The following is a 115,343-nucleotide window of genomic DNA, read 5'->3' as shown; positions in this document are numbered from 1 at the left end:
GTTTGATCCGCACGTAAAATCACCATAATGAAGCCCGCACGCTGATAGCGTGGCATATGCAAGGGTGGTGTGAGGCCCAATACTTCGCTATAGAGTGCATCGGCAGCCCTCAGCTGAATTTCCAGATCATCAAGCCGCGTAGAAGGTAGTTCCGCACTCGGTTCAGGGCTCTCGACAAAGAAGTGCATGGCATTAACACCCTTTGCAGGCTTCAGCTCATTTTCCAACGGCTCAAGCAATCTATCACGCTGTAGGTAATAGCATTCGCCGACTTCGGACTGCGAATGAGCAGTATCAAGGGTTAGCAACGCCACACAAAACAGGAGCAGAGCCCCCCACCCATACCGAGCTATCGAGACGTAGTTACAGATAGCCGTCATGATGAAAAAAGCGTGTGCAACCCAATGCCATGGGAAGCCTTAACAAGCACACAATCTTGAGGTTTTAAGTGTCCAGGTAGAGCTGTTTCTAGTGCTTTGACATCCGCAAAGTGAAACACGCCGGCGGCCTCCCCTCCCAGTAATGGGGCTAAGGCTTGGCAATTTTGTCCACATAGCAGTATCTGCCTAACCGGTAGTGCAGTAAGTATGGGAACAAGTTCCAGGTGCAGAGCCTCTGCCTCTGAGCCAAGCTCCAGCATATCACCGAGAATTAATAACTTTTGGTTAGCTTGTACGGACAGCGCGGAGAAGGCCTCCAGCGCCATGCGCATCGATAGAGGATTGGCATTATAAGCTTCATCGTACACTGTGATCGCCACTCCTTGGTAATCAATGGATCTCACTTCACCTCTGCCTGCCACCGCCTGAAAAGACGCTAGGCGGGGCACTATTATGTCTAGAGGAAGGTTATCGTGCCTAGCCACTGCCAGTACCGCCATGGCATTGAGCAGCATATGACGTCCAATGGCGCTCATGCAGAGCTCATACGAAGTGCCATCAAGCTTAATGCGCCCGCTGTTGCCTGCAAACTCAAGCATGCGTATGTCAGCGTCAACATGTTCGCCAAAACTGACGACCTTTAGGTGGTAGCTCCTTGCCTGCTCCGCAAGATAAGTATAGTGCGGCATATCACGATAGAGAATGGCGACCCCACTGGGGGGCATACTCTGAAAAATAAGCGCTTTCTTACGGGCAATTTCGTCCAACGAGTGGTGATAGGCTAGATGCGAAGCAGCGATATTCGTAATAATAGCGATATCAGGGCGAGCAAGTTCCGTATTGTAAGCCATGGAACCGATGGCCATTTCAACCACCCAGTAGTGTGCCTCTTGGGGCATTGAAGCAATGTTCCAGGCAATGCCAATAGGAAGATTGGCACTGCCTTGCGTTTGCCCTACTGAACTGTTGTAGCTCAGCGCATGGGCTAGCATTGCCACCGCCGTTGTTTTGCCTGCGCTTCCAGTAATACCAACGACGCGGCCAGCATAACAGCGCCGTTGTCGCTGCCCGATGGCCAGTGTCGCAGCCCGCACATCACGCACTTTTAACACGGGAATGCCGATATCGCGATACGCCTCGCCATCATCGCAAAGCACTGCAGAAGCACCTTTAGTGACTAGTGACTTCACCGCCGCAAACGGCAAAAAACCTTTCTCCATTTCCTTGCCCCGAGCGACAACCACCTGCCCAGGTTGAAAGGATTTTGGCCAACAGCATAATCCTCTTGCCAGCCACTTATCCGGTGGTGCTGATACCCATGTTCCCTCAGTTGCCGAAGCCATAGCCTCAGCATCAAGCCTATTCTTTAGCGGGGGCTTGATGTTGGCATATTCGCCTTTGCGAAGCATCTGCTGATAAGCGACCAACCCAGAAAGGTAGTGTTCTACATCGTCAATCCTTACGCGAAAACTGTGGTGGCGAATAAAAAAACCATCCACGATAGTAGCGGGTGCCTTAAAGTACATAGCGACTTCCGGCCAGAAAAAACCATTCAAAAGATAGTTCGCCCTGGTATGCAGTGCCCGGTAAAACGCATTGACATCAAACCCATTCAGCACATCGACTAGATCAGGGCGTGTCTCCAGCTTGAGCAGCGTCTTGTGAAACGCCATTGCCAGCTCAAGCAGCGTGGGAAAAGTGGTGATCCGCTCACGAATAAAATCGACATAGCCCGCGATATTGCGCACCGCAAACGCGAAATATTTCCGCTCTGGTCGATGCGTCACCAACTCATTTGAGCAGTAGGCAAGCCAGTGGTCATGCGCCTTTTCGTGCCCATTGGCGATAAAGTAGTCAAACGCTTTGACCACGCAGTCCAGCCAACGACTATTGCGGGTATGGTCGTAAAGCCGCATCAGAGCAAATGCAGCTTCACCATCGTAATAAATTATTCGTGTCTTTTCCTTGACCGATAAATCTGCAGCGTTGAGTACATGCACAAAGCTACCATCGGCTTCCTGCATTCGTACAATACCCAGCGCTAGCGCATCTGCCAGATCAGCATAACCATCGTCTCCTGTGACCTGGTGATACTTTACCAACGCCAGAATAGCGACCGCGTTGGCTCCCAGCTTGATGATATTGCCTGTATCCACCACATAGGCTGCCCCTTGGCGATGAATAATAAACTGGGAACATATGCCATTAAGCGCCCAAGATATCTGTTGGCGTATCCGTTTAAGCTGCTCATCATTTAAAAGCTGTTGATCCGAGCAAGCCTCATAGCCTTCCAATAACGCATAGGTACTACTGGCGTGGCGCAACACATTGTAGGTATTGATGCGGCGGTCAAAGCAGGGGAAATAGCCATACACATAGCGACCATCCTGCCCCACCTGCTTGCCCAAAAAGCGTGTAGAACGAGCTATCAACTCCCCCGAGGAATCCATTGTCAGAGGTGGAGCCTCTCGCCTACCCCAACGCCTAGGCTGGGTATCCAGAGCATGTACACTTGGCGTTTCACCGCTAACGTCTAGAAACACGCCAGCAGTGGAAAAGCTCCATACCGGCATATTATCGGCAAAATCCGGCATTTGGCTGGAACCATGACGTGCTTTTATAAAACGCTCAAGGTTAGCCTGGTTAACTTCAGCGTGCGCAACCCGATTGCCTGCATACAAACAGGCATTGGCATTGAGCTCCATCTCTGTCAGCAAGAGTCGAGGAAATTTCTTACCCACAAACGCTAAGCCGCTACGACAATAGTTACGCTTGCAGCGCTTAATCTCCTGTTTCAGCGCCTGCCACTGCCACTCGCGCACGGCAAAAGCCCATTCCAACCGACACCACACCAAAGGGTGGGAAAACTTTCGCTCCAGCCGTGTCAATGCTTGCTTCAAAGTGGGTACTAACACCGCCCAGTTGCCTGCCTGCAAGCTATTCAAATCAAGCTGCATAGACGTGACTTGTGCACGTTCATAGCCATCACTTACTGAAATCAACATTACCTGCGAAAATTCCGCAAGCCGTGCGTGCCTGTCCAGCCACATAGGCATCACAACGTCGCCCATATTCTCCAACGCAAGCGAAAGCTCAGCCGATCGGGCAGCAGGCTCAGTACTCGACTTACTTAATGGAAGCGAGCTATCCAATGAAGAATTTTTAATACCCGGCATTAAGTTGCTCAATAATGGAGGCTAATGTGAGGGTCAGAAACGTATCGAATAAGCGCTGAAAGATATCGAGATGCTGCCTGCGCTAAGTTATAAAATTAAAAGCGCTCGGGAACACGTTCCATTATCGGTGCCAGCTTTAGAATAAGCTGTAAGCGATCTCGAACGGCCAGTTTTTTGAAAATAGCAGTGAGGTGCGCTTTTACTGTACGCTCAGTAATGTCTAGCTGCCGTGCAACTTCTTTATTTGTTGCGCCCCGCACCACAGCAAGTGCTACGCCTCGCTCACGGTCGGTTAAGTTCCCAAGCTGCGCTGTATTGAAATGGCCGCCACCTTCAGCACGTTGCTGAAGTGCTTTAAAGGAGCCCCCTAACACTTTAGCAAGCAACTCTTGACCAACCCAGACGCCTTGGTTAGTAACCACCACTGCCACCTGCTGAAGCACCTCTGGCGCCGCAAGCGTATGAACATATCCCCGCGCTCCCAGATCCAATGACCTCAACGCTTCACGGTCATCCGGCGAATAACTTAGCACAACGACAATAGCCCCCTTGGCAGTTATAGCACCTATAAGTTCTGACCAAGATTCAACCGTTGTAGACAGCCACACCACATCATTAGGCTGTGCTTTACCAATAAATACATCCGGTCTGGAGGCTATCATCTCGGGAAACGCTTTTTTCCAACGCGCTTTTAAGTTTCCGTCCGTTGTTATGAACCAGTGTTTCATCAGCGTTCCCCCATGGAATCACGCCACGCTCTTAAGACAGGTTTCAGCAAAAACTGCATCACCGTGCGCTTGCCCGTCACTATGTCCACCTGCGCTGTCATGCCGGGAATTACTTGTAATCTATCGGCGACATTTTCATTTTCTAAACTGCGCACACGCACTTGGTAGAAGGTATTGCCGTCATCATCAGTAATGGTATCGGCACTAATACGCTCAAGCTCGGCCTTCAAGCCGCCGTAAATGGCATAGTCGTAAGCCGTGAGTTTGATAGTCGCAGGCTGCCCTGGATGCAGAAAGGCGATATCTTGCGGGGCGATGCGTGCCTCAACCAGCAACTGGTCGTCGGTGGGAACAATTTCCACCACCTCTTGGCCCGGCTGAGCAACGCCACCAATGGTGCTGATGTGAATGCGTTGAACAATACCGTCAACCGGCGAGCGAATCTCTGTCAACCGAACGCGATCCTGTAACCCAGTTCCCGATTGTTGTAATGCATTCAAGTCGCCCAGCGTTTGAGCCAGATCGTTTCGCCATTCACTTCTACGTTCGGCACCTAGCTCTAGTAGCTGTCCCTCGGCTTCTTCCACCCCGGCCTCTAAGCGTGAAACAGCGGCATCAGCTTGATTGCGCTCGCCAGTCGCGCCTGACACATCTCGCTGTAAACGCAGTACTTCAACTTCGGAAACAGCCCCCGAAGCCAACAGCGGCCGTGTCAAGTTAAGTTCCTGACTGGCCATATTGACTTCACGTTGGGCGGTATCACGGCGGGCCTGTGCTTCTCGTAGCTCTTCCCGACGTTGACGAATTCGGTCATTAAGGACGTTTTCTTGCTCGCGCAACTCTTCGCGGCGACTCTCATACACCTCGCGCTCTTGCATCACAATGTCAGGTACTTCTTGACGCAGCTCTTCGGAGGGCTCAAACGCGGTGCCCGTAGCTAGCGCCCGTAGCCTTTCGGCACGCGCTTGAAGCGCATAACGCTGAGCGCGGTTTTCGCGAAAATCAGAGACAAAACGGGTGGGGTCGATTTGCATCAGCACTTCTCCTGCTTCAACAATCTGCCCTTCGCGAATAAAGATTTGTTCAATAACACCACCGTCAAACGACTGAATACGCTGCAACTGGCTGGCGGGAATCACCCGCCCAGCTCCGCGGGTCACTTCATCGATAGACGCGAAATACGCCCACACTAACAGCGCAACAACGGTGAGCAGAACGGTATACAGGAATAGCCGCGCACGAATGGGCTCTTGTTGCATACGCGCCCAATCGGTATCGCTTGCCCAATCACGGCTTAAGTGGGCGGAAGAAACACGCTTGGCAAACAGCCGATCCATAAAAGGCCGAAACGGTTTTTGGCCTTTTTCTGAGAATCGACCAATGGCATCAAAGCCCTTTTGCTCGGTCGTGGATGAGGGTTTACGCGCCATTACGATGCCCTCCCGATCTGGCCTTTACGCAACGCCTCGACCACGGTGTCCCGCGGGCCATCGGCCACGACCTTGCCACCATCCATAACAATGATGCGATCAACCAGTGAAAGTAGCGAGGTGCGGTGTGTGACAACCAAGATGGTTTTTCCTGCTGCCACATTTTTTAAGTTGGCTTTGAACGCCTCTTCGCTGGCGTTATCCATAGAGCTTGTGGGTTCGTCCAACAACAAAATAGGCGGATCCTGCACCAGTGCACGGGCAATGGCGACGGACTGCTTTTGCCCACCAGAAAGCGCTTGTCCGCGTTCGCCAACCTGCAAATCCACGCCATGTGGGTGGTTGTTAACGAGTGATTCTAGACCTGCCAAGTCAATCGCTCTAAGCAACGCCTCATCATCAACGCGGTCGCTACCGCCTCCCGCCACAATATTGTCCCGAAGCGATCCGGAGAAGAGGCTAACGTCCTGGGGAACATAGCCGATATGGCGACGCAGCTGCAGAGGGTCTAACTGGCGAATATCCACGTTATCAACCAGCACGGCACCCGATGACGGCTGATAAAACCCTAACACCAATTTGTTTAATGACGACTTACCGCAGCCAATGCGACCTAATAAGGCCACTTTTTCACCCGATTTAATGGTCACCGATACGTCTTTAAGCGCTTCGCGCTCCTCATTTGGGTAACGCAGCGTGACTTTTTCAAGGCGTATATTGCCAGCGAAACTGGGCTTTTCTACGTAGGCTTTGCCTTCATGTCGCTCTACTTTCTTATCCATCACCGTGTTTAGTGACTCAAGCGCCGTTGAGGACTGATGATATTGCGCCAGCAACGCCGCGGCTTGACTGATCGGCGCCATTGCACGGGAAGAAAGCATATAAGCAGCAATCAATCCACCCTGGGTGAGGTTACCTTCGATGATTTGATAAACACCCACGATAATGACGCACACCGCTACACTGTGCTGCGCCCACTGAGCCACGTTGGAGACCGAAGTGCTGACCATCTTTAACTGCGCGCCGGTACGGGAAAGAAAGGCCGATGACTTTTCCCAATGGCGCTGAATACGGCTCTCAGCTCGTAGGGCCTTAACATTTTCTAATTGGGAAATCGATTCCACCAACAGCGAGTTGCGCTGCGCGCCGACTTCCCAGGTAGTTTGTGAAAGCTCATGAAGCTTACCCTGAGCAGCCAATGCGTAGAGCAACACAAACACAATCCCAACCAACACCGGTAGCACTAGCCAAGGATTAATCAGCGCGATAATCGCCGCAAACATCAGTACAAAGGGCAAATCGACAATGCCTAAAATAGTTGCCGAACCAATAAAGGCACGCACCGACTCAAAGGATTGCAGTGTGGAAGTGAACGCACCGGTTGATGCTGGGCGGTCTTCTAAACGCAAACCTAATGCTTTGGCCATAATAGAAGAAGAGAGCTTCACGTCCGCCCGGCTAGCGGCTAAGTCGACAAAGCTGCTGCGCATCAACCTGAGCACCAAATCAAAGCACAGCACTATAAAGATGCCTATTGCGAGCACCCAAAGTGTTTCCGTAGCCTGATTGGGTACCACCCGATCGTAAACGTTGAGAACAAACAGCGGCATTGCGATGGCAAACACGTTGATAGCCACCGATCCCAATACGATATCGCGATAGAGAGGTCTATTTTCGCGAATAACTCCCCAAAACCAGTGCTGATCGCGGCGTTTCTTAACTCCTGGTTCAGACGCGTTATCCGCAAGAAACTTGGGGCGAACGTAAATAGCTTCGCCACTATAGCCTGCATACAGCTCGTCAAGAGGCAGCTCAACGTTTGATTCAGATAGCTCAGGAAAAATAACGTTGGCTTTTTGCTGTTTGAGATCAATCCCTAACAGCACGCACGCCCTGCCCGGCTCCAGCAATAGGATAGCGGGAAATAGTGCTGGGTTAAGCGCGGACAGCTTGCTTTTAACAATCCGCGCCGTCAGCCCAGCACGGGAAGCGGCCCTACCGAATACGGAAGGCGTTAACTTCCCCTGCTCCAAGGGCAAGCCAGCTCTAAGGGCCTCTGATGACACCTCATGCTGATGAAATGAGGCAACCGCTTTCAAACATTCGAGTAACTCATCGCCTATTGGCTGCTCGCTAGCATCTTCAGCGCTCGGCCTTTCCAGCTTGGTTTGTGTCACAGAGACCTCATTCCCCTAATGCCTATTTAGGCATCTTTTTCCCCAATGATTAGCGAAAGCCGCTAACCCTTCGCCGCCAAACGAAGAACGACGCTATTGTTAAACCGAAAACTATTTAAACATGTCAGCCGTTAGTGACAAATGCATCTCCGTAGCCCATCCCTTGTAGCGTTTGTTGTAGTTCCTGAGCGCTATTTAGAGTAGGGATTGGGCCTATTTGAACGCGGTAATTACCCGTAAATGCGTAGACCCTTGCGTCATTGTCCAGCTGTTCGCTTAGTTGAGCACTTAACTGCTCAGCACGCTCAAGGGCACTTAACGATGCCACCTGAATATAGAGACCGTTCTCGGCAGTAGGAGAATGCATTACTTTGCTGGATATAGCCGTTTCTTGCAGTTGACTAATGACTGGCTGCTCATTAGCGGCATAAGAAGAAGCTGGCATATCAGCGTGAGCAGGCAATGAAGATATTCCGCGTGTAAAGTCATCTAGAGTAAAGCCGCGTGGCCCTTCCACTCCACAGGCCATTTCAGCGCTAAGGGTTATATCGTCATAGCCAAGTTCGTCAAGGCTTGGGATATCCTCGCGTACAACCTCAAGAGTACTCATTAACTGCCCCATTGCCGCTAACGTGCGGGCTTGGGCCAAGGTTAGGTCAAACTCTGCATTCGCGAAGGCACGGCTGGCTTCGAAGTACTCGTTCTCACTATCAAGCACATCAAGCAAAGTACGCTGGCCAATATCAAACTGCTGCTGGTAGGCGCCGCGAACCCGGTTAATTGATTGGCGATGTTCATTTAGGTAGCTCAATTGCTCTCCTAAGCGAAGGGTATCGTTGTAAGCAATTTGAGTGGTTTGACGTACATTTGTACAAGCCGTTTCGCGCTGATTGACGGCTTGTTCGATACGCGTGCTCGCCGCATCAAAGGCTGCACTATCTGAACCGCCTCGATAGAGGTTCATGCTGGCAACCAGCTGAATACTGTGCTCATCACTGCGCCCAGCGATCGAGTCGTCCTGATTATTGGTTCCCGTGCGCCCCTGTATATCCAGGCGAGGCATAAAGGCGGCCTTTGCAGCCCCTTGTTCCGCACGCTGTACGGCAATATTTTCAATCGCAGCGTGGAAATCAGGATTCCCCGCGAACGCCATTTCGACGGCTTGACTAACATCAGTGGGCAGTTCATCGGCCAAGCTAGGTGCAGGCGACATATTCTGAGCAGGAAGCTCGCCTACGATTCGCTGATAGCGTGCCGTTACATCATGCAGATTCGACGCCTCAGTCATCAGGTTGGATTCCGCTAACGCCAAGCGGCCGCTGATTTGTTCCAGGTCAACACCACGGCCCGCCCCAGAAAGTGCTCGCTCTTCAATTTGCGTGAACACCCGCTGGTGTTCACGATAGTTCTCTTGAGCTAAACGCACCATTTCACGGTAGCGAAGCACATCAAGATAGGTCTGAAAAGCTTCAAGCGTCACCTCTTCACTTGCACCCAGCAGCTCGAAATAGGCAATCAGCCGAGTGCGATCCAAACGCTCTACTTCGCTGCGGGTGGCAAACCCATCAAACACCATTTGGGTGAGCGTAAGTTCAGCAAAGTCACTGCTGTAGCTTCCGCGCCCATCATTTTGCTGATCTTGCCGACCCACGCCCGCGGAAATATCAATCGTAGGCAAATAATTACCCTGTGCGACCCTAACATCGCTCCCGGAAGCGCTAAAATTCGCCCAAGCAGCATTTACACTGGGATTGGAAATGATCGTTTGTTGAATAGTACTGGGAAGATCAGTGGCGCCTGGGGCATAGAGGCTAGCAGGAAGAGACTGCGCTAATGCCGTAAGCGGGACACATGCCAACGTGGTCACTGTCAGCGGCTTAAAGACATGATGACAAAAGATTTTTTTAAGTCTCGATACGGCATTTTTTTTCATCGACAGCGTTCCCTATGATGTGGCACTCATTGCATGCAGCTCATTATTCGTATGACCCACTGAGCTATGTTGCACTACTGCTTCAAGTATAAGCTCGCGAAATCTCATCGCTGAGTGAGCCTATATCCCTACGAGCGCCCAATTTTTGAAGTAAACCCATAGTAATTAAAACTTAATCAGCTGATCTTAGCCTAATTTAGTTAATTTCCTACTCACCCTGAGGCTATAAAACCAAATGTCACAAAAAATTACAATAAGAACATCATTAAAACACAAAAAAATAATCAGGATGGTTCGCTTTTCTGGGTTTGTTGCAGCCCGAGCCCCAGCAGAATGAGCACTAGCCCAGTCAACGTCGAAGGCAAAATAGGTTCTCCAACTACCAGGAAAAGTAACAGCAGTGACACGGGAGGTGAGAGAAAAATGAGATTAGAAACCTTGGCCGTGCGCGACACCTTATGTACTGCCAATTGCCACAGGATAAACGCGACCCCCATTTCAAACAGGCCCACATAAACGCCAGCACCAAAAGCTGGCCAGCCATGCCATTGGAAACCGGGGCCGAGCAGTAACAACAAAGTCAACACAGGTAGGCCTACGCTAAAATTTTGCCATTGACCAACGAGCGGAGGACGTGGGTCACGGGCGTTGAGCAGCCAGTAAAGCGCCCACAGTAGCGTCGAGGCGAGTGCCAGCACGACCCCAAGCGGGTCGGCGAAAGAAACATTAAAAACCGAGCCTCGTGTAGCGATTACCCACACGCCTGCGTAGGCGACCAGCCCTGCAACAATATCCATGCGCGTTAAGCGCTGCCCAAGCAGTGGCACGGCCAAAAAGGCCATCGCCAAGGCCCAGGTGTAATTCAACGCCATCGCCTCTTGCCCAGGGAGGCGGTCATAGGCGGCGAAAAGCACCAAATAATAGGCCACCGGGTTCATCAATCCCGCCCACGTGGCTGTTTTCCAACCGGTGCGTAGTGCTGTAGTGATATCTCCCTGCTTAATGACCAGCGCCCCCATCAATGCCCATGAGACAAATGCTGCTAGCCACATCAGCTCCACAGGGCTCATCCAAGCAAGCGCCACTTTAAAAGCCGTTGCCACCGTCGACCATAATGCGACGGCACCTAAACCAAACAGAATCGCTTGCCGATCCTGGCTCATCGGTCGATATGCCCTAAATCTCGACCTGGTTCCAACTGGTCTCGCACTCGCTGCTTGAGAAGTTTGATATCCGGAAAGCCACCATCGCGCTTGCGCTCCCATAACAGCTCATCATCACACCAGATCTCGAAGGTGCCGCCATGGGAGGGAGAAAGCGATACCTCACTCAGTCCTTCACCAAACGTTGAGAGCAATTCCTGTGCATACCAACCGCTACGCAGTAGCCACTGGCATTGAGTGCAATAGCGGATTTGAATACGTGACATCCCTGACCTCCTAGACAAGTTAATATGACATCCTAAGAAATCATTCTGTCATTTTGAGTTAGCCTGAGATAGATCGATTGAAATAGGTCGATTAAGAAGGAGCCCCAATGGCCGACCATAACGTTTCGCAAACTCGCCTGTATGAGTGGCTAACAGGCGATGACGATAGCCGCATGTGCGACGACATACCTGAAGGGGCTTGTAACGAACAGCCGCGCAATTTTTTTCTGCACATATGGGCTGCTTTGGGTAATAAGCTGGCTGACGAGCTGTCTAGCGCGCGGTTAGTCCTACCCTGGCTGATGGGCATTATTGGTGCCCCAGTCTGGATGGTAGGGCTACTGGTACCCATTCGAGAGGCTGGCGCCCTGTTGCCGCAAATTTTTGTAGCTGGGTTTATCCGCTTAAAACCTAAGCGAAAATGGGTGTGGGTAACCGGCGCGCTGGCTCAAGGGCTCGCTGCGCTAGTCCTTGCCGTACTTGCGTTATTCGCCTCCGGCACCTTAGGCGGTGCGTTAGTACTCGCAGCGTTAATTCTACTCTCGCTGGCCCGAGGGTTATCTTCAATTGCTACAAAAGATGTGCTGGGCAAAACCATTGCCAAGCGCCGCCGCGGCACGCTAATGGGCTGGAGCGGCAGTATTGCCGGCGCTGCCACGCTAGTGGCAGGGGCTGTGTTAATGCTGTTTGATAACCGCCCAGGCAATTTAGTGGTAGCGATATTGCTGGCCATAGCTGCTAGCGGCTGGCTAATGAATGCCATCGCCGCTGCCCGTATTCAGGAGGCCCCCGGCGCAGTAAAAGGCGGTGAAAACGGCTGGGACAGTATTAAATTGGGCCTATCATTGCTAAAAAATGACCGCACTTTTTTACATTTCAACCTTGCCCGGGCACTTCTGCTGTCAAGCGCCCTCGCCCTCCCCTACATTGCACTACTAGGACAAAACCAAAGCGGCACCGACCTGGGGGGCCTGGGTATACTGGTTGTGGTATCGGGGCTTGCCGCCATGATAGCAAGCCCGCTCTGGGGAAAACGGGCGGATCAATCGAGCCGTGGAGTGATGCGCGATGCGGCGATAGGTACCGCTATTTGCTGCTTACTGGGCGCCAGCCTGACGTGGCTACCCGGTGGGTGGACACACAGCATATGGCCCTATGCAGCAGTTTACGCGTTATTAGTCATTGTTCACCACGGCGTACGCTTAGGGCGTAAAACCTATCTCGTCGATATGGCTAGTCAAGATAACCGTGCGCTCTATGTGGCCCTTTCAAATACTTTAACCGGCGTGTTAATGCTCATCGTAGGCGGTATCATTGGCGCTTTTGCACAGTGGTTTGGTAGTAGCGTATTACTCCTCATTCTAGCGGTTACCGCTGTGGGAGCTATCCTTAGCGCCCATCAACTGCCTGAGGTGGAGTGACATGGCGTGGCTTTCACCTCAGCGGCTATCCACAAGACGGCCAAGGTTAAGGTGCTGCTCAAGATTGCAATGCGTGACAACGCTCGCCATGATAGAGCCTAATAGCAGCAAGGTGTTGGAGCATTTGCTACGCTGCCTATATAAGCAATTGGAAATTCCGGCGTTTCACGGACAAATTGAACTGCCGTGAACGATGGAAAAGGACTTGAGCTGCAACAGGAACCCCTTGATGAAACGATCTCCATTGATCAGTCCAGAACTGCTCGAACGAATTGTTGACGCATCGGAAGACGGCATTGTCGTTGCCGAACAGGAGGGGGATGAAAACATCCTCATCTACGTCAACAAAGGCTTTGAGCGCCTAACCGGATATAGTGCGGATGAAATCTTGTATCGCGACTGCCGCTTCTTGCAAAATGAAGACCGCGATCAGGACGCGTTAGTTGCTATTCGGGATGCGCTTAAAGATGGCCGCCCTTCTCGCGAAGTACTGCGTAACTATCGCAAAGACGGCACCATGTTTTGGAATGAGCTGTCCATTACGCCGGTCTACGACGAGGCAGATGAGTTGATGTATTACATCGGCGTGCAAAAAGACGTCACCGAACGCGTGGAAGCGCAGCTTGCGCTGGCGGAGTTACAAAAGCAGCGAGAAAACAGCTAATCATTAACTTTCTCACCAAAAAAAACTATAAAGCTTGAACTTCATCCCAACTGGCGTTATATAGCGGCAAGGCGCTTGAACTGCGCTAGGTGCTTCACTTTGCGAATGGCATGTGTTTTGTGATCTCACATGTGTTCGCGTGAAGCCGTTGATACGCCGGCTCGCCGGCTGGGTTGGAGGACATCACATGAGCCGTGACCCCCTAAGTCGTGAAACTTTTACTACCGATGCACTCGAATCTGACGAGTTCGAAAGCTTAGACGCCGTCAATGATGACCACTACGGCAAAAGTAAACCAAGCAAAGCTGACAGCTTACGTGCGCGACGCCAGGTTGAAGCATGGCTGGAAGAACGCCGCCTTCAGCGTGCCATTGAAGATGACTGGGACGAAGAAGAGTAAGCCTTGAACGGGTCGGCCTTCTCAGCGGTTGAGCGGGCCTGGCTAATGATACGCTCCTAGCCTTTCCTGGCGCAGACCACTATCATCACTCCCTAGTCTGTAACATCAGACAGTAGTAACAGTCTGTAATAACAGCTAGTAGCCCGCTGCTGTCGCTTTATTCTTTTCATCAACTTAACGGATCTCCATGGCGCAATACGTTTTCACCATGAACCGGGTTGGCAAAGTAGTGCCACCCAAAAAGCAAATTCTCAAGGATATTTCGCTCTCGTTTTTCCCTGGCGCCAAAATCGGCGTGCTGGGTCTTAACGGTTCGGGTAAATCCACACTGCTGCGCATCATGGCCGGTGTCGATAAAGAGTTTGAAGGTGAAGCTCGTCCGATGCCTGGCATCAATGTTGGCTACCTACCCCAGGAGCCGCAGCTAGACGACGAGAAAAACGTCCGCGATACCGTCGAAGAAGCGCTAGGTGAGATTAAACAAGCGCAGGAGAAGCTGGATGGTGTCTATGCGGCCTACGCAGAGCCCGACGCCGACTTTGATGCGCTGGCTAGCGAGCAGGCAAGGCTTGAAAATATTATTGAAGCTGCGGATGCTCACAACCTGGAGCGCAAGCTTGAAGTGGCTGCGGAAGCACTACGCCTGCCCCCCTGGGAAGCCAAAGTTGGCAATCTCTCGGGCGGTGAGCGCCGTCGTGTAGCACTCTGCCGCTTACTTCTTTCAAGCCCCGATATGCTGCTGCTGGACGAGCCTACCAACCACCTTGACGCAGAGTCGGTGGCGTGGCTAGAACGCTTCCTGCACGACTACAACGGCACCGTCGTGGCGATCACCCACGACCGCTACTTCCTAGACAACGTGGCGGGTTGGATTCTTGAGCTTGACCGTGGCCAGGGTATCCCGTTTGAGGGTAACTACTCCCAATGGCTGGAGCAGAAAGATCAGCGTCTGAATCAAGAAGCCAAGCAGGAAGCCTCGCGTCAGAAAGCCATCAAGCAAGAGCTTGAGTGGGTGCGCAGTAACGCCAAGGGCCGCCAGGCAAAAAGCAAAGCGCGTCTTAACCGCTTTGAAGAGATGCAGTCAGGCGACTTCCAGAAGCGTAATGAAACCAATGAGATTTATATTCCGCCTGGCCCGCGCCTGGGCGATAACGTCATTGAGTTTCGTGATGTGGCCAAGCGCTTCGATGACAAGCTGCTCTACCAAAACCTCTCCTTCACCATTCCCCAAGGCGCGATTGTCGGCATCGTTGGCGGTAACGGTGCGGGTAAATCGACCCTCTTCAAACTGATCACCGGTAAAGAGCAGCCAGATGAGGGCGAAGTCCTGGTGGGTGACACGGTCGATATCGCTTACGTCGAGCAGCTACGCGACGGCTTGGACGACAAGCAGAGCGTCTGGGAAGCCGTTTCCGATGGCCAGGACATCCTCAACATTAATGGCTACGAAGTCTCTTCGCGCGCCTATGTAGGTCGATTTAACTTTAAAGGTAACGACCAGCAGAAGCGCTTGTCGGAGCTTTCTGGCGGTGAACGCGGCCGTTTACAGCTTGCCCAAACGCTCAAGCAAGGCGCGAACGTGCTGCTGCTCGATGAGCCCTCCAACGACCTGGATATCGAAACCCTGCGGGCACTGGAAGACGCGCTTCTGGCCTTCCCAGGTTGCGCCATGGTGATCTCCCACGATCGCTGGTTCCTTGACCGGATCGCCACGCACATTATGGCCTTTGAGGGTGACTCCGAAGTGGTCTTATTTGAAGGCAACTACGCAGAGTACGAAGAGGATCATAGAAAGCGGGTGGGTAACGATACGCCTAAGCGCATGAAGTACAAGCGCATTGACGCCTGATCATCAGCATCACGCTGGCAGTCTGTAATGACAGCAGATAGTGACAGCAAAAGGCCCCGCTTCGCGGGGCCTTTTAGGTTTTTAAACCAGTGCAAAGCCGACTAAGTGCTATCAGAACGCGTCAAAGATGATAAACGCTTTTGGTCACTACTTTTGCGGCCAAACGCACGCCCCACTTAACCGGTGCTGGAAAACGGACACCACCAGCTTCTAAAGCCAGTTGGGCGTGGTGAGCATCATCAACGGCCATTTGGCGCAGTATGGCACGTGAGCGGGTGTCACCGCAGGGTAGCGACTGTTGATCTGATTCAAGCTGCTTACCTGCCTGCTCCTCGGTCGCGGCGGCTAGGCCTAAGCTTAGGCGATCGCTGACCGCCCCGGTGGCTGCGCCAATACCAAAGGAGGCGGCATAGAACAGCGGATTCAAGTAGCTCGTTCGACTCTGCAACTGCTCTAAACGCTCATCACACCAGGCTAGATGATCAATCACCTCCAGTGCCGACTGCTCCAACTGGTGACGCCCATGCGGAAGTTTCGCGGTCACGCCCTGCCCTTGATAGAGCGCCTGAGCACACACCCCTCCGGTATGATTAATGCGTATTAAACCCGCTGCATGACGGCGCTCATGATTGTCGAGTGATACTTCCGCCATCCCATCAGCAGGGCTTGCACGCTGCGAAGAGGCCGCATGTGGCATCAGCGTTCGTAAAACAGTATCAAACTGATGTATCAGGCGATCTGAACGACTCTGTTGACGATCCATGGCAACACTCCGTTGACTTGCGATAGTGGCCTGCTGAGCTTAACCGGCAGGCCATGTGAATGCGCGTCCACCCAATAAATGCATATGAATATGGTAGACCGTTTGTCCGCCCATTTCGTTGCAGTTCATCACCACCCGATAGCCATCCTCGGCAAAGCCTTGCTCCCGTGCAAGCTTGGCGGCGGTAAACTGGAGTCGACCGATGAGTGCCAAGTCAGCTTCGTCAATATCGTTCAACGTGGCAATATGCTTTTTAGGAATAATCAACTGATGGGTAGGGGCCTGGGGATTGATATCATCGAATGCCAACACGTGGTCATCTTCGTAAACGATATCAGCAGGGATTTCGTGGTTGATGATTTTGCAAAAAAGACAATCCATACAACTCTCCTTTAACGGAAGCGTCTCTGTGCGAGAAGATGTCTAACCAATGGGGCAAGAATAAGCTCCATTGCCAGCGACATCCGCGCACCCGGCACAACCAGCGTGTGTGGACGCGTCATAAACGAATCTTTGATCATCGCGAGCAACCAAGGGAAGTCCACGGTCGAAGGGTCCCGAAAGCGGATAACCACGAATGACTCTGCGTCGGTGGGAATATCCTGCACTTCAAAAGGGTTAGAGGTGTCGACAGTCGGCACACGTTGAAAATTGATGTGCGTACGCGAGAACTGCGGCTGGATATAGCGTACATAGTCATCCATACGGCCGAGGATAGTGTCGATGACCGCTTCCTGTGAGTAGCCACGCAGCTTGGTGTCACGGTCAATCTTTTGAATCCACTCAAGATTCATGGTCGGCGCCACGCCTACTAACAGATCCACATGGCGGGCAATATCATACTCTTCGGTAACCAGCCCGCCGTGTAAGCCTTCATAAAACAGCAGGTCGGTGCCACAAGGCAGCGACTGCCACTCGGTGAAGGTACCTACTCGGCAGCCTGCTTCGATTTTCTGCTTATCTTCGGCGTGGATATAGTGCCGAAAAGTACCCGAGCCGTGCTCACCATACTCACTGAACAACCCTTCCAAGCGATCCAGCAAGTTCGCCTCAACGGCAAAATGCGATAGCTCATCCTTACGCTCAGGCTCTTCCCGGAAGATGCGGTGCAAATCATCGCGGGTGTAGCGGTGAAAAGCATCACCATCGACCATCGCCGCATGCACATCTTCGCGCAGGAACATGCGCTCGAAGCTGCGCCGAACAGTGGTAGTGCCCGCTCCCGAAGAGCCGGTCACCGCGATAATCGGATACTCCCGTGACATCAGCCACACCTCGCGTGGGAAAGCGCTTGTTTAACCAGCTCAGGCACCTCGACAGGACGCCCGGTAGCCAAGTCGATCAAGAGCTGACTGACTCTTGCGGTGGCAACTACCTGGTGGGAGTTCGCTTGGTAAACACGCTGATAAATCGTCAATGCTTTACCTTGCGGCTCAGGTACGGCGGTGGCAATCGTTAACGCATCGGGCCAGCGCGCTTCACTTTGATACTGCACCGTGAGATCAGCAACCACCGAAGGATACCCATGCATATCCCACTCAGGCAGATCAAGTGCCGCGAAGGCTTGAATACGCGCCTCGTGGAGCAGCGACACCAGCGCATCATGCCCCAAGTGACGGCCATAGTTCATATCGGTTACCCGCACCGTCAAAGGGTGACGATGAATGACCTCTTCAGCGGGAAAATCCAGCTTGACACGCTCCATGCCTGTTTCCTCGTCAGTATTTGCTAGCGTAAGGCTTGCTTATCCCTCGCGGGCAATTGCCCTAAAGGCAATATCACGGCGACACTCAGCGCCATCCCAGTGAATCACGTTAACGCCTTGATACGCTTGCTGTTGTGCCGCAGAGACGCTATCACCCAGCGCCGTCACGCATAGCACACGACCGCCTGCCGTGGTGATCTCGCCCAGCTCATTGAGTGCTGTGCCCGCGTGAAACACTTTGCAGCCCGTTTCTTCAGCCGCGTCTAAGCCGTGAATCACATCACCTTTGCGGTAGCTGCCAGGGTAGCCACCAGCCGCCAACACCACGCCCACCGCGGCACGAGGATCCCATTCACAGTGCTGCCCCGCCAGCTTGCCCTGGGCTCCTGCTAAACAGAGTTCGGCAAAATCAGAGGTTAGGCGCAGCATAATCGGCTGGGTTTCAGGATCACCAAAGCGGCAGTTATATTCAATAACTTTGGGGTTACCGGCCGCATCGATCATCAGGCCCGCGTATAAGAACCCCGTGTAGGCATTACCCTCAGCGGCCATGCCACGCACGGTAGGCAAAATGACCTGCTCCATGATACGTGCGTCAACTTCCGGCGTGACCACCGGTGCTGGCGAATAGGCCCCCATACCGCCGGTATTGGGGCCGGTGTCACCATCATAAGCACGCTTGTGGTCTTGGCTTGTGGCCATAGGGACGACATTCTCACCGTCCACCATGACAATAAAGCTCGCCTCTTCGCCTTCAAGAAACTCTTCGATGACCACACGGGCACCCGCATCACCGAAGGCATTGGCTTCCAGCATATCGCGGATAGCCGCCTCAGCTTCCGTTTCACTAAGCGCCACAATGACGCCTTTACCCGCAGCCAAGCCATCCGCTTTAATCACAATTGGCGCGCCTACTTTGCTTAGATAGGCAAGCGCTGGGGCTACTTCAGTAAACGTTTGGTAGTCAGCCGAAGGAATATCATGGCGGGCCAGGAAGTCCTTGGTAAAAGATTTTGAACCTTCCAACTGGGCGGCCGCTTGAGTAGGGCCAAAGATAGTTAAACCGGCAGCCTGGAAATGATCAACTACGCCTTCTACCAAGGGGGCCTCCGGGCCCACCACGGTTAAGCCAATCTGCTCATCACGGGCAAAGGCAACTAGACTGCCGAGATCCGTTGCGGCAATCGCTACATTGGTCAGCTTTGCCTCCGTCGCTGTGCCGGCATTGCCAGGGGCGACAAACACCTGCTCAACCTGATTAGATTGCGCCAATTTCCAAGCTAGGGCGTGCTCACGACCACCACCGCCTATCATTAAAACCTTCATGTGCATCCTTCTCAAACGGGAAAGCGTATATCGGCGGCATTATGCCACAGCGAAGCACCAAGTGGGGTCAGGAGGAGGCTTTGTTATCTTCACTGGTATCGCTGGCGTCGCTGCCATTGCCCTCATGCGGCTCTGCATTAACCGACTCGTCGGCCTGGCCAGGTTGGTTCAAGGTCTTTTGCCAAAAGCGCATGTTCTCTTCAGCAAGCTCGCGCATAAACTCCAGCGGTGTGTTGCGCATTGCCTGTTTCCACTGGCTCTGCAGCCGCTTCTGCTGCTCCAGCATTAATTGCGTACCCTGTTCAAGATAACGCGACAGCGGCAGCGGTGAGGTCATATCGTAAACACGAATTAATTGCGCCAATAGATCATTAGAAAACACTTCCGCTTCGCTATCAGCCTGCTCCTGCTCGATAATGATAGAGAGCAAAATAGTACGTGTTAGATCTTCTCCGCTTTTGGCGTCTTCCACCCGAAACGGTTCTTCTTCAATGATTAAACAGCGCAGGTCTTCTAGCGTTACATAACGACTCTGCTGAGTATCGTACAACCTGCGGTTTGCATATTTGCGAATTACGCGCACGGCGCATCTCCTTAAACGCGATAGGGACTTTTTATTCCCGTTACTGATATTGTGCCTGCACTACGCGCCCATGCAAGCCACCTTAATAGTTTAGCAAGGCGTACCGTGCCTGCTTTGTGACCAATAGACCATCATTATGAATTTGATTCTGCTCAATCCCAACGATCTCACCGACGATGGCCACGTCTGTATTACCGATCCACGTCGACTGACACACCTGCGCGATATCCATCGCTCGGCACCCGGAGACCGGTTAACCGTCGGTGTTCAAGGCGGCGATATGGGTAAAGCGCAGCTAAAAGAACTCACTGCTGAGCGTGCGTATTTTCAACTGGAAGCCCTTAACGAGCCTCCGCCGACGCCACTACCCGTGCATTTAGTATTAGCTCTGCCCCGCCCGCGTATGTTGGCGCGCACGTTAGAGCATGTGACGGCACTAGGCGTCAAAGAGATCACCCTGCTACATACCAAGCGAGTTGAGAAGAGCTATTGGCAGTCACCAGAGTTGCGCCCGGATAAAATTCACCAACATTTGGTACTTGGCTTAGAGCAAGCTCGTGACACCCGGCTACCCTCGGTCACCCTTAGTAAAGGTTTTCGGCCTTTTTTAGAGAAGCAATTGCCTGAGTTACTCAGCGAACGCCGCGGGCTGGTGGCACATCCGGGCATGCCCAATGCCTGCCCAAGAGGCATCAGTGACCCCACTTTGCTATTAGTAGGCCCCGAGGGCGGCTTTATTGCTTGGGAGGTAGAGCAGCTAATGCAGGCAGGCTGCGAGGGAATGCATCTTGGCCCACGCATTTTACGCGTCGAAACAGCCGTGACAGCTCTTCTGTCACGGCTGTTTTAAACACCATTATTGATTGGATGAACTAATCAGGACGGATCATCTTCCGGGTCGTGGGGCACAACGGTCGCGTTTTCTCCACACCCTGGCTCTTGCAAAAAGGTTTCACGCACATCCAACAACCCAAGATGGCTAATGGTGCTGCGACCAAGTAGAAGCGGATAGTTCATATCTTCGCGGTCGCGCAGGCTAAACTGCTCTTCGTAAATGGTATCGCCCATACAAACTTCCATCAGCACCACAGGTCGCTCATCACGGCCGCCTGCGCCGCGCACAGTAAGCTCACGGTAGAGCGGCCGTTCGATTTGATCACTGAAGACTTCGCCACTTGCCTGATCTTCAAGCTTCAATCGAAAGCGTACCCACTCCTCATCGTCCTGTTCGAACATCTCAATATCGCGAGCGTCCAGCGAAGAGGTTAATGCTCCGCTATCAAGCTTCGCTTTCACCTCGATATCCCAAGGCTGCAAGGTCGCTTTTTCAACCCAGCCGAAGACTTGTTCATCTTCCGCCATCGCTGTGGAGGCAGACAGCCCAGCACCTAACAACATACCCCCCAATATCACACTGTTAAAAAAAGTTTTTTTCATCAATTGCATAACATCATCCTTGGAAAGTAAAAGCACCCTGTCAATATGGCTTACTGCGAACGCTGACGAAGCTGTTCTAGCAGCTCCTGGGTCGCAAACCCATCCGGTATTAACCCTTGATCACGCTGAAAGTTCCGCAAACCTTGGCGCGTATTGGGCCCCATGACGCCGTCCGCGCCGCCTACTGAGTAGCCCACACGGTTTAACGCGCGCTGCAGCTCTTGCACATCGTCACGGGTGAGCGACGCTTGATCACGCGGCCAGCTGTGCTGAATGCCATTACGTCCGGCAATGGCATCACCTAAGGTTGCCACGGCCAGCGCATAGCTGGTGGCATTGTTATAGCGTAAAATCGCCCGAAAATTGGCACCTACCAAAAAGGCCGGGCCGTTAGCACCCGCGGGTATCACAATGGCTGCGCTATCAAAGTTTGGCAATTCGCCTTGCAGTGCCTGCACACCCTGACTGCGCCACTCCGCGCTGCTGCGTCGCTCTGTCTGGGCATAGTCAAAGCCTTGGGGGAGGCGTACCTCAACCCCCCAGGGCTGGCCGGCTTGCCATCCAGCCCGATCAAGGTAGTTGGCTGTTGATGCCATAACATCGGGGATACTTTCCCAAATATCACGCCGGCCATCACCATCACCATCGACCGCATAGGCTTCAAAGCTACTGGGAATAAACTGGGTATGGCCCATGGCCCCAGCCCAGGAACCTTTCATCTGCTCAGCGGCGATATCACCTTGGTCAATAATGCGCAACGCCGCGAGCAGCTCGCCCCGGGCAAAGTCTCGGCGCCGTCCATCGTAAGCCAGTGTGGCAAGAGACTCCAAGGTTGAAAAATCACCAAAATTGCTGCCGTAATTACTCTCGATGCCCCAAATGGCGACAAGAATTTCGACGGGCACCCCATAACGCTGCTGCATTTGCTGAGCCGTATCGCGGTGTTGAGCTAGCTTTTCCTGCCCGTTATTAATACGTGTGGATGAAACGGCGGTATCAAGATACTCCCAAATAGGGCGAACGAACTCAGGTTGGTAGCCGTCGAGTTCAATCACACGCTCACGGTAACGAACGCCATCCAGGGCACTACTGAGTGTCGCTTCGCTGATCCCTTGGCCAGCAGCATATTGGCGAAAATCTCGCAGCCACTGTTGGAAATTAGCGTAGCTAACTTCTGAAGCAGCCTGAGTGTCGACTTCTGACATCAGCTGAGGGCTCGCTTGCGCCCGGCCACTGCTCAGTGCCAGTGCACCCACAAAAAATAGAAATGTCGCATACAGAGCAGGGCGCCCCTTGGCTGACCCATTTACTTTCAAAGACATAGCATCAATCTCTCGGCAATCCATGGCATTGTTCTGATAATGGCCCAGAAAAGCAACGGATACTAGCCCTACCCTCTCAGGCGTAGTAAAACGACCAAGTGTAATAGCACCACTACCACACTAAGCAAGCCACGAAGTGTAAAGTACCAAGTAGGGAAACCCTTCCGACCAACACGACTACAATCGTAGCTGCCAATCAGAATAAATCCGGCCAGTAGCACCCAAAGTCCCGCTACAACGTTAAGCAGCAGTGCAGGCCATGCGATTAAGCTGGGCAACATAGCTAACAGTAAACGCCAACGATTACCTGGCCTCGCCACCTGCAATGCACTGCCCCAGTGCACACCACCCAAGAAAGAGAGGATTACAGCGCTATAGTAAACAAATCCATCAATGACAGTTGCCTGCCATACCAAGGGCGCTGACCATACCAGCACGCCACCAGTGATGAATGGAACAAGACCAGCGAGTCCCAGACACCACGCGAGGTGGCGCTCGCTACTCCACAACGTCATAGCGCCTTAGCCCTTACAGCAAGTTCATGACGACTCGCTTCATCACTTGCTTGATGTTCTAAGCAAGGAATCAACCACCGCTCCCACTGCTCGGGCACAACGTAGGGAGCTTCAAACGCAGAGGGGTCTGCCCGCCATGGCTGTTGGCGCGCTAAACCGTAGGGTAGCTTTTCAAGCGGCTTCAACCAATGAGCAACATAGAGCCCCTGAGGATCGTAATGGCCCGCCTGCTTGAGTACATTAAAGTAGCGGTCTTGGCGTGGATCCCGCCCCACTCCGGCAATATAGCGCCAGTTACCCCAGTTACTGGCCACATCATAATCAATCAGGCAGTGCTCAAACCATAGCGCCCCCAAGCGCCAATCAACCTTTAAGTCTTTAACCAAAAAGCTGGCCACGTTTTGCCGGGCACGATTGGATAGCCAGCCAGTGTGACGAAGTTCCAGCATCGCGGCATCCACAAACGGCAGCCCCGTGGTGCCATTACGCCAAGCATTGAAAGCGGCACATGGCTTGTCTGTCTGGCGGGCGCCAAACATTTTCTCACCTTCCAATTGGGCAGCGCGGATAAAATACTCGCGCCAGAGTAACTCGAAGGTAATCCAGTAGCTCGATTCATTACTGCCGTTTTCTGCTTCCCAGGCCTTTACCGCATCATTGACTTGGCGAGCCGACAGGCAGCCACGCGCTAGCCAGGGTGACACACGGGTTGAGAAATTAGCCCCCAGCAACCCGTTGCGGGTTTTCTTGTACGTTTCACCGCCTTGCTGGCGCCAAAGGTAATCCTTTAGACGCCCGTGTGCTGCCGACTCGCCCCCCTTGTAGGCATAACCTTGGCGAGGGTCGGGCTGCCAGACGGCACTCTCTTCGCAGACAGCTTTTAGCGGTGGAAACCCTCTGGCTGCTTCAGGCCAGGGAGGCAGCGTCACGGGCGCGCAACGGCTGGCAGGAAAGGTGCATTCACTCTCTACGCTACGCCTAAAGGCAGAAAAACTGCCCGGCAGCGCTTCGCGTTCAAAAGGCAATGACTGTCGATCAATCAGACGCCCGCTCTCTATACAATCAAATGCCGTGTGACGGGGCAAACCTTTCTTAACAGCACGAATATGCGCGATTTCTTCGGTGCCAGCATGGTCGGCCACACGCACCTGCCTGGCGTTAAGCGTTGATGCCAGCTCAATCACCACATCACTTGGCTTACCTATACGTACTAGCAAGTCACTGCCACGCTTCAAAAGCTCACCACGTAACTCTATTAAGCTTTGCCATAAAAAACGCAACCGCGCATGTCCGATACGCGGTGTTGATTCCCCCTCGATCAGCGGCGAGAACCATTGCTCATCTAACACGTAGAGACACAACAAATAACTAGGAAGGGAAGCAAAGTTTAAAAGAGGATTATCAGCAATACGCAGGTCGTCTTGCAGCCAGACAATATCAATCGTGCTGTTCATGCTTGTGCCTCCTAGAGGTGCTTTGGTGCCCGGTACTTTGGATGCTGGTACTTTGGATACTGGTACTTAGAAGCAAAGCACTATGGCTGCTTAGCACTACGACGACACCGCTCACTGCAGTAGCGCACTTGATTCCAACAGCGCGCCCATTTCTTCCGCCAAGTAAACGGTCGCTGGCATTGAACACAGTTTTTTTGCGGCAGATGTTGTTTGCGTCGCATGCTCACGTCTAATCACACTTTTTACGTAGTAGGGTGAAAAACATGGACGTATTATCTTATACAGTACAATTATTGTACATTATTTTATTGTACACATTTTAATCCGACTGAAATAACGAGCAACGCTTGAACACCTGCCACCCCAAACGTAAAAAAGCCACCCGAAGGTGGCTCAGTAGCGGTGATTCATTAGCGAACGATGCGGCCTGCTCTAATCAAGCCTAGTCTGGATCAGTCTCGCGGGGCTGGCGTTTGGCGTTTTCATGGGTTTCCAAGCCACTTTTCAACTCATGGGTTAAAGGATCGTAGTTAGGGCGTAACTCATCCTTTACAGTACCGCTCCACAGCTTGGAGCCAACAAAGTACCCGGCTCGTCCAATCACGTGAGCCGCCACCGGGGCAGTCATCAGGATAAACACGATGATAGCAAAAGAGCGTGCCACTACACCCACTTCAGCAAAGTGCATAGCTGCCGCCAACATAATTAAGATGACGCCTAACGCCGCAGCCTTGGTGGTGGCGTGCATGCGCGTTAACAAATCTGGCAACCGCAGCAACCCAACTGAGGCAAGCAGTATAAACAGCGCTCCACCGATGATTAACGCGCCCTTTATGAAATCAATCATCCCTTGGGCCTCCCCTTTCCAAAAAGCGCGCGAACGCAATGGCTGCTAAGAATCCCATCAATGCAATCACAATGGCGGCATCCAAAAAGCTAGCCACGTCTGACTTGATGGCATAAACACCGACTAATCCCACCACGGTGGTAGAAAAAAGCTCTAACGCCACAACGCGATCAGGTAGGCTCGGGCCGCGCACCACACGTACAAACGTAAGAATAAGCGCCAAGCTCATAATGACTTGGCTTATTAAAATAACGGTATCCATTATCGAAACAGCTCCAAAGCACGGTGCTCCATCTCTTTTAAGTTGCGCCGTAGCTCCTCCTCGTTGTCTAAAAACATTGCGTGGATATACAATACCTTACGGTCATCCGACACATCTAGGCTCAGCGTTCCTGGGGTCAATGAAATCAGATTGGCCACCATGGTAATTTCCATTTCGGAGCGTGCGGAAAGCGGCATTGCAATGACCCCAGGTTTCATATGCCAAGGGGGAGTGACAATATCGAAAGCGACGCGCAAGTTGGCTTGTACTAATTCTTTTAGAAAAAAGCCAATAAAGCCGATGAAGCGTGGCACACGCGCCGGGTAGCCCTTCAATGAGTCGAGTTGAGGCTCAATCAATACCAGGGTGATATAGCCAAATATTAACCCGACAAGAAGATTTAAACCGGTAAAATCACCGCTTAACAATACCCATGCGAGCCCTAGCAGTAGATTCCAAATAGCACCGGTCATGGCGTATCCTCCTCGGCATTAGCCTCTGATGCGGTGACGCCCGATGATGATTCCAACAACACATCGTCGGCACTGGCTGCCGCCCCTAGCACCGCTTCAATATACCCTGAGGGTTCGAACAACTGATCACCAATACCCATCATCACCCACATGATCGGCTCTGCAAGCACACCAATGAGCAGTGAAAATAACGCCAACACCATGACTGGCAAATACATCATCCACAGGCTGGGCTTTAACAACCGCCCGTCATCGCCAGTAGGCGTGGTCGTTTCAGGCACGTGATTATCTTCCGGGAGAGACTTCCAAAACACCTCATTCCAAATTTTTACCATAGAGTAGAGCGTCATTAACCCCACTGCCAACGCGATACCGATAACGACATAGGCCTCCACCTCTAGACCGGCGCGCACAATCACAAATTTGGCAAAAAAGCCCGATAGCGGCGGTATCCCCGCTAGCGAGAAGGCAGAAAGGAAGAACGCCACGGCAAGCCAAGGTCGCTCTCGGTACAGCCCGCCCATTTTTTTAAGCTGGTAGGTTCCCTGCAATCGATGAGTAATACCACTGATCAAGAAGAGATTGGTCTTCACCACCATATTATGCACGATGGCAAACACGCCGCCGGCGATTGCTAGAGGGGTATACAACGCTAAGCCTAGAATCATGTAGCCGATCTGGCTGACGATATGAAACGACAATATCCGCCTAAATTCATATTGAGCCGCAGCGCCAAGCACCCCCGTTACCATAGTGAATGCAGCACCCCAGAGCATAATGTCCTGGAGATAGCCCATGGTTTGATCGAACATCAGCGTGAAGACACGGAACATCGCATAAACGCCCACCTTGGTGAGCAGTCCGGCAAACAGTGCTGAAACGGCGACCGGCGGCGTGTGGTAAGAGGCTGGCAACCAGAAAAACAGTGGAAAAGCGGCCGCTTTAATCCCAAAGGCCACCATAAACATGACCGCCAATACTTCGACCATGCCAGTGTGCTCAGCTGCATCCATACGCAGCGCAATGTCGGCCATGTTGAGTGTACCCACCATGCCATAAAGCAGCCCCACGGCGGTCAGGAAAATGACCGATGCCAACAGGTTCAAGGTGACGTACTTAATCGCCCCTTCCATCTGCGCGCGCTCACCACCCAGAATTAGCAGCGCAAAAGAGGCCACCAGCATTACCTCAAACCATACATAGAGGTTAAAGATATCGCCGGTCAAAAAGGCGCCCATCACCCCGGCGAGCAGCAAGTGCATTAACGGGTAGTAGCCAAATTTTTCGTGACCGCGGCCAGTGGTGGCCAGCGAGTAAATGCCCATCGCCAAGCCGATAATCGCGGTCATCAACACCATCACCGCGCTCAACAAGTCAGCAATTAAGGTAATGCCAAAAGGAGCTGGCCAGCTACCCATCTGCATCGTGACGTAGCCATCCGACAGCGTCGCTACAAATAACCACAGACTAACCATCAGCAGGGCAATATTGCCTGCTACGGCTACAAAGCGTTGCATGGGGCGTGAACGCCAAAACAGCAAAGAAATTGCCCCTGATAACAAGGGCAAGAGGACGGGAAGAGCTACTTCAGGCCTCACGTATCAGTATCCTTCATCTTATCGAGATCATCGGCCTTAACCACTTCGTAGGCACGTCGAATCAGTACCACTGCAAAGGCAAGCACCCCAAAAGCAATCACAATCGCCGTCAGCACCACCGCTTGCGGCAAGGGGTCGGCCACGCCGCTGGGCGGCTGCATCATCCCTTCAGGGATAAGCGGAGGTGCTCCACGGGTCATGCCCGCCGTGGTAAAAATCAATAAATTGGCGGCATTAGAGAGCAGCATCAAGCCAATCACCAATTTGACGATAGAGCGCCGCAGCATCATAAAAATAGCCGTCGCATACAGCAGGCCAATCGCTACTGCCATCAATGGTTCCATGCGGTGCCTCCTATTAACTCAAGGTTCATCCTTGTCAACCTCCATCAGCGTCATCACCATACCGGTGACCGAACCCAACACGGCAAAATAAACGCCTATATCGAAAATTAACGGCGTGGAAGCCTTAAAGTCGATCACTGGGATAGTCCACCACTGAGCAGTCAAAAAGGGTTGACCCATAAACCAAGCTGGCACCACCGAGATCATTCCCAGCAATAACCCAACACCGATCAAATCGCGAGGATCGACCATGCGCAGCACTTCTTTGGTGGCGCTTACCCCAAAGGCAAATAGATAGAGCGTAAACGCCCCCGCTGCTACCAGCCCGGCAATGAACCCACCACCCGGCTCGTCGTGCCCCCTTAACAGCAGAAAAACAGAAAACAACAGTTGTAGCGGCATTAAAAAGCGCGCGGCGGTATTAAGAATAATCGTGCCCGACTTAACCATCGTAAGGCTCCTTGGCAGCCACTTTGCTGCTATCGGCGGTTTTTGCGTCGCTGTTTTCTCCATGACGCAGCTTTAACATGGCGATAACACCGATCGCGGCGAGGGCTAACACGAACATCTCGCCTAGCGTATCCAAGGCACGGTAATCGACCAAAATGACGTTGACGATATTGCGGCCATAAGCCAACGGTGCGCTGTTCTCAATCATATAGGTCGAAATGGGTTCAAACTGTTGTATGCTCCATGAGGTCATAATCAGCAGGCATATCAAGATACCCATCATCGTAGCCACCACGCCATCGCGTATGCGCTCGAGGCTGGTGGAAAGGTTTGAAAAGCGCGGCAGACGGAACAGCACGAGCACCAGCAAAATGACGGTTAAGGTTTCTACCAGCAGCTGGGTAATTGCCAAGTCCGGCGCACTAAACAGAATAAAAATCAGCGCGATAGAAAACCCCATTATCCCAACCGACACCACGGCTCCCAGCCGAGACCGAGAAATAGTCGCGAAAAGTGCTCCCATCACCATACTCCCTGCCACCACCACTTCATGAAAGCGCACATCCAGATCAAAGGCGAACTGAGGTGAGTGGCGCAGCAGAATTGAATTACCGATAAGCGCGATGAGCGTGATCAACATCACCAGGATATAGTTACGCATATAACCATTTTGCAGTAGTCGTGTTTGCCACTCTGAGAAGTGCACAATGCCATTCATCATGCTTTCATAGCCCGCCTCGGGACCATGGCGCATCACCGGAGCCAATACTGCAAGCTTGCCACGCACGCTGTCCCAGCGCTTAAACAGCAAAAAGCCTAGGCCAAGGCTAATGATCGACATGATCAACGCGACGTTGATGCCATACCAAAGCGACAGCGCCACCTCTATCGTTTGACCGGATATAGCCGTGGCGGTTGCCGTTAGTAACGCATCGGCGCCCAGCACAGCAGGCATTAGGCCCAGCAGTAACGACCCTAATGCGAGCAGCGCAGGCCCTATTAGCATGCTAAACGGCGCTTCATGAGGCTCAAGTGGGGTGTGATGACGCTTACCGTAAAAAGGGCGTAACGCCACGATAAAGGCAACGCCGATGGTCAAGATAGAGGCAAGGAAAGCAAACAGCACCAGTAGCGTTCGGAAGCTATCAGCGCCTAGCACTGATTCAAGCATTAACTCCTTACCGATAAAGCCAAGTAGCGGCGGTACACCGGCAAACGACAGCGCTGCAACCAGAGCAATTATGGCGGTTACTGGCATCAGCGAGCGCAGTCCGCCCATCTGAGTGACATCTTTGGTGCCGGTTTCGTGATCGAGAATACCGGCGACCATAAACAGCGCGCCTTTATAGAGAGAGTGTGCCAGCAGAAACGTCACAAAGGCGGTCATCGCGTACTCGGTGCCGATGCCTAGTAGCATCGTCAGCGTGCCCAGCGCCATAATGGTCGAGTAGGCCAGCAGCTTTTTGATATTGGTGTGGTGAATCGCTAAAAACGCCCCAACCAGCATCGTGGTCGCACCGACCACGGAAAGAACGCCGACCCACATCGCCGTGCCACCCAGTTCTGGGTGTAAGCGCGCCAGCAGATAAATACCCGCTTTCACCATGGTGGCAGAGTGCAGGTAGGCCGAAACCGGCGTTGGCGCCGCCATAGCGTTGGGTAACCAGAAGTGAAACGGAAACTGAGCCGATTTAGTGAAGGCGCCCAGCAACAAACAGATCAGCATAGGCGTGTAGAGCGCATGTTCACGCAGGTCGGCTTCCTGTCCAAGAATCTCCGCCAGCGACCAGCTACCGCTGGCAATCCCTAACAGCACCAACCCAGCCATTAACGCTAATCCGCCCGCCACAGTGACGAATAAGCCCTGCCGCGCTGATTTACGCGCATTAATGTCAGCGTGGTTAAAACCAATCAGCAAATAGGAGGTAATACTGGTAAGTTCCCAGAAAATAAACAGCGTAAACAGCCCGTCTGCTAATACCAACCCCAGCATCGAGACCATGAAAGCAACTAAGGCGATATGAAATCGACCAACATCAGGATGGTCTTTAAGGTAGCCTCCGGCATACACCAGCACGCAGGCACCCATAACGGTAATCAGCAGCCCAAACAGCAGCGACAAACCGTCCAGCAGAAAGGTAAGACTTATCCCCAGAGAAGGCACCCACTGCCATTCTAAAAGCAGGCTGCCGTTCTCAATGACCTCAGGGGCTTGGAGTGCCAACCACGCCGCCAGCCCAGCAGGAAAAACCGCCAGAACCAAGCTGGTGCGCTGGCCGAACCAGCCGTTCAACATAGGCGACAACGCCGCCAGCACGAACCCCATTAAAACGGCGAATTGAATCAAGCGAAACCTCCTGAATAACGAAAGGCTCACCATCAGACAGCGGCTAAAGCCCAGGCATCGTGCCTTATCACTGGCAGGCCAGCGTTGAATAATAGTGATTCTAAAGTTGTACACCTTATAACAGACAGTTTAGGCTGACCAGTCAAACCCTTAAACGCAAATAGCCGCAGGCGTATTGATACGCACTGCGGCTATTGTGAGTAAGTATTTACAGTCAATAGTACGTTAGGGAACCGATAGCCATCCGGCTAATTCATTATTGATAACGGCGAGCAAGGCATCGATATGGTCATCTCGATCATTCAGGCAAGGTATATAGCTGAACGTTTCACCACCCGCTTCCATAAAGCTATCGCGGATCTCCTCTTCGATCTCCTCCAGGGTTTCGACACAGTCGGAAGAGAAGGCAGGCGACATAATGGCAATGTGTTTATGCCCCTGCTCAGCGAGTTCCGCCACATGCTTAACGGTTTGCGGTCCCACCCATTTTTCAGGGCCAAACTGTGATTGAAAAGCGGTATCCACTTCTTCTTTGCTGAAACCAAGTTTCTCACGCAGCAGGCGTGTGGTTTTCTGGCACTGACAGTGATAAGGATCGCCTTCCATCAAGTAGCGTTCAGGCACACCGTGATAGCTGGCCACCAACTTTGTAGGACGCGTAGGCAAGCCGTTGTAGACCTCCTCTACCGAATTAGCCAGCGCCTGAATATAAGCGGGATGGTCAAAATAAGCAGGCACCGTGCGAATATAAGGCTGCCACTTCATCTTCATCAGGGTGCGAAACGCCTGATCGTTCGCCGTTGCCGTTGTTGGCGAGCCGTACTGAGGATAGAGCGGAAAAAATACAATACGCTCACAGCCCTTCTCTTTTAATCGCGTCAGTACGCTTTCGGTTGATGGATTGCCGTAGCGCATGCAGAAATCGACTTCGACGTCATCACCGTAAAGCGCTTTTAACCGAGCGGTCATTTTTTCAGTCTGAGCGCGCGTGGTTGTCAGCAGCGGGCTTTCGTTTTTTTCGTTGTTCCAGATACTTCGGTACGCTTTACCCGATGAGAATGGCCGCTTGGTCAAAATAATCAGCTGTAGCAACGGCTGCCATTTCCAACCGGCATAGTCGACCACGCGCTTATCAGACAGAAATTCATTCAGGTAACGACGCATTGACCAATAGTCAGTGGCATCCGGGGTTCCCAAGTTCGCTAACACCACGCCCACTTTAGCACGCGGCACAGGCGGATGATTGTTGGGTGCATGGGCCAAGCGGCCCTCGCCCGGTTGATCCTTAACGACATTCTCGGTCATTAGTCATGCTCCTGAAAAAAAACGATGGTGCTCAGTAAATCTATCAATTAATTAAATCCTATCACTTTTCGGCAAACTGGCGGCATAAAGTTATACTATCAGCATCATTTGTATAACCCTGAGGCAATTCATGTCCAAGCCTTTGCTTTTGGTTCTTGGCGACCAGCTCTCTTTTTCACTAACAACGCTGCATGATGCCCCCGCTAATGCCGTGGTTGCCCTTTGCGAAGTTGCTGAAGAAGCGCGTTATGTGCCCCACCACATACACAAAATCGGCCTCTTTTTGGCCGCCATGCGTCACTTTGCCCATGCGCTACGTGATAAAGGCTTTCAAGTGCATTACAGCGCTCTGGACGACGCAGATAACTGTCACTCTCTCATTGACGAAGCTGAACGCATCGCCCAACAGTATGGCTGCGATGAGATACGCGTTGCCCGACCGGGAGAATGGCGGCTGTGGGAGGCAATGCGGCAGCGCAAAGACGCAACAATTCCATGGCGGCTACTTGAAGATGAGCGCTTCTTTACCACGCCAGAGGATTTCGCCAACTGGGCCAAAGGCCGCAAGCAGCTGCGTCTAGAATACTTTTACCGCGAGCAGCGCAAACGTACCGGGCTTTTGATGGAAGGCGACGAGCCAGCTGGCGGCAAATGGAATTTTGACCATGATAATCGCGAGCCTATCAAGGCAGCGCTTGAATTTCCTGTGCTGCCACAACACCGCTTTGACACGCTGACAAAAGACGCTTTAGCCGATGCGAAACGCCATTTTGATGACCACATGGGCTCTGTGGAAAATTTCAACCTGCCAGTCACTCGCCAACAAGCGCTGGTGGATTTAAATCACTTCATTGAGCATGGGCTGGCTGACTTTGGCCGCTATCAAGATGCGATCAGCGATTCGGCGCCCTATCTATACCACTCGCGACTATCTGCGGCGATGAACATCGGCTTGCTGACGCCCCATGAAGTCTGCGCAGCAGCCGAGCAGCGCTACTACGACGGCGATGTGCCGATCAACGCCGCCGAAGGCTTTATCCGCCAAATTCTTGGCTGGCGCGAGTATGTGCGCGGGCTCTACTGGACACAGATGCCCAGCTACAAAAGCGCCAATCAGCTCGGTTTTGAGCGCGATTTGCCAGCGTTTTACTGGGATGCCAATACCGATATGCGCTGCCTGCAGCGCGCCATACAGATGACCATCGATAACAGCTACGCCCACCATATTCAACGACTGATGGTCACGGGCAATTTTGCCCTGCTGTGTGGGGTTAAGCCCGAGGCGCTATGCGACTGGTACCTGGCGGTTTACGCGGATGCCAGCGAATGGGTGGAGTTACCCAATACACTCGGCATGGTACTCCATGCGGATGGCGGCCTAATGGGCTCCAAACCTTACTGTGCATCGGGGAAATATATCGACAAGATGTCAGATCACTGCCAGCACTGTCGCTATTCGCCTAAGCAGGTCACAGGGCCAAAGGCCTGCCCTTTCAACAGCCTTTACTGGCACTTTCTTGAAACTAACGCCGAACAATTGAACAAGAATCCGCGCATGAAGCTGATTTACGGCTCGCTTAGCCGAATGTCCGATGACAAGCGCGAAGCAATGCGCCAACAGGCAGAAAGCTTCTTGGCTCAACTGGACGTGTCACCAAGCTACGGGCAAGTCTGTCATACCGCGGGCTATGCCACTGCCCCAAGCGATGCCGATACGACCGATAGCGATACGAACAGCACCAGTACGGACAGTACCAGTTCGGACAGTACCAACACGAACACTACTAAGAAGGAGTCACAATGAGCCGCTTCACACCGCTAGACGCGTTACCGCCGGTCACGCTCTTTCACGACGGCCACTGCCCCTTTTGCCAGCAGGAAGTAGCCTGGCTGGAAAAACATCGCCATCGGGAACAGATAGAGCTGGTAGATATTCAGGATCAGGACTTTAACGCCCATGAGTATGGAAAAGAATTTAACGCCATGATGGGCCAACTGCACCTTCTCGACAGCCAAGGAGAGTGGTATATCGGTATGGATGCCAGCCGTGCCCTCTATGCCGTGTTGGGTTATCGGCGGCTGGTGAGGTTTTCTTGCTTACCGGGAGTAAGCGGCATAATGAATGCCGGTTACCGATTTTTTGCCCGTCGCCGAATTCGGCTTGGGCAGTGGTGGGAGAAGCGGCAAGCTAAACGTTAAGGATGAGTGTAGTGTCAAAAAACAAGCGGCATACGCGATGTCAGCGGCTCACTGTAGTGGGCATCACGTCCGATCACTTCATCGTGAGGCACGTGCTGAACCAAGTATGCGCGATGAATTCCAGCGCGCTTGAGATCCATATAGGCATCATCCAATGAGCGAAATAGCATCGGCTTATTACGCTGCATCAGCATATGGCGTTCGCCTTCAACGTCTTCAAGCTCAACCTGATAAAAACGACTGCCCGAATGGGTAATCACGCGGATTTCAAAGTTGTCGTGACTGGCGACAAACTGCTTAAGATCCTTCAGCTCCATGGTTCCCTCCTGTTATTTACTTAGGCCATTAGGGCACAGCATGACTGTGCCCCATGACATTTCTGTTGCCCTGTTATTACAGTGTAATGACAACAAGCAATAACCAGACATTAATAGTTAGGAGGCCATTAGCGCAAGGGAATTTCTGACCGGAAGGTCAAGACATCAATCGATCATTGATATTCAGAGGGATCGATAGCTTTACCAAGCGAATTGCGGTCAATCCAGTTCCCGCCTTTAGTCTCCTTATAGCGGAACACAACGTTATCTCCCACTGTTACAGGCAGCTCGCCATCTTCAGTTTGGTAACTATATTTCTCGCCCGCGACCACCAAATGGTAGCGATAAAGGTCTGGCATACCCAGCCACTCTTTAAAAGGGCCTTCGCGCTCTATTGCCTCTAGTTCACCGCGACCTTCTAACTTAGGAAGACGCTGTCGGTTACCGCGCCGAAATCCACCTGCCATTTGTTGCTCCCGTTTTTACATATCGTGGGTGGGGCATTATACGAGCTAGCCCCTCATCCTCAAGTGACTTATCACTCACCTGTCACCACAAACCTGTTTATAAAAACCTGTTTACAAAAACCTGCTTACAAAAACTTAGTCACCGAAGGCTTGACCGTAACTATCCGGCGCCAAATCCTCAAAGCGAGTATATTTGCCGATAAACGCCATATGTACCGTGCCGATAGGCCCATTACGTTGCTTACCGATAATTAATTCGGCAATCCCCTGATTGTCGGGATTATCTGGATTATAGACTTCATCGCGATAAACAAAGGCAATGACGTCCGCATCCTGCTCGATCGCTCCAGACTCCCTCAGATCCGACATGACAGGACGCTTGTTGGGACGCTGTTCCAAGGAGCGGTTCAACTGAGAAAGTGCCACAACGGGGCAGTTAAATTCTTTCGCCAACCCCTTCAAGGAGCGCGAAATCTCGGAAATCTCCCCGGTGCGGTTTTCACTAAAACCGGGAATCTGCATCAACTGAAGATAATCGATCATCACCAACGCGATATTGCCATGTTCACGCACCACACGGCGCAGCCGTGAGCGCATCTCGTTAGGTGACAAGGCCGCGGTGTCGTCGATAAACAGTTGCTTGTCTTTGAGCAGATTGACGGCAGAAGTAAGGCGCGGCCAATCCTCATCTTCCAATTGACCGGTACGCACGCGAGTTTGATCAATCCTGCCCAGCGACGACAGCATCCTCAACATTAGCGATTCTGCTGGCATCTCCATGGAAAACACCATGACCGGCTTATCGCTGGAGATAACCGCATGTTCCACCAAATTCATAGCAAACGTGGTTTTGCCCATTGAGGGCCTTCCGGCGATAACCACCATATCTGAAGGCTGTAACCCGGTAGTCATTTCATCCAGGTCTCGAAAGCCGGTCGAAAGGCCGGTCATTTCACCTTTCAGGTTAAACAGCTCATCAATACGATCAACGGCTTTGGTCAGCAGATCGCTCATGCCAATAGGGCCGCCCGTTTTGGGACGCTCCTCGGCAATCTGGAACACTAACCGCTCGGCTTCGTTAAGCAATTCATCAGCCGGGCGCCCCTGGGGTGTAAACGCACTATCGGCAATTTGATTAGCCGCACGGATCAACTTACGTAGCGTTGCCCGCTCACGCACGATATCAGCGTAGGCGCGAATATTACTGGCAGAAGGCGTGTTACGGGCAAGCTCAGCCAGAAACGCCAACCCGCCGACCGTATCTAAATGATCCCGAGCTTCCAGCGCTTCGGAAAGCGTCACCACATCCAGTGGTTGACCGGCTTCAGCTAGATGAATCATCACGTTGAACACCAAACGGTGCTCATAACGGTAGAAATCATCAGCAACTAACCGCTCTGAGACGTTATCCCAGGCCTGGTTGTCCAGCATGAGCCCGCCTAGTACCGATTGCTCCGCCTCCAACGAGTGCGGCGGCAGCTTTAACGCTGCCGTTTCTTTATCAGCAGAAGGCTGGTCCTGCATAGCGAGCTCCTTTAAACACGACTGCGTAGCCAGTGAAGATGCTTATATTAGCCGCCGACATGCAGCGCGACTAGCAGCATGTTCAAGACGTTGTCTTAAAATACCCAGCTGTGGTGCGCTTGATAACTTAGGCAACACCCTGAAATAGCTAAATTTAGAAACCGTGAGCATCCAGAAAAAACAAAAGGCGCGGGAGAAAACCCGCGCCTTTTGAGGCAGCTGTATTAGCTGCAGCTAGTGACTACTTTACGTCGTTACTAGCTCAATTACTTACTTTCTCAATTACTTTCTCACTTACTCTGCAACTACCACTACGCGTACAACGGCATCCACTTCAGCGTGCAAGTGAATAGCGATGTCGTATTCACCGGTCTGGCGAATCGGGCCAGTCGGCATACGGACTTCACTCTTGGCAACATCGATGCCAGCAGAAGAAATCGCGTCAGCCAGGTCGCGCGGACCAATAGAACCAAACAGCTTGCCTTCGTCGCCTGCTTTGGAAACCAAAGACAGTTCGATGTCATTCAACTGTTCAGCGCGCGCTTCGGCTTCTGCCTTACGCTCAGCGGCTTGCGCCTCGAGCTCAGCACGCTGCGCTTCAAACGCTTCGATATTGTCTTTGGTGGCCGGTACGGCTAAGCCGTAAGGCACCAAGTAGTTACGACCATAACCAGGCTTCACGGTGACCTTGTCACCCAGGCCGCCCAGCTTACCAATGTTGTCGAGCAGAATGACTTCCATCTCGTAAACCTCTTGTCAGTTGCTGCGGGCAAGGCGTGCGCGAACGTTCGCGAATGTATCAATCAGCCCCAACAGCAGCACAATGAGAATCGTGGGCCAGGTCGTGATCAGTAGCACATAAAATGCTACCAGCCACAGCCCGTTCATCCCCTTTATTCCAATAAACCCGTGCACTAACGCAACGCCAGCTACCAACAGCGGAATCCAACCAAGCATCACCAACGCATGAGCGCCTAGCAGCATACCTATCACCCCAAGAACGACCAGCACGGCCAGCTCTTTAGGGGTCAAGCGCAGTGCGTGGAACTCTTCACGAAAGCCACCAGGGTTGTACAACCCAGCCTGCCAACTACGCGCAAGTGCCAAGCACACAATGGCTGCCAAAAGCACCACAAACCCGGTCACCCCACCCACTACCAGTGCGGCAATGGTTTGAGTATCGTAGCCTTGATTGGCAAATTCCGTGAGCATGCGATCCACTTCTTCTGAACCTTCTCGCAATTGCTCAAGCATTAACTCAGTGCCACCTGGCGGACTGAAGATGCCAAGTTGAACCATGACGGCGGCAACCAAAGTTCCCACAATCAAGGTTTCCCCCCAACGCATCCTCTCGCGCAGAATGACGGCCATCAGCGTTACCAGCAATATGCAAGCAAGCGGAATCACATCACCCTGAGCCCACCACCAACCGGCCGGTAGTGCTGCGGCGATGATGACTGGCAGCGCAGGTGCAAAACCTTTGCGTAGAGTCATCAGCGCGGCGATGGCTGCTCCTAACCAGAACAGCCAAGGCACTAGCGTTGCTAAGGCCGCCCCGCCTGCAGCGTAAGGCGTGCCCCGCATTAGCCATCGGGCTAGTGCCAGCATCACGTTAAACGCTTACTGGTGGCTATCGGAGTAGGGCAGCAGTGCCAGATAACGCGAGCGCTTGATAGCAGTCGCCAACTGACGCTGATAGCGTGCTTTGGTGCCGGTAATACGGCTTGGAACGATCTTGCCGGTTTCGGTGATGTAAGCCTTCAGCGTGTCCAGATCTTTGTAATCGATCTGCTTGATGCCTTCAGCAGTGAAGCGGCAAAACTTACGGCGACGGAAAAAACGTGCCATGGACTAGCTCCTTAAAACGTGCAGTGAATAAAATCAGGCAGTTTCTTCTTCTTCAGCGCGCGGTTTTTCTTCGCGACGCGGACGTTTTTCTTCTGCCGGTTTCATCATCGGTGAAGCTTCTGTAACAGCTTCTTTGCAGCGTACAACCAAGCTGCGGATAATGGCGTCGTTGTAACGGAAGATGTTCTCGATCTCGTCGAGAGTCTCACCGGAACATTCAACGTTCATCAGCACGTAGTGGGCTTTGTGGATCTTGTTGATCGGGTAAGCCAAATGACGACGGCCCCAATCTTCCAGACGGTGCACAGTGCCGCTGTTTTCAGTAACGATGCTGGTGTAGCGTTCAACCATCGCCGGCACCTGCTCGCTTTGATCCGGGTGGACCATAAACACGATTTCGTAATGACGCATGGGATCTCCTTGCGGTTTGACAGCTTCCGTTGTGTGCCATTGCGAAGTTCAATAAACGACGACAAGGAAGCAAGGAGTTAACTGAAGTGCTCCGCCACCGCGCTAGGCGGTCACCGGGGCATCAAACAGAACTTTTATTTCAACAACTGTTTTTAACGACAGTTTTTCAACAACAGTTTCAATTACTAATTCTCACAGCTAACGCCCGCTTGCAGACAAACGGGCGCATGTATCTTAGTAGTACAGCGATTAACTTGCAAGCTGACGCTGACGAACAGCCTCGAACAGGCAAATACCAGTGGCCACCGAAACATTAAGGCTAGAGACTTCCCCCGCCATAGGTAGCTTGGCAAGATTATCGCATGCCTCGCGAGTTAAGCGCCGCATCCCCTTGCCTTCCGCCCCCATCACCAGGGCGGTGGGGCCAATCATATTAATGTCAAAGACGCTGGTGTCAGCCTCGCCGGCCGTACCGGTTATCCAGACACCGGCATCTTTTAGCTTTGCAAGGGTGCGCGCCAGATTAGTCACTTGATACACCGGCACCACCTCGGCAGCGCCACAAGCGACCTTGCGCACCGTTGCATTGAGCGGCGCGGCCTTATCCTTCGCTACAATCACACCGTGAGCACCAGCGGCATCCGCGCTGCGCAGGCAGGCACCAAAATTATGCACGTCCGTCACGCCATCCAGAATCAGTAACAGCGGCGGTGTATTTGAGGGCCAGGCGCGCAGTTTAAGCCAAAGCGACTCTTCCCCCTCAGGAGTCAACGGCGGACAAAACGCCACCACTCCTTGATGGGCAGCGCCTTGAGTTAACTGATCAAGCAAGTCGCGGGGCTGCTCCTTGACTCGGGCGCCCTTCGCCTGAGCATAGGCGACCAACTCTTTCAAACGACTCCCTGCCCCCTGCTGCACCCACAGCTCCCGGGGCGCTTCACCTCGGTCTAGCAGGCTTTGCAGCGCATGAACACCATATACCTGGTCCAGGCCATCAGGAGTTTTAGGGCCCCGCCGAGAAGACGCCGATTTCATGCTCAACCCTTATTCGGTGATGGTTTGCGCGGGCCATTGCGCGTACGCCGGGGGCCACGGCGCGTAGCGGGCTTTTCACTATTGGCTTTCTTGTCACCAGCAGTTTTGGCACCACTACCTTTAGCGCCCTCTTCCCCACCGCGACTCTTACGCGGCTGGCGGCGGGGACGCGGCTTCTCATCATTTAGACCGAAGTCAATCTTACGATCATCCATATCGACACGCGCGACTTGTACGGTAAGACCATCGCCTAAGCGGTAGGTCGTGCCGGTGCGCTCGCCTTTAAGACGGTGCTTCTCAGCCTCGTAGTGGTAGTAGTCCGAGGGCAGTGACGTGACATGCACCAAGCCTTCGACATAGAACTCATCCAGGCGCACAAACAGGCCGAACTGGGTGACTGAAGCAATGGTACCTTCGAAGGTCTCACCGAGCTTGTCAGACATAAACTCGCACTTCAGCCAACTCTCTACATCGCGGGTGGCCTCATCGGCGCGGCGCTCAGTCATTGAGCAGTGTTCGCCCAGCTCAAGCATCTGCTCGAAGGTGTACGGACACCACTTGCTGGGCGGCTCAACCGGCGCACCCTCTACGCGCACTACCGTGTTAGTCTGACGCGGCCCGCGGATCACTGAACGAATGGCGCGGTGTACTAACAGGTCGGGATAGCGGCGAATCGGTGAGGTGAAGTGGGCGTAGGCCTGGTAGGCCAGACCAAAGTGGCCTTCGTTTTGCGGCGAGTAGACCGCCTGATTCATCGACCGCAGCATCACTGTCTGGATGATATCGAAGTCGGGACGGTCGGCTATCGTTTCACGCAGTGCCTGGTAATCCTGCGGGGTGGGCATATCACCGCCGCCAACCGCAAGGCCTAACTCGTTCAAGAACAGGCGCAGCTTATCAAGCCGCTCGGGTGTCGGGCGTTCGTGAATACGGTAAAGCGCCGGCAGGTCATGCTTATCCAGGAAACGCGCGGTCGCCACGTTGGCTGCCAACATGCACTCTTCAATTAACTTGTGAGCGTTGTTACGGCTACGCGGGACGATTTTTTCGATTTTGCGCTCATCGTTAAAGATGATGGCTGTCTCGGTGGTATCAAAATCAATAGCACCACGCTCAGCACGCGCTTCGCGCAACAAGTAGTAGAGCTCTTCGAGATTTTTCAGCGGCTTTACGAGCTCGCTGTGTTCTGCCCTTAGTGCCTCGCCCTCTTCGCTCTTCTCGTCAAGAATCGCGGCTACCTTGTTATAGGTAAGGCGAGCGTGAGAATTCATGACGGCTTCGTAGAAGCGGTAGCGGCTAATCGCACCGGTTTGCGAAATATTCATCTCGCACACCAGCACCAAGCGATCCACATGGGGATTCAGCGAACACAGCCCGTTAGACAGCAGCTCCGGCAACATGGGAACCACTTGGCCGGGGAAGTAGACTGAGTTACCCCGGGTGCGACCTTCATCATCCAGCGGCGTACCAGGACGCACATAGTGGGAAACATCCGCAATGGCAACAAGCAGCTTCCAACTGCCGGATTTGGTTTTCCATGCACATACTGCGTCATCGAAATCTTTGGCGGACTCGTCGTCAATAGTGACCAACGGCACATCGCGCAGGTCAACACGGTGCTGCTTATCCTCTTCCAGCACTTCGGCTGAAATACCGCCAATTTGGTCGAGTACTTCCGGCGGGAACTCAGCGGGAATATCGTAACTGCGAATCGCAATATCAATTTCCATACCGGGATCCATACGATCACCCAGCACTTCGATCACTTCACCCACGGGCTGAATCCGAGTCGCCGGTTGCTGGACAATCTTAGCCGAAATGACCTGACCATCTTTAGCGCCACCGGTAGCACTATGGGGAATAATCACTTCCTGGGTAATACGCGGGTTTTCCGGTATCAGAATGCCAAACTCAGGGGTATTACTGCGGTAAACGCCAACGATGGTTTGCGTGTTGCGTGCGATGACATCAGCAATGGTTGCCTCATCACGACCGCGACGATCACGACCACTAACGCGCGCCAGCACGTGATCGCCATGGAACACTCTCCGCATTTGGCGCGGCGGCAACACTAGGTCTGGCTTTTTACCGTCGTCGCGCAGCAGAAAACCAAAGCCGTCACGGTGCCCAAGCACCTTGCCTTTGACCAGGTCGAGCTTGTCGATCAGCGCATAGGCGCCTCGACGGTCACGCAGCACTTGGCCATCGCGCTCCATCGCGGCTAAACGACGTCTAACGGCTTCTATCAGCTCTTCGTCTTCCAGCCCCAGCATGCGGCTCATATTCTCGTGAGTGATTGGCTTGCCATAGCTTTCCAAAGCAGCCAACAGATACTCCCGGCTCGGCGCTGGGTTGCCATATTTATGTGCCTCACGCTCGGCGTGCGGATCATCACTTAACGTCCAATACTTCATGCGATCAACATCCTTGATGGCGTCATTTGCGGGAGGCATAAAAAAGGCGCAAACGCGGTGCGTTGCGGGCTGGGTATTTCAATGCTTGATAAGCTGAAATGAATAGGGTTTTGTTTAGTCATAGGCGCAGTATAGCGCTGCACGTTCAATCACCCAACCGTCTTAGACGTTGTTTATACAATTTGCTTTATAAAAAGCGCCTGCTGGGTCTTGCATTTAACCATCACCCCGGTATTATACGCGCCACTTGCCCAGATGGCGGAATTGGTAGACGCGCTAGCTTCAGGTGCTAGTGTCCGTATGGACGTGGAGGTTCAAGTCCTCTTCTGGGCACCAAACTGCTTTTATGCTACCTATTAGTATAAGCAGTACGGTGCACGGCAAGGTTTGTGTTCGCCCAGGTGGCGGAATTGGTAGACGCGCTAGCTTCAGGTGCTAGTGTCTGTATGGACGTGGAGGTTCAAGTCCTCTCCTGGGCACCATACGAACACAAACGATTAGTAGTTAAAAAATGATGCGCCCAGGTGGCGGAATTGGTAGACGCGCTAGCTTCAGGTGCTAGTGTTCGTATGGACGTGGAGGTTCAAGTCCTCTCCTGGGCACCATGAGTTATATGGGCCAGTCCGCATCATTGTTTAATTTCCCCTTTTGCTTAATTAACCCCCTAATACTGATTAACATTTGGTAAAGTAGTGTATTCGCACACACTGCCACTACCCTGAATGGTTCAGTTCTTTCCTGTAGGCTGCATTAGCTAATCGCACTCACAACATTCTGTCATTCGTTGTGTCTACCAGCACCGCTTATGGGCGATAGACTCTCAATATGCTAGAAAGTGAGTGGCAACCGACCTGACACCGGGGTTACTTTTAATTCAAATCATCCACCGTAAAGGTATGCCTCATAAGTGGATGGCTCTTTTACATGTTGCGGGTATTAGCTTCACAACTAAAGCGGCTACCCTACTCAAGATAATCCCCGAGGAAGAGTAGCCGCTTATGTCACTGCCAAAGCTATTCTATCAGGCGAAGATAAAACCTTCCGCAAGATATTTAGTCTGCATTTCGTCGGACGAAGCAATGTAGGCCATTACATCACCTTGATCCACCTGCTCGGCTTCCAGCGCTTCAGACCAGTACTCAAGCCCCTCAGCATCTGGTGTACGATCAAAGGCGTTTTGATATAGCAAGGTCAAGAAGTCATCATCGCCCAAGCTATCGTCGTGCTCGCTGAAAAATTCGTCAGACTCGAAGAAGAAATCAGCAATATCCAACACGCTACTGCCTCCTTCACGAATACCGGCCCAGTATTCCAGCCCGCCAGCATCTGCCTCGCGGTCAAACGCTACCAGGTAAAGCGCCTCAATCACCGACACCTCAACGCTATCCATCATTTCGCCTAGCTCGACAGATACCACTGCTGCTGATTCAGCCCCCTGGCTGTCTTCAATGGCATACTCGAAGGCATCCACAGCAGCCTCACCGGCTGAGGCTTCAAACGCGGCCACCTGGTCGTAAACGAAATCACCGTTTTCCTGCACGATGACCGTTGCGCCAGACTCCAGCTCAATGGCACTGTCAAAAACAATGTCTAGCCCATCAATGGCTGTAATGACAATCTCGTCACCATCAGCATCCAGATCAGCACCGTTACCGTTATCTACAAACAGGTTACCGCTCACCAGCCAACCGAATCGCCCCACCAGATCGTCGTTGTTGGCCACGGGCGCCGTGTTTTGCGCTACATCAGGAACAGGCTCGGGCTGAGGTGCGGGTGCGGGTGCGGGTGCCGGCTGCGGTTGGGGCTCGGGCTGTGGTTCTGGTTGGGGCTGTAGTGAAGGCGAACTCACTTCAATATAGTCCTCCCTGGCCACACGTGGTGCTGTAAGAGCCGAATCGATGAAAGATGCATCACCGGTTAGAGCATAATCAAGGACAGCATTGTTGAAACTTGTAGTCCCTGGCGTTAACCCAGCCTCAGAGGCCAGCAATTCAGCCTCAGCTCGGATATCTGCGTCAAGAGCATCAATACTGATAACATCGTTAGGGTGGTTTTCGTCGTAATAACTTTCGAGGTCTGCATCACCTAGATAAGTGAATAAGCTATTAGCTTCATCTGAAACACGCCAATCATCTCGGTATTGACCGTAAATGTCTTCAAATACGAAGGGTCGCTCAACAACAGTGCCATCACCGAAAGCAACATCATTGGATGGATCACCATCACCGTCACCAAGAAGACCTTCTACAGATCCTGCAAGCTCTGAATTCAGACGCACTTGGAAATCGAGACGGTCATTCAATACATCTACAATTAGACGACTATCACCTTCATTAACTACGCCGTCTTCACCAGCATACACAAACGTATAGCGGTCATCCTCTCTGAATATTCTGTCATTCCCAACGGCCAATGACGAAAAATCTTCAATAATAGTTTCGACGCCCTCTACAAATAACGGAGTATCACCAGATGCATCAATCATTACATCAACGCCGCCCAAGGACGTTGCAACCGCAGATGTCGAACTCGCATTTTCACCAATTGGCACGAAACGGGCTTGAATTTCAAACCCTGGCTCTGCAGCACCTCGCGAAAGAACGTATTCCCCGATAGCCTGAAAATCGTACCCCAGCCCGTCAAGTGTTACTAAATGCGGGTCTCCAGATACCGCACCAATAGCGGCTGGATCAGGTAACGGAGGAATATCAGCGCTTGCAATATCTCCGGAGCGAACCGGGAAGAACCATTGCCCAACCTGACCTGTATTCCCTTCTATTTCATCAAGCGCAAGAATTGCGTCCTGATCACCCGAAGCCGGCAATTCAAAAAACGCATCAGGATCACCAGTACCAGCGGTAAAGCCAGCACGTGCTGCGGTACCGCCTAGCCCGTTACTCCCGCCACTTGCGTCTCCTGTAGTCCAATTAATATTTTCATAGCGAAATTCAATGTCGAAATCACCGTTGCCCTGATCCGAAAGAATTAACTGGAAGGCATTTAACTTGTCAGTCTGATTCGCAAAATAACCGACATCATCCCACGTAATGATAAACCTGTCGTTTTCGGCGTCAAAATCATAATAAACAAGGTTTGATCCTGAAGAATTCCCACCAGGCGTAGCAGTCGTTTCCCCACCCCGGGTATCTACATCCGCAAAAAACGGTGTAATTTCTGGGTTACCGGAATTCTCAGTAATTACCGTTGGCGTGAAGATGCTACGCGAACCGTTAAAAGTGACGCTGCCATTGTTATTGACCCAAAGGCCATCAAACTCACGCCCGAAAAAGTTCAAGCCATCTTCGAATATTGACGTGATGTCAATTTCGTTAGTCGAGCCATCGTCATTACGTTGAAGAATATTTTCTCCAAATCCGGCTTCACCACCAAGGCCAGAAATAAGAGAAGTACCGTTAAAGCGTACCCGCTCCTCTCCTCCGGAAACCTCTGCCACCACAGACTTACTCATAGACATTTCAAATTCTCCTTTAACTTAAATCTTAAATAATTTTCAGCTTCTACTTAGCGTAAAAATACTACGAAACATGTCCAATCGGTTGGACACTCTGAAAAAATTTTCTTAAAAAACACTATACGATCGCTTTAGAACTGCTTAGTAGCCGAGCACGAATTGCCAAAGTGTAGGAAACTGCTGGCGGGCGCTGCTGGTGGCGACGTCACTCCCAGATTGAGTAGCGCTACACTTTAGAGTCCGACCCTATGGGTAAGGAGATTGGACCATCTGGCTTTACAGCGTGTGCTACCTCACGCTATTCGTGCGGATCATGGCAAACAACTCTGTGAGCACGCCACGCTGTCATGAGCGCATCTACAGCGGTGTTGTGCTGTTTTAATCGAACTTGGAAGACCCAATCAAAACGCCTATATTGAATCGTTCAACGGGCGCTTTCTAGGTACATGTCTGAATGAGCACTGACTCCCACAGCCCTCATCACGCGAGAGCAATCATCGAGGCGATGGGAATACAACGAGGAAAGACCGAATAAAGGACTGAGAGGGTTAACGTATTCCGCCTATACCGAAGAACTGTCGTTAAAAAACGATCAAGTAACTTCAGATTCTAAACCCGAATGCTACTAAGGATGGATTGACGTCACTGGCAATAGCCATATTAAAAATGACACCTTTTGGATAAGAGATATGCAGCTGCCTTTTTTTAAATCGAGCACACTTTCACAATGCAGTGAAGCGATACTTTGCTTGGAAACACCAACTCACCGTCGGCATTAGTGATTTTCCATTCAGATTTAACCGTACAAGGTAAGCTCGGAGCGGTTAACTCAACGGACACCAGTTTTTTCTCACCAGGCGCTGTATAAGGTAAGGCAACGCTCCGTGTTGTTGGCTTCAGCCCTTTATCAACATCACGCAGTACTGTAGGGGCATCTTGGCAAGTAAAAAAAAGCCCTTCCCAAGGCATTTTGCCAGCATTAATCACCGCCCAGGTTTTGACAAAGGTCTGACGGGGCATCACGGTTGAATAGTCTGGATAAGTGACACCTTCGATAAATGAAGTATTAGCTTGCTGAGTCATCGCCAGCCCCCTGCGCATGCCATGATTGAAGTAGGGCTGAATTACATCAAGCGGGTGAACGCCCAGCGCGGAAGACAATCGGATTAATGTTGACAGCTTGCTTTCTGCAACATTACCATTCAACAAATTGTACAGGCTCGCGCGTGAGATCCCAGCTCTTGCCGCCAGCTGGGTCTTGGTAAGATTAGATTTCTCAATCAGCTCATTTAAGGATTTTGAAAACCGCATCACACTCATAAAATTAGCCTTATCCCTTACTTCCCTATTAGATAAAACTCTCAAGAGGGTTTTAACAAAGCGCATGTACTATTAACATGAAGCCAAAGTATAACTCAATTAAAAAATACTTTTAATTGAGCTAAATTTAGGGCGGCGCAAAAACGAGATAGTCGATACGAACCAGGAAACCGTGTTTTGCAATAGCACTATTCTTAGTGATACGAGATAAGTAATTTACTGGAACCTGCCGGGGCGCCGCGCTACTTCCTCAAGCGCCCACCCTTGTAAACGCAGCTCTCCTTCCAGTACAGCCTCAAGCGATGGTGTCAGGTCTGGGAAAAAGTTAAGCCCTGTACGTGCCTCAATTTCATCGATAGTCACCAGGTAATCATCCAGCGGCTCATTGCCGCGCACGTCCTGGGGCATAATAAACGCCAGCGCTAAGGGTGCATCACTATGGGGCGCGACGATGATTTTATAAAACGCTTCCGGCACTTCAACCAACCCAACGCGATTAAATACGTTATCCATAAAGCGTTCTGGGAAAACTGGTCCGGTAATCACCTGTAAACGGTCAAAACGCGGTGCGAAGTGATCCATGACCGCCTCTTCCAACCGCTGCCAGAGCTGCCGGTTCAGGTTGGGCCGCTGCGGGGTCATATTGCTCATCAGAAAGGTATCGACCTGGGCGCTGCGCCCATGCACCGCCGCAATGGCGTAGTTGGGTGCCAAGTGGCCTCGGTCGTAGCCGCTACCCGCGTAGCTGTCGGTACCCACCGGCCATAGCGTGCGCCAATCAGCTTGAAAATTTGGCCGCGGGCCAATGCTCGAATCATCAACTGCGGCAACCTGATAGCTGACCCATAGCGGATTGACCCGCACATCGGACCAGCCGACTAAGTAGCCATCATTGCGTAATACACGGTGCATTGTCGTCGGGCGAAATTCCTCCCAGGTGGGTACTCCCATCCAGGTATAGGCATCTTTATGCTGGCGCTCCTGAAACTCCCACAGCCCTGTGCCGACCACCACAAACAGCACGGCAATGCCTAAGCGTCGCCCCTGACGACGCCAGCTCAAAAGCGATGTGCCCAACAGACTTTCCCCTTTTTTAAATGCTTATTTAGCGCTTTGCATTTTTTTAATATGCTAGTGAGTATTATGCGGATTATCCAACCAGCAAAACGTTACCACCCCAGCGAGAACATGGTTTCAAGATCATGACGGGAGTGAACCTGCATGGCATTCAGGGTTTCTGTATCACTGATACCTTCTACGGCGTTTAAACGCTCAGTTACCAGCTCGGCCAAGCTTTCAAAATCGCGGGTGCGGGCAATCGCCACAAGGTCATAGCGGCCGCAGGTGGAATAAACTTCGCTAATACCCTCTACATCAGCCAAGCGCTCGGCCACCGCCTTGACTTGGCCTTTATCGGTATTGATTAAAATGACTGCGTTTTGCATGGCACGCTCCTTAGAAAAAATGGTCATAAAAAGTAATGTCAAAGCTGCGCAGAGTATAGCAGTGACGAGGAAGCGAGCGCAGCACCCAGCCATAGCGTGACCAATTGTCGCTATACCAGCAGCAGTATTCGCACAACCCTTGTACATCCGCTAGCATGTAGTGGAAGAATAGAGCTGAAAATGTAGCTGCCCAGAAGATGTAGCAGAGAGCTCCGGCTTTTAAAATCATGCGGAGCACAAAGAGGTGGATAACCACCCGATAACGTGACCAAACGTCAGACCGTGACGATAAGGAGAAATCATGGCTAATAAGAGCCGTCGTGACTTTATGCGCAACAGTATGTTGGGCCTTGCTGCCCTTCCACTGGGTGCTGGCATTCTTTCCAAGACTGCTTTCGCCCAAGAACTGCCGCGTCTTGATCCTTCCGCAACCAATGCCCAAGCGCTTAACTACGTAGAGGATGCCAGTGAAGCCAGCGATCACCCCGCTTACGAAGAGGGAGAACGCTGCGACAACTGCATGTTCTACAAAGCAGATAACGAGGGTTGTCAGCTATTCCCAGAGAACAGCGTAGCGCCTGCTGGATGGTGCCAGTCTTGGACCGCCCAAGCGTAAGCGTCTCATGCTTAATAGCTGTATCAATACCACTACCCCGCCATCTGAGCGGGGTAGTTTTTTAACACAAACGGATGACTAAGATACCGCGCTTTCATCCTCTACCGGCCAGTGAAAACGCCGCGTTACCCGCCCCTCTTCCAAAGAGACAAGATGGACAGGAAATCCCCACAGTTGCTGTAAATGGCGAATCACCGGATAAACGCTGCGGCCTAATGGTCGGCGGCTATCTTGAACGTGATGAAGCGTCAAAGATCGATCCCCACGAATAGCCGCTTCAACCACCTGGATATTAGGTTCGCGGACAGAGAGCGCGTACTGGGTGGCCAGCGCTTCACGTACCTGACGGTAGCCCTTTTCGTTATGAATCGCTGCGACTTCAAGGGTCTCTAGTTGATCGTCATCCACGACCAAAAACAGCTTATGGTCGCGCATCACCTTCGGCGATAAAAACTGCTGAATAAACGACTCGTCCTTAAAATTGCGCATCGCAAACTCCAGGGTTTCCCGCCACGGGGCGCCCGCTATATCAGGAAACCACTCGCGATCCTCATCAGTGGGTGCTTCACAGATCCGCTTAATATCCATAAAGATTGCAAAGCCAAGCGCATAGGGGTTAATGCCACTGAAATGCGGATTATCAAACGCAGGCTGGTTGATAACCGCCGCGTGAGACTGCAAAAACTCCAGCATTAACCCCTCGTCGACATTGCCATCGTCGTAGAGTCGGTTCATCAGCGTGTAGTGCCAGAAGCACGCCCAACCCTCGTTCATTACCTGGGTTTGCCGCTGAGGGTAAAAATACTGCGCCAACTTGCGCACAATACGCACGATTTCGCGCTGCCATGGCGCCAACAGCGGGGCGTTTTTTTCGATAAAGTAGAGCAAGTTCTCCTGCGGTTCTGGTGGGTAATGGCCACCGCTGTGTAGCCCCAGCGGGTCATCTTCTTCAGGCGATAAACTGCCCGGCAGCCGTTCGCCACCCTCAGCGTTATCGGGAATTGTTCGCCACAGCAGATTCACCTGGGTTTGCAGGTAGCTTTCACGTTCCTCCTGACGCTTCGCTTCCTCTTCGGCAGAGATTGGCGAGGGTCGTTTGTAACGGTCTACCCCATAGTTTTGCAGCGCATGGCAAGCATCCAGTAGCTGCTCAACGGCCTGCACGCCATGGCGTTCTTCACACTTGGCGATATATTTGCGTGCAAAAACTAAGTAATCAACAATTGAAGAAGCGTCGGTCCAAGTACGGAAGAGGTAGTTACCCTTAAAGAAAGAGTTGTGACCGTAGCAGGCGTGGGCCATCACCAGCACCTGCATCATCAGCGTGTTCTCCTCCATTAGATAGGCAATGCAGGGGTCGGAGTTGATCACCAGTTCATAGGCCAAGCCCATTTGACCGCGTTTATACGCTTGTTCCACGGCCAGGAACTGCTTGCCGAATGACCAGTGGTGATAGCCCACCGGCATGCCCACACTGGCGTAGGCATCCATCATTTGCTCGGTAGTGATCACTTCTATCTGATTGGGATAGGTATCCAGACGATACTCGTCGGCGAGTCTAGCCAACTCCGCATCAAAACGCTCCAGGACACTGAAGTTCCAATCAGAGCCGGTCGCAATCGGCTTACGTTTGCGGGTCGCACTCATAGCCTACTCCTCTACTAACCTATACGCGGTCACTAACCTGTTATACAAGGTCACTAGGACTGGCTTAAGCGACTCTTAAACAGTTCACGAAAGACCGGATAAATATCACCCGCCTCCACAATTTGGCGCATGGCAAAGCGTTCTGGGAACTCTTTCACCACACTTTCGTACTCATGCCACAGTGACTGATGGTCGTGGGGCGTAATCTCTACGTAGGCGTAGTACTGCAACTGCGGCATTAGCTGTTTGACCAGTAAATCACGGCAGATATTCGAGTCATCATCCCAGTTGTCGCCATCGGATGCCTGGGCCACATACAGATTCCATTGGCCCACCGGGTAGCGCTTTTCGATGATTTTATTGACTAGGTTCAGCGCACTGGAAACAATCGTGCCGCCAGTTTCCCGTGAGTAGAAAAACTCCTCTTCACTCACTTCACGAGCAGCGGTGTGGTGGCGAACAAAGACCAGCTCGACTTTCTCGTAGTGCTTCTCCAAGAACAGGTAGAGCAGCAGAAAGAAGCGCTTGGCAATATCCTTGTGGTTTTGGGTCATCGAGCCGGAAACGTCCATGACACAAAACATCACCGCTTGATTGGAGGGCTGCGGCTGTGCGCTTAGCTGGTGGTAACGCAGGTCGTAGGTGTCAATAAACGGTACCCCAGCGATGCGTTTCTCCAGGCGCTCAATTTCGGCTTTCAGCTCGGCGATGCGAGCTGGATTACGCAGTACCGGATCCTTCCGCTCTTCAGACTCCAAAGCATCAATCGCTTCTTTTAGCGCTCGTTTGATCGGCGCGCGCATGGCAATGCGCCGGGCATAGGCCTCCCGCATCGAACGGGTAATGCTAATCCGCGACGGCACGCCGTCCCGGGAGAGCCCCGCCCGCACCATTTTGACCTCTTCCAGCGATTTTAGCGGCTTGCGCTGCAAATGGGGCAGTTCTAAGCCGTCAAACACAAACTCCAAGAACTCCTCTCGGCTAAGGGTAAAGGCGAACTCATCGACACCTTCACCCTGATTAGAAGCGCCGCCTTCGCCTGCACCACTGCCGCCACCCTGCCCACTGGGGCGGCGGATTTTATCACCGGCGACAAACTCTTTATTGCCGGGGGAAACGATATTACGCGCCCCACCCGGCCCATGCTGGAAGACCGGCTCAGATATATCCTTAGCCGGTATCGAGATTTTCTCGCCGCGCTCCATATCGGTAATCGAGCGGCGGTTAACGGCCTCTTCAACCGAGCGCTTGATATGCTTTCGATAACGTTCTAAAAAGCGCTGCCGATTTACCGCGCTCTTATGTTTAGCGTTAGGCCTGCGATCAATAAAGTAGGTCATGCGACCTCCTTAGCTCTTGTCTTAAACGCGGGCCGCTACTGAGACTTGCGCACGCGCAGGTACCATTCAGAAAGTAGCCGAACCTGCTTCTCGGTGTAGCCACGATCGACCATCCGCGCCACAAAGTCTTCGTGCTTTTTCTGATCTGACCGGGAAGCTTTGGCATTGAACGAAATCACCGGCAACAGCTCTTCGGTATTGGCGAACATCTTGTGCTCGATAACGCCTTTGAGCTTTTCATAGGACTGCCAGCTCGGGTTCATACCGTTGTTTTGCGCCCGTGCCCGCAACACGAAGTTGACCACTTCGTGGCGGAAATCTTTCGGGTTTGAAATACCCGCAGGTTTTTCGATTTTCTCCAGTTCTTCGTTGAGTGACTGACGGTTTAGCAGCTCGCCGGTTTCGTGATCACGGTACTCCTGATCCTGAATCCAGAAATCCGCATAAGTCACATAGCGGTCAAAGATGTTTTGGCCGTATTCGCTGTAGGATTCGAGATAAGCGGTCTGGATCTCCTTACCAATAAAGTCGACATAGCGCGGCGCCATATACTCTTTGATAAAGCCCAAGTAGCGCTCAAACACTTCCGATGGCAGCTGTTCACGCTCCAATGCCTGCTCTAACACGTAAAGCAGATGCACAGGGTTGGCGGCCACCTCGGTGCTGTCGAAGTTGAACACCTTGGAGAGAATCTTGAACGCAAAGCGGGTGGAGAGCCCCTGCATGCCCTCGTCAACGCCTGCGGCGTCGCGGTACTCCTGTATCGACTTGGCACGGGGGTCGGTGTCTTTCAGGTTTTCACCGTCGTAGACGCGCATTTTCGAGTAGATATTGGAGTTTTCCGGCGCTTTTAGCCGTGATAGCACTGAGAACTGGGCCAGCATACGCAGCGTATCCGGTGCGCAGGGCGCGGCATTAAGCGAAGAGTCTTCAAGCAGCTTTTGATAGATATTGATCTCTTCGGTGACTCGCAGACAATAAGGCACTTTGACGATATACACTCGGTCAAGAAACGCCTCGTTATTGCGGTTATTGCGAAACGCCTGCCATTCTGACTCATTGGAGTGGGCCAGAATCACGCCATCAAAGGGAATCGCTCCCATGCCTTCGGTGGGGTTGTAGTTGCCCTCTTGGGTGGCGGTTAACAGCGGGTGCAGCACCTTGATCGGTGCCTTAAACATCTCCACAAACTCCATCAGCCCCTGGTTGGCACGGCATAAGCCGCCGGAGAAGCTGTAGGCATCCGGGTCGTCCTGAGAGTAGAGCTCTAACTGGCGAATATCGACCTTACCCACCAGTGACGAAATATCTTGGTTGTTCTCATCCCCGGGCTCGGTTTTGGAAATAGCGATCTGGTTAAGCCGTGAAGGGTACAAACGCACCACCCGGAATTGGGAGATATCGCCGCCGTACTCTTTCAGCCGTTTCGCCGCCCAGGGCGACATCACGCTGCGTAAATAGCGCTGCGGAATACCGTACTCTTTCTCCAGCAGTTCGCCGTCCTCTTCGGGCGAAAAGAGACCCAGCGGCGATTCATAAACCGGGGAGCCTTTAATGGCGTAAAAGGGTATCCGTTCCATCAACAGTTTAAGACGTTCAGCGAGTGACGATTTACCGCCACCCACCGGGCCAAGCAGGTAGAGAATCTGCTTGCGCTCTTCCAGTCCCTGGGCCGCATGGCGGAAGTAGGACACGATCTGCTCAATGGCCTCCTCCATGCCATGAAACTCGGCAAAGGCAGGGTAGCGGCGAATCACTTTATTAGAAAAAATACGTGATAGACGCGGGTCTTTCGCCGTGTCGATCACTTCAGGCTCGCCTATGGCTTCCAGCATACGCTCGGAGGCGCTGGCATAAACCTTAGGGTCACGGCGACATAACGCCAAGTACTCCTCAAGGCTCATATCCTCTTGCTGGACGCGGGAAAAACGGTCTTGAACGTGATCAAAGATGCTCATGGAACTCTCCTGTGGCCCATCCCCAGGCAGTCACCGTAAACCAAGTGTCTTGCAACGGTGTGCCAAACGAGGTGTCGCTTTTTTAGCGTAGTCAGCATTAGCAAAAAGTGATGACTAAAACCTTCAACGCTGCAGCGATACAGATAAGAGAATTATTCAGACGAATAGTTGCGTTAGTCCAAGCATCACCAATAAACGCAAGGCACTAAACAAGCGACGCCGCTGCAATAGGCAGCGGCGTCGCTAGGCCGTAGGCGGCAAACCGTGGCGAAAAAGCGGCTATCAGCCGAGGTTAATCCGCGAGTACTGAGCGAATATCGGCCAGTAGCTCATCTAGCAGTTCAACGGTAGTGTTCCAAGCACATACAAAACGGGCACCGCCTGCGCCAATAAAGGTATAGAAGGTCCACCCTTTGGCTTTCAACGCTTCAATAGCCGGTGGCGGCAATTCAACGAACACGCTATTGGCTTGGGTAGGGAACATAAGCGATACGCCAGGTAGCGCTTGCAGTCCTTCCGAGAGGTAGCGGGCCATCGCGTTGGCATGCTGTGCGTTGGTTAACCAGGCACCGCTCTCTAATAGACCTAACCACGGCGCGGATACAAAGCGCATTTTAGAGGCAAGCTGCCCTGCCTGCTTGCAACGGTAGGAGAAATCTTCTGCAAGCTCTCGGTTAAAAAACAGAATCGCTTCACCAAACGCTAAACCGTTTTTGGTTCCCGAAAAACACAGCGCATCCACGCCTACCTGCCAGGTAAGTTCAGCCGGTGACGCATTTAAGCTGGCACAGGCGTTGGCAAAACGGGCGCCGTCCATGTGCAGACGCAGGTCATGTTTATCGGCAATGGCGCGAATCGCCATCAGCTCTTCGCGAGAGTAAAGCGTACCTACTTCGGTGGCTTGGGTGAGCGATACGACTTTAGGTTTGGGGTAGTGAATATCGCTGCGCTTGGTGACCAGCGCCTCAATACCCTCTGGGGTTAGCTTGCCGTTGGCGCCAGGCGAAGTAAGCAGTTTAGCGCCGTTAGAGAAGAACTCCGGACCACCACACTCGTCAGTTTCGATATGTGCCAGCTCGTGGCAAATAACGCTGTGGTAGCTGCGTCCCATTGCTGAGAGCGCCAGTGAGTTGGCGGCAGTGCCGTTGAAAACGAAAAAGACATCACAGTCGTAGTCAAACATCTCGCGAAAGCGATCCGCGGCACGGGCTGTCCAGAGATCGTTACCGTAAGCCAAATCATCGCAACGGTTGGCTTCAAGCAGATATTCCATCGCCTCCGGGCAGATACCGGAGGTGTTATCACTGGCTAAAAATCGCGGGCTACACTCCGAGGTCATGACGACAGTCCTTTTATCTGGCGATCGAACGGCGCGAGCTGGGTGCCACTCGCGCCTTTAATATCTAGCTATGCTTAATAGCTGGATTAATCATTTAGTCTATCGCCATTTATGGGCTAACGTCACCTGCTCAACGTTCCTGCACAGAACTATCTCATGACGCACCGGTGACGAGGACAGGTTTACGCGAGGGCGCTGTAAATCCATCCATGGACGCTACTTTCGCCATCTGACCGCCATGGATGGCGGGAATGCCGGCATTGTCGGGAGCATTATTCCGGCCATGGCGAAAGACCCTCGCTTCAACCTGCCCTCACACCTAGTGAATGGGCGTTTGTAAAATTTTCTCTATCCAGCCTACAGACCAGCCGCCAATCGAGTGCCCTGCTCAATCGCGCGCTTGGCATCCAATTCGCTGGCTTCATCCGCGCCACCAATAATATGTACCGCCGTTCCCGCACGCTCTAACGGCGCCAACAAATCACGTACCGACTCCTGCCCGGCGCAGACGACAATGCTATCAACGGCAAGTACTTGTTCGACGCCTTCGCGGCGAATATGCAACCCTTCGTCGTCGATTTTGAGATATTCGCAGCCGGTAAGTGTTTTCACTCCGCGCTGCTTAAGCGATGCCCGATGTACCCAACCAGTGGTTTTACCCAAATACTTGCCGGGCTTGGAGGTTTTACGCTGGAGCATAACAATCTCGCGGGGAACCGCTGGCGGCGTCGGCGCTTTTAGGCCGCCCCGTTCGCCTACTGCCAAATCAACCCCCCACTCGTTGCACCAATCGGCGATGTCCAATGCCGGATGTCCTTGGTGGGCCAGCAATTCAGACACATCAAAGCCAATGCCTCCCGCACCGATCACCGCTACTTTACGGCCAACCCGCTCAGGGGATTCAATCGCTTCGGCGTAGCTCAGCACCTTGTTATGATCATGACCGGGCAGGCTTAGCTCCCGGGGGTGAACGCCGGTGGCCATGACCACCTCATCGAAGTCAGCAAGCGCTTCTGCAGTGGCGGTGGTTTTCAAGCGCACCTCTACCGCATACTTCTCCAACATCACCCGGTAGTAGCGTAGGGTTTCGTTAAACTCCTCTTTACCGGGAATCTTACGCGCATAGTTAAACTGCCCGCCCAGTTCACTGCGCCGTTCAAATAGCACCACCTTGTGCCCACGGCTGGCGGCCGTTACAGCCGTTGCCAGCCCCGCTGGACCGCCGCCCACCACGGCCACCCGCTTGGGCGTTTGCGCGGGTTCTACGACTAACTCAGTTTCGTGGCAGGCGCGGGGATTAACCAAACAGGAGGTTAACTTCCCAGCGAAGGTGTGATCCAGGCAGGCCTGGTTACAGGCGATGCAGGTGTTGATCTCGTCTGCCAGCCCCTCCTTGGCTTTGCGTACCCAGGCGGGGTCGGCTAGGAAAGGTCGCGCCATGGAGACCATATCGGCGTGGCCTGCTGCCAGCACGCCCTCCGCCACCTCGGGCATATTGATGCGGTTGGTGGTGATCAGCGGAATCGATAGCGCCGACTTGATACGATGTGTCACTTCAGTAAAGGCGGCGCGGGGCACGCTGGTCACAATCGTGGGCACCCGCGCTTCGTGCCAGCCGATGCCGGTGTTGATCACATTCGCCCCGGCGGCTTCGATCACTTGGCCCAGCGTAACGACCTCTTCCCAGGTGCTGCCGTCTTCGACCAAATCAATCATCGAAAGGCGGAAGATAATCACAAAACGCTCCCCCACCGCCGCGCGAACTCGACGCACAATCTCGACCGCAAAGCGCATCCGGTTCTCGAACGCCCCGCCCCACTCATCGTCACGCTGGTTGGTACGCTGGCAGATAAACTGATTGATCAGGTAGCCTTCTGACCCCATGATTTCAACGCCATCGTAACCCGCCTGTTGAGCAAGCTTGGCACAGCGCACATAGTCGGCAATTTGCTGCTCGACTTCATCGCTACTCAGCGCCCGAGGCATAAAGGGGTTGATGGGCGCTTGAATGGCCGAAGGAGCGACCAAGTCCGGCGAATAAGCGTAACGCCCGGCGTGGAGAATCTGCATACACAGGTGGCCGCCCTCCGCATGCACCGCATCAACGACTCCTCGGTGCTCTGGCAACTGCGCTTCATCAACCAGCGCGTTGGCTCCCTGGAACACCGCACCCTCTGGATTAGGCGCGATCCCACCGGTGACGATCAGGCTAACCCCTTCCCGCGCCCGCTCAGCATAAAAAGCGGCCAAACGTTCAAAGCCATTGGGTGCTTCTTCCAAATTGGTGTGCATTGAGCCCATTAAAATGCGGTTGGGCAGCGTTAAATGACCAATAGTCAGCGGGCGGAACAGATGCGGATAGGCGGGCGCACGGGTCATCACGGGTCTCCTTGATATTATTAGTTGCACGGTTAAAGCATATTCAAACAAGCGTATGACATACTCGCCGCAACGTACAGACCTTTACCTACCTGAATATTGCCAAATTTGCCGAGCTACCCTCTTGCCCAGCGTGCGAATCCACGTCACATTACCCGGCTAACGATAAGGAACCGTTGCTATGCCCTTGATGTATTTTCTGCCACCGCTCGCCACCGTGCTTATCTGGTCAGGCAATATGACCATTAACCAGCTTAGCGTAGGTGCCATCGCGCCCAGTAGCATCGCTTTTTTACGCTGGCTGCTCGCCCTGGCGGTGATGACCCCCTTTGTGTTGCCCGCAGCGTTACGCTACCGCGACGAAATCCGCCGCCAGTGGCCTAAACTAGCGCTGCTGGGGCTACTCGGCATGGGGCTATGGCAAGGGCTGGCCTATGTAGCGGCAGAAACCACGACCGCCACCAACATGGGCATTCTCGCCGCCATGGTGCCGCTGCTAACCGTACTGCTTAGCGCGCTGATTCTACGCGAGCCGCCGACCCTGGGCGGTATCGTGGGCGGCGTGCTTGCCTTTGTGGGGGTTACCGTTCTACTCGGGCGTGGCAACCCTCTCTCGCTGCTGCAGTTACAGGTGGCCCTCGGTGATGCACTGATGGTAGTGGCAGCTACCTGCTACGCACTCTATGGCGTAATGCTCAAACGCTGGTCGATGAATTTACCGCCCTGGGTGATGCTTTACGCCCAAGTCTGTTTTGCAGTGCTGTTCTTATTACCACCTTATTTGATGGGGCCAATGACGCCTATCGATGGCCATAATATCGGGCTGATTGTCTACGCAGGTATTCCTGCCTCGATCATTACCACCTTTTTATGGATGCGTGCGGTGCGCCAGATCGGCGCCAACCAATCGAGTATTTTCATCAACTTAATGCCGCTATTTAGCGCACTGATTGCGATGGCCTTCTTGGGTGAACAAGTGGCGGGGTTCCACTTTGCTGGCGGGCTGCTGATTCTGGCAGGGGTCATCATGGCGCAAACGCTGACACGCCCGTTAACACGGAGTTTAACCTCTGATAAACCGAGCAGCGCCCGATAATGCTAGAATAGCGGTCGATTTCTAACGCTGGGAAGCCCTGATATGTCCCTGGAAGAACTGCATCTTAATCTGCGCAACCTAATGAGCGATGACTACGATCAGCTCAAGGCATTGATGGACGCCGTCTATCACGATATCGGCGGCGCATGGCCGAAGCGCACCATCGACAAATTAATCCAGGAATTCCCCGACGGCCAAATAGCCATTGAAGACGATGGCCTTCTGGTGGGCGTAGCGCTCACCGTGCAGGTGGATTACGACGAATTCTCCAACCCGCATAAGTACGATGACCTGATTGGCCATCGCGAGATCATCCTCAACGACGAGGATGGCGATGCCATGTACGGGCTGGATGTGCTGATTCACCCGGATTACCGGGGCTACCGCCTTGGCCGCCGCCTTTACGAAGCGCGTAAAGAACTATGCCGCTCCATGAACCTGCGGGCGATTCTTGCCGGTGGGCGGATTCCTGAGTACCACCAGCACGCTGATGAACTCACGCCCGCTCAATATATCGATAAAGTCTCGCGTAAAGAGATCTACGATCCGATCCTCTCTTTTCAACAGGCTAATGATTTCCAGGTAAAGCGCCTTCTGCGCAAATACCTGCCCGAAGATGAGCAGTCTCGCGGTTACGCCACCCTGCTTGAGTGGAATAACATTCTGTTTGAGCCCGCGGCCAGCGTGCTCGACAACAAGCCGACCCAGGTGCGGGTGGGCGCAGTTCAGTGGCAGATGCGTGAGTTTTCATCGGTAGAAGCCGCGCTTCAGCAGATCGAATATTTCGTAGACGCGCTTTCCGACTACCAGAGTGACTTTGCAGTATTCCCAGAGCTGTTCTACGCACCGCTTATGGGTCTTCAGGATCGCGATGCGCAGAAAGATCAAATGGGCGCGATTCGCTTTTTAGCCGGCTTCACCGAACGCTTTAAAACTGAACTGTCGCGTATGGCGGTCTCCTACAACATCAATATTGTCGGCGGCTCGATGATTGAAGTGGGTGACGATGACCGCCTCTACAACATCGCCTACCTGTTCCACCGCGACGGCAGCGTTGAGCGCCAGGCCAAGCTGCATATTACGCCTCAAGAGCGCCGCGACTGGGTGATTGAGGGCGGCGATGAGCTACAGGTGTTTGATACCGATGCAGGTCGCGTGGGCATCCTGATCTGCTACGACGTGGAGTTCCCGGAGCTTGGCCGCCTGCTGGCCGACCAGGATATGGATATTCTGTTTGTGCCCTTCTGGACCGACACCAAAAACGGTTACCTGCGGGTGCGCCACTGCAGCCAAGCCCGGGCGATTGAAAACGAGTGCTACGTGGTGCTCTGCGGCAGCGTCGGCAACCTACCTTCAATTGAAAACCTGGATATCCAGTACGCCCAATCGGCGGTGTTCTCACCGTCTGACTTCGCCTTCCCCCACGATGCGGTGCTGGCGGAAACCACACCCAACACCGAGATGATCTTCTTCTCGGATCTGGATCTTACTCGCCTGACGGTGGTACGTGCCGAAGGCTCGGTGACCAACCTGAAAGACCGCCGCAAGGATCTGTTTGATCTGCGCTGGCGCGACTGGTCGTGGAAATCGGGCGCTAATCTCGAAGAGTGAGCTATTAAATATACGATAACGCCGCCCAATGGGGCGGCGTTGTTATTTCTAAAACTGCCTTAGAAGGTTCAATCAGGCCAAACGAGGTGGGCTGGCACGCGTCCTTTGGCATCGAACAGCACGCCTTCATCGCGCAGTTTGCGGTGCTGGCGCTCGGCGCCGCCGTGATCGGCAAGCTTCAAAGAGGAGGCAATCACGCGATGCCAGGGCAACTGGTGGCCATCCGGCAGGTGGCGCATCGCTGAACCGACCATGCGCGGCGTAGCGCCTTCGGTCATCGCAGCAATACGGCCGTAGGTGGTCACACGCCCCGGCGGAATTTGATCGACAATAGTGTAGATCTGTTCGAGCAGTTCCGGCCGAGCCATGTGATTATCCTTTTATTCATTGAGCTTGAGAGCGCTTCTGAACGTGCTTAAAGCCCCTCAACCAATTGATCGATCGCTTGGAAGGCTTCTTTAAGGGCAGTTGCGCGATGCTGGTCACCCATGTTCAGACCTTCAGCATAAACCACGTCGACATCGGTAATGCCCATCAAGCCTAGCATGGTTTTCAAGTGGGGCGTTTGGCTATCAAGTTCGGTGCCTGCGTACTGACCGCCCCGCGCGGCAAGAATAATCGCCCGCTTGCCTTCCACCAAGCCTTGAGGGCCATTTTCGGTATAGCGGAAGGTTTCACCGGCACGCAGTACTCGGTCAAACCACGCCTTCAGTTGCGAAGGAATTCCCAGGTTATACATCGGCACCGCAATCACCAGTACATCATTAGCATGCAGCTCAGCCAACAGGCCATCCGAGCGAGCGGCTAAAACCTGCTGCTCAGCAGTACGCTCTGCGGCCGCCACTTGCCAAGCACCTAGTTCACTAATATCCAAGTGGGGCAGCGCGTTCTTGACGACATCACGCTGGGTGACCTCCATACCATTACGGGCGTTAGCCTGTTCTATAAAGCGATTCGCCAACGCATTAGATTGGCCGTTTTCAGCCAAAATCGATGAGGTAATCACCAGGGCACGAGTCGTCATGGAAAGCTCCAAAATCATTAAGGGGAAGGAATGGGAGCTATTCTACGGCGCTTTCCAAAAAGCAAAAGCGCAACGTTTTCAGACTTTTATTCGATTAAATCGAATTATACAACGGCCAACCAACAAGCCCCGCGACGCAAAATGCGAGGCGGGGCGCAGCCAGTGGATTAAATGGCTAGCTCGTTTACTTAAGCTCGATTACTTCTTGGGCCAGGCCTTTGGATCAACCTTATCAACCAGCTTGGGGAAGCGGCTGGGGTCGAATACCGGCTCTTTACCCGCTTTCAACTGTTCTTCGTAGTCCCGAAAGAGTGAGAAAGCTATCGGCGAGAGCATTAAAATAGCGACCAGGTTAATAATCGCCATCATGCCCATAGAGAGGTCAGCAAAGTTCCAGATCGCTCCAAGGCTTGCCACCGAACCGACCATAATCATCGCCAACACTGCCAGGCGGTAAATAAACACGGCAACCGGCGCGCGGCGTCCGGCCAGGTACTCAATGTTGGACTCGCCGTAGGAATAGTTGGCTATCACCGAGGTAAATGCAAACAGCAGAATCGCTACCGCGATAAACATGCCGCCCCAATCGCCCACATGGCTGGAGAGGGCCATTTGAGTCAACTGAATCCCGTTGTTCTCCTCACCCGCCATCAGCTCCGGCCCAGCCATAATGATGATGGCCGCCGTGGCCGTGCAGATCACCAGCGTATCCAGAAAGACTCCAAGCATCTGAATAAAACCCTGGGCAGCAGGATGATCTGGCCGCGTAGAGGCCGTGGCTGCCGCATTGGGTGCCGAGCCCATGCCTGCTTCATTGGAAAATAGCCCGCGCTGAATGCCGTTCATAATCGCCTGGGAAACCGCGTAGCCCACCGCGCCACCGGCAGCCTGCTCGAAACCAAACGCACTGCGCACAATGGTCATTATGGCGGCGGGCAAGTCGCTGATATTTAGACCCACTACCACCAATGCCAGGATCAGGTAAAGCAGCGCCATAAGCGGCACAACAAGCTCAGCTACCTTGGCAATCGACTTTAAACCGCCAAAGATGATCGGTGCCACTACGACCATCAAAACTAACCCCATGGCCCAGGTGGGAACGGCAAACGCCTGCTCCATGGCCTGGGCGATAGAGTTGGCCTGAACGCTGTTAAACGCCAACCCAAAGGCAATAATCAAACAGATGGAAAACAGCACAGCCAGCCAGCGCAACCCCAGGCCACGCTCAATATAACGTGCGGGGCCACCACGGAAGGTGTTATCACCGTGGTCGGTTTTATACGCCTGAGCCAAGGTTGACTCTACAAAGCTGGTGGCCATCCCCACCATGGCGGTCATCCACATCCAGAAAATGGCCCCAGGGCCACCCAAAGAGATAGCGACCGCGACCCCCGCCAAGTTACCCGTACCGACTCGTGCTGCCAAACTGGTGGAGAGCGCTTGAAACGAAGAGATACCACCATTTGATTGGCGAGAGCTGCCCAGCAACTTAAACATATGGCCGAAATAGCGCAGCTGAATACCGCGGGTCATCACCGTGAAATAGAGACCGGCACCAATCAGCAGGTAAATCAGCACGCTGCCCCAGAGCAAGCCATTACCGCGATCCACCAGCGAGGTGAGCAACGGAGGAAGAGTAAAGTCCATGAAAAACACACCTTTTTAAACAATGAAGGCGCATCATTCTTCACGGTTGCACCAAAATGGCAAGAAAATTGGCAAAAAGACGTTAAGACAGCAATAACCACTTACCCTATTGAAGCGCACAGCCACTCCCACACCAAGGCGGCTTCGTCGCTAACATGGCGTCGGCTAGGGCGCACCAGCCAGAAGCGTTCATCGCTGGGTACACTGAGCTCAAAAGGCGCCACCAAATCCGTACGCTGTTCCATTAAGCGGCGGTGGGTTAGCGCGATCCCCCCACTTTGGCTAACCAGGGCTAGCGTCATCACCTGGTTGTCGCAAGTCAGCGACCAGCACTGTGCCTCCAAATGGGCAACCCCCGCTTCTTGTAGCCACCCCGGCCACCCTACGCCAAACCCGACTGCGTGAAGCAGCGTATGCCCCGCCAAATCACTTGGCGCAGTTAGCGTCTGTGCCAAGGCTTGCGAGCAAACCGGCAGCAGTTGCTCCTCGCCTAGCGGCTGCATTTCAACGCCCGTCCACTCTCCTTTGCCATAGCGAATCTCGATATCCGCCCCTTCAGGGCCAAAGTCATCGGGCCAAATAGCGCTTACCACACGAATCGCCACCGGCGTGTAAGCACGGTGGAAAGCTATTAAACGCGGCGCCAGCCACGACTGCTGAATCGCAGGTGTGGCTCGCAGCGTTACCGGCTGCTCAGCTGTGCTGCCAAAGACTTCCAAGGTACCTTCGCTAATGCGCACAAAGGCATCGTGAATGCTCGGTAGCCACGCCTGCCCAGCGGGAGTGAGCGTTAAGCTGCGCGCATGACGCACAAACAGCTTCTGCCCCACACGGTCTTCCAGCAAGCGAACGCGCTGGCTAATCGCTGCCTGAGTGACGCCCAGCTCATTTCCCGCGGCGGTAAAACTCAACGTGCGCGCCGCAGATTCAAAGGCTTGTAACCATAGCAATGGCGGTAATTGACTCATGAAAAAGAGACCTATAAGTAAAATGACACCTTAGGGGTCAGATTAATCGTTTGTCACTGCCGTTGCTACCCCGCATCCTAGACACCATCTACGCACCCCCCTTATGTAATGCCGTTGTGGGAGCGAATCGGAGTTTTAATGAATAGCGCAGCACAGACCACACTCACGACACCTCATTCCCACGCCCCAGAGATGGGCGAATTAAGTCCTTATCAAGCGGGCCCGATACTCACTCAAGCGATGCTGACTCAAAAGGGCGTGGCGCTGAACTGGCAAGATGGCCAACAAACCACCCTGCCCCTGATCTGGCTGCGCGACCACTGCGCCTGCCCGGCCTGCCGTCACCCGCAGACGCGCGAACGGCTCTACCTGCCCCTTGAGGCCATCACTGAACCTCCCAGCGTGGCGCTACAGGATGGGCACTTACACCTGAAATGGCAGGATGGCCATGCCAGTGCCTTTCATAGTGGCTGGCTTTACCAGCGCCGTCCCGAAGCTAAGCAGATGAATACCGAGCCCAACACCCAGCCCTGGGTAGATAATTTCGCCCCGGAGCGCATCCGCCATAGTGATTTTCTTACCCAGCAGGGCGAAAAAGCCTGGCTCACCGCAATGCTGCGTGACGGCTTGGCGCTGATCACCGATGGCCCCTTGATAGAAGAAGAAGTGAGCCGCTTAGCTGAACGTATTGGCCCCCTGCGCGCCACCAATTTTGGCGCCCGTTTTGATGTGCGCTCCAAACCCAACCCCAATAACGCGGCCTATACCGCCGTGGGATTACCACTGCATATCGATCTACCCAACTGGCGGCAGCCGCCGGATATCCAGTTGCTCTACTGCCTGCAAAACGGCGCCAGCGGCGGCGAGTCGCTGTTTGCCGATGGTGCGCGAGTGGTCGAAGCCCTGCGCCAGCAAGACCCTGCAGCGCTGGCGATTCTCAGCAAGACACCTATCGATTTTCGCTTTCAGGATGAAACCCACGATATTTCTATGCGGGCACCTGTGATCACCCTGGATAGCGCGGGCAACTTGGTCGAAATGCGCTTAAACAACTGGATTCGCGATGCCCTGCACCTGCCGGTAGAGCAGTTGGAGGCCTGGTACAGCGCCTACGCCTTACTGTGGAAACTGTTTCACAGCGAAGCACACCAACTGGAGTTCACTCTTCTCCCCGGCCAGATGGTGGCATTTGATAATCGCCGAGTACTGCATGGACGCCGCGAGTTCGATCCCAACAGCGGCGCACGCCATTTACAGGGCACCTATTTAGACCGCGACATGCTGGCCTCACGCCTTCGCGTGCTAGCCCGCAGCTAGTCGATTATAAAACCAAGCAAGGAGATCCTATGACACACCTCAAACCTCTCGCCTCAGGCATTGCCCTCGCCACCACCGCGCTATTCGCCTCAGCGGCGCAGGCGGACGACCAAACCCTGGACTTCGGTGTCCCCGCCTGGCCCGGCATTACCGTCAAGACCGCCATCGCCGAGCAGTTATTAAACCCACTGGGCTACGAGACCAGCACCCAGGAAATCGGCCTGCAGGTGATTTACCAAGGCATTGAAAGCGGCGATATCGATGCGTTCCTGGGAGCTTGGCTGCCGGCTCAACGAGAAATGTTTAATCCCCGTAAAGAGTCAGGTGTACTCATCGATGTCGCCAATAACGTGGATGGCGCACAAATGACCCTGGCGGTGCCGGCGTATCTGTACGAGAGCGGTATTCAGAGTTTTGCTGATTTAGACGAAAATCGTGAACAGTTCGACGGCGAGATCTATGGCTTTGGTGCAGGCTCCGCCGCCAGTGAGATTCTCCACAACGCCATTGATAACGACACTTGGGGCCTAGGCGACTGGCAGATCGTCGATACCAGTGAAGTAGGCATGCTTTCCGCTGCACGTGATGCCATTTCCCGCGAGGAACCGATTGTCTGGGTAGGCTGGACGCCCCACTGGATGAACCTTGAACTGCCAATGCGCTACCTGGAAGACCCTGAAAATCTGTTCGGTGACAACAACGGCGAAAGCGATGTGCTGACGCTGCTGCGCAGCGACTATGCGGAAGCCAACCCCAATGTGGTGACCTTCTTTGAGCAGTTCACCTTCTCCGCCGAAGAACAGAGCTGGATGATTCAAGCCTTTGGCCAGGAAGAGCAAGACCTAGCGGAGGTGGCTGAGCAGTGGATAACTGAGCACCCAGAGCGTATCGAAGCAATGCTGGCTGACGTCACGACTACCGACGGCGACCCAGCATGGCCGGTCATTGAAGCGCAGCTCAACAATTAAAGACCAACTCAACAATTTAAGACTCGCTCAATAACTGTCGCTTAGGACGATCGCCTGCGTAAAAAGCGCCTTCATCCCATCGGGTCGCTAGCGTATGCTGTGGACTTTTTGGCCGGTGGGGTGGGTGAGCATGTCGCGGACATTAATAAAGGGCGTTGGCCTGCTGGTCGTCGTTGTGCTGCTAGGTATCATGTGGCATTTGCTGCAACGCTACGATCTACTCACCCAAGCACGCCTTAGCGAATTGATTGGTTACATTCGCCAGTGGCGTAACGCGCCCTGGATGTTTGCCGCGGTGATGGGCGTTTACACCAGCGCCCTGCTGGTGATGTTTCCCCTTAGCCTTCTCGTGGTCGTGACAGGCTTATTGTTTGGCCCAGTGTGGGGGCTCGTCTACGCCACGCTGGGAACGCTGTCTTCGTCGGTGGTCTCTTACTGGGTGGGGCACTGGTTAGGCCGTGAGGCGCTAATGCGTTATGGCGGCCAACATCTACGCGGTTTATCTGGCTATCTATCCAAGCGCGGCATTCGAACCATGACGGTGATCAACCTGCTGCCGCTCGCCCCGTTCACACTCACCAATATGCTGGCGGGCGCTTTCCACCTTAAATTTCGCGACTATATGATCGGCTCCACTCTGGGCATTGTGCCGGGGCTGGCGGCGGTGATTCTACTCGGTAGCCAGCTAGGTGCCCTGTTCACCGCCGCGTCGGCCAAGGAAATCGTTCTAGCGGCTGTCGGACTCGCTGCTGGGGTTGGCCTGTTAATAGGCCTTAAACGTTATGCCAACCGGCGCCAAGCCTCCAAAAAACCGTCTCATCGCGAAGGAGAGTGATATTTGGCCAGCACTTCGGCGTAGAAGTTAGCCACCGCTGAGGCAAAATTGGCAATATCGAACTCCTCGGCAAAGTGGCTGGCCTGCTTGCCCAGCTGTTGGCGCAGCGCTGCGCTATCTTTTAACTCTACCACTTTTTGCCCCCACGCCTGACGATTTTGCGGTGTTTTGAAGCCGTTGACTCCCTGGCGTACCACGTCATCGATACCGCTGGAACGCACCGCCACCACGGGCAGACCCGCCGACATCGCTTCAAGAATTACCATACCCTGGGTTTCCGAGGTAGAGGCAAACACAAACAGATCGCCCAGATGGTAATAAAGCGCCATTCGCTCAGGGGACACTGCGCCTACCAGGGTTGCCTGCGAGGTTAGCTTCAAGGTGTCGATTTGGGTTTGAATCGCCTCGCGATCAGGCCCGTCTCCAATCAACAGCAAATGAAAATCCTCGTGCCCCTGAGAGCGAAGCTCGGCGAGGGACTCCAACATAAAGCCAATATTTTTCTCTTTGCTAATCCGCGAAACGCTGATCAATATTTTGCGTGAAGCGCTAACACCTAATTGCTCACGCAACGCGTCAAGTTCACTCTCATCAACTTGAGAGAAACGCTCAACATCAATGCCCGTTGGCTGTACCAGCGTAGGCGTCTTTACCCCGATCATGCGCAGATACTCTTCTGCCGAATAGGTCGGCACAATCACCCCCTGGCAGCGGTTAGAAAAGCGTTTGATCAAGTAATGCGAGATCAGATTACGAAACAGCGCACCGGGCAATGGCACAAAATGAGCATAGTGCTCCAAGCGGGTGTGGTAGGTGTAGATCACCGGCACCTTAAGCCGACGGCCCATAAACAGCCCCATGGAACCAAGCCAGAAGGGGTGGTGAACATGAATAAGATCAGGTTTGAAGGCCCGCAGGCAGCGGCGAAAACGCGCGCTAAACGGGTTAGTTAACCGGAACTCGCCCTTCTGCCCAAACGCCATCAGCGTCGGAATGCGCTTTATTGAGCTATCGTCCTGCCATGCTTCTCGATAGCGCGGCACGAACAGTTGAAGGGAGTGACCTAAGGCGCGTAAGCCATTACGCAAGCGATCCACCGACACAGACACCCCGGAAACAAATGGGAAGTAGTTATTGGAGACCATCGCTACGCGCAGTGATTTACCCAGGAAAGGCGTTGGATCAATATCAAAATCGGGGTAGTAATCACGATCTTCAAAAATCAGCCGATGCAAACGCAGGGTGAGTAGCGTGAGTACGCCTACAATCAGCAAAAACCGCGTGTAGCTGACATAGAAAAATGCATAAAGTGTCGACCAGACGCTGGTGACCATACGCCACCAGCCGGGGCTATCCACGTTCAAACGCACCGGGGCAATGGCGACATTGTCGCTTGCTACATCGACGATGACGTAGTGATGAAAGCTGCTATCGGCATCGATCAGAATACCGCCCGCACCGCCGGTGGTAACGTAATCCACACCGTTAACCGTCTGTTGGGAGAAGAGGGTTAGGTTGGCGGAGAACACCGTATCGACACCATACTCTTCCGCAAGCGCCATAATACCATCCGCCAGACGCGGATCATTGAGATAATTGTCCGCCTCAAACAGCGGCGCGTCGCTCACCACATTGTGCAGCGGCAGACCCACAAACAAAAACTTATGCTGTGCCTCAGAGGCCGCTAGCTCCCGGGATAACCAATCAAGCTGCCAAGAGGTGGATGACTTACCGGTACCGTCGAGAAAGATAAAGTGACTGTTGCCCGCTACAAAGGAGTAAAAGTGCGGGCCAAAGTACTCATAAAACAAGTAGCTGCCAAAGTCGCTATCTTCGTTGTCGCCGTAGGTGAGTAAGTAAGGAACATTGAGCTTCTCCAGACTTCGGTAAATCGCCTGATAGCTCTCCTGTTGTCCCCCATTCACGGCATTCCCCGCCGAAATCAGAAAGTCGATGCCACCCTGGTTAATCAGCGGCACAATCTCTTCTTGAAACACGCTCACCGAGTTATTGATATTGCCCACTACCGCAAAGCGGTAGTCGCTTCGCCCCGTCAGTACCTCACGAATATTAGCCACTTCAAGGGTGTGCACCGACTCAAACTTAGGCTCTGCCACGTACAGCCATACTTGGTGGGCAATCAGCCCCACCACCAGGGCGAGATTAAGATAGAAGAACAGCCGCAACCAGCGCTGGCGGGAAAAACGAAGAAAGGAGCGTCGTGGCATTTAAAAGCGCTTTTTCAAGAATAAAAACGAGGATATATAACCGCCACACTGGCGGCCTAAGTCTAAAAAACGCCTTTACTATACAGCAACGCCGCATAGAGTTGGCGTCTCAGGTTAGCGGGCATCGCTCCCATTTAGTGTGGCCAGTAACCGTCGCGGCCCGGCTTGATTGCGGTGTTCACCCAACCATAATCCCTGCCAGGTTCCTAAGGCCAGGCGCCCATCGCGCACTGCTAAGGTGAGCTGAGTGCCCAGCAAGCTAGCAACCACATGGGCTGGCATATCGTCAGGGCCCTCCAAGGTATGGCGGAAATAGGCTAACTCTTCAGGCACCAGCCTGCGCAGAAAAGCATCTAAATCGTGGCGCACATCAGGGTCGGTGTTTTCGTTCAGCGTTATTGATGCGGAGGTATGCATCAGTTGTAAGTGCAACATGCCCATATGACAATCGCTTAAACACGGCAGTGCCCGGGCGACATCATTGGTAATCAAATGAAAACCACGCGCCATCTCGGGCAAATGAATCTCTTGCTGGCACCACATAAGCACCTCATATATTTGTTATGTAAACGGAAACGCGGCGTCACCAGCATCCCCCTCTTGTGTGGCAAAATAACAACAGATAGCACTAACCATAGTCGATTGGCCATAGTTCATCGCATATAGTTCATGGCATCTAGTTCATCACATATAGTTCATGGCATATAGTTCACCACTAAGGAGCGCGTTAATGAAAGTACTGCTAGGCAGCAGCGTCGTCAGCATGGCCTTACTCACTGGCTGCACCGGGATACCCGATGGCACGCAGCCAGTCTCGGGCTTCGAGCTAGACCGCTACCTCGGCCAGTGGTTCGAAATTGCCCGTTTGGATCACTCTTTTGAGCGCGGCCTAGATTGCGTCACCGCCACTTACAGCCTACGTGATGACGACGGCGTGCGGGTAATCAACCGAGGCTACAACTTGGAAGAGCAAGCGTGGGATGAAGCCGAAGGCCGCGCCTACTTTATTGATGACGAAAGCGTTGGGCGCTTGAAAGTGAGCTTTTTCGGCCCCTTCTATGGCGGCTATAACGTCCTTGAGCTGGATGAAGATTACCAGTGGGCGCTTGTGGCTGGCCCTAACCGCGACTACCTGTGGATACTTTCGCGCACGCCGGAGATGGATAGCGCGACCGAAACCCGCCTGCGCGAGCGGGCAGCCGAGCTGGACTTCCCCACCGATGAGTTGATTGATGTTACCCAGGGCGAAGAGTGCCCCACCCAATAGCCCATTACCTCTCGGGCATTGCTGACACTCGCCTCGCGATCTCGCACTGAACATAGTCAATAAAGGCGCGCAGCCTGGCGGGCACATGGCGGCGCTGCTCAAACACCGCGTAAAAATCTGACCGTACCCCCTGCCAACCCGGCAGCAGTTCAACCAATGCGCCGCTGGCAAGGTGTTCATTGACATCCCACCAGGAGCGTAGCATCACGCCGTGCCCGTCCAGGGCCAAGCGGGTAATCACTTCGCCATCGTTACTCGCCAGCCGACCGCTAACTTTGACCGACTGCATCTTTCCAGATACTAACTTGGTCGGCTGCTCGCTAGGCTCAAAGCGCCATAGCGGAAAATCGCTGTCGTTCTCGCGAATCACTAAACATTCATGCTGCTGTAAATCTGCCGGTGTGTGAATGGGCAACGCTTGGGCAATATAGGCAGGCGACGCGCAGAGTACCCGCCGATTGGCCAAAATACGCCGAGCCACCAAGCGCGACTCCGGTGGTTCGCCAATACGAATACCTATATCGAAACCGTGATCGCTAAGGTTAAGCGGAAAATTAGTCAGCTCTAACCACCCTTCCACCTCGGGGTGTTCGGCACAAAAGCGCGACAGCAACGGTGCGATGTGGCGACGGCCAAAACCAAAGGTGGCGTTGACACGCAGCCGTCCACTCAGCGCCTGATCGGCCCCCTCTCCCAGTGAATTTTCCAGCTCATCCAGCTCATCTAAAATCAGCGTGCCACGCGCCAAGTAGCGTTCGCCTTCAGCGGTTAGCGTCAGCCGCCGTGTGGTGCGAGCCGCCAGTTCTACCCCCAGGCGCGCCTCCAACTGCTTCAGCCGTTTGCTTACCGCGGAGAGCGACAGCCCCAGCTCACGGGCGGTAGCGGTTAAGCTCCCCGCTCGGGCTAAGTGCTGAAAAAACGCCAAATCATCCAGGTGCGCCATATCGCCTCTCCGTCATTCTGCACTTTCACGCAACAATAACTTGAATAATAGCCTGATTATCTCCTCCAAAATAGCCGCTACACTCTATTCACGATTCACGATTCACAAGCATGCCAAGCAACTAACAAGATAAGGAACCACTATGACCCACCGCATCGCCATTATCGCCGGTGACGGCATCGGCACCGAAGTGATGCCCGAAGGCATTCGCGCCCTGGAAGCCACTGCCAAGCGCTTTAACATTGACCTTGAGTTCACCACCTTTGAGTTTGGTAGCTGCGACTACTACCTGGAGCACGGCAAAATGCTGCCGGATGACTGGTTCGAGCAGTTAAAAGGCTTCGATGCACTGTTTTACGGCGCGGTGGGCTGGCCCGATAAAGTGCCCGACCATATTTCCTTGTGGGGCTCACTGCTGCAATTCCGCCGCCGCTTTGATCAGTACATCAACCTGCGCCCCTGCAGACTCATGCCGGGGATCAAAAGTCCGCTGGCAGGTCGCGAGCCCGGCGATATCGATTTTTACGTGGTGCGAGAAAACACCGAAGGCGAGTACTCCAGCGTTGGCGGCAAAATGTTTGAAGGCACCGACCGTGAAGTAGTTATTCAAGACACGGTGATGACCCGCACCGGCGTTGACCGCGTATTGAAGTATGCGTTTGAGCTGGCCCAGACCCGCCCGCGCAAGAAGCTTACCTCCGCGACCAAGTCCAACGGCATCTCCATCACTATGCCGTATTGGGATGAGCGGGTGGTCGAGATGGCCAAAGGCTACCCGGAGATCGCGGTGGATAAATTCCATATCGATATTCTCACCGCCAACTTCGTTCTCCATCCGGATTGGTTCGACGTCGTTGTCGGCAGCAATCTATTTGGCGATATCCTCTCGGACTTAGGCCCCGCCTGCACCGGCACCATTGGCATTGCCCCTTCGGCTAACATCAACCCGGAGGGCATCTTCCCCAGCCTGTTTGAGCCGGTACACGGCAGCGCGCCAGATATCGCCGGTAAAGGCATTGCCAACCCTATTGGCCAGATTTGGTCGGGTGCCATGATGCTTGAACACCTCGGCTATAAAGAGGCCGGTGATGCAATGGTCACGGCCATTGAGGCGGTGCTAAGTGAGGGTAACGCCAATGTACTTACCCGAGATGTGGGAGGGCAAGGCACCACAGAAAGCCTAGGCAAGGCGATTGCCGACAAGCTGGCAGAGTAGCCATCAGCCACTAAAAAAGCCTCGCTGGACTTCTCCAACGAGGCTTTTTAGATAACGAGTTAAACACTATAGAACTAGCTAGCTTAAACCAACAATTAACTGGCCAACTTAGCCGCCGTTTTAGCCACTAGCTCACCCTGGAAACGGGCAATTTTCAGTTCACGTTCGTCAGGTTGGCGAGAGCCATCGCCACCAGCGAGGGTCGCTGCACCATAGGGTGTGCCGCCACTTACTTTAGAAATATCAAATTGTTCTTCGATACCATAACCAATCGGGACAATGATCATGCCGTGGTGGGCTAACGTCGTCCAGGTAGAAGTAATAGTCATTTCATCGCCACCGCCAGTACCGGTAGAGGTAAATACGCTGGCTACTTTGCCACGCAGAGCGCCGTTCGCCCACAGACCGCCGGTCTGATCCAGGAAGGTACGCATTTGACCAGCCATATTACCAAAGCGAGTGGGCGTACCGAAGATGATCGCATCGTAATCGGCAAGCTCTTGGGGTGTGGCTTCTGGCGTATCGTAGTCCTGCTTGCCACCCGCGTTTTTAAACGCCTCGGCAGGCATTGTTTCCGGCACGCGCTTAACGGTGACGTCGACACCACTGACGCCTTTTGCGCCTTCGGCCACAGCCTGGGCCAGCGTATCGATATGACCATACATTGAATAATAAAGTACCAGCACTTTCGTCATTACTATCTCCTTCGCTTATTCCTACACTCATTAGTCGTGTAGTGGGCGTCGCCCGATAAACAATAACCACAACATAGCTCACCCAAGCATAGAAAAAAGCGAATGTTTTCGTCCGTGGGCGTCGATTTCATCGACGAACGCCACCTTGCACTTTACGCCATCCACCACTAGCTTTTGACTTGCCTATCTCAAACGTATCCAAGGAGTCTGGAATGACGATTTTTGAAGCCCTGCGCAAGGATCACGATATTCAGCGCGACCTGCTCGCTCGCTTAGTTGAGACACATGGAGACAGCGACGAGCGCGATAACCTTTATCAGCAAGTGCGTGCCGAGTTGCACTATCACGCTGCTGCAGAAGAGCGGGCGCTCTATATCCCCATGATGTCGATTGACCTGACCCAGGAAAAAGCCCGCCATAGCGTTGCTGAACATCATGAAATTGATGAGCTATTAGAATTGCTCGATGAAACTGACTACAGCGCGACTCACTGGCTGACCCACGCCAAACAGCTCCAGGATTTAGTCACCCATCACCTAGATGAGGAGGAGCAAGAGGTTTTCCAACTGGCTGGCCGCGGCCTGAAAGATAAGCAGAAAACATCGCTGGCCGGTGAGTATCAGGAAGAGATGCAGCGCCAACGCTCAGCGTAACCTGATAAGCCAATTGAAGAAGCGCTCATGCATCCCATGGGCGCTTTTTTGATGCTAGCGACTTAGTAGGGCCACTTTCGGATGCCTCTTGTTTCATGAATACGCTTTTTCACGAATACGCTAGGCTTTTACACGCGAACGACCTACAGGCTTGTGACACACGCTCAGCGTGGTAAATCTAGCCTTCTCTAATACTGACAATGACACTGGTTAACAGATGCTAAGGAGCGACAATGCTAGGCCAATGGCTCGACTGGTCGCTTGATGGGCAGCTTCCCGCCGCCAGCCAAGGCGTCTTCGCAAGCGGTGCTTACCATTTGCGGGCACCTGGTATCTTGGAACTCATTCCCAACACACAAAGCCAATACGCCCGCGCGTGCATTTTTTCAGCGGCCATCCACGGCAATGAAACTGCGCCCGTTGAATTGTTAGGTGAATGGTTAAGCGGCTTAGAAGCTGGCAGCCTAAAACTTGGCGCGCCTGTCCTGGTGATTTTAGGCAATTTACCTGCGCTTAAAGCACAGCAGCGTTTTCTTGCCACCAATTTAAACCGGCTATTTAATCGCGAGCTAACCGTGAAGGGCGAGGAGCCAAATCGCGCCAGAGAATTAATGGCCGCCGTAGATGGTTTTTATGCCCGCCATGCCGAGCTCCCCAAACTGCATTACGACCTACATACCGCCATTCGTGATAGCCGTTACACCCGCTTCGTTGTAGAACCCTATGCCGACGTCCCCACAGACGCCGAGCAGTGGGGCTGGCTAGCGGCAGCGGGTATGCAGGCGGTGCTGCACCAACATCAGCACAGCTGGACGTTCTCCCACTACAGCAAGCACTATCACGCCGCCCAGGCATTTACCTTTGAGCTGGGCCGCGTCGCCCCTTTCGGTCAAAACGATATGGCATCGCTAAAACCGATGCGTGCGCTGCTCTCGGCCCTTAGTGAAGGACGCGCCCCGCCCAGTCAGCCAGCCACGCAAATGCAGTTTTTTCAGGTTCATCACGAGTTAATACGTCACTCCGATGACTTCCAGCTCTGTTTTGCCGACGATACGGCTAACTTCAGCCGCTTTGAGCCAGGCACCCTGCTGGCACTAGACGCTAAGACAGGAGAGTTTCGGGTCGGCGATATGCCACTCTACGTGGTGTTTCCCAATGCCCAGGTTGAAGTGGGCGCCCGCGCCGCGCTACTGGTGGCGCCTATCGCTTAGAGCCCCAGTCAGGCAAAGCTCTCGCTAAGATAATAACAATGGTAAGGCGATAACAGGCCCCTTGGCGTCGATACGACCAACGTCGAGTGCATAATGTTATAAGGAAAGCGCGCATAATGCGCCCAGCCTGATAGAATCGCCCCTTTTTTCGCGCCAGCCGCATCAAAGCATGTTCTTGATAACCCGTTGCTGCGGCAACTCTGTACTGGAGCCAATGATATGGCCGCTACGCCTACTCCCCTTGAAGTGCGTAATATTAAAAAACGCTTTGGCGATACGGAAGTTCTGAAAGGTCTCTCACTGCAAGCCCAAAAGGGCGATGTGATTACCCTGATTGGTGCCTCTGGATCGGGTAAAAGTACTTTTTTGCGCTGCATGAACTTGCTTGAACAACCCGACGATGGCGACCTCATTGTCCATGGCGAACCCATTCGCTTTAAAACCACTCGACACGGTCGTGAGCCCGAAGATTGGAAGCAGGTAGTACAAATGCGCGCCAAGCTCTCCATGGTGTTCCAGAGCTTCAACTTGTGGGCGCATATGACGCTGCTGGAAAACATCATCGAAGCGCCAATTCATGTGCTGAAAAAACCTAAAAAAGAAGCCTTGGAACATGCCCACGCCCTGCTTGATCGCGTCGGCTTAACGGCCCGCGCAAACGCCTACCCTGCCCAGATGTCCGGTGGCCAGCAGCAGCGCGGTGCAATTGCTCGCGCGCTGGCAATGGATCCTGAAGTGATGCTGTTTGACGAACCCACCTCAGCCCTTGATCCGGAATTGGTCGGTGATGTATTAAAAGTCATGCACGGCCTCGCCGAAGAGGGCCGCACCATGGTCGTGGTCACCCACGAGATGGGGTTTGCCCGGGATGTCTCCAGCCAAGTGATTTACCTTCACCAAGGCTTGGTGGAAGAGGCAGGCCCTCCCGACCAAGTGCTCAATAACCCGCAATCACCGCGCCTGCAGCAATTCCTGGCACCTAAATACTGATCCGCGAGGCTCACCATGATTGATTTGCAAGGTTATGGTCCCCGGCTGATCGAGGGGGCAGGCGTCACCATCCAATTAGCGGTGCTATCGCTGATTTTAGCGATTATTTTAGGGCTACTGACCGCCAGTGCGAAAATGTCGCGCAACTGGTTTTTAAGACGCACGGCGACGGTTTACACCACGCTGATTCGCGGCGTGCCGGATCTCGTCTTGATGATGCTACTGTTTTTTGGCGGCCAGATTGGTGTTAACGCCATCAGCGACATGCTCTATTACAGCTACGACATCGATATTTACATTAACTTTAATGCCTTCGCTGCAGGCGTACTGACCATTGGTTTTATCTTCGGCGCCTATATGGGCGAGACCTTCAGGGGCGCCTTTATGGCGGTGGATAACGGCCAGATTGAAGCGGGCAAAGCCTACGGAATGAGCAATGGCCTCGTATTTCGACGCATCCGCTTTCCGCAAATGATGCGCCATGCGCTGCCGGGGTTATCTAATAACTGGATGGTACTGCTCAAAACCACCGCACTGGTTTCAGTCATCGGATTAACCGATATGGTACGGGTGGCCGCAGAAGCCTCCCGAGCGACCCATGAGCCCTTTACCTTTTTGATCCCCGTCGCCGTAGCGTACCTACTCATCGCCAGCGTGTCTGAATGGATTTTCGCGCGCCTGCAGAAACACTACGACATCGGCTTTGGAGGTCAGTGACATGCTCGATATTTCCACTTGGTTTAATGACCTGCTAGCTGGCAACACGATTTTCACCGCGGATACGCTGGGCTACTACTGGGAAGGCCTGGTTACGACCACTCAGCTGGTATTTTTATCGCTTGTTGCGGGGCTCATTCTCGCTGTTCCGCTGGCCATCATGCGCAGTTCCAAGCATAAATGGATCAGTCTGCCGATTTACCTCTACACCTACATTTTTCGTGGCACTCCGCTGCTGATTCAGCTCTATATCATCTACTACGGCGTAGTATTTATTGACGGCATTCAAGAGAGCTTTTTATGGCCGGTGCTGCGTGAAGCCTTCTACCCAGCGCTGATCGCCTTCACGCTGAATACTGCCGCTTACACTACCGAGATTTTTCGGGGCGCCATCAAAGCCACCGCTAAGGGCGAGATTGAGGCCGCTCGTGCCTATGGCATGTCGCAGAATTTAATGATGCGTCGAATCATCTTACCCAGCGCCTTTCGCCGCGCCCTGCCCGCCTACGGCAATGAAGTGATTTTTATGCTTCACGCCAGTGCCATTGCCAGCGTGGTCACACTGATGGATTTAACCGGTGCCGCACGCTTTGTCTACGCTCGCTACTACGCACCTTTCGAGGCGTTTCTATTCGTGGCTGCGATTTATCTATGCTTAACGTTCGCGATTTTGTTCTTCTTTCGTTATCTGGAGAAAAAGCTGCTGGCCCACCTACGGCCTCAAGACGCTTAAGCATGGAAAACCGGTTGATCATGGAAAAACGGTGCAAGCGTCAAACAAACGTTGGTTCACAACGTAACGTCCCCTTTTCGTCAACGCCAACCTGGGTTAGTTTAATTGTCGGCTAACAACTATTTGTCAGTTAAAAACGGGGATCACTTTTAAGTGAACCCGCTTTCTACGGAGTAATAAGATGAAAAAACTACTATCTCTTTCGCTGCTAGGCTTGGCAGTCGCTGCCGCATCCTCGGCACAGGCGCGTGATTACGACAATGTACGCATTGGCGTGGACGTTCCTTACGAGCCTATGGAGTTCCGCACCGCTGAAGGCGAACTTACCGGTTTTGACATCGATCTGGGTAACGAGCTATGTGACCGCATGGGCGTTACCTGCGAATGGGTTGAGCAAGAGTGGGACGGCATTATTCCCGGCCTAATGTCACGCAACTACGACGCCATCATGTCGTCAATGACCATTAACGACGAACGCCGCGAGCAAGTGCTGTTCTCTGACCCTTACATCACTATGCCCTCTGCATGGTTTGCGGCAAGCGATCTGGGTATCAGCGAAGCCACCAAAGAGACGCTGGAAGGCATGACCATCGGCGTTCAGCGCGGCACCCTGCAGGACAACTACGTAACGGATAATTTCAGTGACGTGGCCGACATTAGCCGCTACTCCACCGCCGATGATATGGTGCTGGATATGGAAGCTGAGCGTCTGGACATTGTGTTCCTCGACTTCCCAATTGGCCAATCCACCCTGCTGGAAAGCGAAGAAGCTGAGTACGTGGTGATTGGCGAGCGCATCAGTGAACCTAAAGAGTACTTCGGTGACGGCTTTGGCATCGCCTTCCGTCAGCGCGACGAAGCGCTAGCCGAAAAATTCAACGAAGCCCTGGCTGAAGTGCAAGAAGACGGCACTTACGACGAGATCTACAGCCGTTATTTCGGTGAAGAAGAGTAAGCATCAAAGCAAGCTTTAATGTCTATCAACCGACCATCACCCCGGCAATCGCCGGGGTGATGCGTTTCTGTCTAACGCATTCAATTTAGTGAACTAGGTAAAGCTACCTCTGTCTGTGTATCATTGCGCCTATTCAACATGGAGGTTTTATGGCTCATTCGACTAGCCCACATGCAGGCACTCTCCCTCGCCCCTCTTCCCACTGGACAGGTTGGGGCCAGTGGCTGGCGCTGATCACCATGACCGTGGATCACCTTACCCGCTATGTGCTGCCCGGTGATTGGGATTTAAGCTGGGCAGGCTCTTCCATTGGCCGTATCGCCTTTCCACTGTTTGCCGCCATGGTGGCTTGGCACGGGCTATTTAATACCCGCAATCCGTTACGCTACTCGCGGCGTATTTTAATTATCGGCCTGGTCGCCCAGCTTCCTTACATGATGATGCCACGCTCATCAGACGCATTTATTCTTAATGTCTGCTTTACCCTTGCCAGTGGCTTAGCCTTGGGGACGCTGGTACGTCAGGGATGGCAGCACTACCAACAGCAAACGCTAGGTTTACCCTGGCTGTTAGCAGGCGCGGCGGTAGGCGTTACGGTGTGGTACTTGCTCGGTTTTTGGGTGGAATACGGTCACAACGGGCTGTTGCTAATTCCGCTGTTAATGTTTGCCATGCATGCGCTTAGCCAAGCAGAAAGCCATTTTCAAGCGCGCCTATGGGCAGGCCTAGCGGCGTTTCCGGTGCTTTGGATTGCCGGGCAGATGAATGCCTCTGATATGGCCAAATCGTTTACCGTAGGCACCTGCCTATTTGTGCTTATTCTTGCTGCAGGCGCAGCTCAGCGCATCCCCCCTGTCAGCTTAGCTATGCCGCGCCGTTTATGGCTGGCGTGGTATCCCGGCCACTTTGCATTAATTGCCTTATGGGTAGTGCTTAGCGGTCAACTGGCTTAAGCGCTCAGATCATTGCATCTTATCGCGCATCCAGGGCTGGTAGCGGCACAGCCGCGCCCGCCCTTCGGTCTTGGCACGATACATCGCAACATCCGCCTGTTTAAGCACCTCCTCGTGGTCACAGTCTGCTGTCGTAAAGCAGGTATACCCTATGCTGGGTGTTACCTCCGTATCCTGGCTTGCCAATCGGTAAGGCGGAGAGAGCGCCTGCTGAACCTTGCGCATATAACTCTCAGCGCGTGCTTCGAGTGGTGCCTCTGCCTTCCCTTCCATCAGCGCCAGCAATACAAATTCATCACCGCTGAGACGAGCAGCCATATCTCCCTCACTCAGACAACTTTCCAGGCGGCGAGCTACCTGCACCAATAGGTCATCCCCTGTAGCGTGGCCCCAGGTATCGTTAATCAACTTAAAGCGATCCAGATCTAAGAACATCAATAAACCGCTCTGCGTTTCGGTTTGATTTTGGTCGCAGAGCGTTTCCAGACGTTCGATAAATAGGCGGCGATTGGGTAAGTCAGTGAGTGAATCATAGAACGCCTGACGGTGAATAACCTCTTCATTGCGCTTACGCTCGGTGAAATCCTCAACAATCACAATACCGCCCACAATCTCGTCATCAACGCTACGCACTCCGTTGAAAAAAGCACGCACCGGCGTACCTTCCGCACGGCTAGATAAGCAAGACATTAACTGGGAGCCTTCATAATATCCGGCACCTTTATCCAGCGCATTTTGAGCAGCCGATGCTATATCCGGATCCACATCGTGCTGCATACAAAACCCCAGTAGTTTAGAACGGTCAAGAGACAAAATTTTCAATAAGTTTTCATTGCTGCCGGTAACGCTGCCTGTTTTGTCGAAATGCAGCACGCCTAACGGAGAGTGCTGAAAAATAGAGAGGTACCGATTTTCGCTTTCAAGCAGCTCTACTTCACGGGCTGCCATCGTCAAATTCAGCTCAATATTATTATGAATGAGACGGCCTAAACGATGACTGGTAGCGATTAGCAATGCCACAAAAACACCCAATAGAACACCAATCATGGTATGGGTTGGGGCATCAGAGAATATAAATAATAGCTGCAGTGGAATCGCAATAGGCAGTATGAAGAAAAGAACCATCCACCATAGAGCAGATAGCATCGTCACGCTTCCCGCCACCACACCAGCTAGAACAATGGCTAAAGCGGCAGCCTGCGCAGGCCGTTCACCGTCAAACATTAACAGGCCGCCCACGCCCCATACGCACCCCGTCAGGAATACCGTAATGACAAACAAACGCAGCCAACGTGGATGTTCTTGATCCGCGGAAGAGGCGCGTAAAAAGTGGACAGCAATTCTTAAACGTAACCCATAAACCAGCAATATCGCGATAAGCCAGCCCACTAACACAGCAGAGCTAGTCATTTCCTTCATAAGAAAAGCTAATAAAAAAGCGCCTAATACACCTGCAAAAACGGGCTGCCAAACATTGCCATATAGCAAACGTATTTTTTCGTGACGCAAACGTTTTGTAAGATTTTTCTCGTTGGATGAATTAACCATTCACAACCTTCCATATATTTTTTTGTAATATGTTGAAGACTTACAAAAATCAATAAATTCAAATATTTAAAATAAATTAGACTGGTCATATGCAAAAGAAGAGGATCAAATAACCTAATGAGGCCAGAATAAATAATAAACTAATACTTAGCACTGCAAAAATTGTTAAATTTCATGAATTTTGAAAAACAGAATTCCACTACCTACCTAAAATCAAATACACCTCAGCCCTTGGAGGTTAACCCAACGGCTGGGGTGCAGTTTAGAGAAGGCGGCTTGTGGCGCTACTGCTTAATGCAAAAGCTTAATGCTGGCGGCGGTGCCTCAGGCAGTAACGCGCTGCAGGCGTTCACTTTTTCCAGCAGTTCGGCATGGTTAGGGGCGAGGATATTGACGTGGGCAAGCTTACGCCCGGCGCGCTCGGCTTTGTCATAACGATGCAGGTGCGTATTGGCAAGCGCGAGCATCGCCGCGTTGTCGCCCTCACGGCCAATGATGTTAATCATGCAGGTAGGCGCAATCGCCTGGGTATCGCCCAAGGGCAAGCCTTGTATCGCCCGCAGGTGGTTTTCAAACTGGCTGGTCACCGCGCCATCCATTGTCCAGTGGCCGGAATTATGGACGCGGGGCGCCATTTCATTGGCCAGTAGGCTGCCATCGCGGGTTTGAAACAGCTCTAGCGCCAGCACGCCCACATAATCCAGTTCATCGAGCAGCGCACGAATATAGCCATCAGCGGTCTGCTGAACGCTGGCATCCAGATCCGGCAGCGGCGCCACCGAGTAGCGCAAAATTCCGTCTACGTGCTGGTTCTCGGCCATGGGGTAGAACACCACCTCGCCATCGCGCCCGCGCACGGCGATCATCGAAACTTCGCGCACGAAGTCGACAAAGGCCTCAACGACCAGTTGCGAGTGCCCGATAGCGTTCCACGCCTCGCCCGCTTGCTCAGGCTGCTTTAAGACCGCCTGGCCTTTGCCGTCGTAGCCCTCAGTGACCGACTTAGCCACCACCGGACATCCCAGCTCACGGGCAGCCGCTTCAAGCTGCTCGGCGCTCTCTACCACCCGATAAGCAGGCGTAGGGATGCCTAAACGGTCAAACAGTGTCTTCTCTTCGACCCGGTTCTGGCACACTTCAATGGCACGGCTACTAGGATAGACCGGCTTGTGCTGCTCGATCTCACGCACCAGTTCAACGGGTAAGTGCTCAAATTCGTAGGTCACCACGTCAACCTTGGCCAAAAACTCGGCTAAGTGCTGGTTGTCGGGGTCAACAATCACCTCACCGATACCCGCACTGGGATTTCCCGTGGTATCCAGGAAGGTAAACCGATTGCCCAGCGGATAGCCCGCTAGCGCCAACATACGCCCTAATTGGCCTGCGCCAAGTATGCCGATGTTTTTTGCAATGTCGGTTTTGACAACGTCGCTCTTTGCGATACCAGAGCTCATGGGCAGGCTCCTTATTCTGCTTCCGGCTCAGGGCGCGGATCCGGGTTATCAAGGACTTTCTGCGTCTGCTCAGCACGAAATGCTTCTACTGCGCTGCGTACAGTGGCATCTTGCAGGCCGACAATTTGCGCCGCCAACAAGCCTGCGTTGGTGGCGCCCGCTTTGCCAATCGCCAAGGTGCCCACCGCAATGCCGCCCGGCATTTGCGCGATGGAGAGCAGAGAATCCAGGCCTTTCAGGGCTTTCGACTCCACCGGCACACCCAGCACCGGCAGCGCTGTTTGCGAAGCCACCATACCCGGCAAGTGAGCAGCACCGCCCGCGCCTGCCACAATCACCTGCAAACCGCGCTCGGCAGCACTCTTGGCATAGTCGAACAGCAGGTCAGGCGTGCGGTGCGCCGAGACGACCCGCGTTTCATAAGCCACGCCCAAACGCTCTAGCATAGAGACAGCGTGCTCCATGACCGGCCAATCAGACTTGGATCCCATGATCACGCCCACCTTGGGTGCGCTGTTCGATGACATGCAAAACTCCTCGGCCCAATGGCCTATAAAAAGCGAATCTAAATTGAAAAAACAGCGTGCACCGCGTCAGGCACACATCAAAATAGGAAGGCGAATAGTCTACCAGAGCTAGCCCCTTTGCGGGCTTTGCTGAGGTCGTGAAATTTTCATCAAAATAGGCATTGAAATGCGCCCCGGTTGGCGGCATTGTGTGTTTGTCATTTCAGACTGATGGAGCCACATGAGCACGGCACGCGCAACTGCCACTGCGGAACAGCTTGATCCTCCGCGAAGCAGCCCTGACCTCGACGTCAGGGAACTTGAAAAACGTACGCGATTAATGCGTATTATCACGCGTCTGATCGCTGTATCAGACCTAGGAAGCCGAGAAATTGCCCGCCGGGCAGGGCTTCCCGTTCAGAAAATTAGCGACTTGCTCGCCGGAAGGCTAGAGCATCTGGGAGTGGACGAACTCCACGCCCTGCGTCGCACCTTAGAGCTGGAGGCGCCATAGCAGACACTTTTTCTGCTGTTCCCACTCCGCTACTCATCACAGGCCGCCTCACGGCGGTCTGGCAAAGTCTTTATTCAGGCCAGCCCCACCCCGATCGCCCCATTTAGTTCGCGATAAGTATCCCCCCAAACGCGACGATAGCCACCACGACCCAAGCGGGCAGTTTCCATACGGTTAATAGCAAGAAACCGCTGAGCGCCAATGCAAACTCTTCTGCGCCAATAATTGCGCTTGTCCACACTGGCTGATAAAGCGCTGCGCCTAAAATACCCACCACTGCCGCATTAGCACCACGCATCAGCGCTTGGGCGCTACCCCACTGACGAAATTGATTCCAAAACGGCAACACCCCCACCAAGAGCAAAAAGCCGGGGATGAAAATCGCCAACAGCGCCAACAAAGCGCCAACTAAACCATTGATACCGGGCAACAGCGCGCCCAGATAAGCCGCGAAGGTAAATAACGGCCCTGGCACCGCCTGTGCCGCGCCGTAGCCTGCCAAAAACTCATCTGGGGTAACCCAGCCCGACTGCACCACTTCCGCTTCTAATAGCGGCAGCACTACATGCCCACCACCAAACACCAACGCACCTGAGCGGTAAAACCCATCAGCGATATCTAACCAAACCGTCGCTCCTGCTAATAGCGGCAGTAGAATCAACAGCCCACTGAATAAACCCAGCGCCACCATGCCTGCTCGGCGCGATACCGGAAAATGCAGCGAGTCACTTGTTTTACCAGCAGCGCTATCCCTACAAAGTGCGAGTCCGGCGAAGCCACCTAACACAATCGCCGCGACCTGGCCCAGCGGGCCACTGACTAGTACCACCGTAAATACTGCCGCAAGTGCTATTCCCGCACGGGTTTTATCGGGGCAGAGGTTGCGCGCCATGCCCCATACCGCGTGAGCAACAATGGCAACCGCCACTACTTTCAAGCCATGAATAATACCGCTGGCGATAGGGCCATCGAGCACCGCTGCGCCAAAGGCAAACAGCACCAGCACAATCGCGGAAGGTAGCGTAAACGCTAGCCACGCCATGGCCGCGCCCCAGGGCCCTGCGCGCAACAAGCCAAGTGCAAAGCCCACCTGACTACTCGCGGGCCCCGGCAAAAACTGGCATAGCGCCACTAGATCCGCATAGGCACTTTCGGTTAACCACTTGCGGCGTTCCACAAACGCGGTGCGAAAATAGCCAAGATGCGCTACCGGGCCACCAAAAGAGGTCAGCCCAAGCAGTAAAAAAGCGAGGAATACCTCTTTAACCCGCGAGGAAGAGTGCGGTATTTCCGACATACGGTCGGCTCCTTATTTTCAATCAGAGTCGTGTAAGCCCAGATGGTGTTAGCCAGAATCAGTACCTTACATGATCCGATTGACATTAGGATGACAGCTCACCAAGATCAAGAGCGACAGATTCAACGACTTATGGAGCGTTACATGGCTACCCATTCTGATGAGTTCTTACGCCTTACCGAAGCGGCAAAACAACGTACGACACAAATCTCTCCCAGCGAAGCCAAAGCACGCATCGCTGAAGGCCATTTAGTCTTAGATGTACGCGATAAAGAAGAGTTTGAGCAGGGGCATATTGATAACGCCGTTAATATCAGCCGCGGCACCTTGGAAATGCGCATCCATGAGGCAGTACCTGATAAAGATACGCCTATCGTTTGTCATTGCGCTGGGGGTAACCGAGGCGCATTAGCCGCTGACACGCTGCAGCAACTCGGTTACACCCAGGTGGTCAATATTGAAGGCGGCTTAAAAGCGTATAAAGATGAAGAAACGCGCTAAGCCGCCCTTTTAACCGCTAGATATGGAGGTTAAAGCTCCCCGTCCGTGACCGCGCCGGTACTCGCCGAACTAACCAAGCGCGCATATTTGGCCAATACGCCGCGAGTGTAACGGGGTTCCGGCTGCTGCCACGCAGCGCGGCGGCGGATCATTTCATCATCCGATATATCCACGTCGATGGTATCCGCTTCCGCATCAATGGTGATGGTGTCGCCATTTTCCACCAGCGCCAGCGGGCCACCGTCGAAGGCTTCTGGTGACACATGTCCGACCACAAAACCGTGGCTACCGCCCGAGAAACGTCCATCGGTGATCAGCGCCACATCATTGCCTAGGCCTCGGCCCATAATCGCGGATGTCGGCGTGAGCATTTCGCGCATACCCGGGCCACCTTTCGGACCTTCGTAGCGAATCACCACCACATCACCCGCGACCACCGTGCCATCGTTAATGCGCGCCTGCGCCTCTTCTTCCGAACCGAATACCCGCGCCGAACCCGAGAAGCGCGTGCCTTCTTTGCCGGTAATCTTCGCTACCGCGCCTTCCGGCGCGAGGTTGCCGTAAAGCATGCGCAGATGGCTCTCCGTTTTAATCGGGTTACCTAAGGGGGCGATAATCGGCGGCTCAGCAGGATAGGGCTCGACCTCAGCCAAGTTCTCTTCCAGCGTTTTACCCGTAACGGTTAAGCACTCACCGTTGAGTAGACCGGCATCCAGCAGCATTTTCATCAGCGGCTGAATACCGCCAATCGCTACCAGCTCGCTCATCATGTAGTGGCCACTGGGGCGCAGGTCAGCCAGTACCGGCACACGCTTACCAATCTCGGTAAAGTCAGCAAGGGTAAGTTCAACGCCTATGGTGCGCGCCATGCCAATCAAGTGCAGTACCGCGTTAGTTGAACCGCCCAGGGCAATCACCACGGTGATCGCATTCTCAAACGCCTCTCGGGTCATAATATCGGAAGGTTTGATATCGTCAGCCAGCAGCGCCAGCACCGCCTCGCCCGCGGCTTTACAATCGTCACGCTTCTCTTGGGAGATAGCGTTCTGCGCCGAGCTACCCGGCAGGCTCATACCCAGCGCTTCAATCGCCGAGGCCATGGTGTTGGCGGTGTACATACCACCACAGGAACCAGGCCCAGGAATCGCCGTTTCTTCGATGTTTTTAAGCTCGATCAGATCGATATCACCACGGGAATGCGCACCCATCGCTTCAAACACCGAGACGATATCAGTGTGCCCTTTGCCGGGCATAATAGTGCCGCCGTACACGAACACACTGGGGCGGTTCAAGCGCGCCAACCCCATCAGGCAGCCCGGCATATTCTTATCGCAGCCGCCAATCGCGACCAAGCCATCAAAGCCTTCGCAGCCCGCGACGGTTTCGATGGAATCGGCGATCACTTCCCGGGATACCAGTGAATACTTCATACCTTCGGTGCCGTTGGCAATACCATCCGAAATGGTGATGGTATTGAAAATCACACCTTTACCACCGCCCGCGTCCGCGCCATCACGGGCAAACTCGGCCAGCTCATTAATATGGCTATTGCACGGCGTCACCATGCTCCAGGTAGAAGCAATCCCCACCTGAGGCTTTTTGAAATCTTCGTCATTAAAACCCACGGCGCGCAACATGGCGCGGCTAGCGGCTTTGCCGGGGCCATCGACCACTTGAGCAGAGTGGCGGCGGGAATTATTGGTAGACTCGGTCATTAGGTTCTCTCTTAGCGTTGTTCACGGTATCCGCATAGCTTGGCGATATAATCCCCATCCCGCAAGACGATTAACACTTAGCGGCTCAATCCTTCAAACGCTTACACAAATGAAATATCGACCAAGCTTATCCTCCCTCGTCGCTATGGTGGTTAGGAACTCCGCACTGGATAGAGTGAGTTCAGTCCACCACATTCACTCACCGATTGAGTGAATGTAAAAAAACTCATCTATACAAAAAGCAAAAAAATCATTTCACTAAAGACAAATTCAAATGAAGCACTTATAATCCTTCACTTTAATTAACCATGAGCAGAGAATTAAGAAATGGAACAGCAAGAACTGTTGAAGGATGTAATTGAGCCAATCTACCGTGCTAAATTTTGGATGCAGCTAACGGGCGTTATGCTGATTATTTCTGGGATTTTGAGCGCTATTTCCATCGTCGGCATCATTGTTGCCTGGATCCCTGTTTGGGCAGGCATTGTGTTAATGCAATCGGCCAAAGCAGCTAACAAAGCTTTCCAAAGCGGTGATGCACGTGAGACAAAATTTGCTCTTGAGAAGATCAAAACGCACTTCACTATCTTCGGCGTATTGATCCTAATATATCTCGCCATTTTTGTCGGTGCGATGCTGTTCGGTGCGATTGGCTTTGGCTCAATGATGATGTCGTACTGAGCACTTCATGTTGAAACATTAAGTCGGCCACCAGCGCTGCTTATGCCTTAAAATTCCGGCTACCACTTAAGATGTGGTGGCCGGTTTCAGTTATATCCCCTCTATGACCATCTAAGATAAGCTCTTAAGACACCAGCTGCTAAGACATAAACTCCTAAGACATAAGTCCTAGCGGTTAAAAAAAATAGCACCCACTTATCCAGATTTGAGAACATTCTGCAGAGAGCTGCACCCTATGTCACTATAGTGGACACCCCTGCCGTGAAGGAACACCGTGCATGTCTGCAAACCCACTGCTCTCAAAAACGCCCTTAGCGCCGGGCTTTATGGTGGTACACGCCAATCGCCTGGAAGATTTGCGCGGTTTGGCAGTGGAGTGGATGCGCCGACACCCGCTCTCGCCGCTAGAAAATGAAACTATTCTGGTGCAGAGCAACGGTATCGGACAGTGGCTAAAACTGGCATTGGCAGAAGACCCGGCTCAAGGCGGGGCGGGCATTGCAGCAGCGCTGAACGTCACGCTGCCTGCGCGTTTTCTATGGCAGGCCTACCGCACGGTGCTGACGCAGCTGACCCATGACGATCAGGCGGTTCCCGAAACCTCGCCATTTGATAAATCGCGGCTGATATGGCGCTTACTGCGCCTGCTGCCTAGCCTTGCCGAGCAGAAAGCTTTTGCGCCGCTAGCGCGCTTTTTAGAAGTTGACCGCGACCAGCGCAAGCATTACCAACTAGCCGAGCGGCTGGCGGATCTGTTTGATCAGTATCAGGTGTATCGCGCCGACTGGCTGGACGCCTGGGCGAAGGACAACGATGTACTCATCACCGCCCGTGGCGAAGCCCGCCCGCTGGAAGAACACCAGCTTTGGCAGCCTGCGTTATGGCGCGCCCTACGCGACGATGTGGCCAACACTCAGGGCGAAGCGGGCCTTAACAGTAGCCGCGCCCAGGTACACAGCCGCTTTTTGGAAGTTGCTAAACAGCTTGAAGGCCAAGACTGCCCGAACGGGCTGCCCAGGCGGCTGATTATTTTCGGTATTTCATCGCTGCCGCAACAAACACTAGAAGCACTCGCGGCGCTGTCGCGCTGCTGCCAAATCGTGCTCTGTGTGCACAACCCCTGCCAGTTCTACTGGGCGGATATTATCGAACACAAGGATCTGCTACGCGCCAGCCGCTACCGCCAGCAGCGCAAAGCTGGCATGCCGGATGCATTAGACGTGCTGGGCACCGGTGACGCCAGCGATGCCCTGCATTTGCACGCCCAACCGCTGCTAGCAGCCTGGGGCAAGCAAGGGCGCGATTACCTGCGCCTGCTCGATGAGCACGACGATTCGGGCAACTACCAAACGCTCTTCGAGCAGCAAGCGCTGCGCATTGATATGTTTGAGCCATTTAGCGATGGCGAACGCAGCTGCCTACTCAGCCAGCTCCAAGACGATATTCGCGAACTGCGCCCAGTAACAGAAACCCAAACCCATTGGCCCGCGTTAGACCCGGCCAGCGACGACTCTATCGTGTTTCATATCGCTCACGGCCCCCAGCGGGAAGTGGAGATTCTTCACGACCAGCTACTCGCAGCCTTCAGCGCCGACCCGGATTTACGCCCCCGCGACATCATTGTCATGGTGCCGGATGTTGACCGCTACGCGCCGCATATTGAAGCCGTGTTCGGCCAGTACCGTTCCGCTTTTGGTAGCTATCACTCGAAACCCGACGACCCGCGCTACATTCCCTACACGCTGTCGGATCAGGCCAGCCGCCACCGATTGCCGATGATGATTGCGCTGGAAAAACTGCTGCGCCTGCCGGAGCTGCGCCTATCGGTAAGCGACCTGTTAGACCTGTTGGAAGTCCCCGCGCTGCGTACCCGCTTTGGCATTGATGAGCACGACCTGCCGACGCTCAGCCGCTGGATTGAAGGTGCAGGCATCCGCTGGGGGCTGAATGCAGAACAGCGCACCCAGCTGGATCTACCCGAAGGCCTCACCCAAAACACCTGGGCCTTTGGCCTGCGCCGCCTGCTGCTGGGTTACACGGTAGGTAGCGCCGACGCCTGGCAAGGCATCGAGCCGTTTGATGATATTGGTGGGCTAGAAGCCTCACTGGCTGGGCCGCTGGCGAACCTGCTGGAGAAGCTGGAAAGCACCTGGGAAACCTTCTGCCAACCCACGGACGCCGCCACCTGGGTGGCCCGGCTGCGCGAGTTACTTGAAACGTATTTTCTCACCGACGACGCCCAAGAAAGCGTGATGCTGACTAAGCTGGAGACTGCGCTTCAACAGCTATTAGACAGCACCGAAGAAGCCGAGCTTTTTGACCCAATGCCGCTCTCCATGGTGCGCGAACACTGGCTGGGGCAGATCGACGAGCACAGCCTTTCCCAGCGCTTTCTGGCCGGGGCGGTTAACTTCGCCACCTTAATGCCCATGCGCGCCATCCCGTTTAAGCGGGTCTGTTTGCTGGGTATGAACGACGGCGAATACCCACGTTCCCAGCCGCCTTTGGATTTCGATTTGATGGGCAGCGACTACCGCCCCGGCGACCGCTCGCGGCGGGAAGATGACCGCTACCTGTTTTTGGAAGCGCTGCTCTCCGCCCGCCAGCAGCTCTATATTAGCTGGGTAGGCCGCAGCCAGATTGACAACAACCCCATGCCGCCCTCGGTGCTAGTCGGCCAACTGCGCGACCATCTTACAGCGGGCTGGCACACCCAGAACGGCGAGCCACTGCTTGATGCCCTGACCACCGAGCACCCGCTACAGCCGTTCAGCCGCCGCTACTTTGCTGATCAAATCAGCGACTCCCCCGCTCAAGCACGGCTGTTTACATATGCCCACGAGTGGCACGCCCTACACGCCCCTAGGAATATAAGCCGCGCTGGTGCCCCACCTCCAAGGGTGGAAGCAGAGAGCAAACAACCGGTTTCGTTAACCCTGGCCCAGCTAGGCGGCTTTCTGCGTGAACCCGCCAAAGCGTTTTTCAATCACCGCCTGGGGGTCTATTTTGAGCAGGAAGAACTCACCCAGCTGGACGTTGAACCCTTCACACTAGATGGGCTGCAGAACTGGCAGTTACAGGATCAGTTAATCGCCGCCCAACGCCATGCCGTGGATAACGGCCAGCCGCGTATTGAAGCGCTACATGCCGAATTGGAACGCTTTAAAGGTCAGGGGGTGTTAGCAGTGGGTGCCTTTGGCGAGCGGATGCGTGAAGCCCTGGCGGAACCGATGGAGGCACTGTTTGGCGCTTACGAAGAAGCGCTGCAAGAGTGGCCCCAGGTGGTAGCAGCGCCCCAGGCGGTGCATGTTGTTGAAGGGGCTGAAAGAGCTGAAGGAGCTAAAGGAAAGGTAACGCTGGAAGACTGGCTGGGCGAGCTAAGAGAAGACCACGAGGGCAACCGCTGCCGCCTATTACTGCTCAGCAGCAGCTTGGTCAGCCAAGGGCGTGGGCGTGGCCAGTACCGCTGGCAGCACCTACTGCGCCCTTGGGTGGCCCACTTAGCGGGCAATAGTGAGCGCCCAATGACCACCCAGCTACTTTCAAAAGCGGGCCATGTGCGGCTTGAGCCGCTAGATACCGACAATGCCCGCTTCCAGCTGCAAGCCCTGCTCAGCGCCTGGTGCGATGGCATGCAGGCGCCGCTCCCATTGGCTCCTCAAGCCGCTTTCGCCTGGCTAGCTAAGCAGGGAACGTCAGAATCTGAGGCCGACAGCGACGCCTACGCCGCCGCCGAAACTGCCTACGAAGGCGGCCGTTTCCAAACCGGCGAAGTCGCCCAAAGCGCCTATCTCTCCCACCAATGGCCGAACTTTGAGCGGCTATTTAGTGAGCGCGCCCTAGGCCACAGTTTCGCCACATTGAGCGAAGCGCTCTATGCGCCGTTGCACAAATCGGTGAAGAATTAATGTTTAGTTACTGAAGACGCTTAACGTCTTCCAAAGTTAGCCCTGTCACCTTGGCGACGAACTGAGGGTCGGCGCCCTCTTTCAGGAGGTTTCGAGCGGTTTCAATTTTGCCTTCGATTTTACCTTTGGCTTCCCCTCGTGCTTCCAACTGTGTGGCAATCGTCATAAAAGTATCTCCTATAGGTTAGGCCCTAATCGTTCTTCTGACTCAGCGACAGTACCCGCTTCGCCAGGGCGATCATTTCCGGGTCGCCGGTGTTTTTTTCCGGCACATCGGAGAGCTTGATCACCGGCAGCCAGCCCTGCCCTTCTGGGCGCGCTTCGACCATTTTGACCACCATGTTCATCGGTTCGACGCCAACATCATTGGTGAAGTTGGTGCCGATGCCGAAAGCCATCCCAATACGATCCTGACAAAAAGCGTGGATACGCTCGACCCGCTCCGGCGTTAATGCATCGGAGAAGATAATCGTCTTGCTCAGCGGGTTGATGCCCAGGCGCTCGTAGTGGGCGATGGTCTGTGAGGCAAACTCAATAGGGTCGCCGCTATCATGGCGCACGCCATCGAAGAGCTTGGCGAACTTCTTGTCAAAGCTTTCAAAAAACGCTCGCGAGGTGAACGTATCCGTTAGGGCAATACCCAAATCACCGCGATACACATCCACCCAGTGCTCAAGCGCCAAACTATTGGCCATTTTGAAACCAAAGCGGGCACCGTGAAACATAAACCACTCATGGGCGTGGGTGCCGATCGGTTTAACCCCGTGGCGCATGGCTAAAAGCACATTGCTGGAGCCGCTAAACGCCTCTCCACCATGGTGGCCAAGCTCGCCCACCACGCGGTCATGAACATCAAACGAGAAGCGCCTGCGGGTACCAAACTCAGCAATCTTCAGGCCTAAGCGGCGGTAGAGCTCGATCTTCTCCTGGGCGCGCTGCTCAATCAGCGCATCAGCCTCCGGCGTGATCGTCACCCCGCGCACGCGGTACCAAAGCTCGCTGATCAACGCCATCAGCGGCACTTCCCACAAAATGGTGCGATACCACGGCCCTTCGATGATCACCGAAAGCTCGCTCCCCTGCTGCTCGATGATTATTTCGCTGGGGTTGTAATGAAACCCGGCGAGGAAATCGAGATAGGTAGGGTCGAGATAAGGGCAGGTGTTTTCAAGATAGCGCTTTTCCTCATCGCTCAAGCGAAGCTCCGCCATCTTATCGACTTCACGGCGAAGCTCATCGCCGAATCCATCAGGAAAGGCGTGCTTGCCACGATTGATAAACGCGTAGCGCGCATGGGCATAGGGAAAACGTTTAATCACGGCGTTTTGCATCGTGATTTTATAGAAGTCATTATCCAGCAGCGATGTCAGCATGAGATCCCATCGTTAGAGTGAACCGAAGCCGCCGGTAGCGTAAACTAAAATGCACCTAGTGTGGCTCAGTGACAAGATTATCAGGTGGCGGGGTTCTCATACAGTTTAGGAGCGGTCTTATGCGTATTACACAAACACATCGCGCTATCATCCTCTCTGGAGTGGAAGAGTTAATTGATGCTGATGTGGACGTTCGTGTCTTTGGTTCGCGGCTGGATGATACCCAGTTAGGCGGCGGTGTGGATCTACTGCTGATCTCTCAGCAAGAGATACCGTCACAGGCTTGCAGTAAACTAAATGACATACTTGAAGAATACCTAAAGATGCCAGTGAATATAGTGACCTATATATCGACTGATGAGCCATCCCCCACCCAAGCGAAAGTTTTAGCCGAAGCGCGCCCTATTGGTTAGATAGGCTAATTAGGCGAACGGAATGCTTTAGGAGTGGCTGGGCACTCAATTGCTAGGTGACGAAGCTCCAGTAAATCCAGTAAGAGACCCTAACAAGCAAGGAGCTACCTTAATGCGACTTACTCAAACACAGCGTGCCATTATTCTTGCTAGTGTCCGCGAGTTCATTAAGCCTTCTGTGCAAGTCCACATGTTTGGCTCGCGACTGGATGATACCAAGCGAGGCGGTGATGTTGATCTATTGCTGATCACCCCTACCGCGATCCCTCTGATTGATTGCGCTGAACTCAAAATGGCCCTTGAGGAGCGCATACAGTTACCGGTGGATATCGTGAGCTATGTTTCGAGAGCTGAACCCACGCACTTCCAGGCAATCGCCTTGGCACAGTCACACCCGATTGATAGCGAGGAAGCAGCATGAGCCAATTGTTCCCCGCCAGCCAAGGTTTCCCAACAGGGTTTAAACGTATTCTCTTATGAGCCAGCCCGCCCCCCTCAATCCATTGAGCCTCCCGCTCCACGGCAGCCGGTTGATAGAGGCAAGCGCGGGCACCGGCAAAACTTTCACCATTGCGCTGCTTTACGTGCGTTTGGTACTCGGCGGCCACCGCGTTGACGACGACACCGCGTTTGTTCGTCCGCTCACACCGCCGGAAATTTTAGTTGTTACCTTTACTAACGCCGCCACCCAAGAGCTGCGCGAGCGGATTCGCAACCGGCTGGTAGAAGCGGCGGAAGTGTTTCGCGATGATGGGCAAGCAAGCGATGAGCTGCTCCTCCAACTACGCGACCAATACGACCCCGCCACCTGGCCCGCCTGCTCGCGGCGCTTGGCGCTGGCCGCCGAGTGGATGGACGAAGCCGCGGTCTCCACCATCCACAGCTGGTGCTACCGCATGCTGCGTGAACACGCCTTCGATAGCGGCAGCCTGTTCTCGCTCAATTTAGAGAATGACCAGCGCGAGCTGGAACAAGAAGTGGTGCGCGACTACTGGCGCAGCTTCTACTACCCGCTGGACAGCGACGCCCTCGGCATTGTCACCCGCTACTGGAAATCCCCAGACGACCTGCACGCCCCGCTGCAACGGCTACTGCCCGAAAGCGAAGCGTTGGGCGGCGCAAAGCCCGCACCCAGTGAGACCCTAGCCGCCACCCAGGCCGAACGCAGCGCCCAGCTTAGCGAACTCAAAGCCCCCTGGCCCGCCTGGCTGGATAAACTGGTGCCCGCCCTGGAAGAAGCTGCCAAAAGCACAGCCTTCAAGGGCCAAAGCTTCAACGCCAAAAGCCGCGCCAACTGGCTAGGCGCCCTGCGCGAGTGGAGCGAAAGCGATGCCGACCGACCCGCGCTTACCGATGCCGCCTGGAAACGCATGACCCCCGACGGCATGGCGGATATCTGGAAAGAGGGCGCGCCGCCCTGCCCGCAAGTGTGGGAGGCGCTGGCGCAGCTACCGGCAGCGCTGGATGCCCTGCCCGAGCCCCGCAACGACCTGCTGATTCACGCCGTGCAGTGGTGCCGCACCCGGCTGGAGCGCGAACAGGAGCGCCGAGCCGAAATGGGCCCCAACGACCTGCTCACACACTTGGATCGCGCCCTGCAAGGCCCCAACAAAGAGGCTTTGGCCGCACAGATCCAGCGCCAGTTCCCCGTGGCGCTGATTGATGAGTTCCAAGACACCGACCCGATTCAGTACCGCATTTTCAACGCTGTGTATGACGTCGCCACGCCCCGGCGCGACAGCGCCATCCTGCTGATCGGCGACCCCAAGCAGGCCATCTACGCCTTTCGCGGTGCGGATATCTTCACCTACCTGCAGGCCCGCCACGACACCGATGGCCGGCACGTGACGCTAGGCACCAATTTTCGCTCCAGCAAAGCGATGGTCGATGCGGTCAACCACTGCTTTAGCTATGCCGATAAGCACGACGCCGGGGCCTTTCTGTTCCGCCTGGATGATGGCGACAACCCGCTGCCGTTTAATCCCGTCGCTGCCAAAGGCACCAAGGACACGTTGGTGCTCAACGGCAATCCGCTACCCGCGATGACCCTGTGGCCCCTGGAAAGCGACGAACCGCTCTCCAAAACCGCCTACCAAACCGAGATGGCCGAGCGCTGCGCCTCACAGATGGCCGCGCTATTGGAAGCAGGCCGCGAGTTGCAGGCAGGCTTTGCACCCGTTGTTGAACCTGGGGACGATAACGGAGAGCAATCACTCACTCCGCTGGCCCCCTCGGACATGGCGGTGCTGGTCAACGGCCTGCAGGAAGCCCGGGCGATTCGCTTAGCGCTAGCCAGTCGCGGCATCAAGAGCGTGTACCTTTCCGATCACGACAAGGTGTTTAGCTCCCCCATTGCCCCGCAGCTGGCCATTTGGCTGCGCGCCTGCGCCGAGCCCCAGGCCAACTCCCGCCAAGCGGAGTCCAAGCTGCGCGCCGCCCTGGCCACGCCGGTGATCGGGCTAAGCCTGGAAGAACTCGACTACCTCAACCAGAGCGAGCTGGCCTGGGAAGCGCGGGTCGAACAGTTCAGCGACTACCACCGCCTGTGGCAGCGCCAGGGTGTGCTGCCGCTGGTGCGCCGTTTGATGGTCGATTTTGATATCGCCGCCCGGCTGCTGGGTGAGTTCAAGGAGGGTGAGCGTTTGCTAACCGATCTGCTCCACCTCGGCGAAATGCTCCAGCACGCCAGCCAGGAACTGGATGGCGAACACGCGCTGATTCGTTTTCTGGCCGAGGCGATTGCCGACCCGGACAGTCACGGCGACAGCCACAAGCTGCGCCTGGAGAGCGACGCCGATCTGGTCAAGGTCGTCACCATTCACAAATCCAAAGGGCTGGAGTACCCGCTGGTGTTCCTGCCATTTATCGCCAACCACCGCCCGGTCAGCGACAGCGACCTGCCGCTGCGCTGGCACGACAGCGAAGGCAGGCTGCAACTCAGCCTGAGCGCCGATGAAGCGACGCTGGCCACCGCCGACCGCGAGCGCCTGGGCGAAGACCTGCGCAAGCTCTATGTGGCGCTCACACGCGCCCGCCACGCCACCTGGCTGGGGCTGGCTCCGCTAAAAGGCAGCGAGAACAGTGCCATCGGCCACTTGATCAACGGCGGCAAAGCCATCGCCCCCAGCGGGTTTACCCAAGCGCTAGGCGAGCTAGTGAAAGGCAGCGATATCGCGCTAAGCCCCGCGCCGGAGCCCACCGCGCTGCGCTTTACCCCCGCGCCGGAACAGCAAGCATTGGGCTATGCCCGCACCCCGCTGCGCCCCGCCCGGGAACAGTGGTGGATCGCCAGCTACTCGGCGCTGCGCACCTCGGGGGCAATTTCAGCAGCGATACCCACGGCGCAGCCAACGCCCACGCCGGAACCCACCACGCCCCAGGAAGCCACCACCCTGGAAGTGCTGGATGAGCCCCACGACAACGCCATCAACACCGAAGCGTTTCACCTGCACCGCTTTCCACGCGGCCCCGGCCCCGGCACCTTTTTACACGGGCTGTTAGAGTGGGCGGGCCAGCTAGGCTTTAATAAAGCGCTGGAAGACCCCGCCGCGCGGGAAGATATGCTGCGGCGGCGGGTACAGCTACGCGGCTGGCAGGCATGGCACGACACCCTGGCGGGCTGGTTTGAAGAACTGCTCAATGTCCCTCTTCCCCTGCCTTCGTCAAAGCCACTTTCACAACCTGGCGAAAGCGACCAAGTAGCGCTAAGCGAACTAGGCAGCTACCAGGTAGAGCTGGAGTTCTGGTTTGCCGCCCACCAGGTAGGTACGCGCAAGCTGGATGAACTGGTAAGTGACCACTTACTGCCTGGGGTATCGCGCCCTGCGCTGGATGCCGACACCCTCAACGGCATGCTCAAAGGCTTTATCGACTTGGCCTTTGAGCATGAAGGCCGCTTCTACGTGCTCGACTGGAAATCCAACTACCTGGGCAGCGACGACAGCGCCTACACCGCGGATGCCCTGCGCAACGCCATGCTCGAAAAGCGCTACGACCTGCAAGCAGCGCTCTACCTGCTCGCGCTCCACCGGCTGCTCAAAGCACGCCTGCCCGACTACGACCCGCACCAGCATTTGGGCGGCTCGATGACGGTATTTCTGCGCGGCAGCCGCACCACCGCCCGCGGGGTACACGCCGTGCCTGCGCCGGTCGCGCTAATCGAAGCGCTGGATGCCCTCTTTGCAGGCACGGCAGCAGATGCAGTATCAGAAACAGGCCTAGAGGCGGTGGTATGAGCAATAGAGACACACAATCTATGAACCTAGACCTGTTCGCAGATGACGCACCGCCCGCTGCATCTGATTCAAGCGCACCGTTAACACCTCCAACAGAATCAGCCGCCAGTGCCGCCCAACCCCACCCCGCGCTAAGCGATACCGCCGCGCTGCTACAACTGTGTGAGCGCTGGGTTTCCCGTGGCTGGCTGCGGGATTTAGACCTTGCCCTGGTGCGCTTTTTTGAGCGCGAAAGCCAACACGCCCCGCCGCTGCTACTGCTGGGCGCAGCCCTGGCCAGCCACCAGCTTGGCCGTGGCCATGTATGCTTAGATTTAGCCGCTACCTTGGAAGCCCCAGATTTTGCCCTTTCATTACCGCCCGAAGGCGACGACCTCAACGACCCGCCGCCGCTACCCAGCCACGTGCTGGCAACGCTAACGCTGAGCGAGTGGCAGGCCGCGCTCAACCACCTCACGCTGATCAGCAACGGCCCCGGCAATACGCCGCTGGTAGTGAGCCACAGCGACAATTCCAGCAAACTCTACCTACGCCGCTACTGGCAGTTTGAGCAAACCCTACACCAGGAAATCGGTAACCGGCTTAGCGTAGGCAACACCGCGGAAAGCCCGCTACTCAAAAGCGCGTTAGAAACATTATTCCCCGCCAGCGACAGCCTGGATTGGCAAAAGAACGCCTGCGCGCTGGCTTCCCGCAGCCCGTTCGCCATCATCACCGGCGGCCCCGGCACCGGCAAAACCACCACGGTGGTGCGTCTGCTAGCCCTACTGCAAACCATGCAGCTAGCACAGCCCAACGCTCACCCGCTGCGCATTCGCCTAGCCGCCCCCACCGGCAAAGCCGCCGCCCGGCTAAATGAATCCATTGCCGGGCAGGTCAATGACCTACCAATCAGCGGATTAGCATCGTTATTAGCCGAGCACTCAGCCGCTTCCTCATCAAGCGCAATAGACATTCCTTCGGAAGTGACCACGCTTCACAGGCTGTTGGGCGCAAGGGCAGACACCCGCCACTTCCGCCACAACGCCGCCAACCCGCTGGCGCTGGATGTGCTGGTGGTGGATGAAGCCTCAATGGTGGATATCGAAATGATGACGGCGCTACTCAGCGCCCTGCCCGCCAGCGCCAAGCTGGTGCTGCTGGGGGACAAAGACCAGCTGGCCTCGGTAGAAGCCGGTGCCGTGCTGGGCGACCTATGCCGCCGCGCCGACGCTGCCCACTACACCCCCGCCACGGCGCAGTGGCTGGCCGAACTCACCGGCCACCCGCTGCCGGAAGCGTTAATCGACCCCAACGGCCAGCCGCTGGATCAAGCCATTACCATGCTGCGGGTAAGCCACCGCTTTAATGCCCAAAGCGGCATCGGCCAGCTCGCCCAGGCGATTAACCAGCCGTTAAGCGATGAACTAAGTGAACGGCAAAAGCACCAAGCCGTGCATGGCGTACTGAATAACGGCTACGCCGACTTGCGCCACTTAGTGTTAAAGCCAGACGCACAAAATGAAGACAGCGCCCTAGAGCGCCTGGTGATCACCGGCAGCCCGGAACGTTTTCCCAACGCAGGCGAAGGCCGCACCAACCACAAGGGCGAGCCAATTGCGCCGCCCACCGGCTACCGTTACTACCTGAATACCTTAGCGAGTGAACGGCCTAATACCGCGCTAGCGTTTGAAGAGAATGGCAAAGTTTACGATGCCTGGGCAAAACAAGTGCTAATCGCCTACAGTCGCTTTCAGCTGCTGTGCGCGCTACGCAAAGGCCCGTGGGGCGTAGAAGGCTTAAACCTGCGCATCGCCAAAACATTGCGCAGCGAAAAGCTGATGTTCGGCTACGACCACACGTTAGAAAAAGGCTGGTTTGAAGGCCGCCCGGTACTGGTCACCCAAAACGACTACGGCCTAAAGCTGATGAACGGCGATATCGGCATCACAATGGCGGTGCCAGATCCCCGCCCTTCACCAGGAGCACCAGGAAGATCGCTGTTAAGAGTCGCCTTTCCGACCAGCGACCCGGAAAACCCCATTCACTGGGTGCTGCCTTCCCGCCTACACGCAGTAGAAACCGTGTTCGCGATGACGGTACACAAATCCCAAGGCTCGGAGTTTCAACACACCGCCCTGCTGCTACCGAAAACGCCCAACCCGATTCTCACCCGCGAATTGGTCTACACCGGTATTACCCGTGCCCGCGATTGGCTCACGGTGGTGGAAGCCAAACGAGGGGTGTTGAATGAGGCGGTGACTCGGGAGGTTATGAGGGTTAGTGGGTTGGGGAGGTTGTAATCAAAATTGACATAGCCAATGGTAATGTCAGTTTTGATCAGAAACATAATTTTAGATAAAATTTATATAATGCTTTGCTCACCAGTAAATTAGAATCACCGCAAGTAACTTATCCGCGCGCAGCACTAGGTTAGGCCCACATCCATGGTTGACATTATCGGCAACATGGCTAAAGTGAGGCTAAGGCACGTAAACAGGTGCCTGAGTCGCCCGCTGACCAAAGTGCAAACACTGTAACTCCAAAAATTGACATAGTTGACCTTATACTTGCGTCGTAAGCGGGCTGCGGCGGACGATTGTGTAAGGAATAACTATGCCTAGCAAATACATTTCACGTCAAGAACTCCCTGCATCACAGCAGCTTAAGCTTGTCAAAAGAGAAGCCAAGCATCTATGCAAAACTAACCATAAAGACCGAAATCATAAATTTTACCTTAACCTGGTTTCGCGTAAGTATGGCTATGAGAACTACGATGCACTCCTCCTTAAATTCAAAGAAGAACTTCGTAATTGGCAGAACAAGGGTAGAGAACTCTGTGAATCAAGGCCGGCCGATCCACTTAGAAGCTACTATTTTGTGACGATGCATGATTCTTTCCAATATAGCTATTATAGCCATTGGGTTGCGTGGGACAACGAAGGCTACGAGTTAAGGATCCCCTCTCAAATGAACCCTGCATGGGTGATAGAGTTTGTTCGTGAGTCCATGAGAGAGCCTCTTTATATCATTCATGACATGGACGAGGCATTCCGTTGGATGTGGTTTTGGCAAGGACGAGCCCTCGTTGACCATGATGTTATAACGAAAAAAATTAAAAAGTTTTTGCTGCCTTCACGATCATATTCACATCCCCGCTTAAAACTGGGCTTTGACTAAATATTCTCTGGCCCCCACAGCCATTGTATACATGGGGGCCTAACAGGTACTAAGTTGCCCGTCGATTGGATGAACGTGAGCTTCGATCTCGGTGATGAGGCCAGCACCATCGCTATCGACATCGAGCCACCCGAGGAGGATGCTTTTCCGAATGTGGAGTACAACTACAACCTATCCGCCAAGCAAGCGAAGGTTACCGTCAAAAAAAATTGCCTCCACTCGGCGGCGCATGCTGTATCGCGACTACGCCCATGGTGTGGCGATGCGGGTACTAGGTGAGATATACCATCGCCTTCCAACCGTTCAGGTGGCGCTGGTATCAGCCTACGTGCCTGCCCTCGACTCCGCTACCGGGCAACCTACCGAAAGCTACCCCTCCAGCGTCCTGGTTACCAAGCCTCAATAGCGAGAGATCAACTTCAAGGCCCTGGCCGATATCGAGCCACCAGCCACCCTGGAGCGCTTCGATCTGCGGAGAAAAATGACTAAGACGGGAGTGTTCAAGCCTATTGAGCCGTTCGATGTTGAAGCGCTAGCTAATGAAGTTGGCATGTAGGAGAGTTATTCAATCGCCATAGGAGAAGATATGCGTAATACGGTTGCGGTAAGCATTATTATAGGACTACTACTAGTAGCGTGGCAGACAGCAGCAGTTGCTGATTCCGATACACAGGAGAGGCTTCAGGTGGCTTTGGATCCTTGGAATCCCCAGGAGATCCGATTGACGGGTAACCAGCTAACGGTTATCACCAGAGAACGTCGTATGACGGATCAAGTATTGCGTCCTCTCATCTCAACAGGGGTTTGTATGCCTGTATTCACGGGGGCTCCTGATTCGTACCTCTCGGGAATCGATGAAATCGCCGTACTGAACATACATGGTCGCCAAGGATATATTTTTTCCGGCGGGCGCACCGAATGCCAGGAAATTGGCGGCTTGCCAATGAATGACCTAGAAATGTACATATTGTCCCGTACACGGATGCATACAAACTAGCTTTCCACCCTAGACACCTAGACGGAGCGCCCGACTCAAGCATTATAGAGGTGCCTTGGCGGTGATGGCCACCATATGATCAAAGGCGCTTTACTTATAAAATATATCATCAGTGTTATCAGTAATATTTAGCTTTTGTAGATGTGGCTATTGGGTCGCTGACTAACCATTTAACCTTGTTACGACTGCAGACAAGCTGCCATTTCCTTTTTTAACCAACTTTCGAAACGTGCGCATTTGTTATTCATGTCTAGCGGTTCAGGTGATAAGAGATAGTATGCTGAGCCATCCAACAGAAAACCATAAGGTGCGTGAAGTTGCCCGCTTTCCAATTCGTCCTGAACCATTAAGAAAGACGCCATAGCGATACCTAAACCAGAAACAGCAGCCTGTATACATAAATAAAAGTGTTCATACTCAACTCGACCGCTTCCTTTGGTAGATATATTAGAAAGCTTTTCCCAGGTTGGCCAGGCATTAGGACGAGTGCCAGCATGTAGCAAACACACACCTTCAAAATTGTCATTAATGCTCGTCTTAACACGACTTACTGGCCCCACCCACTCATCGCATACTTTCTCTGCAAAAATATCAAGCTCCCAGTGAAAGTCATCGCGTCTCAGCGCTAAGTCAACACCGCTTCGTGCAAAGTCGATTGGGCCACCTGCAGCAACTAGATGAAGATTAATATCAGGATTAGCTTCATGAAATGCGGGTAATCGAGGGATTAGCCATTTCATGGCAATGGTTGGTTCGCAAGATAACGTCAGCACTTCATTCTGGGCAGTATGCTGTAATCGATAAACAGCACCCTCGAGTTGCTCGAAAACGGAATGAGTAACCTCATGTAATGAGCGGCCTGCTGCATTGAGGAAAATGGCTCTGTTGCGACGTTCAAATAACTCGACCCCCAAAGCAGCTTCTAGAAGCCGTACCTGGCGACTTACTGCACCGTGTGTGACATGCAAGGTCTCAGCGGCTTTTACAAAGCTACCTGTCTGCGCGGCCGCTTCAAAAAAGCGGAATGATGCAAGAGATGGAAGTTTCATATACTCGATGAAATCTATCAGATTTGCTTCACGATAAATCGCTTTTATAAGCTTTGCAAGCATTCAATAATTAAATCACCTCAATAAGAGGTGCAACATAAAACTATACAGGGAGTGAAGTTATGCAAAATATATCATCCCCAACGACGCCACAACCACAAGCTCACATGTATGATCGTGTTCATAGCGAAGTGATTGATCTGTGTAGAAACATCGCAAGAAATGACTTCGTACTACTACCTGCTAAACATGTACGGAGCCTAATTACGTTAGATGACGAAAGCTTGTTAGAAGATTGGGAAGACTTCCAGAACAGCTGGAACCGTCTGGAACAAGACCAACATATGAAAGATGGAGGTAAGTACCGCTTTCGTCGCCATGGGGTTTACAGTGCGGAACCCAGCTCAAGCGTTAAACCTGAACCACGCCAACCGCATTACCAGAGCCTTGACTACAACACCCTTAATGGCGGGATAGCTAGAGATTTTGCGCCTATAGAGCCTGCAATCGCTAACTGTAAAATATTGATGGCAGCACTTGAATTGTGCAGACGAACGTTTAGTAGTATCGCCCCATTTTATGGCTGGCATATTGAGGTGCACCAATTTCGAATCATTGCTACTGATAATCAGGCACTTCCAACCCCTGAAGGAGCTCATCGTGATGGAGTGAGCTTTGTATTTATGATGCTCGTCAATCGTAAAAACGTGATTAGCGGCGAAACCAGCATCTACAATCGAGAAAGAAAAGAACTTGCTCGACACACTCTCACCACCCCCTTCGATGCTGCAATTGTAAATGATGAAAGAACCCTTCATGGGGTAACCCCCATAACAGCAGAAGACTCAAATGAGCACGGCTACCGTGATGTACTTGTTATTACTTTCAATAAGCATTGAAAATTAGGTGGGGCAGATGCCCCGCCTTCACTATTGGAGTTTCATTGATGAATGAGCTGATAGCAGTAGCTACTATAACTGTTTTAGCAGTTATTAGCCCAGGCCCAGATTTTGCGATGGTAACACGCAATAGTTATGCATTCGGTTCGCGGATTGGCTTATTTTCAGCTCTAGGAATTGCATGCGGCGTCCAAGTGCATGTGTTTTACACCATGTTCGGCATTGCTGTACTTATCGTAGAGTCTCCCACGCTTTTTATGGCTATGAAAATCATTGGAGCGTCATATCTTATTTTCTTGGGATATAAATCACTAACGAATAAAACAAAGCTGATGTTTGGGGAGACTTCAAATATCGCGCCATCACCAGCCGCTGCTTTAAGGATGGGGTTTCTCACAAACGCTCTCAACCCTAAAACAATGCTATTTGTAATTGCCACTTATACCCAAGTTGTCCAACCTGATAGTACTCTGAGCCAAAATTTTGCCTATGGTATATTCATGTCAGCCGCCCACTGGGTTTGGTTTAGCATTGTCGCACTATTCTTCGCCGCGCCTGCTATGCGTAAGCGAATACTTGAACGGCAAGGTATTGTCGATAAGGGCATTGGCATTGCACTCATAGCACTAGGTGCCTCGCTAGTCTTCACCAAAATCACAACCTAAGGCAAAAAGAGTACGTAAGCTTTACGGGCCATTTTAAACAAGCCATTCATTACAATGGTATGAGAGTACTGGATCGTATAAATTGCAAAGATTCAATTATCCCCCATGGCTACGCCCTTTAGCTAATAAAATCAATATTAGCATTGCCCTTACAATGGTTGATGCCTTCCCGCCTGTACGCGGTAGAAACCGTGTTCGCGATGACGGTACACACATTCCAAGACTCAGAGTTTCAGCACACCGCCCTGCTGCTACCGCAAACGCCCAACCCAATTCTCACCCGCGAACTGGTCTACACCGGCATCACCCGCGCCCGCGACTGGCTCACGGTGATCGAAGCTAAGCGCGGGATATTGAATGATGCGGTGACTCGGGAGGTTATGAGGGTTAGTGGGATGGGGAGATTGTGATCAAAGTCGACATTAACGTTGGTGGTGTCGGTTTTCGGCCAGGAGCGGCCTTTTAGTCGTCTCTGTTATAACGACTAAGCGAACCGGCGGCGTAGCCGTCCGAGTTTCGTGTCTTGTTATGTATTAACTGCTTATGCTAAAGCAATCAATATGAAATACTGTAAAAGGCCATGAGCAGGAGTCCTGACTAGCTTACTTGGCTGTCTTTTGTTTATCTTATTAGCTATACGCCAATCGACTAAAGAGCGGATCTACGTTTTCATGATGGCCTAGTTATTGCCTCTCAGCCATCTTTAGCCATTCATTTATGGAATTAACTCCCAGCGACAACAGTAAGTCTTGCACCGATACCACGCGTTTAAGCATCGCACCGTGATCGGATTCTTCCCTTTCCTCGGCTTCGGCGAAAAGCCGGGTCACCAGCTGGACAAGTTGATTGTTATGATCGTAAAAATAAGGCTTGGCACGACTAACATAGGCCAGGTAAGTTTCTGCTGAGGCCAAGGCGAGATCGGGATCGCGCTGTGATATAGCGTTCAGCCATTCGTCAAATCCAAATAGCCGGTGATGTTTGTTTTCGCTATCGCTTTCGAACACGGTAAAGCACAGCTCGATCAATCCTATCGGGATGGAGATAGGTGGCGTTTTGTCTCGAAAGATGTTCTCGGTATGTCGAGCAACCACGGCTGCATGGCGACTGTCTGTTTTTAGTCCCGCCTCGATACCTGTAAGGCATTGCTCTCGATGCTGTTTGATATTTTCAGTATGGGTCCAAACGCTTGCTGCTCCCTTCCAAGCTTCGGTAATGTTTAATGTGTTCAATTCTCTTAGCAAGTCGGCAAATTTGATATGCCCCGTTAGGGCAGACAGTGCTGAGATGCGGCCCCAAGTTTCCACGTCTTCCTTGCTTCCCTCTCGGCGGGCGCGCTCAAGCAGGGGGGCAACTTTCTCGAACTGACCCCGATAGACGTAATACAGACAACGTTCTGCGGATTTCCAAAGACCCACGGGATCCTGCATGGCATGGTCAAATAGATCCCAACCTAATTGAGGGTTCCGGCTTTGGAGGTACGGCAAGCGTCGTAAAATTAGAGCGCGGATTGCGGGGTGTTCCATGCTGGCAAATCGAAGTAGTATTGGTGGTAGCAACTCGGGTAATTCAATGTTCTGCTCTTGAAAGTTGTTGGCTAAAATCATCAAGGCTTCGGCAATATTCCCAGTCATCATATTGATGCCAGTGGTGAGCAAATCGACCGAATCCCCATGGATGGTGCTTTCTTCTCTAGGATTTCCAAAGCCTATCGATAAGAACACCAGCCGCTCAGCAACTTGTGTGACCTGGATGACATGTGCACAGGCCTCCAGAGCCTTGGCTGCGGAGCGATTAAGTTGCCAGTGAGCGGGATGCCTTTCCAGTTCATCAAGGATTTGGTTCGCTAAGGTAGGTGCATCAGGCTCATCAATTGGTACCCAAGTACCGTTCGTTCGCAAGTTGCCATAGCGATGTGCCAAGTAGCTGGCAATACCGTCCATGATGTCGTTGCAAAATCCTGATGAAATATTTGCCCAATGGGATGTCAGTAATCCCAAGAATCGCGATGGATGGCGAGATGAAGCCTCGCGTAGCTGCCAACCAACCTCTCGTTCACCACCGACCAAAAAGTCATCGGAATCTCGACCATGTCCAGTGTAGTGCACAAGCAAATGAAGTATTCCACCATCACTGGCATTGAGGAACACCTCGTATGAAAATGGGGCGGCGACAGTGCCGCCTCTCATGCCGATGTATGGCTGTCGATATAATGTCCCATATATCTTTTCGTATGCATCTAGTACCGCTTGGGTTTCTGATGAGCGCAGATGACAGCGAATCGTGGATATATATTCAGCTCGCTTCTTCAGAACCCATAAACGTGTTTCGCCATCCGTTACCGATTCACTCTCCCACAGGGACTGTATTGTTGCCATGGCTGAATCTTGTGCATGGCTATCTAGGTAAATAAATGCAGCCTGAATCAATGTTCCTAATTCATAGGAGAGTTCGAATTCGAGTAAATTTCTGTCGCATAATAGGCGACCGATCAAGTTTATATTTGATTCAGGGTTTCTGATGAAAGCGAGGGTAGCGAAGTAAACTAACGCCCCTTCATGGTTAAAGCACAAGCGTTCTCGGTTATCTTGCCACCAGTCAGAGTGACTTTGGGCGTGATAGAGAATGGCTGCTTCGACAGCATCTAATAAAACCCGTTCATTATCTATGTGTTCAAGATCGTTCTGCGTATGAGTGTCGCTATAAGAGCTGTCACTCAGGAATCCACTGCGATAGCCTATTCGAGTGACACCATAACGCGTTGATCGGATTTGGCTCCATTGTTCGATTGTTCCCAGTGCTAAATCGAGTAAAGCAGTGGATTCCACCATCCGCTGTTTCAGGAAGTTTTCACCCTTGTCACCAAACTCATGGGGTTGGCAATGCAACTTGTTGTCAAAATGAAATTTCATTACTTCATCATCGTTGATCTCACCAGTGATATAGCTCCATAGAGTCTTGTCATCAATAGCACCAGCGGTGACACTACGTGCAACAGTACGCCCTAACAAACTATGGTCTGGTTTTGGCATACTGAGTAGTCGTTCTAGTAAGGGGGCGACAAGTGGTAAGTTTTCTGTCCGAAAATCGGATAGAGAGAAAACTAATTGCTCTGAAATTCTATTGCCGTCCAGCCAATCTAAATCAATTGCATCCATCCAGAATGCCAATACGCCAGCAGCATCTTCATTTGCCCACTGCGCTATGCGATGAACATGTGTTGTCAGCCCCTCGGCATCGTGCATTTCCTTCAATGCGGGCACCAGATAAGAAAGCCAAAAGTGATGCCACTCAACCAACGCTGCTTGGTTGTAAATCACCTGAAACACCTCGCGATGGTTGGCATGTAAATCTCGTATCAGCGGCCAGTCATCGTCCTGAGGTATCTGTCGGGAAAATGATTCGGCAACCAGGCGACGGATATGGAAGGCGGAGTTGCCTGTCAATACTGTCCGCAGTTGCTTCCTAAATTCGCGGCGTTCTCCCGTCGCCAACTGTGCAACAAAGCTACGTATGCTCGGCCGTACGAAGGGAACGGGAGGCAAGCCTTGGATGAACTCATTGAGCGAGACGCCCCGGCGCAGGGCGCCACTAATCACCAGTACATCTAGTAGAGTTTGATGCCCAAACGTCAATTTACCATCATGGGTATCGAGCAGGACATTGAGACTGTGTAGTCGTCGCAGGATGTCCTGTGAAGCATTGAAGCGTTGATTTGAAATAGACAGGCTACGAGACTTCAGCATTGCATCGGCAATGTCTTCAATTGCTTGCATGGCTGGGTCTCCTAGCGTGGGTTCGGCCTTCACGATTGTGTCGAGGTAGCGTTGCCCTAGTGCTTGGCTGGTCACTACGTTAAAGCTGCCTTCACGCTGAGCCAGTTCGACAAACAGGGCAAGTTCGCGAGGATTACGGATCAGTTCACGGGTGGCGGCATCGATAGTCGTCGAATCGATTTCAAGCTTGTTAAGAAGCGGTACAATTTCGGTTTCCCAGTCCAACGGCAGGCACTGCAATTGGCAGTCCCATTGCCGAGCAGCAATGCGTCGATCGTATTTACGGTCGAAGTCGCGGCAAGCTGTGATAACGGTAACATTGGGAATCAGTAGCAACTGGTCAATTTGTGCCAAATAGTACGTCAATATGCTGTGTTCGCGAGCAATGGACAAGACATCGAGTGAGTCGATAACTACGACAACATGTGCGTCTTCAGCTAAACGGGAAGCCTGTTCTACCCACTGCTCTGGTAGGCCCTGTGCTTGGCGATCCTGCGCCGTTGCTAGGTCGGCGAATTCGCGTGATTGGATAAAGAGTGGTACCAGGTCGGATCGGACTTGCATACGCTGTTCTAGTGCTTCTTGCAGGCTCAACATCACACAGGTTTTGCCAGAACCAGGTAGTCCTGTAAGCAACACAGCACGTTTCTTGGCATCGATAGCTGCTAGGAGTTCTCCCACAACTGAGCTAAACATGCGTTGCCCGGCAATGTCCCGATGCCAATGCCTGCCAATGGCCGAGGTACTAGCAAACGATTTTCTTACCTCTGAAATGTCCATGTTCGGAACGAGCATTGCGCCCGAACAATGAAGAATGTCTTTGATGTCGTCTCTGGTCAGTCGATATTGAGTTGAAGCCGATAGGCTGCCATCCTTCACGCGACTGCAAAGTCTATAGAGTTGTACAATGAGAGCATCGAAGGCGGCATTTGAGTTACTGGCGATTCCACGCAAGCGTTCCCTTAGGAGACTTTCCATACGATCGAGCTCTTGGCTAGTCTCGAAAATAGTTCGGTTTAGGAATTCAAGCGTCGAAAGGTTTGGTGCTTGGTCGGCTATGCGAGTAGCTAAGTCACGATTTGTTTTTGCCTGGTTTTTGGTCAAACTCGCAACAAAATCGACTTCACTAGCATGGAGAATACTGAACTCGCGAAGCTTATCTAGGGAGCCAAAGGGAGTGCGCGAATAGAAGCGGACTTGAACTAGCTTATTTCTAGCTATCTCATGAGCTGCCTTATCTAACTCATCTCCAAGGTCTGCTATTGACCATGCCCTAAAATCAGGTTGGTTTTTTTTACATTGGCAACAGATCACGGAACCGTCAGACTTCCCGACAACGACATCGTCTACAAGATAGGTTGTCGAATCTATCTCAAGCCATTGAAACTCTGGATCGGTTAAGACGGTCAATGCCCAATCGAAGGCAACAAGTGTCTGATAAAAATCTCCACGGTTGGAGCGTATCCCGGCGATGCTCATTTATTCGCTTGCCAGCTTTTATTCATTTGAATTCTCTACTTTATAGGCTGATGGTGCTGTTGTTTACGCAGCTATTAGCGACCGGCCCCCCTGACTTTCTCAGCCCCTTTTATTAAGCGCCGCTGTCAATCGATAGCTGACATTGGGTTTACACATAACGCCGGGCTTTGCGGCGGTTTTGGAGGAGCGAAGCGACGGAAAAACCGTCCGACAACAGCCCCTTGTTAATGGTTTTCGAGCGGGAACAATGACTCCACTCTCTTGCTAATATTTTCAAGCTGCCCCGCTTCCAAGCCTAGAGTTGCCTTCAGCCTAAACGCACCTGCCATCTCGACCATTTCAATTATGACCGTAATGCGGCCCAGTGATGTAGCCGTTGCCGTGAGCGTGAACTCTCCGTCCAAAGCTCCCCATATCTTCCCCCCTTTCCAGCCTCGCCAGTTGTCTGCCATATCCCGAAACAGAAGACTTGGCGGGCCGACAAAATAGGTTGTTGTATTGACTTCACCTATAAATGGAGCACCAGTAACAGAGGCAACAAAGTTTGAGCCCTCCTCGTTGCCACCAACGATCCTCAAGGAGAGGGTTGTGGCGTCATCACATGACTTGATTTCTATCGTTTCCATAGACCATTAACAGTGATTATACACCCCTCTACTTAACCTGAATGAACCCGGCGGCAAGTTTATTGAGGTTATATAGACTATCATTCATGACCTATCCCATTGAAATTAAAATAAATTAATTATAAACAGGCAGCATAACATAGCTTATCGTGCCGGCTGCATAACACGGCTGAATTAGCACTCCGCTTTCGCCGGAAGGGGCGCTTTGGGTCGAGCCCCGACTGTAAATTAACCTGAGCACATGACAAGCATGAATTGAGCCACTCTTTGACCTCCACCTGATGGAGGAGCATACCATGAACGTTTTGACTGAAATCCCCTGTACACCTACACCTTGGAATAAAGGCAAGTTGGTTGGGCAGAAGGCGCCTTTGCGTCTTCGAGATATCTGGGCCATACGTGTTCGCCTACAGCTTGCCCAAAAGACGAGAGACCTAGCCCTCTTCAATTTAGCCATCGATAGCAAATTGCGAGGCTGCGACCTCGTCAATTTACGAGTACGGGATATAGCCCATGGTGCGTGCATATCCCCACGAGCCATCGTGATGCAGCAAAAAACGCATCGACCTGTCCAATTCTAAATAACCGAGCAAACCCGTATCGCTATTGTGGACTGGATACAGCTTGCGCAATTCAGAAGCGAAGACTTCTTGTTTCCCAGCCGCATCAATAGCGCAAAGCATCTCTCCACGCGCCAATATGCCCGTATCGTGAAAGCCTGGGTCACCGAAATAGGCTTAGATGCTTCAATTTATGGCACGCACACGATGCGCCGCACCAAAGCCTCGCCGATATACCGTCGCACGAAAAACTTAAGGGCTGTGCAGCTGCTCTTGGGGCACACGAAGCTGGAAAGCACCGTCAGGTATCTAGGGATAGAGGTCAATGATGCGTTGGAAATGGCAGAACAGACAGAAGTTTGATAAGGACAAACGAAGGCCTATCGCGGGCCGTCGTTGTCCGGCCAAGAGCGGCCTTTTAGGAGCCACTGATATAGTGCTTTAACGCCTGGGCTCAGCCGCCGGTTTGGAGCGGCAGCGGAACACCGGTCTGGTGCCCTTGGTTAAACCTACCCAGTTACCCATGATGATCGGCCATAGTGGCGACCTCAATTCTCTCCTCATCGGAAATAAATTCTGCATCCGCGAGCAGCTGAGAAACAGCTAACAGCCTCTTTTGGTAATAGAGAATAGTTGGTGAAAACTGTGTCGAGTGTCGGGCTCTATAATATTTTAACACTGCAACCATGCCATCCACTATTTCATGTAAAGCGAAAACGTATGACCAAACAACAGAACCTTCCGTACGGGCCATACTGATGAATTTGGTATAGCTATCGCTTCGTGCCAGCGGATGAGCGGAGCGGCGGGCTTCCAAACACAGGTGAAATATCTTTATTTCCGGATTGGTTCCACGCTCAGAGACGATTTGGTTTATCAATTCTGATATTTGCTTCTCTCCGCTGGCCAGTACCGCCAGTGTTTCATTGTCCAGATTCTGCCTTTTTGATAACTCAAGATCTTGCGCCGCAAGTTCTGCTGTTTTAGACAGGTGCGTCACCGATGCTCTAAATTCCGAAAGTTGTGTATCGAGTGTGTGATATAGCATCACAATTGCAAGAAAGGCTAAAAATGGGCTCAAAAGGCCACCAAAGAATGCTCCAAACTCAGCCCACGTCGACTGGCTATTTGAGAGATGGGGGCCGAAAGATACTCCATATAGAAGGAATGTCAGCATGATCACACCGAGCCCCACTATTAAGATCCATTTGGGAGGACTGCTGTGATTCAATCGACTAACTCCTTCGTTGCGTGATTTGGTTTAACAGCGTATTAAACGGCGCGTTCAATGATTGAATGAACGTGCTGGCACTTTTATCCGACAAATGCAGCCTACCTGGTTCTCCCAAGCCTATGATCCTTTGAGCTATTAATTTAAATTAAGCCATATAGCCAAAGTTCGCGCTCCTGCTGAATTTTCAAGAACGTCCGCTAGGGTCGTATTTAGCCGAAACGCTAAAATCAGCTTAGGCTAAATCTCTTCTATCGGCCAGGAGCTGTCTTTTAGTCATCTCTGATATAACGCCCGCCTCAACTGCCGGAGGCCAATGGCGCCTTTTTTGCAGTTACACCGCAAAAAAAGGTGACAGTGGCTGGAGGTCAGATTGCAGGCTTGTTATATTTTTTTAGTTACCCAAGGCTAAAATGGGTTGTATTAGGATCTAAAAGTAGAGCCAGTAGCTTCACTAAGACTTGCGGGTTGTTAGTTTCACTAGAAAGCTCTATTTGTGAATTTTCTTCAAGCCCTTTCGAAAGCTTATGGCATTCATCAGAAAGAATACTACTAATTTCTTTTGCAAATAAATATTTTACTCTTCCCAAAACATATCGTTCGATTTCACAGCCTTCGTCGGAGTGCCCTTCAGGAAATGTTGATTGATCTACATCCATTTTCTCAAGTGACTTTAATCTAACAAGTTTGCCAGACAACTGGCGACCAACTTTAATTGTTCCAAGTTGTTCCCATTCATTAAAAAAATCAAAATCCATGTGATTCACTCCCCTCTGACTCAGAACCTTCGGACTCTAGATCTGTAGGTTCAACGTTTTCTCTGTACCACACACCTGCGCCATCAAATACCGATTTCGCATTATCTGATATTTTACCTCCAGAAATTACTCCCTTTACTCCTTGCGCAACAATTTTCGTTGCCTTGCCAGGATAAATTCCGCTGGAATACACTTTAACCTCAATGTAGTCGTCATCACTTGGCATTGTTTTTACCTCTTTTAGCCTGATTTTTATCAATTGTTTCACCAAGCAGTTTTAAAAATGCCTTTGTATCTTTGGCGATGACTTTTACATCTCCTTTTGGATCATTACCTTCTGTGGGAGATACATCAAAGCCATTGGCTCTACCTAGTTTTACAGCATTATCAACCATATCCTCATGTTTAATGTAGGATTCAATTGCTTTCCTTCCAGAACTTTTCTCACACATTAGACCTCCTTGTTAAGCGAAGAAAAAGACTTTCTTTGTTGTTCAAATGTGGAGCTAGAGGACTCAGTATTCCGCAAACCTTCTAGAACAGTTTTTTGACAAATATCATTACCTATAAGGTCTTGTAAAAATACATTTTGCATAAACAAAATCAAATCATTTGGCGTTAACATTTCTTCAAGCACTATCAACTCAATTTCTTGAAAGTCAATAGTCAAATCTGTAGAAATAATAGCTAGTATTGGACTAATTAAAGCCTCCGCCTCCTTAGCATTCAATACTGGGTTAACCTCAACTTTTAAAGAAAAACGCCTTTTCACTGCCGAATCCAAATGTGAAAACATGTTAGTTGTAGCTGCTATAACTGGCGTAAAATCATGAGTCTCTAATAAAAGCTCATCTATTTGGGATAGAAACGTATTTACACCTCGTCTAACTCCCGATGATTCGTTACTTAAGTACCTAGAAGACAGTAGCGAGTCAACATCATCTATCTGTAAGAACACTTTTTTACCACAAAAAGCTTGCTCTTTAATTTCATCAAACAAACTTTTAATTGCTTTAGATGTTTCACCTAGATCTTTGTGAACAAGAAGATCTAGGCTTTCTCGGTAATATTTAGAAGAGGATGTTTCTAACCCAGACGCCAAATTCGACAATAATGTAGTTTTACCAGTTCCCGGTGGGCCATATAGTAAAATAGTCGGTATGAAATGGAGAACTTTTGATTGCTCTGACCACTTATCTGACCATACGAACTCACAAAATGCATTTACCAATTTCTCTTGTTGCTCAAGCCCAATTAGTTCTTGATGACCATGATCAGAATCGATCTTTTTATCGTCAAATAAATGCACTACCTCACCTCCTTAAAAATATAACGCCGCTCTCTGCGGCAAATTTGGAGCGCAGCGGAAAATTTGTCCGATAGCAGCGCTTTGATACTCATTGAGCCTTCTCCCCCAGCTCAGCCGTTTGGCTAGGCTGAAAAGGCGACCAAACCAAACAGGAGAAGACTCAATGAACTTTTACAATAGCACTCATCGTCACTACTGTGGAATTGATCTGCATGCCCGTAGCCTGTATGTCTGCATCCTGGATCAGCAGGGTGAAATCCTTCTGCATAAAGAGATCCCAGCCAAACCAGAGCCTCTGCTGCATCTGATCGAACCCTACCTGGACGATCTGGTCATCGGGGTTGAATGCATGCACTGCTGGTACTGGATCGCCGATTTCTGTGAAGATCAGGGCATTGCTTTCATTCTCGGTCATGCCCTTTATATGAAGGCCATTCATGGCGGTAAAACCAAGAATGACCGCGTGGATTCTTACAAGATTGCAGCGCTTATTCGCGGTGGCAACTTCCCCCTCGCTTATGCCTACCCTCGTAGTATGCGAGCAACACGGGATTTACTTCGTCGTCGCACTGGGCTCGTTCGTCATGGTGCGTATCTCAAAGCTCATGTTGTCA

General features: G+C 52.9%; 106 protein-coding genes, 3 tRNA genes and 1 pseudogene (1 of these 110 running past the window's edge). 42 read left to right on the top strand and 68 right to left on the bottom strand.

Annotation, left to right across the window (positions count from 1 at the left end):
* The 8 genes from J7J49_RS21165 to J7J49_RS21130 form a co-directional block, all read right to left on the bottom strand.
* Positions 1–380 carry the beginning of a hypothetical protein gene (locus tag J7J49_RS21165; protein ID WP_251048442.1) on the bottom strand. Its footprint begins 646 nt before the window's first position, so 380 of the gene's 1,026 nt are visible here — the first part of the coding sequence; its start codon is at positions 378–380; its stop codon lies off the left edge, out of view.
* Complete coding sequence (locus J7J49_RS21160) at positions 377–3,385, bottom strand: Mur ligase family protein (RefSeq protein ID WP_251048441.1); 3,009 nt, start codon at positions 3,383–3,385, stop codon at positions 377–379. The genes J7J49_RS21165 and J7J49_RS21160 overlap by 4 nt, the downstream gene beginning before the upstream one ends.
* Before the next feature lie 266 nt (positions 3,386–3,651).
* Entirely contained in the window at positions 3,652–4,284 is a 633-nt protein-coding gene (locus tag J7J49_RS21155; protein WP_064234672.1) for a response regulator transcription factor, read from the bottom strand.
* A complete protein-coding gene (locus J7J49_RS21150; protein ID WP_215095443.1) occupies positions 4,284–5,714 on the bottom strand; it encodes an HlyD family type I secretion periplasmic adaptor subunit in 1,431 nt (476 codons plus the stop codon). Before J7J49_RS21150 ends, J7J49_RS21155 begins: the two co-directional genes overlap by 1 nt.
* A complete protein-coding gene (locus J7J49_RS21145) occupies positions 5,714–7,891 on the bottom strand; it encodes a type I secretion system permease/ATPase (protein WP_064234674.1) in 2,178 nt (725 codons plus the stop codon). The genes J7J49_RS21150 and J7J49_RS21145 overlap by 1 nt, the downstream gene beginning before the upstream one ends.
* 124 nt (positions 7,892–8,015) lie before the next feature.
* Positions 8,016–9,824 (bottom strand): TolC family outer membrane protein, encoded by a 1,809-nt coding sequence (locus J7J49_RS21140; RefSeq protein WP_064234675.1) that lies wholly within the window; start codon positions 9,822–9,824, stop codon positions 8,016–8,018.
* Between the two features lie 284 nt (positions 9,825–10,108).
* Entirely contained in the window at positions 10,109–10,987 is an 879-nt protein-coding gene (locus tag J7J49_RS21135) for a DMT family transporter (protein ID WP_215095441.1), read from the bottom strand.
* On the bottom strand, positions 10,984–11,253 hold the full coding sequence (locus J7J49_RS21130; protein ID WP_035584056.1) for an Rdx family protein: 270 nt from the start codon (positions 11,251–11,253) through the stop codon (positions 10,984–10,986). Before J7J49_RS21130 ends, J7J49_RS21135 begins: the two co-directional genes overlap by 4 nt.
* Positions 11,254–11,360: 107 nt before the next feature.
* Between J7J49_RS21130 and J7J49_RS21125 the strand changes: the two genes are divergently transcribed.
* From J7J49_RS21125 to ettA, 4 genes are all read left to right on the top strand, one after another.
* Positions 11,361–12,674, top strand: a complete 1,314-nt coding sequence (locus J7J49_RS21125; protein WP_215095439.1) for an MFS transporter — start codon at positions 11,361–11,363, stop codon at positions 12,672–12,674.
* Between the two features lie 229 nt (positions 12,675–12,903).
* Positions 12,904–13,338 carry a PAS domain S-box protein gene (locus J7J49_RS21120; protein WP_035584062.1) on the top strand — a complete coding sequence of 145 codons (435 nt, stop codon included), beginning with the start codon at positions 12,904–12,906 and terminating at the stop codon, positions 13,336–13,338.
* A 187-nt stretch (positions 13,339–13,525) separates the two neighbouring features.
* Positions 13,526–13,738, top strand: coding sequence for a PA3496 family putative envelope integrity protein (locus J7J49_RS21115; protein WP_064234679.1), 213 nt, complete (start codon positions 13,526–13,528; stop codon positions 13,736–13,738).
* 187 nt (positions 13,739–13,925) lie between these two features.
* The gene (gene ettA, locus J7J49_RS21110) at positions 13,926–15,587 is read left to right on the top strand and encodes an energy-dependent translational throttle protein EttA (RefSeq protein WP_215095437.1); all 1,662 of its coding nucleotides are present in this window, start codon (positions 13,926–13,928) and stop codon (positions 15,585–15,587) included.
* Positions 15,588–15,708: 121 nt separating this feature from the next.
* Here ettA and coq7 read toward each other — a convergent pair whose 3' ends face one another.
* The 6 genes from coq7 to phaR all read right to left on the bottom strand — a co-directional run bounded on the left by coq7 (position 15,709) and on the right by phaR (position 19,964).
* Positions 15,709–16,350, bottom strand: coding sequence for a 2-polyprenyl-3-methyl-6-methoxy-1,4-benzoquinone monooxygenase (gene coq7, locus J7J49_RS21105; RefSeq protein ID WP_064234681.1), 642 nt, complete (start codon positions 16,348–16,350; stop codon positions 15,709–15,711).
* Between the two features lie 39 nt (positions 16,351–16,389).
* Positions 16,390–16,731, bottom strand: a complete 342-nt coding sequence (locus tag J7J49_RS21100) for a histidine triad nucleotide-binding protein (RefSeq protein WP_215095435.1) — start codon at positions 16,729–16,731, stop codon at positions 16,390–16,392.
* An 11-nt stretch (positions 16,732–16,742) separates the two neighbouring features.
* Positions 16,743–17,615 carry a phosphoribulokinase gene (locus J7J49_RS21095; protein ID WP_064234683.1) on the bottom strand — a complete coding sequence of 291 codons (873 nt, stop codon included), beginning with the start codon at positions 17,613–17,615 and terminating at the stop codon, positions 16,743–16,745.
* Positions 17,615–18,055, bottom strand: coding sequence for an acyl-CoA thioesterase (locus tag J7J49_RS21090; protein ID WP_215095433.1), 441 nt, complete (start codon positions 18,053–18,055; stop codon positions 17,615–17,617). Before J7J49_RS21090 ends, J7J49_RS21095 begins: the two co-directional genes overlap by 1 nt.
* Before the next feature lie 39 nt (positions 18,056–18,094).
* Entirely contained in the window at positions 18,095–19,381 is a 1,287-nt protein-coding gene (purD, locus tag J7J49_RS21085) for a phosphoribosylamine--glycine ligase (protein ID WP_215095430.1), read from the bottom strand.
* Between the two features lie 67 nt (positions 19,382–19,448).
* Positions 19,449–19,964 carry a polyhydroxyalkanoate synthesis repressor PhaR gene (gene phaR, locus J7J49_RS21080; protein ID WP_064234686.1) on the bottom strand — a complete coding sequence of 172 codons (516 nt, stop codon included), beginning with the start codon at positions 19,962–19,964 and terminating at the stop codon, positions 19,449–19,451.
* 136 nt (positions 19,965–20,100) lie between these two features.
* On the opposite strand from phaR, the gene J7J49_RS21075 reads away from it, so the two are divergent.
* Positions 20,101–20,814: a 16S rRNA (uracil(1498)-N(3))-methyltransferase gene (locus J7J49_RS21075; RefSeq protein ID WP_215095428.1), complete on the top strand. Its 714-nt coding sequence runs from the start codon at positions 20,101–20,103 to the stop codon at positions 20,812–20,814.
* A 26-nt stretch (positions 20,815–20,840) separates the two neighbouring features.
* Here the strand turns inward: J7J49_RS21075 and rloA3 are convergent, their stop codons facing one another.
* From rloA3 to hemH, 13 genes are all read right to left on the bottom strand, one after another.
* Complete coding sequence (gene rloA3 / locus J7J49_RS21070; RefSeq protein ID WP_082906661.1) at positions 20,841–21,410, bottom strand: retropepsin-like aspartic peptidase RloA3; 570 nt, start codon at positions 21,408–21,410, stop codon at positions 20,841–20,843.
* A gap of 41 nt (positions 21,411–21,451) precedes the next feature.
* A complete protein-coding gene (locus J7J49_RS21065) occupies positions 21,452–22,723 on the bottom strand; it encodes a lytic murein transglycosylase (protein WP_215095426.1) in 1,272 nt (423 codons plus the stop codon).
* Between the two features lie 68 nt (positions 22,724–22,791).
* Complete coding sequence (locus tag J7J49_RS21060) at positions 22,792–23,238, bottom strand: DUF3429 domain-containing protein (protein WP_215095424.1); 447 nt, start codon at positions 23,236–23,238, stop codon at positions 22,792–22,794.
* A complete protein-coding gene (locus J7J49_RS21055; protein ID WP_064234690.1) occupies positions 23,235–24,692 on the bottom strand; it encodes a DASH family cryptochrome in 1,458 nt (485 codons plus the stop codon). Before J7J49_RS21055 ends, J7J49_RS21060 begins: the two co-directional genes overlap by 4 nt.
* Before the next feature lie 80 nt (positions 24,693–24,772).
* Positions 24,773–24,913: a DUF2256 domain-containing protein gene (locus J7J49_RS21050; RefSeq protein ID WP_082906662.1), complete on the bottom strand. Its 141-nt coding sequence runs from the start codon at positions 24,911–24,913 to the stop codon at positions 24,773–24,775.
* A gap of 221 nt (positions 24,914–25,134) precedes the next feature.
* Positions 25,135–25,539 (bottom strand): monovalent cation/H(+) antiporter subunit G, encoded by a 405-nt coding sequence (gene mnhG / locus J7J49_RS21045; RefSeq protein WP_064234691.1) that lies wholly within the window; start codon positions 25,537–25,539, stop codon positions 25,135–25,137.
* A complete protein-coding gene (locus J7J49_RS21040) occupies positions 25,532–25,801 on the bottom strand; it encodes an MrpF/PhaF family protein (RefSeq protein ID WP_008958995.1) in 270 nt (89 codons plus the stop codon). The genes mnhG and J7J49_RS21040 overlap by 8 nt, the downstream gene beginning before the upstream one ends.
* Complete coding sequence (locus J7J49_RS21035; RefSeq protein WP_064234692.1) at positions 25,801–26,274, bottom strand: Na+/H+ antiporter subunit E; 474 nt, start codon at positions 26,272–26,274, stop codon at positions 25,801–25,803. The genes J7J49_RS21040 and J7J49_RS21035 overlap by 1 nt, the downstream gene beginning before the upstream one ends.
* On the bottom strand, positions 26,271–27,872 hold the full coding sequence (locus J7J49_RS21030; protein ID WP_215095422.1) for a Na+/H+ antiporter subunit D: 1,602 nt from the start codon (positions 27,870–27,872) through the stop codon (positions 26,271–26,273). Before J7J49_RS21030 ends, J7J49_RS21035 begins: the two co-directional genes overlap by 4 nt.
* Positions 27,869–28,216 (bottom strand): Na+/H+ antiporter subunit C, encoded by a 348-nt coding sequence (locus J7J49_RS21025; protein ID WP_007113325.1) that lies wholly within the window; start codon positions 28,214–28,216, stop codon positions 27,869–27,871. Before J7J49_RS21025 ends, J7J49_RS21030 begins: the two co-directional genes overlap by 4 nt.
* A gap of 18 nt (positions 28,217–28,234) precedes the next feature.
* A complete protein-coding gene (locus tag J7J49_RS21020; protein ID WP_007113326.1) occupies positions 28,235–28,666 on the bottom strand; it encodes a Na+/H+ antiporter subunit B in 432 nt (143 codons plus the stop codon).
* A complete protein-coding gene (locus J7J49_RS21015) occupies positions 28,659–31,010 on the bottom strand; it encodes a putative monovalent cation/H+ antiporter subunit A (RefSeq protein ID WP_215095455.1) in 2,352 nt (783 codons plus the stop codon). Before J7J49_RS21015 ends, J7J49_RS21020 begins: the two co-directional genes overlap by 8 nt.
* Before the next feature lie 228 nt (positions 31,011–31,238).
* Positions 31,239–32,318 (bottom strand): ferrochelatase, encoded by a 1,080-nt coding sequence (gene hemH / locus J7J49_RS21010; protein ID WP_064234694.1) that lies wholly within the window; start codon positions 32,316–32,318, stop codon positions 31,239–31,241.
* Between the two features lie 130 nt (positions 32,319–32,448).
* Here hemH and J7J49_RS21005 point away from each other — a divergent pair, with 130 nt between their 5' ends.
* Positions 32,449–34,122 (top strand): cryptochrome/photolyase family protein, encoded by a 1,674-nt coding sequence (locus tag J7J49_RS21005; protein ID WP_215095420.1) that lies wholly within the window; start codon positions 32,449–32,451, stop codon positions 34,120–34,122.
* On the top strand, positions 34,119–34,517 hold the full coding sequence (locus tag J7J49_RS21000) for a thiol-disulfide oxidoreductase DCC family protein (protein ID WP_215095418.1): 399 nt from the start codon (positions 34,119–34,121) through the stop codon (positions 34,515–34,517). Before J7J49_RS21005 ends, J7J49_RS21000 begins: the two co-directional genes overlap by 4 nt.
* A gap of 14 nt (positions 34,518–34,531) precedes the next feature.
* Here J7J49_RS21000 and J7J49_RS20995 read toward each other — a convergent pair whose 3' ends face one another.
* The 9 genes from J7J49_RS20995 to rnr form a co-directional block, all read right to left on the bottom strand.
* Positions 34,532–34,834, bottom strand: a complete 303-nt coding sequence (locus J7J49_RS20995; RefSeq protein WP_064234697.1) for a DUF6482 family protein — start codon at positions 34,832–34,834, stop codon at positions 34,532–34,534.
* Positions 34,835–35,007: 173 nt separating this feature from the next.
* Positions 35,008–35,301, bottom strand: a complete 294-nt coding sequence (locus tag J7J49_RS20990) for a hypothetical protein (protein ID WP_064234698.1) — start codon at positions 35,299–35,301, stop codon at positions 35,008–35,010.
* 135 nt (positions 35,302–35,436) lie between these two features.
* Positions 35,437–36,825 carry a replicative DNA helicase gene (gene dnaB, locus J7J49_RS20985; RefSeq protein WP_007113333.1) on the bottom strand — a complete coding sequence of 463 codons (1,389 nt, stop codon included), beginning with the start codon at positions 36,823–36,825 and terminating at the stop codon, positions 35,437–35,439.
* A gap of 294 nt (positions 36,826–37,119) precedes the next feature.
* Positions 37,120–37,566, bottom strand: coding sequence for a 50S ribosomal protein L9 (gene rplI / locus J7J49_RS20980; protein WP_035584127.1), 447 nt, complete (start codon positions 37,564–37,566; stop codon positions 37,120–37,122).
* A gap of 15 nt (positions 37,567–37,581) precedes the next feature.
* Complete coding sequence (locus tag J7J49_RS20975; RefSeq protein ID WP_064234699.1) at positions 37,582–38,433, bottom strand: hypothetical protein; 852 nt, start codon at positions 38,431–38,433, stop codon at positions 37,582–37,584.
* Between the two features lie 12 nt (positions 38,434–38,445).
* On the bottom strand, positions 38,446–38,673 hold the full coding sequence (rpsR, locus tag J7J49_RS20970; protein WP_008958980.1) for a 30S ribosomal protein S18: 228 nt from the start codon (positions 38,671–38,673) through the stop codon (positions 38,446–38,448).
* A 33-nt stretch (positions 38,674–38,706) separates the two neighbouring features.
* A complete protein-coding gene (gene rpsF, locus J7J49_RS20965; protein ID WP_007113338.1) occupies positions 38,707–39,084 on the bottom strand; it encodes a 30S ribosomal protein S6 in 378 nt (125 codons plus the stop codon).
* Positions 39,085–39,333: 249 nt separating this feature from the next.
* Positions 39,334–40,119, bottom strand: coding sequence for a 23S rRNA (guanosine(2251)-2'-O)-methyltransferase RlmB (gene rlmB / locus J7J49_RS20960; protein WP_215095416.1), 786 nt, complete (start codon positions 40,117–40,119; stop codon positions 39,334–39,336).
* A 2-nt stretch (positions 40,120–40,121) separates the two neighbouring features.
* A complete protein-coding gene (rnr, locus tag J7J49_RS20955) occupies positions 40,122–42,533 on the bottom strand; it encodes a ribonuclease R (RefSeq protein ID WP_215095454.1) in 2,412 nt (803 codons plus the stop codon).
* Between the two features lie 249 nt (positions 42,534–42,782).
* Here rnr and J7J49_RS20950 point away from each other — a divergent pair.
* From J7J49_RS20950 to J7J49_RS20940, 3 genes are all read left to right on the top strand, one after another.
* Positions 42,783–42,869 (top strand) — tRNA-Leu (locus J7J49_RS20950).
* Between the two features lie 59 nt (positions 42,870–42,928).
* A tRNA-Leu gene (locus J7J49_RS20945) sits at positions 42,929–43,015 on the top strand.
* 36 nt (positions 43,016–43,051) lie between these two features.
* Positions 43,052–43,138: transfer RNA gene (locus J7J49_RS20940), tRNA-Leu, on the top strand.
* Between the two features lie 416 nt (positions 43,139–43,554).
* On the opposite strand, the gene J7J49_RS20935 is transcribed toward J7J49_RS20940, so the two are convergent.
* The gene (locus J7J49_RS20935) at positions 43,555–46,008 is read right to left on the bottom strand and encodes a nidogen-like domain-containing protein (protein WP_215095414.1); all 2,454 of its coding nucleotides are present in this window, start codon (positions 46,006–46,008) and stop codon (positions 43,555–43,557) included.
* Between the two features lie 378 nt (positions 46,009–46,386).
* On the opposite strand from J7J49_RS20935, the gene J7J49_RS20930 reads away from it, so the two are divergent.
* Positions 46,387–46,470, top strand: coding sequence for an integrase core domain-containing protein (locus J7J49_RS20930; protein WP_502793524.1), 84 nt, complete (start codon positions 46,387–46,389; stop codon positions 46,468–46,470).
* Positions 46,471–46,710: 240 nt separating this feature from the next.
* On the opposite strand, the gene J7J49_RS20925 is transcribed toward J7J49_RS20930, so the two are convergent.
* From J7J49_RS20925 to J7J49_RS20915, 3 genes are all read right to left on the bottom strand, one after another.
* Complete coding sequence (locus J7J49_RS20925; RefSeq protein WP_215095412.1) at positions 46,711–47,325, bottom strand: NBR1-Ig-like domain-containing protein; 615 nt, start codon at positions 47,323–47,325, stop codon at positions 46,711–46,713.
* Positions 47,326–47,541: 216 nt separating this feature from the next.
* Positions 47,542–48,402 carry a DNA/RNA non-specific endonuclease gene (locus J7J49_RS20920; RefSeq protein WP_215095411.1) on the bottom strand — a complete coding sequence of 287 codons (861 nt, stop codon included), beginning with the start codon at positions 48,400–48,402 and terminating at the stop codon, positions 47,542–47,544.
* 92 nt (positions 48,403–48,494) lie between these two features.
* A complete protein-coding gene (locus J7J49_RS20915) occupies positions 48,495–48,770 on the bottom strand; it encodes an Lrp/AsnC family transcriptional regulator (protein ID WP_008958975.1) in 276 nt (91 codons plus the stop codon).
* A gap of 301 nt (positions 48,771–49,071) precedes the next feature.
* Here J7J49_RS20915 and J7J49_RS20910 point away from each other — a divergent pair, with 301 nt between their 5' ends.
* Positions 49,072–49,386 (top strand): high-potential iron-sulfur protein, encoded by a 315-nt coding sequence (locus J7J49_RS20910; protein WP_064234705.1) that lies wholly within the window; start codon positions 49,072–49,074, stop codon positions 49,384–49,386.
* 78 nt (positions 49,387–49,464) lie between these two features.
* Here the strand turns inward: J7J49_RS20910 and J7J49_RS20905 are convergent, their stop codons facing one another.
* From J7J49_RS20905 to J7J49_RS20885, 5 genes are all read right to left on the bottom strand, one after another.
* Complete coding sequence (locus J7J49_RS20905; RefSeq protein WP_064234706.1) at positions 49,465–51,033, bottom strand: SpoVR family protein; 1,569 nt, start codon at positions 51,031–51,033, stop codon at positions 49,465–49,467.
* 53 nt (positions 51,034–51,086) lie between these two features.
* Positions 51,087–52,373, bottom strand: a complete 1,287-nt coding sequence (locus tag J7J49_RS20900) for a YeaH/YhbH family protein (protein ID WP_215095409.1) — start codon at positions 52,371–52,373, stop codon at positions 51,087–51,089.
* Positions 52,374–52,408: 35 nt separating this feature from the next.
* Complete coding sequence (locus J7J49_RS20895) at positions 52,409–54,331, bottom strand: PrkA family serine protein kinase (RefSeq protein WP_215095407.1); 1,923 nt, start codon at positions 54,329–54,331, stop codon at positions 52,409–52,411.
* Positions 54,332–54,623: 292 nt separating this feature from the next.
* Complete coding sequence (locus tag J7J49_RS20890) at positions 54,624–55,670, bottom strand: threonine aldolase family protein (protein ID WP_215095405.1); 1,047 nt, start codon at positions 55,668–55,670, stop codon at positions 54,624–54,626.
* A 357-nt stretch (positions 55,671–56,027) separates the two neighbouring features.
* A complete protein-coding gene (locus tag J7J49_RS20885) occupies positions 56,028–58,049 on the bottom strand; it encodes an NADPH-dependent 2,4-dienoyl-CoA reductase (protein ID WP_215095403.1) in 2,022 nt (673 codons plus the stop codon).
* 181 nt (positions 58,050–58,230) lie between these two features.
* Here J7J49_RS20885 and J7J49_RS20880 point away from each other — a divergent pair, with 181 nt between their 5' ends.
* Positions 58,231–59,145 (top strand): DMT family transporter, encoded by a 915-nt coding sequence (locus J7J49_RS20880; protein ID WP_064234711.1) that lies wholly within the window; start codon positions 58,231–58,233, stop codon positions 59,143–59,145.
* Positions 59,146–59,187: 42 nt separating this feature from the next.
* Positions 59,188–60,756 (top strand): bifunctional GNAT family N-acetyltransferase/carbon-nitrogen hydrolase family protein, encoded by a 1,569-nt coding sequence (locus tag J7J49_RS20875; RefSeq protein ID WP_064234712.1) that lies wholly within the window; start codon positions 59,188–59,190, stop codon positions 60,754–60,756.
* Positions 60,757–60,824: 68 nt separating this feature from the next.
* Here J7J49_RS20875 and J7J49_RS20870 read toward each other — a convergent pair whose 3' ends face one another.
* The 4 genes from J7J49_RS20870 to J7J49_RS20855 all read right to left on the bottom strand — a co-directional run bounded on the left by J7J49_RS20870 (position 60,825) and on the right by J7J49_RS20855 (position 64,395).
* A complete protein-coding gene (locus tag J7J49_RS20870) occupies positions 60,825–61,124 on the bottom strand; it encodes an MGMT family protein (protein ID WP_022522712.1) in 300 nt (99 codons plus the stop codon).
* A 47-nt stretch (positions 61,125–61,171) separates the two neighbouring features.
* Positions 61,172–61,780 carry an FMN-dependent NADH-azoreductase gene (locus J7J49_RS20865; protein ID WP_215095401.1) on the bottom strand — a complete coding sequence of 203 codons (609 nt, stop codon included), beginning with the start codon at positions 61,778–61,780 and terminating at the stop codon, positions 61,172–61,174.
* Positions 61,781–61,978: 198 nt separating this feature from the next.
* Positions 61,979–63,427: an alanine/glycine:cation symporter family protein gene (locus tag J7J49_RS20860; protein ID WP_215095399.1), complete on the bottom strand. Its 1,449-nt coding sequence runs from the start codon at positions 63,425–63,427 to the stop codon at positions 61,979–61,981.
* Positions 63,428–63,528: 101 nt separating this feature from the next.
* A complete protein-coding gene (locus J7J49_RS20855) occupies positions 63,529–64,395 on the bottom strand; it encodes a LysR substrate-binding domain-containing protein (protein ID WP_215095397.1) in 867 nt (288 codons plus the stop codon).
* A gap of 138 nt (positions 64,396–64,533) precedes the next feature.
* Between J7J49_RS20855 and J7J49_RS20850 the strand changes: the two genes are divergently transcribed.
* From J7J49_RS20850 to J7J49_RS20840, 3 genes are all read left to right on the top strand, one after another.
* A complete protein-coding gene (locus J7J49_RS20850) occupies positions 64,534–65,712 on the top strand; it encodes a TauD/TfdA family dioxygenase (RefSeq protein WP_215095395.1) in 1,179 nt (392 codons plus the stop codon).
* A 29-nt stretch (positions 65,713–65,741) separates the two neighbouring features.
* Positions 65,742–66,680: an ABC transporter substrate-binding protein gene (locus J7J49_RS20845; protein ID WP_215095393.1), complete on the top strand. Its 939-nt coding sequence runs from the start codon at positions 65,742–65,744 to the stop codon at positions 66,678–66,680.
* A 130-nt stretch (positions 66,681–66,810) separates the two neighbouring features.
* The gene (locus J7J49_RS20840; protein ID WP_215095391.1) at positions 66,811–67,515 is read left to right on the top strand and encodes a TVP38/TMEM64 family protein; all 705 of its coding nucleotides are present in this window, start codon (positions 66,811–66,813) and stop codon (positions 67,513–67,515) included.
* On the opposite strand, the gene J7J49_RS20835 is transcribed toward J7J49_RS20840, so the two are convergent.
* Together J7J49_RS20835 and J7J49_RS20830 are read right to left on the bottom strand one after the other, a co-directional pair.
* On the bottom strand, positions 67,497–69,743 hold the full coding sequence (locus J7J49_RS20835; RefSeq protein ID WP_215095389.1) for a glycosyltransferase: 2,247 nt from the start codon (positions 69,741–69,743) through the stop codon (positions 67,497–67,499). The two genes, J7J49_RS20840 and J7J49_RS20835, sit on opposite strands and share 19 nt — an antisense overlap.
* Positions 69,744–69,857: 114 nt before the next feature.
* Complete coding sequence (locus tag J7J49_RS20830) at positions 69,858–70,286, bottom strand: secondary thiamine-phosphate synthase enzyme YjbQ (RefSeq protein WP_064234720.1); 429 nt, start codon at positions 70,284–70,286, stop codon at positions 69,858–69,860.
* A 187-nt stretch (positions 70,287–70,473) separates the two neighbouring features.
* Here J7J49_RS20830 and J7J49_RS20825 point away from each other — a divergent pair, with 187 nt between their 5' ends.
* Positions 70,474–71,010, top strand: coding sequence for a lipocalin family protein (locus J7J49_RS20825; RefSeq protein WP_215095387.1), 537 nt, complete (start codon positions 70,474–70,476; stop codon positions 71,008–71,010).
* A gap of 4 nt (positions 71,011–71,014) precedes the next feature.
* Here J7J49_RS20825 and J7J49_RS20820 read toward each other — a convergent pair whose 3' ends face one another.
* The gene (locus J7J49_RS20820) at positions 71,015–71,953 is read right to left on the bottom strand and encodes a LysR family transcriptional regulator (RefSeq protein WP_215095385.1); all 939 of its coding nucleotides are present in this window, start codon (positions 71,951–71,953) and stop codon (positions 71,015–71,017) included.
* A gap of 142 nt (positions 71,954–72,095) precedes the next feature.
* Between J7J49_RS20820 and J7J49_RS20815 the strand changes: the two genes are divergently transcribed.
* A complete protein-coding gene (locus tag J7J49_RS20815; RefSeq protein WP_215095383.1) occupies positions 72,096–73,169 on the top strand; it encodes a tartrate dehydrogenase in 1,074 nt (357 codons plus the stop codon).
* Between the two features lie 95 nt (positions 73,170–73,264).
* On the opposite strand, the gene wrbA is transcribed toward J7J49_RS20815, so the two are convergent.
* The gene (gene wrbA / locus J7J49_RS20810) at positions 73,265–73,864 is read right to left on the bottom strand and encodes an NAD(P)H:quinone oxidoreductase (protein ID WP_215095381.1); all 600 of its coding nucleotides are present in this window, start codon (positions 73,862–73,864) and stop codon (positions 73,265–73,267) included.
* A gap of 212 nt (positions 73,865–74,076) precedes the next feature.
* On the opposite strand from wrbA, the gene J7J49_RS20805 reads away from it, so the two are divergent.
* From J7J49_RS20805 to J7J49_RS20775, 7 genes are all read left to right on the top strand, one after another.
* Positions 74,077–74,517 (top strand): hemerythrin domain-containing protein, encoded by a 441-nt coding sequence (locus tag J7J49_RS20805; RefSeq protein ID WP_064234725.1) that lies wholly within the window; start codon positions 74,077–74,079, stop codon positions 74,515–74,517.
* A gap of 233 nt (positions 74,518–74,750) precedes the next feature.
* The gene (locus tag J7J49_RS20800; protein WP_215095379.1) at positions 74,751–75,728 is read left to right on the top strand and encodes a succinylglutamate desuccinylase; all 978 of its coding nucleotides are present in this window, start codon (positions 74,751–74,753) and stop codon (positions 75,726–75,728) included.
* 219 nt (positions 75,729–75,947) lie between these two features.
* Positions 75,948–76,718, top strand: a complete 771-nt coding sequence (locus tag J7J49_RS20795; RefSeq protein WP_064234727.1) for an ABC transporter ATP-binding protein — start codon at positions 75,948–75,950, stop codon at positions 76,716–76,718.
* A gap of 15 nt (positions 76,719–76,733) precedes the next feature.
* On the top strand, positions 76,734–77,435 hold the full coding sequence (locus tag J7J49_RS20790; protein WP_064234728.1) for an ABC transporter permease: 702 nt from the start codon (positions 76,734–76,736) through the stop codon (positions 77,433–77,435).
* A gap of 1 nt (position 77,436) precedes the next feature.
* On the top strand, positions 77,437–78,168 hold the full coding sequence (locus J7J49_RS20785; protein WP_064234729.1) for an ABC transporter permease: 732 nt from the start codon (positions 77,437–77,439) through the stop codon (positions 78,166–78,168).
* A gap of 181 nt (positions 78,169–78,349) precedes the next feature.
* The gene (locus tag J7J49_RS20780) at positions 78,350–79,123 is read left to right on the top strand and encodes a transporter substrate-binding domain-containing protein (protein ID WP_064234730.1); all 774 of its coding nucleotides are present in this window, start codon (positions 78,350–78,352) and stop codon (positions 79,121–79,123) included.
* A 149-nt stretch (positions 79,124–79,272) separates the two neighbouring features.
* Positions 79,273–80,076, top strand: coding sequence for a TraX family protein (locus tag J7J49_RS20775; RefSeq protein ID WP_215095377.1), 804 nt, complete (start codon positions 79,273–79,275; stop codon positions 80,074–80,076).
* A 9-nt stretch (positions 80,077–80,085) separates the two neighbouring features.
* Here the strand turns inward: J7J49_RS20775 and J7J49_RS20770 are convergent, their stop codons facing one another.
* The 3 genes from J7J49_RS20770 to purE all read right to left on the bottom strand — a co-directional run bounded on the left by J7J49_RS20770 (position 80,086) and on the right by purE (position 83,605).
* Entirely contained in the window at positions 80,086–81,486 is a 1,401-nt protein-coding gene (locus J7J49_RS20770; protein WP_251048440.1) for a diguanylate cyclase domain-containing protein, read from the bottom strand.
* A gap of 422 nt (positions 81,487–81,908) precedes the next feature.
* Entirely contained in the window at positions 81,909–83,078 is a 1,170-nt protein-coding gene (locus J7J49_RS20765; protein ID WP_215095373.1) for a 5-(carboxyamino)imidazole ribonucleotide synthase, read from the bottom strand.
* Between the two features lie 11 nt (positions 83,079–83,089).
* Entirely contained in the window at positions 83,090–83,605 is a 516-nt protein-coding gene (gene purE / locus J7J49_RS20760; RefSeq protein ID WP_064234734.1) for a 5-(carboxyamino)imidazole ribonucleotide mutase, read from the bottom strand.
* A gap of 220 nt (positions 83,606–83,825) precedes the next feature.
* Here purE and J7J49_RS20755 point away from each other — a divergent pair, with 220 nt between their 5' ends.
* The gene (locus tag J7J49_RS20755) at positions 83,826–84,098 is read left to right on the top strand and encodes an XRE family transcriptional regulator (protein ID WP_008958942.1); all 273 of its coding nucleotides are present in this window, start codon (positions 83,826–83,828) and stop codon (positions 84,096–84,098) included.
* Between the two features lie 103 nt (positions 84,099–84,201).
* Here J7J49_RS20755 and chrA read toward each other — a convergent pair whose 3' ends face one another.
* Positions 84,202–85,395 (bottom strand): chromate efflux transporter, encoded by a 1,194-nt coding sequence (chrA, locus tag J7J49_RS20750; protein ID WP_215095371.1) that lies wholly within the window; start codon positions 85,393–85,395, stop codon positions 84,202–84,204.
* Positions 85,396–85,539: 144 nt separating this feature from the next.
* Between chrA and J7J49_RS20745 the strand changes: the two genes are divergently transcribed.
* Positions 85,540–85,896, top strand: a complete 357-nt coding sequence (locus J7J49_RS20745; RefSeq protein ID WP_215095369.1) for a rhodanese-like domain-containing protein — start codon at positions 85,540–85,542, stop codon at positions 85,894–85,896.
* Positions 85,897–85,925: 29 nt separating this feature from the next.
* On the opposite strand, the gene ilvD is transcribed toward J7J49_RS20745, so the two are convergent.
* Positions 85,926–87,611: a dihydroxy-acid dehydratase gene (ilvD, locus tag J7J49_RS20740; protein WP_215095367.1), complete on the bottom strand. Its 1,686-nt coding sequence runs from the start codon at positions 87,609–87,611 to the stop codon at positions 85,926–85,928.
* Positions 87,612–87,938: 327 nt separating this feature from the next.
* Here ilvD and J7J49_RS20735 point away from each other — a divergent pair, with 327 nt between their 5' ends.
* Positions 87,939–88,292: a DUF5362 family protein gene (locus tag J7J49_RS20735; protein ID WP_215095365.1), complete on the top strand. Its 354-nt coding sequence runs from the start codon at positions 87,939–87,941 to the stop codon at positions 88,290–88,292.
* 278 nt (positions 88,293–88,570) lie between these two features.
* Entirely contained in the window at positions 88,571–92,200 is a 3,630-nt protein-coding gene (gene recC / locus J7J49_RS20730; protein ID WP_215095363.1) for an exodeoxyribonuclease V subunit gamma, read from the top strand.
* Positions 92,201–92,207: 7 nt separating this feature from the next.
* Here recC and J7J49_RS20725 read toward each other — a convergent pair whose 3' ends face one another.
* Both J7J49_RS20725 and pncB read right to left on the bottom strand, forming a co-directional pair.
* Positions 92,208–92,366, bottom strand: coding sequence for an Rpn/YhgA-type helix-turn-helix domain-containing protein (locus J7J49_RS20725; RefSeq protein ID WP_165603380.1), 159 nt, complete (start codon positions 92,364–92,366; stop codon positions 92,208–92,210).
* 25 nt (positions 92,367–92,391) lie between these two features.
* On the bottom strand, positions 92,392–93,573 hold the full coding sequence (pncB, locus tag J7J49_RS20720) for a nicotinate phosphoribosyltransferase (protein ID WP_215095361.1): 1,182 nt from the start codon (positions 93,571–93,573) through the stop codon (positions 92,392–92,394).
* Positions 93,574–93,692: 119 nt separating this feature from the next.
* Here pncB and J7J49_RS20715 point away from each other — a divergent pair, with 119 nt between their 5' ends.
* The 7 genes from J7J49_RS20715 to J7J49_RS20685 all read left to right on the top strand — a co-directional run bounded on the left by J7J49_RS20715 (position 93,693) and on the right by J7J49_RS20685 (position 102,377).
* Positions 93,693–93,986 carry a nucleotidyltransferase domain-containing protein gene (locus J7J49_RS20715; protein ID WP_215095359.1) on the top strand — a complete coding sequence of 98 codons (294 nt, stop codon included), beginning with the start codon at positions 93,693–93,695 and terminating at the stop codon, positions 93,984–93,986.
* Between the two features lie 112 nt (positions 93,987–94,098).
* Positions 94,099–94,407 carry a nucleotidyltransferase domain-containing protein gene (locus J7J49_RS20710; protein WP_215095357.1) on the top strand — a complete coding sequence of 103 codons (309 nt, stop codon included), beginning with the start codon at positions 94,099–94,101 and terminating at the stop codon, positions 94,405–94,407.
* 55 nt (positions 94,408–94,462) lie between these two features.
* On the top strand, positions 94,463–98,221 hold the full coding sequence (recB, locus tag J7J49_RS20705; RefSeq protein ID WP_215095355.1) for an exodeoxyribonuclease V subunit beta: 3,759 nt from the start codon (positions 94,463–94,465) through the stop codon (positions 98,219–98,221).
* Positions 98,222–98,241: 20 nt separating this feature from the next.
* Positions 98,242–100,503 carry an exodeoxyribonuclease V subunit alpha gene (recD, locus tag J7J49_RS20700; protein WP_215095452.1) on the top strand — a complete coding sequence of 754 codons (2,262 nt, stop codon included), beginning with the start codon at positions 98,242–98,244 and terminating at the stop codon, positions 100,501–100,503.
* 313 nt (positions 100,504–100,816) lie between these two features.
* The gene (locus tag J7J49_RS20695; protein ID WP_215095354.1) at positions 100,817–101,380 is read left to right on the top strand and encodes a hypothetical protein; all 564 of its coding nucleotides are present in this window, start codon (positions 100,817–100,819) and stop codon (positions 101,378–101,380) included.
* 151 nt (positions 101,381–101,531) lie between these two features.
* On the top strand, positions 101,532–101,786 hold the full coding sequence (locus tag J7J49_RS20690) for a hypothetical protein (protein WP_215095352.1): 255 nt from the start codon (positions 101,532–101,534) through the stop codon (positions 101,784–101,786).
* A 180-nt stretch (positions 101,787–101,966) separates the two neighbouring features.
* On the top strand, positions 101,967–102,377 hold the full coding sequence (locus tag J7J49_RS20685; protein ID WP_215095350.1) for a hypothetical protein: 411 nt from the start codon (positions 101,967–101,969) through the stop codon (positions 102,375–102,377).
* A 179-nt stretch (positions 102,378–102,556) separates the two neighbouring features.
* On the opposite strand, the gene J7J49_RS20680 is transcribed toward J7J49_RS20685, so the two are convergent.
* Positions 102,557–103,489, bottom strand: a complete 933-nt coding sequence (locus J7J49_RS20680) for a LysR substrate-binding domain-containing protein (protein ID WP_251048438.1) — start codon at positions 103,487–103,489, stop codon at positions 102,557–102,559.
* Between the two features lie 59 nt (positions 103,490–103,548).
* On the opposite strand from J7J49_RS20680, the gene J7J49_RS20675 reads away from it, so the two are divergent.
* The 3 genes and pseudogenes from J7J49_RS20675 to J7J49_RS20665 all read left to right on the top strand — a co-directional run.
* The gene (locus J7J49_RS20675) at positions 103,549–104,325 is read left to right on the top strand and encodes a 2OG-Fe dioxygenase family protein (protein WP_215095348.1); all 777 of its coding nucleotides are present in this window, start codon (positions 103,549–103,551) and stop codon (positions 104,323–104,325) included.
* Between the two features lie 47 nt (positions 104,326–104,372).
* Positions 104,373–104,990, top strand: coding sequence for a LysE family translocator (locus tag J7J49_RS20670; protein WP_215095346.1), 618 nt, complete (start codon positions 104,373–104,375; stop codon positions 104,988–104,990).
* Positions 104,991–105,136: 146 nt separating this feature from the next.
* Positions 105,137–105,400, top strand: a pseudogene (locus J7J49_RS20665) (ATP-binding domain-containing protein); the annotation flags it as partial.
* A gap of 273 nt (positions 105,401–105,673) precedes the next feature.
* On the opposite strand, the gene J7J49_RS20660 reads toward J7J49_RS20665, so the two are convergent.
* Both J7J49_RS20660 and J7J49_RS20655 read right to left on the bottom strand, forming a co-directional pair.
* Positions 105,674–110,245 carry an NACHT domain-containing protein gene (locus J7J49_RS20660; RefSeq protein WP_215095344.1) on the bottom strand — a complete coding sequence of 1,524 codons (4,572 nt, stop codon included), beginning with the start codon at positions 110,243–110,245 and terminating at the stop codon, positions 105,674–105,676.
* Positions 110,246–110,469: 224 nt separating this feature from the next.
* A complete protein-coding gene (locus J7J49_RS20655) occupies positions 110,470–110,871 on the bottom strand; it encodes a DUF6228 family protein (RefSeq protein WP_215095343.1) in 402 nt (133 codons plus the stop codon).
* A 581-nt stretch (positions 110,872–111,452) separates the two neighbouring features.
* Here J7J49_RS20655 and J7J49_RS22875 point away from each other — a divergent pair.
* The gene (locus tag J7J49_RS22875; protein ID WP_502793523.1) at positions 111,453–111,794 is read left to right on the top strand and encodes a tyrosine-type recombinase/integrase; all 342 of its coding nucleotides are present in this window, start codon (positions 111,453–111,455) and stop codon (positions 111,792–111,794) included.
* A 154-nt stretch (positions 111,795–111,948) separates the two neighbouring features.
* Here J7J49_RS22875 and J7J49_RS20645 read toward each other — a convergent pair whose 3' ends face one another.
* From J7J49_RS20645 to J7J49_RS20625, 5 genes are all read right to left on the bottom strand, one after another.
* Positions 111,949–112,662: a hypothetical protein gene (locus J7J49_RS20645; protein WP_215095341.1), complete on the bottom strand. Its 714-nt coding sequence runs from the start codon at positions 112,660–112,662 to the stop codon at positions 111,949–111,951.
* Between the two features lie 398 nt (positions 112,663–113,060).
* Entirely contained in the window at positions 113,061–113,420 is a 360-nt protein-coding gene (locus J7J49_RS20640; protein ID WP_215095339.1) for a hypothetical protein, read from the bottom strand.
* On the bottom strand, positions 113,410–113,646 hold the full coding sequence (locus tag J7J49_RS20635; RefSeq protein WP_215095337.1) for a hypothetical protein: 237 nt from the start codon (positions 113,644–113,646) through the stop codon (positions 113,410–113,412). Before J7J49_RS20635 ends, J7J49_RS20640 begins: the two co-directional genes overlap by 11 nt.
* Entirely contained in the window at positions 113,636–113,872 is a 237-nt protein-coding gene (locus tag J7J49_RS20630; RefSeq protein WP_215095336.1) for a hypothetical protein, read from the bottom strand. Before J7J49_RS20630 ends, J7J49_RS20635 begins: the two co-directional genes overlap by 11 nt.
* Positions 113,872–114,729, bottom strand: coding sequence for an ATP-binding protein (locus tag J7J49_RS20625; protein WP_215095334.1), 858 nt, complete (start codon positions 114,727–114,729; stop codon positions 113,872–113,874). Before J7J49_RS20625 ends, J7J49_RS20630 begins: the two co-directional genes overlap by 1 nt.
* Positions 114,730–114,892: 163 nt before the next feature.
* On the opposite strand from J7J49_RS20625, the gene J7J49_RS20620 reads away from it, so the two are divergent.
* Positions 114,893–115,343 (top strand): IS110 family transposase (locus J7J49_RS20620; RefSeq protein ID WP_251048437.1); only part of this gene is annotated, 451 nt, incomplete at its 3' end.

Source organism: Halomonas sp. ISL-56, from assembly GCF_018612805.1.
Lineage (GTDB): Bacteria > Pseudomonadota > Gammaproteobacteria > Pseudomonadales > Halomonadaceae > Vreelandella.
This window is presented reverse-complemented; position numbering and strand designations above follow the sequence as displayed.

Coding starts and splice junctions, on each gene's coding strand:
- J7J49_RS21090 (WP_215095433.1), bottom strand. CDS start 18,055: ATGGAGCGTGTCAAGCTGGATTTTCCCGCTGAAGAGGTCATTCATCGT.
- rplI (WP_035584127.1), bottom strand. CDS start 37,566: ATGGAAGTCATTCTGCTCGACAACATTGGTAAGCTGGGCGGCCTGGGT.
- J7J49_RS20710 (WP_215095357.1), top strand. CDS start 94,099: ATGCGACTTACTCAAACACAGCGTGCCATTATTCTTGCTAGTGTCCGC.
- J7J49_RS20745 (WP_215095369.1), top strand. CDS start 85,540: ATGGCTACCCATTCTGATGAGTTCTTACGCCTTACCGAAGCGGCAAAA.
- J7J49_RS20835 (WP_215095389.1), bottom strand. CDS start 69,743: ATGCCACGACGCTCCTTTCTTCGTTTTTCCCGCCAGCGCTGGTTGCGG.
- J7J49_RS20975 (WP_064234699.1), bottom strand. CDS start 38,433: ATGCTGGCACTAGCCCGATGGCTAATGCGGGGCACGCCTTACGCTGCA.
- J7J49_RS20910 (WP_064234705.1), top strand. CDS start 49,072: ATGGCTAATAAGAGCCGTCGTGACTTTATGCGCAACAGTATGTTGGGC.
- J7J49_RS20795 (WP_064234727.1), top strand. CDS start 75,948: ATGGCCGCTACGCCTACTCCCCTTGAAGTGCGTAATATTAAAAAACGC.
- J7J49_RS20755 (WP_008958942.1), top strand. CDS start 83,826: ATGAGCACGGCACGCGCAACTGCCACTGCGGAACAGCTTGATCCTCCG.
- J7J49_RS20840 (WP_215095391.1), top strand. CDS start 66,811: ATGTCGCGGACATTAATAAAGGGCGTTGGCCTGCTGGTCGTCGTTGTG.
- J7J49_RS20655 (WP_215095343.1), bottom strand. CDS start 110,871: ATGGAAACGATAGAAATCAAGTCATGTGATGACGCCACAACCCTCTCC.
- J7J49_RS21100 (WP_215095435.1), bottom strand. CDS start 16,731: ATGGATTGTCTTTTTTGCAAAATCATCAACCACGAAATCCCTGCTGAT.
- rnr (WP_215095454.1), bottom strand. CDS start 42,533: ATGAAGTATTGGACGTTAAGTGATGATCCGCACGCCGAGCGTGAGGCA.
- coq7 (WP_064234681.1), bottom strand. CDS start 16,350: ATGGATCGTCAACAGAGTCGTTCAGATCGCCTGATACATCAGTTTGAT.
- J7J49_RS21025 (WP_007113325.1), bottom strand. CDS start 28,216: ATGGAACCATTGATGGCAGTAGCGATTGGCCTGCTGTATGCGACGGCT.
- J7J49_RS21005 (WP_215095420.1), top strand. CDS start 32,449: ATGTCCAAGCCTTTGCTTTTGGTTCTTGGCGACCAGCTCTCTTTTTCA.
- ilvD (WP_215095367.1), bottom strand. CDS start 87,611: ATGACCGAGTCTACCAATAATTCCCGCCGCCACTCTGCTCAAGTGGTC.
- J7J49_RS21140 (WP_064234675.1), bottom strand. CDS start 9,824: ATGAAAAAAAATGCCGTATCGAGACTTAAAAAAATCTTTTGTCATCAT.
- rpsF (WP_007113338.1), bottom strand. CDS start 39,084: ATGCGTCATTACGAAATCGTGTTTATGGTCCACCCGGATCAAAGCGAG.
- J7J49_RS20845 (WP_215095393.1), top strand. CDS start 65,742: ATGACACACCTCAAACCTCTCGCCTCAGGCATTGCCCTCGCCACCACC.
- ettA (WP_215095437.1), top strand. CDS start 13,926: ATGGCGCAATACGTTTTCACCATGAACCGGGTTGGCAAAGTAGTGCCA.
- J7J49_RS21160 (WP_251048441.1), bottom strand. CDS start 3,385: ATGTTGATTTCAGTAAGTGATGGCTATGAACGTGCACAAGTCACGTCT.
- recB (WP_215095355.1), top strand. CDS start 94,463: ATGAGCCAGCCCGCCCCCCTCAATCCATTGAGCCTCCCGCTCCACGGC.
- J7J49_RS20770 (WP_251048440.1), bottom strand. CDS start 81,486: ATGACTAGCTCTGCTGTGTTAGTGGGCTGGCTTATCGCGATATTGCTG.
- J7J49_RS21060 (WP_215095424.1), bottom strand. CDS start 23,238: ATGACGTTGTGGAGTAGCGAGCGCCACCTCGCGTGGTGTCTGGGACTC.
- J7J49_RS20995 (WP_064234697.1), bottom strand. CDS start 34,834: ATGGAGCTGAAGGATCTTAAGCAGTTTGTCGCCAGTCACGACAACTTT.
- pncB (WP_215095361.1), bottom strand. CDS start 93,573: ATGCTGACATCGCTGCTGGATAATGACTTCTATAAAATCACGATGCAA.
- J7J49_RS21150 (WP_215095443.1), bottom strand. CDS start 5,714: ATGGCGCGTAAACCCTCATCCACGACCGAGCAAAAGGGCTTTGATGCC.
- J7J49_RS20825 (WP_215095387.1), top strand. CDS start 70,474: ATGAAAGTACTGCTAGGCAGCAGCGTCGTCAGCATGGCCTTACTCACT.
- mnhG (WP_064234691.1), bottom strand. CDS start 25,539: ATGATTGATTTCATAAAGGGCGCGTTAATCATCGGTGGAGCGCTGTTT.
- J7J49_RS20860 (WP_215095399.1), bottom strand. CDS start 63,427: ATGGACTTTACTCTTCCTCCGTTGCTCACCTCGCTGGTGGATCGCGGT.
- J7J49_RS21055 (WP_064234690.1), bottom strand. CDS start 24,692: ATGAACAGCACGATTGATATTGTCTGGCTGCAAGACGACCTGCGTATT.
- J7J49_RS20935 (WP_215095414.1), bottom strand. CDS start 46,008: ATGTCTATGAGTAAGTCTGTGGTGGCAGAGGTTTCCGGAGGAGAGGAG.
- J7J49_RS20925 (WP_215095412.1), bottom strand. CDS start 47,325: ATGAGTGTGATGCGGTTTTCAAAATCCTTAAATGAGCTGATTGAGAAA.
- J7J49_RS20805 (WP_064234725.1), top strand. CDS start 74,077: ATGACGATTTTTGAAGCCCTGCGCAAGGATCACGATATTCAGCGCGAC.
- dnaB (WP_007113333.1), bottom strand. CDS start 36,825: ATGCAGGACCAGCCTTCTGCTGATAAAGAAACGGCAGCGTTAAAGCTG.
- J7J49_RS20900 (WP_215095409.1), bottom strand. CDS start 52,373: ATGACCTACTTTATTGATCGCAGGCCTAACGCTAAACATAAGAGCGCG.
- J7J49_RS20815 (WP_215095383.1), top strand. CDS start 72,096: ATGACCCACCGCATCGCCATTATCGCCGGTGACGGCATCGGCACCGAA.
- J7J49_RS20660 (WP_215095344.1), bottom strand. CDS start 110,245: ATGAGCATCGCCGGGATACGCTCCAACCGTGGAGATTTTTATCAGACA.
- J7J49_RS20905 (WP_064234706.1), bottom strand. CDS start 51,033: ATGAGTGCGACCCGCAAACGTAAGCCGATTGCGACCGGCTCTGATTGG.
- J7J49_RS21035 (WP_064234692.1), bottom strand. CDS start 26,274: ATGACCGGTGCTATTTGGAATCTACTGCTAGGGCTCGCATGGGTATTG.
- J7J49_RS20800 (WP_215095379.1), top strand. CDS start 74,751: ATGCTAGGCCAATGGCTCGACTGGTCGCTTGATGGGCAGCTTCCCGCC.
- J7J49_RS21135 (WP_215095441.1), bottom strand. CDS start 10,987: ATGAGCCAGGATCGGCAAGCGATTCTGTTTGGTTTAGGTGCCGTCGCA.
- J7J49_RS20875 (WP_064234712.1), top strand. CDS start 59,188: ATGTCCCTGGAAGAACTGCATCTTAATCTGCGCAACCTAATGAGCGAT.
- recD (WP_215095452.1), top strand. CDS start 98,242: ATGAACCTAGACCTGTTCGCAGATGACGCACCGCCCGCTGCATCTGAT.
- J7J49_RS20630 (WP_215095336.1), bottom strand. CDS start 113,872: ATGTGTGAGAAAAGTTCTGGAAGGAAAGCAATTGAATCCTACATTAAA.
- J7J49_RS20830 (WP_064234720.1), bottom strand. CDS start 70,286: ATGTGGTGCCAGCAAGAGATTCATTTGCCCGAGATGGCGCGTGGTTTT.
- J7J49_RS20685 (WP_215095350.1), top strand. CDS start 101,967: ATGCGTAATACGGTTGCGGTAAGCATTATTATAGGACTACTACTAGTA.
- J7J49_RS21120 (WP_035584062.1), top strand. CDS start 12,904: ATGAAACGATCTCCATTGATCAGTCCAGAACTGCTCGAACGAATTGTT.
- rloA3 (WP_082906661.1), bottom strand. CDS start 21,410: ATGCAATTGATGAAAAAAACTTTTTTTAACAGTGTGATATTGGGGGGT.
- J7J49_RS20735 (WP_215095365.1), top strand. CDS start 87,939: ATGGAACAGCAAGAACTGTTGAAGGATGTAATTGAGCCAATCTACCGT.
- hemH (WP_064234694.1), bottom strand. CDS start 32,318: ATGACCGAGAATGTCGTTAAGGATCAACCGGGCGAGGGCCGCTTGGCC.
- J7J49_RS20675 (WP_215095348.1), top strand. CDS start 103,549: ATGCAAAATATATCATCCCCAACGACGCCACAACCACAAGCTCACATG.
- J7J49_RS21115 (WP_064234679.1), top strand. CDS start 13,526: ATGAGCCGTGACCCCCTAAGTCGTGAAACTTTTACTACCGATGCACTC.
- rlmB (WP_215095416.1), bottom strand. CDS start 40,119: ATGAAATCGGCGTCTTCTCGGCGGGGCCCTAAAACTCCTGATGGCCTG.
- J7J49_RS20890 (WP_215095405.1), bottom strand. CDS start 55,670: ATGACCTCGGAGTGTAGCCCGCGATTTTTAGCCAGTGATAACACCTCC.
- J7J49_RS20820 (WP_215095385.1), bottom strand. CDS start 71,953: ATGGCGCACCTGGATGATTTGGCGTTTTTTCAGCACTTAGCCCGAGCG.
- J7J49_RS20850 (WP_215095395.1), top strand. CDS start 64,534: ATGAATAGCGCAGCACAGACCACACTCACGACACCTCATTCCCACGCC.
- J7J49_RS20640 (WP_215095339.1), bottom strand. CDS start 113,420: ATGGATTTTGATTTTTTTAATGAATGGGAACAACTTGGAACAATTAAA.
- J7J49_RS20870 (WP_022522712.1), bottom strand. CDS start 61,124: ATGGCTCGGCCGGAACTGCTCGAACAGATCTACACTATTGTCGATCAA.
- J7J49_RS20790 (WP_064234728.1), top strand. CDS start 76,734: ATGATTGATTTGCAAGGTTATGGTCCCCGGCTGATCGAGGGGGCAGGC.
- J7J49_RS21000 (WP_215095418.1), top strand. CDS start 34,119: ATGAGCCGCTTCACACCGCTAGACGCGTTACCGCCGGTCACGCTCTTT.
- wrbA (WP_215095381.1), bottom strand. CDS start 73,864: ATGACGAAAGTGCTGGTACTTTATTATTCAATGTATGGTCATATCGAT.
- J7J49_RS21050 (WP_082906662.1), bottom strand. CDS start 24,913: ATGCGACGCAAACAACATCTGCCGCAAAAAAACTGTGTTCAATGCCAG.
- J7J49_RS20855 (WP_215095397.1), bottom strand. CDS start 64,395: ATGAGTCAATTACCGCCATTGCTATGGTTACAAGCCTTTGAATCTGCG.
- J7J49_RS21065 (WP_215095426.1), bottom strand. CDS start 22,723: ATGTCTTTGAAAGTAAATGGGTCAGCCAAGGGGCGCCCTGCTCTGTAT.
- J7J49_RS20785 (WP_064234729.1), top strand. CDS start 77,437: ATGCTCGATATTTCCACTTGGTTTAATGACCTGCTAGCTGGCAACACG.
- J7J49_RS20670 (WP_215095346.1), top strand. CDS start 104,373: ATGAATGAGCTGATAGCAGTAGCTACTATAACTGTTTTAGCAGTTATT.
- J7J49_RS20715 (WP_215095359.1), top strand. CDS start 93,693: ATGCGTATTACACAAACACATCGCGCTATCATCCTCTCTGGAGTGGAA.
- rpsR (WP_008958980.1), bottom strand. CDS start 38,673: ATGGCACGTTTTTTCCGTCGCCGTAAGTTTTGCCGCTTCACTGCTGAA.
- J7J49_RS21020 (WP_007113326.1), bottom strand. CDS start 28,666: ATGGTTAAGTCGGGCACGATTATTCTTAATACCGCCGCGCGCTTTTTA.
- J7J49_RS20880 (WP_064234711.1), top strand. CDS start 58,231: ATGCCCTTGATGTATTTTCTGCCACCGCTCGCCACCGTGCTTATCTGG.
- J7J49_RS20765 (WP_215095373.1), bottom strand. CDS start 83,078: ATGAGCTCTGGTATCGCAAAGAGCGACGTTGTCAAAACCGACATTGCA.
- J7J49_RS21095 (WP_064234683.1), bottom strand. CDS start 17,615: ATGTCACGGGAGTATCCGATTATCGCGGTGACCGGCTCTTCGGGAGCG.
- J7J49_RS20635 (WP_215095337.1), bottom strand. CDS start 113,646: ATGCCAAGTGATGACGACTACATTGAGGTTAAAGTGTATTCCAGCGGA.
- J7J49_RS21155 (WP_064234672.1), bottom strand. CDS start 4,284: ATGAAACACTGGTTCATAACAACGGACGGAAACTTAAAAGCGCGTTGG.
- J7J49_RS21040 (WP_008958995.1), bottom strand. CDS start 25,801: ATGGATACCGTTATTTTAATAAGCCAAGTCATTATGAGCTTGGCGCTT.
- J7J49_RS20990 (WP_064234698.1), bottom strand. CDS start 35,301: ATGGCAGGTGGATTTCGGCGCGGTAACCGACAGCGTCTTCCTAAGTTA.
- J7J49_RS21125 (WP_215095439.1), top strand. CDS start 11,361: ATGGCCGACCATAACGTTTCGCAAACTCGCCTGTATGAGTGGCTAACA.
- J7J49_RS20915 (WP_008958975.1), bottom strand. CDS start 48,770: ATGCAAAACGCAGTCATTTTAATCAATACCGATAAAGGCCAAGTCAAG.
- J7J49_RS20725 (WP_165603380.1), bottom strand. CDS start 92,366: ATGACGATTGCCACACAGTTGGAAGCACGAGGGGAAGCCAAAGGTAAA.
- J7J49_RS20780 (WP_064234730.1), top strand. CDS start 78,350: ATGAAAAAACTACTATCTCTTTCGCTGCTAGGCTTGGCAGTCGCTGCC.
- J7J49_RS20865 (WP_215095401.1), bottom strand. CDS start 61,780: ATGACGACTCGTGCCCTGGTGATTACCTCATCGATTTTGGCTGAAAAC.
- J7J49_RS20690 (WP_215095352.1), top strand. CDS start 101,532: ATGTGGAGTACAACTACAACCTATCCGCCAAGCAAGCGAAGGTTACCG.
- J7J49_RS20885 (WP_215095403.1), bottom strand. CDS start 58,049: ATGACCCGTGCGCCCGCCTATCCGCATCTGTTCCGCCCGCTGACTATT.
- J7J49_RS20775 (WP_215095377.1), top strand. CDS start 79,273: ATGGCTCATTCGACTAGCCCACATGCAGGCACTCTCCCTCGCCCCTCT.
- J7J49_RS21075 (WP_215095428.1), top strand. CDS start 20,101: ATGAATTTGATTCTGCTCAATCCCAACGATCTCACCGACGATGGCCAC.
- J7J49_RS20680 (WP_251048438.1), bottom strand. CDS start 103,489: ATGCTTGCAAAGCTTATAAAAGCGATTTATCGTGAAGCAAATCTGATA.
- J7J49_RS21130 (WP_035584056.1), bottom strand. CDS start 11,253: ATGTCACGTATTCAAATCCGCTATTGCACTCAATGCCAGTGGCTACTG.
- J7J49_RS20895 (WP_215095407.1), bottom strand. CDS start 54,331: ATGAGCATCTTTGATCACGTTCAAGACCGTTTTTCCCGCGTCCAGCAA.
- J7J49_RS20695 (WP_215095354.1), top strand. CDS start 100,817: ATGCCTAGCAAATACATTTCACGTCAAGAACTCCCTGCATCACAGCAG.
- purD (WP_215095430.1), bottom strand. CDS start 19,381: ATGAAGGTTTTAATGATAGGCGGTGGTGGTCGTGAGCACGCCCTAGCT.
- chrA (WP_215095371.1), bottom strand. CDS start 85,395: ATGTCGGAAATACCGCACTCTTCCTCGCGGGTTAAAGAGGTATTCCTC.
- purE (WP_064234734.1), bottom strand. CDS start 83,605: ATGTCATCGAACAGCGCACCCAAGGTGGGCGTGATCATGGGATCCAAG.
- recC (WP_215095363.1), top strand. CDS start 88,571: ATGTCTGCAAACCCACTGCTCTCAAAAACGCCCTTAGCGCCGGGCTTT.